This window comes from Streptomyces xylophagus (assembly GCF_000716435.1).
Classification (GTDB): domain Bacteria; phylum Actinomycetota; class Actinomycetes; order Streptomycetales; family Streptomycetaceae; genus Streptomyces; species Streptomyces xylophagus.
On record NZ_JNWO01000005.1, the window covers coordinates 401,864 to 492,190 of the forward strand.

Sequence of the window (90,327 nt, forward strand, 5' to 3'; positions counted from 1 at the left end):
TTGCCGGTGCCCAGGGCGGTGAGGATGCGGCTGACGTGGGCTTTGACGGTGCTCTCGCGCATCCCGAGTGCCGTCGCGATCTCCGCGTTGGAATCGCCCTGTGCGAGCCGCGCGAGGACGTCCGTCTCACGGGGCGTCAGTGCGCCGATACGGGTGCGTGCCTCCAGCGCTTCGGGGCGGGCGGCGCGGTGGTAGTGGTCGATCAGATGGCGGGCGGCGGCCGGGTGCAGCATGCCGTGGCCGTCCGCCACCACGTGCACCGCGCGGATGATCTCGCGGGGTTCGGCGTCCTTGAGCAGGAAGCCGTCCGCGCCGGCGGCGAGCGCGTCGTAGACGTACTCGTCGAGGTCGAAGGTGGTCAGGGTGATCACGCGCGGTGGGTCCGGGAGGGCGCGCAGCCGGCGGGTCGCCGTGATGCCGTCCATACGGGGCATCCGTACGTCGACGAGGGCGATGTCGATCCGGTGCCGGCTCGCCTGTTCGACCGCCGCGAGGCCGTCCGCCGCCTCGGCGACGACGGTCAGTTCCGGGTCGGTGGACAGCAGGTCGACAAGACCGAGCCGGACCAGGGCGTCGTCGTCGACGACCAGGACATTGATCACGAGGCGGACGCCGGAGGGGAGACGGGGGAGGGCCCGGGCAGCCGGGCCGAGAGCCGCCAGCCGCCATCGGACGCGCCGGTGTACAGATGACCGCCGAGCGCCGCGACCCGCTCCGCCAGCCCGATCAGGCCGTAGCCACCCGGGGTGGTGGCACTCTCGAAGACCGCGGACTGCCCGCCGGGCGCGGCGGGCCCGTTGACCACTTCCACGGTGGTGACCGGTGGCCCGTAGTGCACGCTCACTGTGACGGGTGCGTCATGGGCGTGTCTGCGGGCGTTGGTCAGGGCCTCCCGTACGAGGCGGTGGACCGCCAGCCGGTGGCTGGTGGACGCGCTCTCCGCATCGCCGGACACCACCGACTCGACCACCTGGCCGGCGGCGCGGGCCTCGGTCAGCAGCTCGTCCAGATCCTGGAGGGGCGGCACCGGAACAGTCGTGGCGTCGGCGGGCCGGTCGGACCGCAGCGCTCCCAGTACCTGGCGCAGATCGTCCAGCGCCTGCCCGGCCGTGCCGCGCAGCAGGGCCAGTCGTTCGAGGCCTGCGGGTGACATGCCCTCCTCGCGCAGTTGCAGCACCCCCGCGTGCAGCTTCAGCAGGCTCAGCCGGTGGGCGAGCACATCGTGCATCTCGCGGGCGATCCGGGCCCGCTCCGCCGACCGCGCCTGCTCGGCACGCAACTCGCGCTCCACCCGCAGCTGTTCGACCTGATGCCGCAGCGCGCCCAGCAGTCTGCGCCGGCTGCCCGCCCACATACCGAGGGCCAGGGCCAGGGCCACCAGGACGGCGTTCCCGACCCCGGAGCCGACCCAGGTGCTCAGCCGCACCCATGACAGGGGGCGTCCCAGCGCCGACGCGACAGCCAGCCAGAGCAGCCCGGTGCCCGACCCGATCCCCAGGCACACCCACACCGCTCGCAACCGGTCCCGCGAGGCGAAGTGATACAGCGTCACCAGCAGCGGGAACACCGAGCCCAGGGCGACCGCGACCAACGCCAGGCCCGCCGTCGCCTTCGGGAACCGGTGGCGGCCGAGCGCCCCGAGCGACGCGGCGGCCGCGACCCACGGCGCGGGATCGGCCAGGGTGTCACCGGCCGACCGGAAACCCTCCAGCGTGGACAACAGGGCGAGCAGCACCGCCGACGGCGCCTCCACCCACAGCGGCACATCGCGTTCTGCCCCGGTCTTCACCTCGTCATCCTAGGGAGGACCCCGCCCGCGCACCCCCGACGAACGGACCTGACGACCCCCGACTTTCGTAGGGGGCCGGCGCCGCACATCAGCCGATTCCCCGGGCTTCGGCGCTGCCTAGCGTCCAGGCCATGGTTCTCTCCCCGACACGCACCCCGTCCGTCCGGCGCACCCCGGCCCGGCGTCTCGCCGACCGCCGGCTGTTCCTCGCCGAGATGCTCCGGACCTTTCATACGACCGGGGCCGTGACCCCCAGCGGCCGGCACCTCGCCGACGCGCTTGCCGCGCCCCTCGCCCAGCGGACCGGACGGCCGCGCACCGTGCTGGAGGTCGGTGCCGGAACGGGCGCCGTCTCCCGCGTGCTGGCGGATCTGCTCGGCCCCGAGGACACGCTGGACCTGGTCGAGGCCAACCCCCGCTTCACCCGTCTCCTCGCGGCCGACCTCCGTGACGACCCGCGGCTGGCGGCCCACGGGGACCGAATCTCCTTGATCGCGGGGCCCGTTGAGCAACTCGACCCACGGGCGCGCTACGACGTGATCGTCTCCGGGCTGCCGTTCGCCAACTTCCGCCCCGACGAGGTGTCGGAGCTGCTCGGGCGCTATCTGGCCGCGCTCAGGCCCGGCGGACACCTGACGTACTTCGGCTACCGGGGCACCGCCCGCCTCCGCGCGCTGCTGGGCACCTCCCGGAGCCTGGCCCGGCACGGCGGTGTCACCCATGTGCTCGACACGTTCCAGCAGACTCACGGCGCCGGCTGCCGCACCGTGTGGGGCAACGTCCCGCCGGCCCGCGTCTGGCACGTTCGCACCCCCGTCGTGACGCCCCGTCCGTTGCCGAGGGAAACCGCCCGCACCGGCTGATCACCGGCCCGAACTCCCGTGCTGCGGCCGGTAGGTGAGGAGATCGCCGGGCTGGCAGTCCAGGACTTCGCAGATGCGGGTCAGGGTGCTGAAGCGGACGGCCTTCGCGCGGCCGTTCTTGAGGATGGACAAGTTGACGTTGGTGACGCCTACTTGGGCGGCGAGTTCCGCCAGGGTCATGCCCCGTTCTTCCAGGATCCGGTCGAGATGGACCTCGATGGCGTGCGGGTCGGCTTCGGCGGGGGACATCAGATGACGCCTTCGAGGTCTTCGCGCATCGCCGTGCCGACGCGCATGATCCGGGCCAGGGAGAGCAGTCCGATGCCGGTGAGCAGGGCGAAGTACGGCATGCCCTTGTCGACGTCGTAGAGCAGGGGCCTGTGGTCGCCCGTCCGCAGGGAGTTGAGCAGGGCGGCTCCCGCGACGCTCTCGGTGATGTGGCAGACGACGCTGCCGACGGCCAGGTACCAGCCGAGGAGGCGCAGGCGGCCCGCGGTGCGGACGGTGTACGGGCCGTCCTGGCGGGCGGCGCGGATCACCCAGTACAGCAGGAACAGGGCTCCGATGTAGAGGGCGGAGGACGGCAGTTCGGTCAGCGTGAGCAGCAGGCGTGCGCCGCCGCCGGGGTGGTTGTCGCAGTACTGCGGCGAGAACTGGACATCGATGCCCGGCCTGGGCTCCATGGTCCGGCTCAGCCAGTCCTCGCCGCCTGTGTGCGTATAGCGGTCGGTGGCGCAGACCGAGCCGGTGCCCCATCCGAAGGCGCCGCCGAGCCCGACCACGGCGAAGGTCTTCAGTATCAGGAACACCGCGACCAGCGCGCAGAGCGCGGTGACCACGCCGGCCATGGGCTCCAGCGGGTTTCTGGTGCTGCTGCTCTTGGTTCCGGCCGACTCTTCGGTCATGGTGGACCGCCCCCTGTGTATCGCTTATCGATGTTATCGAAAAACGATACAGCGATGATGATGCGGGAGACAAGCGGCTGGGCCAGGAGTGGAGCATCGATGAGACGCCGGCGATTTCACCGGGGCACGTTCGTCGCGGCCGGCGCGTACAACATCGTCTGGGGTTGCTACGCCGTCCTCGACCCGCAGTGGTTCTTCCGCCTCACGGGGCTGCCGCTGTCCAACTCGCCGCAGATCTTCGCCACTCTCGGCATGGTCCTCGGCCTGTACGGTCTGCTCTACCTGGAGGTGGCCCGGCGGCCCGAACACGGCTGGGCGGCGGCAGTTGTGGGCCTGACCGGCAAGGTGCTCGGGCCCCTGGGCCTGACGTGGCTCATCGTCACCGACGTCTGGCCGATCGACACCGTCGTCATCGTGATCACCAACGACCTGGTGTGGTGGGTGCCCTTCTCCTGCTACCTGGTCGACAGTTGGCCGGACTACCGGGCGTCGTGGCGGTCCCCGTGACGGCGACACGACCGGATGAGGGTCACGTCCTCGGCGTCGACCACCACGCCCTCAATGCGCGGTGTTCGTCTGCCAGACGACCCCGTTGTCCGTCCCTATGACCATGTTGCCGTTCTCCAGCACCTTGAGGGTCGCCCCGCCGGCATTTTGCGTGGTGCTGGCCCACAGCGCCTGGTGCTGGGCGTTGTAGACCACGAAGTTGCCGTCCTCCTGGAACACGGCTGTGTTCCCGGTGCCTTCGGTCTGGCTTGCCCAACGTGCCGTTCCGTCCTCGTCGTAGAGCACCAGGTTGCCGTCCGGCTGCATGATCAGTTTCGAGCGCACGGTCTCCACGGACTTGCCGGCCTCGAAGGTGAAGGGGGCCTTCACCACCAGGGCGTCGGGCAGGTTTCCCTTCTGGGCGGCACCGTCGTCGCCTGTGCCGGTGGCGGAAGGAGACGCCGTCGCTCCGCTCTCGGACGGATCGGCCGACACGTCGGCGGCACGGCCGGCGCTGGCGGACGGTGTGGCATGTCCGGAGGCGGAGTCCTTGTCCTTGTCCCTGTCGTCGAGGGTGTGAAGCAGGAGCAGCGCGGACACGGCGGCGACGACCAGCGCTGCCGCGCCGATGACGATCCACAGCCTGCGACGCCCGCTTGGGGCGCCTCCACGGTCCCCGTCCGGCTGCGGAGTTGGATCGTTGCCCGGGTAAGGGCCGTATGCATCCGCCGAGTTGGGCGGCGCAGGCGTGTTGTGGCCCGCGTCCGGTGCGAGGAGGGTGACGGCGTGGGCTTCCCGGGCGCCGTCCACGGTCGTCGTGGTCTGCGGGGCGAGGGCGGTCGCCGCCTCCGACGCGTCGGGCCACGCACCGCCTCCGACGTCGGCGACGGTCGCGGCACGTTCCCGATCCGTCACGGAGCCCACGGCGAGCGCGCGTTGGTAGGCGGGATGGTGGACGAGATCGGCCTCGGCCCGGCAGAGTTCGACGATCCGCTGCGGGGTGGGGCGCCGGGCGGGATCCCCCTGCACGCAGGCCGCGATGAGTTCGGCGACGCCGGCATCCACGCCCCGCAGGTCGATCTCCCCGTGCACCGAACGGTAGGACACGACCGCGAACGGCCCGTCCCCGTACGGCGGTCGGCCGGTGACGGCGAACGCCAGAGTGGCCCCGAGGGCGAACACATCCGCTCCCGGACCGGTCTCGCCGCCCGTGATCGTCTCCGGCGCGATGTATCCGGGACTGCCCATCGTGCTGCCGACCTGCGTCAGTTCGGACGCGCCGGTGGTTCGGGCGATGCCGAAGTCGATCAGCTGCGGGCCGGTGGCGGAGAGAATGACGTTGTGCGGCTTGAGGTCCCGATGCCACACCCCGCGGACGTGGATGGCGTCCAGCCCCTCGGCCAGCGCGGCCAGCATGACCCGGGCCAGGTCGGCGGGGAGCGGTCCACCGCTCATGACCGCGGCATGGAGCGTGGGCCCCGGCACGTACTCGGTGGCCAGCCAGTACGGCGGCGTGTCCAGCTCCGCGTCGATGAGCGACGCCGTGTACGCGCTGCGGACCGTACCCAGGGTCTCCACCTCGCGGCGGAACCGGCTGAGGGCGTGTTCGTCGTGGCGGAGACGGTCGTTGATCACCTTGACGGCGGCGGGACGGCCACCCGGCGAACGGGCGAGGTACACCTTCCCCATGCCGCCCTCGCCGAGTCTGCCGACCAGACGGTAGCGACCTATGTGCGACGGGTCGGAGCCATCGAGCGAATGCACGGGACATGTCCTCCTCGAGTGGAACCGACAGTCACCGGATCCACCGTGAGATCGGCTCGGCCGGGCTCCAACTCCGTTGCCCGGCAAGGCGTGTGACACCGGCCCCTTGACGACACGCCCGGGCCGGACCCCGACATAGTAGAGGGAACAGACTCCTTCGCCTCACGTGACGCACCAGTCCCACCGTGGCCGTCCGGTCGGCCCTTCGCCGGCGGCGAGATCGACGGTCCTCGGTCAACTACGCTCGATCAGCCACCAGTTGCGGAACTTCCCTGTCGGTAGCGGAAGTTGTGAGGTCCGGTCGGTGCGGCCGGAGGCCTCCGCAGAGTGGTTCGGGCAGGCGTCGCCCCGTACGCCTGCATCAGGGCACTACGTACCAAGGGAAGATCGTTGCAGCAGTCCTCAAGTACAAGATCCCCACGGAAGTCGCTGGCCGGGATTCTGGCCGGCGGCGTCGTGGCCGCAGGGTGTTTCGTCTTTCTGCCGTCGATGGCGCAGGCCGCCCAGCCCTCCTCCCCGACCGCCGACCGGCAGTCCTCCTTCGCCGACGCGGCGAAGGAGTTCGGCGTACCGCTGCCGGTGCTCCTGGCCGTGTCGTACCAGGAGTCGCAGTGGGACGACCACGACGGGCAGTACAACACCTCGGGCGGATACGGTCCGATGAACCTGACGGACGTCACCGCCAAGATGGTGTCCGGGGGCGCGGCGGGCGCGGTCGGCCGTGGTGATCTCGCCGAGCTGACGGCGGACCCGGCCCTGCACACCCTCGACGCGGCGGCCGAACTCACCGGCACCCCGGCGGCGAAACTGCGCACCGACGACGGCGAGAACATCCGCGCCGGCGCCGCGCTACTGGCCTCGTACCAGAAGGAGTTGACGGGGAAGGGCTCCACCGACCCGGCCGACTGGTACGGGGCGGTGGCCGAGTACAGCCAGTCGTCGGACAAGAAGGCCGCGCAGCTCTTCGCCGACCGCGTCTTCAAGACCGTGACGACGGGCGCCTCGCGCACCACCGTCGACGGACAGCACGTCCGACTCGCGGCGCAGCGTGCCGTGCACCCCGAGACGCAGCAGCTGTCCGAGCTGAAGCTGACGGCCGCCGCGACGGACACCGACACCGAGTGCCCGCCCACGGTGGACTGCACGTTCCTCGCCGCGGCCGCCTCCAACGGGCAGGTGGCGGGCCGTCCGGGCGACGGGGTGCAGATCAAGTACATCGTCCTGCACGACACCGAGTCGTCCTACGACGCCGCGATACAGACCTTCCAGACAGCCGGTTCCGGCGACTCGGCGCACTACGTCATGCGGGCCTCGGACGGGGCCGTGACGCAGATGACGCCCACCAAGAACATCGCGTTCCACGCCGGCAACTACTGGTTCAACATGCACTCGATCGGCATCGAGCACGAGGGCTACGCCGCGCACGGTGCCACCTGGTACACGCAGACGCAGTACCAGGCGACGGCCGATCTGGTGAAGTACCTCGCCGCGAGGTTCGACATCCCGCTCGACCGCGAGCACATCATCGGCCACGACAACGTGCCCGGCCCGCGGGACAGTTACCTCGCGGGCATGCACTGGGACCCGGGTCCCTACTGGGACTGGACGGCCTTCATGAACATGGTCGCCCCGGCCACGGCCGCCCACGCGCACAGCGCCGCCCGGCACGTCCCGACGGTGGGTTCGGCGGTCACCATCAGCCCGGAGTTCGCGACCAACGAGCAGACCGTCCAGGTCTGCCCGGCCGACGATCCCACGGGCGCCACCACCGCGTGCACCGAGACCACCGCGCCCTCGAACTTCCTTCCCGTGCGCACCGCCGCCAGTGCGGACGCGCCCCTGTTCGCCGACCCGGCCATCCACCCCGGCGTGAGCGCGGGCACCGACTCGATCCACGACTGGGGCAGCACCGTCTCGGCCGGCCAGCAGTTCGTGGTCGCCGACGTCGACGGCGACTGGACCGCCATCTGGTTCAGCGGATCGAAGGTGTGGTTCTACAACCCCGGCGGCGCCAACACCTGCGCCGCGCCGGACGCCGTCGTCGTCCACTCCGGCGACCAGGCCGCGACCCTGTACGGCTCCGGCTACCCGCAGGCGTCGGAGTACCCGTCCGGCCTGTCCCCGTCCACGCAGAAGCCGCTGACGCTCTACACCTTCCCGGCGGGCCAGGCCTACGTGGCCACCCAACCGCCGGTCAGCGCCGACGACTTCTTCGTCTCGGGCGACACCTACGTCACCGGCGCGGCCCAGTACTACACCATCCAGTACAACCACCGGGTCGTCCTCGTCGACGCCTCGCAGGTCTCCTGAACCGACCGGTGCGGGCAGCGCGGACACGTCCTGCCCGCACCGGCGGACAGCGAGATCGGGTGGAGCTCTCTGGAAGGATCACCACCATGAGCGAAAACTCCCTGCGTCTCGTCACCGTCGACCGCGCCGGCCCCGGCCGTTTCACCGCGACCAACGCACGCGGCGGCACGATCGACTTCGGCACCGCCAACGACGGCGGCACCGAGTTCACCCCGGTCGAGCTGCTGCTCGCCGCCATCGGCGGCTGCACCGCGGCCGACGTCGACGTAGCCACCACCCGGCACACGGAGCCGGACGGGTTCACCGTCACCGTGACCGGCAACAAGGTCAGCGACGACCTCGGCAACCGGATGACCGACCTGGCGGTCACCTTCGCCGTGACCTTCCCGGACGGCGAGGCCGGGGACCGGGCCCGCGCCATCCTGCCCCGGGCGGTCACCGTCTCCCACGAACGGTTGTGCACGGTCAGCCGTACCGTCGAGATCGGCACGCCCGTCACCGCGACGATCAAGGACGTCTGACCTCGTCGGCCTGTTCTCTGCGGACCGGTGACAAGCGTGCTGCTGTGCGCTGCGTTCTTGTGAGCACTGCCTGATCCCGAGAGCGCGACCGTCCTACGGTCCGGCCATGAAGACGAGTCGCAGCAGAGGAAGTTCGTGGCGCGGTGGCGCGCTGGCGGTGCTGTTGACCGCCGGCGCGCTCACCGTGGCCGCCCCGCAGGCCCAGGGAGAGAGCGCCCGCGTCGAGACCCCGGTCGCGTCGACCCATCCTGCCGACGGTGTGGTCGAGTCGGTGGTGCGGGTGAAAGTGCCGTTGCCGCAGTCGTTCGGCGCCCGTCCGGCGGCGTGCGACTGGCTGTCGTATCTGCGCTACCGCGCCGCCGACGGACCGAGCGCGTCGGCCGACGCCGACCGCGTCCTCGTGGCCCAGCCCGGCATCCTGGAGGGGGCCGGAGCCTTCGACAGCGTCGCCCGCGACACGGTCGCCCAAGCCGCCGCGCAGGGACGGCACATCGAGTTCTGGGCACTGGACCGGCGCTCCAACTGCCTTGAGGATCCGACCGGTATCGCCTCCGGCGACCAGCACACGGCGGTCGACTACTACTACCGGGGCAAGGCCGTCGGCGGGCGGACCTTCGCCGGGTTCGTCGGCAACGACCAGCTCGGCTGGATGGCCAAGCTCGGCATCGAGCAGACCGTACGGGACGAATACGACCTGCTCGTCGCCGAGTTGCCCGACCAGGGGCTGCGCAAGCGCAAGGTGCTGTGCGGCGGCCACTCGCTCGGCGGCGTCATCACCGGGTACTTCGCGGCGGCCGACTTCGACGGCAACCCCGCCACCACGGCGGACGCCGGGCAGAACCAGTGCGCCGGCTACTTCGCCCTCGACACGACGATCTCCACCTCACTGGCGGACCTCAGCGGCAGCATCCCGGACGACACCAACCTCCCTGACATCGGGCTCGGTTACGCGGTCGTCCAGGCCGGGCTCGACAGCGGGGTGCTGTCCCGCTCGCTGTCCGCGCCCGTGCTGCTCAACCCCGAGACGATGACCCTGCTCGCCATCGCCGGTCTGGGCGCCGTACAGAACCCGGACGGCGAGGCGGACCTGCCGTCCTACCTCCCCTCCAACGTCAACATCGAGGCCACGAACCGCTTCCTGTTCTCCAAGGACGCCGCCACGTTCCTCACCGGCTCACCCGCGGTGAAGGACTTCCGGCTCACCAACGACGCGGTGCTCGGCTCGCTGATGGACGACAACTCCGTACCCCTGGCGTTCCTGCAGAGCAGCGTCGGCTTCTTCGACGGCGGACCGATCGTCGACAAGAACTTCCCCGTCGCCAACGGGAGTTCGGACCAGTCGCAGCTCGTCGGCGTCGAGTACAAGGCGATTCCCGCGCAGCCCCACGGGCCGCTCTACACCTGGCGCAATTACGACCGTGTCGGCGCCGCCGACGACCCCGGCTACCGGTCCGCCGACGGCACCCCCTTCACCAACGCCTCCAAGGAGGTCACCGACATCCACGAGCTGGCCCGCAGCATGGGGGAGCAGCCGCTGGACTTCACCGAGCAGTACTTCCCGACCAAGCTGGTCACCGACATCGAGCTGGCGACCTCCCCGCAGGTGAGGCAACTCGTCGTGCACCCGGGCGGGTTGACCGCCAACCCGACGCTCACCGTGCTCGCGGGCGACGGTCTGCTCGCGGGCCACATCCCGGCCGACCTGCACCCCGTGATCGCCCCCGGCTACCAGCACCTGGACGTCCTGACAGCGGCGCCCGTCCAGAACAACGGCCGCCCCGAGATCGCATCGAGCAGCCTCGCGGAATTCGCCGCATCACCCAAGTAGCCGTTCCCGCACGCCGGTAGGGCCCGGGAGGATCAACTCCCGGGCCCTACCCATGTGTTGCTACGGCTCAGACCTTGCCCGCGGCGAACGTGGCCGCCGCGTCGGCGTCGGCGGTGTAGCCGAGGTGGGCCAGGACGTCGGTTCCGCCGTTCTGGCAGATGGGGTCACCGTTGGCGCAGAAGTCGCTGGTGCGGCTCTGGTAGGTGCCGGTGACGCTCTTGCCGAGGGCCCGGATCGGGTTGCCGAACAGCAGGACCGCGGCGACCTTCGGCTCGACCGCGGCGGGGATGGTCGCCACGATCGGGCTGCCGACCACCGCGCCGTCGCTGCTGATCCCGATGGAGTTGTCGACGACGTTCGCGCCCTGCGAATAGCCGACGAGAATGAAACGCTGATTCGGACAGGCGGCGGCTTGTGCGTTGACGTGATTCACCACATCGGCGTTTCCCGTCGCGGCGGACGTCAGGGAAAGGTCGGCGGGATAGTTCACCGCATAGCTGGAGAGACTCTTTCCGGTGATTTTCTGCTGGAGCGCGGAGAACACCGGGTCGCCGACGATCGCGCCGAGTGTGCCCGGCTCGAAGGTGCCGCGCGCCGCCACGACGTCGAGGTCCGAGCAGGTGGCGGCCGATGCCGTCGGCGAGGTGAGGGTGGCGAGCCCGGCCCCGCCGGCCAGTGACAGCGCGGCGAGACATAAGCGAATACGCATGGGAAATCCTTTGCGGGTCGGGAATCCTTTGAGGGTCGGGCGTGTGCAGTGCCCGTGGAAAGGACTGTCCCGAAGGTATTCGCGATTCCATACCCGGTGTTATGGACGGGAATTCAGAAACCGTCTCTGTTTTTGTCGGCTCGTGAGTCCCGCTCGCTCTCGCGCGACGACGCCGAGCGCAGCGCGAGAATCAGGTCCAGCCGGGTACCGGGGTCGTGCAGGGAGTCGCCGAAGAGCTTCTCCAGTTGGCGCAGGCGGTAGCGGACCGTCTGGGGGTGGATGTGGAGCAGGGCGGCGACATCGGGGACGTTGCTGCCGCTGAGCAACCAGGCCAGCAACGTCTCGGCCAGCCGCGGGCGTTGGCCCTCGGAAGCGGCGTCGAGGGGCGCGAGGGCCCGGGCCTCCAACTGGGCGAGCAGCGGCTCGTCGCTGTGCAGCAGCAGCGTCGAAAGATGGTCGGCGCACAGCACCACCCCCTGCCGGGGCAGAACCCCGCGGCCCATCAGGCCCAGCGCCCGCGTGGCCCAGCGCAACGACCGAGCGGCCTCGGTCACCGGGACCGTAGGACCGATCGCCGCCGGGCGCCCACCCAGGCCGAGGACGAACGACCGGCCGCCGAACCGGCCGTAGCCCTCCGGGTCCGGCACCAGCACGCGCGGCGGCCGGGACTCCATGTCCGCCAGCGCGCCCGGCATCGCCGGCGGCCGGTCCTCCGTACGCGGGTCGGCGGGGCCCGCCAGGGCGACGACGGCGACCTGCGAAGGCACCCGCCACCGCGCGCCGTGCGCCAGGTCCTGCACCGCATCGAGGGACACCGGCCCCTCGCCCAGCAGCAGATCGAGCAGCCGACCGCGCCGCCGCTCCAACTCGTCCGTGTTGTGCGACTGGGCCTCCGCGTACCCGGCGGCCGCCGCCTCCGCGACCTCGTGCACGGTACGGAACGCCAGCTCGCCCAATGCGGCCACGACCGCCGAATCCAGGCCGAGTTCCTCCGCCGTACGGCCCATCAGCCGCCAGGCGTGCAGCCCGCCCACGCGTATCGCCGACTGCAACGCCTCCAAGCTGCGGCCCTCCTGGGCCTCCCCCCGCCCGAGTTCTTCGTAGTACGCCGCCGCCATCGCGGCGTTCTGGCCGCTCGGGTCCGCGATGTGGTCGACGAACAGCGTGAGCGCCTGCACCACCCCGGATCTGAGGTTCTCGCGGTAGGTCCCGTCGGCCGGCCGGGCGTATTCGGGGACCTGGCCGCGTACCACGTCCTCCACCTCGTCGCAGACGGCGGGGAGTTGGGCGCGCAGCAGGTCGGCGAGGTCGGACGGAACCAGAGCGGTTCCGGGCTCGGTGGGTACTCCGCGCGGGGTGGGGACAGCCACGACGGACACTCCTTTCCCCCGGAGTCGGCTCGCCCACGGACTGTTGCCCATGGGACGAGGGGGACGTCCCGTGTTGGACGGTCGTCCCCTGCGCTCCGTTCCGTGCCCCGGCTGCACCGACATCACTCCGGCAACCCCAGTGCACCGGCGAGCATCGGCCACGAGGCCGTGAACTCCCCTTTCCAGTAGGCCCAGCTGTGCCCGCCTCCCGAGTAGAAGTGCGTGGTGACCGGAATGCCGAGCAGCGCGAGAATCCCGGTGAAACTGTGCGCCGAGGGCCACAGCAGACTCTCCAACGCCTCGGGCAGCCAGTCGCCCGAACCTCCCACCACACCACTGCCGTTGGACACGTACAGGGGCGTGCCGCGCAGCCCGCCGGCCTTGGCGCGCGGATTGAAGTCACGCCAAGTCGGCGCGTTCAGAAGGGGATTGCCCCAGAGCGTCAGCGGCGCCAGGTTCTCGCGGGCCACGATGGCGTCCACGAGCGAGGGCACTCCGGGGGCCGTGGTGTCGAGGATGCCGCTGTAGGAGGCGGCGGCGGTGAACGCGCCCGGGTGACGGGCCGCGTGCGCCATCGCGCCGTAGCCTCCCGTGGACACTCCCGCGACGGCCCGCACACTGGACGCCCGGTAGTCGCGGGCCAACAGCGCCGGGACCTCCTGGAGTTGGAAGGTCTCGTAGTCGGGACCGTCGCGCCAGGCGCTGGGGATGCCGGTGGGCCCCGCGTCCGGCATGGCGACGATCAGGTCGCGGCCCTCGGTGAACGCCTCGATGTCCGTCTCCCGGGTCCAGGACGTGTAGTCGTCGTGCGCCCCGTGCAGCAGATACAGCACGGGGTACGTGCGATCCGGCTGCGCGGCGAAGTCCGACGGCAGGATCAGCCGCACCGGCGCGCTGCGGCCCAGCGCGGGCGAGGACACGGACACGTCGACGGTGCGCGCCGAGACCTGCGTCGCGGCCCGGGCCCGGCCGACGGAGGCCGTGGCGCCGAACAGGACGGCAAGACCGGTGGCCGCCGTGGCCCGGGTGACGGCGCGGCGGGAGATTCCTCTGGGGTGGTGGTGCGGCATGGTGGCTCCTCAGTCCGGTTCGGCGGGTCCGCCCGGCGAGGCGAGCACCCGCCGCAGATGGGCGGCTATCTCGTCGACGTGCGGCGGGTCGAGCAGCGACAGGTGATGCCCCGACACCGGTACGACCGTCAGCCGCGGGCACACCTCGTCCCAGCCGAGCGCCTCGTCGTCCCGCTCGTACGCCGGGTCGCGCACGGTGTGCGGAGCCGGCTCGGTGGCCCGGTACAGGACCACCCGGCCCTCGTACCGGTCCGGCGTGTGCGCCTCGCCGATCCGCAGGTCCAGGTAGGAGGCACGCTGGTGCTCCAACGCGGCGGGCGGCACCCGCACGGCCCCGCGCAGGGCACGCAGCACGAGGTCGATGCGCTCGTGGTCGTCGTCCAGCGCCACGAGATCGTCGTAGGGCAGGGGCAGTTCGACCCCGTACGTGTCGGCGATGTGCCGGGCGAAGCCCGTGAGGTGGGTGCGGATGCGGTCGGGCCGGGGGAGGGGGCGTACGGAGTCGATGAGCGCGACGAGGTCGACGTCCCGTCCGGCGGCGGTGAGTTGGCGTGCCGTCTCCTGTGCCACGAATCCGCCGAAGGACCAACCGGCAAGCACACAGGGCCCATTGGGTTGAGCGGTGGTGATGGCCTCGACGTAGCGACGGGCCTTCTCTGACACGGTCTGCGCGTCCTCGATCCGGTCCAGCCCGTGCACCGGCCGGTCCTCGCCCAGGCGTTGGGCGAGGGTGCGGTAGACGTCGGTGGTGCCGCCGGCGGCGTGGAACAGGAAGAGCGGATGGTGTGTCCCTCCGGGTGGCGTGCTCATCAACTGGCCTATCCGGTCCGCCACTTCATCGACCGTGCCGGCGTCGAGCAGGTCGCGCAGGTGCAACTCGACGCCGAAGTCGCGTTGCAGGGCGGTGCGGATGCGGACGGCCATGAGGGAGTCCAGACCGAGGTCGGCCAGTGCCGTGGTGGGGGTAATGCGGGCCGCCGGATGGCCGGTGACGGCGGCGATGTGGTGGCTGAGGCGGGCGGTCACCGAATCTCCTACGGCGTCCGTGGCCGGCTCGGCCCACCGGTGTGCCGCGGTCGTCGCGACGGGCGCTCGGCCGTCGGTCCACCAGTACCGGACGTGCCGCCAGCGCGGTACGGGAAGGTCGATGACCCGGCCGGACGGCAGCGGCAGATCAAGGCCCGCCGCGTACAAGGCGCCCAACTCCCCGAGGAACGCGGCGGATCCGGCCGCGTCGCGGCGCAGCGTGCCCACGGTGAGGGCGCCGGGCACGGTCTCGGTGAGGGACCGGGTCAGCACTGGATGCGGCGAGATCTCCACGAAGGCGGTGTGGCCGTCGGCCGCAGCCGCCGCGAGGGCCCGGTCGAGACGCACCGGCCGACGCAGGTTGGCGGCCCAGTGATCGGCGTCGAACTCGCAGGCGCCGCGCGGGTCGTCGAGGACGGTGGAGTAGACGGGGATGCGCGGAGCCCTGCCTCCGACGTCCGCGAGGGCCTCGGTCAGTTCCGGCAACAGCGGGTCCACCTGCGGTGAGTGCCCGGCGCCGACCACCCGCATGGCCCGGGCGGCACGCCCTCGCTCCTCCCACCGCCGCACCAGCCGAGCGACGGCCATCTCGTCACCGGTGACGACCTTCTGCCGGGGCGAGGAATGGACGGCGACATGCACACCCAGGAACTCCCGCTCCAGGGAAGGCAGTTCACCGTCCTCCAGATCTACGACGGCCATAGCGCCCCCGCGCAACTGCCCCAGCAGCCGGGCCCGTACGGCGACGACGCGCGCCCCGTCCGCCACGGCCAGCGCGCCCGCGCAGACGGCGGCGGCCACCTCACCCAGCGAGTGACCGATCACGGCGACAGGCTCGACGCCGTACGACCGCCACAGCTCGGCCAGTGCCAACTGCACACCGAAAAGGACTGGTTGGGAAACATCGAGCCGGTCGAGATCCCCGGCGGACGTCAGGTGCTCATGGAGGGAGAAGCCGAATACATCGGCCAGCTGCGCATCCAGCTTCTCCACCGCGGCGGCGAAAGCCGGTTCCTCCAGGAGGAGTTGGCGCCCCATGCCGGTCCACTGGCAGCCGTACCCGGAGAACACCCACACCGGACCGGGCCCCACGAGATCACGGTCACCGGTCACCACCCGCGCGTCCCGGCCGCCACCCTGCGCCAACGCGCCCAGCGCATCCGCCAGTTCGCCCCCGCCGCGAGCGACGACCGCAGCGCGTACCGGCCCACGCCCCGCTCGTCCCGCGAGTGTGCGCGCAACGTCCGCCGGACGGGCAGCGCTTCCTTCGGGGGTGCGGAGCCACGCGGCGAGTCGGGCTGCGGTGTCCCGGACCCGCTCGGTGTCGACGTCGGAGAGGAGGTGAAGGCGGGCGGCGGACTGCTCGACCGGTAGGGGAGCGGGGCGCCATTCCTCCAGTACCGCATGGGCGTTGGTGCCGCCGAACCCGAAGCCCGAGATGCCGGCGGTGGCCGTACCGCCGTAGCGAGGCCATGGTTCGGGCTCGGTGACCACGCGCAGCCGTGCGTCCCCGAGAGTGCTGCCGTACAGCGACGGCGGGACGAGGTCGTGGTGGAGGGCGAGGACCGTCTTCACCAGGCCGGTGATACCGGCCGCGGACTCCAGATGGCCGAGGTTCCCCTTCACCGAGCCGAGCAGCAAGGGCTGTTCGGGGTCACGGTCCGCACCCAGCACCGCGCCGAGCGCGCCCGCCTCGATCGGGTCGCCGAGCGGGGTGCCGGTGCCGTGCGCCTCGACGTAGTCGACGTGGGCCGGGGTGAGTCCGGCGTGTGTGTAGGCGGTGGTCAACAGGGCCTGTTGGGCAGCAGGGTTGGGGGCGAGCAGGCCGTTGGAGCGGCCGTCGGAGTTGACGGCCGTCGCGCGGATGACCGCGAGGACACGGTCGCCGTCCCGCTCCGCGTCGGACAGCCGCTTCAGCAGCACCGCCGCGCAGCCCTCACCGCGTCCGATGCCGTCGGCCGTCGTGGCGAACGGTTTGCAGTGGCCGTCCGGGGCGAGTGCGCCCGCCCGTTGGAAGGCGACGCCGACGACGGGGGACAGGAGGACGTTGACTCCGGCGGCGATCGCCGTGTCGGTCTCGCCGGTGCGGAGGCTGACGCAGGCCTGGTGCACGGCGACGAGGGAGGACGAACAGGCCGTGTCCACGGCCATGTTGGGCCCGCGGGTGTCCAGCACGTACGCCAGTCGGCCTGCCGTCACGCTGAGCGCGGCGCCCGCCGGGGCCCAGGGGTCGACGGTGTTCGGGTCGGCGCCGGTAAGCTGTCCGTACTCGGGGGCCGAGACACCGACGTAGATGCCGGTCGCCGTTCCTGCCAAGGCAGTTGCGGGGACAGCGGCGTGGTCGAGGGTCTCGCGGACGACCTCCAGGAGGATGCGTTGCTGGGGGTCCATCACCGCGGCCTCGCGCGGGGTGATGCGGAAGAAGTCCGCGTCGAACCCGGCGATGTCGTCCAAGTAGCCGCCGCACGCGGGGGTTTCGTCAGGTGGGAACGCCGTGAAGTCGGCCCATCTGTCCTCGGGGACGCGTCTGATCGCGTCGACGCCGTCGATCAGCAGGCGCCAGTAGTCGGCCGGACCGCGCACCCCGCCCGGCAGTCGGCAGCCGACCCCGATGACCGCGACGGGTTCGCCCGGCGCCACCGGAGCGGGGGCCTCCCGCGCGACCCGCAGGGTCGGACCGCACACGCGGTCCACCAGGGCGTCCACGGTCGGCGCCTCCCACAGCAGCGTCGCCGGCAACTCGTGCCCCGTCAGGAGCGACAACTCGCCCGCCAGCACGACCGCGTCCCGCGAGGACATGCCGAGGTCGGCCAGCGGCCGGTCCATGGGGACGTTGGTGAGAGGGGTGCCGTTCCATTCGGCCACCCGTTCCGCGATCCGGCGGCGCAGCAGCGCCCTGTTGTCGGTGGCCGTCATACCGCGGTCTCCGCCGCGTAGACGCCCTCCAGATACCGGGCGCGGGTCAGGGCCCGCGAGACCTTTCCGCTCGATGTGCGGGGCACGGTGCCGGGCGCGACCACGACGACATCGGCGAGCCGCAGCCCGTGCCGGGCGGAGACGGCCGCGCGGACGGCCCGCGTGAGGGCCGATACGTCGAGGTCGGCGAGGCTGGTGGTCCGCGCGTGCTCGGCCACGACCACCACCCGCTCACCCGCGCCACCCGGCACCCCGAACGCGGCGAGCCGGTCCCGCCGTACGGCCGAGTGCGCGTCCTGGGCGGTGGCCTCCACGTCCTGGGGATAGTGGTTGCGGCCGTCGACGACGATGAGGTCCTTGAGCCGGCCCGTGACGATCAACTGCCCGTCCAGGACGGTCCCGAGGTCGCCGGTGCGCAGCCAGTCGCCCGGCGCGTCCTCGCCGAGCGTGGCACCGAAGACGCGCCGGGTCTGCGCCGGGTTGTTCCAGTAACCGCGCCCCACATTGGGACCCTGGACCCAGATCTCCCCGACCTCCCCCTCGGCCAGCACGGCGTGGGCGACCGGATCGACGATGCGTACCCGCTGCCCCACCGGTATCCCGCACCCCGCCAACAACACGGCTCTGGGATCGTCGGGCCGTGCGGGCAACGCCTTCCCGGCGGCGAGCGCGTCACGGTCGAGGGCGAACCGGCCGAGCGCGCGGCCGGGCCGGGCGGCGCTGACGAAGACGGTCGCCTCGGCGAGCCCGTACGACGGACAGTGCACCTCCGCCGCGAGCCCCTGCGCGGCGAACGCGGCGTGGAAACGGTCGGCGGTGCCGGGCCGGACGGGTTCGCTGCCGTTGATCAACGCGGCGACCCCGTCCAGCCGCAGCCCCTCCTTCTGCGCCCCGGTGACGGTGGAGGCGCAGTAGTCGTAGGCGAAGTTGGGCGCGGCACTCAGCGCACGCGGATGCGCGGCCAACAGCCTTAGCCAGCGCGCCGGTTCGTGCAGGAACGCGGCCGGGTCCATGAGCACCGACAGCAGGCCGCGCACCACCGGGGCCGCGACACTCAGCACGAGCCCCATGTCGTGGTAGAGCGGCAGCCAGCCCACACAGGTCACCTGGTGCGCGTCGGCACCGTAAGCGGCAAGCGCCTGACGGGCGTTGGCGACGACGTTGGCGTGCGTGATCTCCACGCCGGCCGGAGCGCGGGTGGAGCCGGAGGTGTACTGGAGATAGGCGGTCGCGTCCGAATCGGGCGCCGGAGCCTGCCAGTTGAGGGCGGCGGAGTCCGGGACCTGCTCCACGGCGAGGACGGGCACCCGCGCGCGCTCGCAGAAGTCCGACACCTCCTCCAGAGTGCGACCGGTGGTCAGCACGACCGCCGGACGCGCGTCGGCCAACACCCCGACGAGCCGGTCGGCGTGCCCCGGCAGACCGGGCGGATACAGCGGTACGGCGACCATCCCGGCCGTCAGCGCCGCCAGGAAACCGGTGATGTAGTCCGTCCCCTGCGGGCACAACAGGGCGACGCGCGAACCGAGTTCGGCCTCTTCCGTGAGCCGGGCGGCCAGTGCGCGCACGCGCAGGTCCAGGCGCTGCCAGGTCAAAGTGCGGTGCACACCACGGGAGTCGGGGGCCGGGTGGTCGACGAACGTGAACGCCCGGCGGTCCGGGGTGAGGTCGGCCCAGTGCCGCACGTACTCGGGGAGAGTCCGGTACGCGGGCGCGAGCGGGGGACGGCGGCTGTCCATCGGGCGTGCTCCTCACATCGCGGTACATCGCGGTGGCGGCTGGCGAGGGAGAACAGGGCGAGCGGAGTGAACAGGGCGGTCAGAGCGGGATGTTGCCGTGCCGCCGCTCCGGCATCGGGGCGCGTTTGCCGCGCAGCGCGCGCAGGGCGCGGCTGACGTGGACGCGGGTGTCGCGCGGCGCGATGACGTCGTCGACGTATCCGCGCTCGGCGGCGAGGTAAGGCGTCCCGTGCGTCGCCTCGTACGCGGCGACCAGGTCGGCCCGCAGTGCCTCGGGGTCGGCCGCGGCGGCGAGTTCACGCCGGTGCAGCACACCCACGGCACCTTCCGCGCCCATGACGGCGATACGGGCGGTGGGCCAGGCGAGGTTGAGGTCGGCGCCGAGGTGCTTGGAGCCCATCACCGCGTACCCGCCGCCGTACGCCTTCCGCACCACCACGGTGACCTTCGGGACGGTCGCCTCGGCGTACGCGTACAGGAGTTTGGCGCCGCGCCGGATGATGCCGCGCCGCTCCTGGTGGACGCCGGAGAGATAGCCGGGGACGTCGGCGAAGGTCAGTAGCGGGATGCCGAACGCGTCGCAGAACCGCACGAACCGCGCCGCCTTCTCGGAGGCGTCGATGTCGAGGACACCGGCCGAGTGCAGCGGCTGGTTGGCGACGACCCCGACACTCGCGCCCTCGACCCGGGCCAGCGCGCAGATGATGTTCGGCGCGAACAGTTCCTGGACGTACAGGAGTTCACCGTCGTCGACCACCGCGTGCAGGATGTCCCGCATGTCGTAGGCCTGCCCGAGCCGGTCGGGCACGACCTCGTCGAGCGGCGCCCCGGCGGCGACGGAACCGGGCGCGTACTCCGGGGGCCGCTCCAGGTTGTTGGCGGGAAGGTACGACAGCAGGTCGCGTACGGTGTCCAGTGCGTCCCCCTCGTCGGCGGCGAGGAAGTGGGCGTTGCCGTTCACGGAGTTGCTGGTGCGGGCGCCGCCCAGCTCCTCGGCGGTGGCGCGTTCGCCGGTGACGGCCTCGATGACGTCGGGGCCGGTGACGAACATGTGCGAGGCGCCGTCCACCATGACGGTGAAGTCGGTGATGGCGGGGGAGTACGCGGCGCCGCCCGCACAGGGCCCGAGGATGACGGAGATCTGCGGGATCACCCCGGACGCCTTCACGTTGCGGCGCACCAACTCGGCGTAGAGAGCGAGTGAGTTGACGCCCTCCTGGATGCGGGCGCCGCCGGAGTCGTTGAGGCCGACGATCGGGCAGCCGGTCTTCAGGGCGAGGTCCATGAGGGCCACGGTCTTCTCGCCGAACGCCTCGCCCATGCTGCCGCCGAAGACCGCCGAGTCCTGCGCGAACACACAGACCGGCCGCCCGTCGACGGTGCCGTACCCGGTGACGACCCCGTCGCCGTAAGGGCGTTGGGCACCGTCACCGAGGGCTCTGGCCCGCACGAAGACACCGGTCTCCGCGAACGAGCCCGCGTCCAGGAGCCGTTCGATCCGCTCCCGTGCACCGAGGGCTCCGCGTCTTCTCGGCGCCGCCGTGACCACCGCCTGCGCCCGTCGGTGTGCCAGGTCGGCGATGCGTCCGGCGGTGCGGTCCGCCGCAGGTGTCACTGCCGTCAGGGATGTTGTCGCGTCCAGCGTCACAGCCACCTCCGAAGTGGTTCTCGAATATGGCAGCGATTCGGAAGCGGACCAGGGGATCGCCGTTCTGTTTGCGGGAGTTGAGTCCCAGGCGACGGAGGTTCGTCCTGAGGTGACAAGGGAGTGACGGTCGGCGGGCACAGCGGATAGGCGTCCGCGGTCCAGACCATTAGTGTGGTCATGTCACTGGCAACGTTTCCATTCCCTCTTACGTGACCACACCGACGCGCTTGCAGGAGGACCCCGGATGAGATCGCCGATGAGATGGCCACTGACCACGGCCGACGGAACCGAGAACCGCGTACTGCGCCTCCTGGCCCTCGGGTTGACCGCCCTGCTGCTCGGCGTCGCGGCCCTCCTCGGAGCCCCGCAGTCGGCCCGGGCCGCGGCCGGGGCCGTGACGGCGTACCCGGTCCCGTCCGTCTACCCGGCGTCCACCGACTACAAGTTGACCGTCAACGGAACGTCCGTACCCGTCACCAAGTACACCGGGTACGACATCGCGCAGCTGGCCCTCGGGACCGGCACCGCCACCATCTCCGTGACCAAGCTCAACAACACGGCCATCGGCGCGTACAGCATCAGCCCGCAGAAGCTGGGCATCACGGGGACCGTCAGCGGCCCGACTCTGACCTTCACCGTCCAGAACGACGAGTACCTGATCGTCAAGCTCGACGGCCGCCCCAACCTCGTCATCGCCGCCGACCCGGCCGAGACCAACCGCCCGGCGACGACCGGTACCGGCATCTTCAACGTGCAGAGCGCGCCCTACTCGGCCCAGCCGAACACCGGCGCCTACACGACGACGGCCTTCCAGGACGCCCTCAACGACGCGGCCGCGTACGGCTCTTCGAACGGCACGCAGGGCATCGTGTACGTCCCGGCGGGCGTCTACACCCTGGGGAATCTGTATCTGCGGAGCAACCTCGCGCTCTACCTCGCACCCGGCGCGGTCCTCCGCTACACGGGGGAGGCCAGCCACTATGTGGTGACCGGACACAAGACCTCACAGGGCCGTGACCTCACCTGGTTCATCTCGACCCGCTACTCCTCGACGAACATCAAGATCTACGGCCGCGGCATCATCGACGGCAACGGCCAGGCCGCGCTCGCGCCCTCCAACCTCGGCGTGAATCTCCTGGCCCCGATCTACACGAGCGGGTTCACCGTCGACGGCATCACCTTCCGGGAATCCAGCAGTTGGGCGATCATCCCGCTGCGCTCCTCGGACATGACCTTCCGCAACATCAAGATCTTCAACAGGTTCGACATGGGCGAGAACGACGGCATCGACGTCATGGAGTCCACGAACGTCACCGTTGACCACGCGATCGGCATCGGCCTCGACGACCCGTTCAGCACCAAGACCTGGCCCGACGTCGCCGACATCTACAAGTCGGTCCCCGGCACCGCCCGCCCGCTGGACAACGTCACCTTCAACGACCTTGTCTCCTGGACCTATTGCTACGGCGTCAAGGTCGGCCAGGGTGTCTACGAGTCGCAGAACAAGGTCACCTTCCAGCACGTCGTCGTCTACGACGCGGCCGTGGGCATCGGCGTCCACCACAAGTACGGCACGGCGAGCGCGACGAACCTCAAGTTCGACGACATCGACATCGAACGGCTCAGCTACAAGAACGACGACAACCGGACCTGGCTCGCCCTGATGACCGGCAGCACCGCGGGCGTCGGCCCGATCACCGGCGTCACGATCTCCAACGTCCGCGTCCGCAACGCCGGCGTCACCGCCGCGCGCGTCAACGGGCAGCCGGGGGCGCCCATTTCGGGTGTGGCGCTGAGCCATATCGTGATGCCGGGGAGCACGACCGGGGCGACCACCTTGACCCAGGTGAACCTGACCAACCTCTCGGACTACGGGACGCTCACGATCACGCCCTGAGCTTGGACAGCGGCGAAGGCGGCGGCGCGGTGGTCGGCCGGCAGTCGAGAAGACACCAATTCCCCACGCTTCTCGGGCTGTTAGCCTGCCCGCATGTCTGATCTTGGATCCGTCGTCGCCTGGCCGCCCGAGCCGATCAGGACCGAGAGGCTCGTGCTCCGTGAGCCCGAGGCCAGGGACCGTGCGGCGTTCGTCGAGCTGCTGGCGTCGCCGGAGGTGCACACCTACCTCGGCGGCCCCCGGCCGCGTGACGAGCTCGAGCGCGAGCTGCCCGGGGTGCCCGAGCGGTGGCCCGGGAGTTTCGTCGTCGATCTCGACGGGGCGATGATCGGCCAGATCCTGCTCAGGAGGGCAACGGGGCACCGTCGCCCGGCCGCTGCGGGGAAGGCCGATCTCGGCTACCTGTTCCTGCCGCAGGCGTGGGGGTTCGGGTACGCCGCCGAGGCGTGCACGGCGGCACTCGACTGGTTCGACGGTGTCTTGCCGGGAGAGCCGGTGGTGCTCACCACCCAGACCGCCAACGCCGGCTCGATGCGCCTCGCGGCAAAGCTGGGGTTCACCGAGGTGGAGCGGTTCGAGGCCTGGGACGCCGAGCAGTGGCTCGGCCTGCGGTCCCCGGTGACGCCGTCCGTTTGAGCCCGGGGTCGCCAGGTCGGACAGCCTCGGCAGCGCCCCCCTGACAACCGCCCCCGGCTCACGCCACCCCGCCACCCACCCCCGACGCCCCGGGCAAAGCCCGCGGATGCACCGGAAACAAATGCCGCACCCCCTCCCCGCACAGATCGAGGGCAAGCTCGCAGAACATCGCGTTCGCCCAGCCGAACCAGTCCCGTGTGAACCGGCCAGGCGCGTCGACATGGAAGCTCTCGTGCATCAGGCCGGTACCGGCGGTGGTGGCCGCGAGCGTGTCCAGGGCCCGAGCCGCCTCGTCCGCGTTGCCCGTCAGCCCGGCCGCAGCTATCGCCAGCGGCCAGACGTGACGGTCCGGCGTGTGCGTACTGCCGACTCCGGACGCGTAACTCCCGCTGAAGTAGGAGGGGTTGCCCGCAGAGAGAACGAAGCGTCGAGTGGCCCGGTACAGCGGATCCTCCGATGTGCACCACCCGCTCAGAGGGAGGCTCAGCAGACTCGGAAGATTCGCGTCGTCGCAGAGCAGCGCCGCCCCGAGCCCGTCGACCTCGTAGGCGAGAACGGAGTCGCAGTCCACCTCCGCCACCCCGTGCGCCAGAATCCCGGCGTCGATCTCATCCGCCAACTGCCAACATGCATGGGCGAGTTCGGTGTCGTCGAGGACCGCCGCCGCCAGCTCCGCCAACCCGTGCAGAGTCGCCGACGCCAGCGCGTTGGCCGGCACCGGATAGCCGTAGGTGCACGCGTCGTCGCTCGGCCGGAAGCCCGACCACGTCATGCCGGTCCAACCGACCCGTGCGCCACGGCCGTTGAGGGGAAGACTGTCACCGGCGAACGGCCCGGACGGCCGGACGAACCGGTAGGGCGAGTCTGCGTGTGACTGTTCCGCCCGCCACAGCCGCACGATCAACCGGGCCGCGCGGTGGAACGCCTCGTCGAGATGGTCCTCGCGTCCGGTCGCCCGCCGGATCGCGTACGCCAGCTGCAACGGGGCGCAGAGCGAGTCGAGTTCGTACTTGCGCTCCCAGACCCAGTCGCCCGGCGTGGGCCGGTCGCCGGGTTCGCCGTGTGCGCCGGTGGGGCCGTCGTTGAAGGCGTTGGCGTACGGGTCCAGCAGAACGCAGCGGATCTGCCGGCGCGAGACCCCGACCAGGACATCGCCGACCTCCGGGTCCGTGGCCACGGCGAGATAGGGACGAACCTGCGCCGTGCTGTCCCGCAACCACATCGCCGGGATGTCACCGGTCCTGACGAACACCTCCGCCGAGCCGGCCGACAAAGTGCCCCGACCCGTCGCCTCCTCCGACGCCCCGCCCCAACCCATCGCCCCCTCTGACATCCCGGTCGGCGGAGCGTCCCAACTCATCGACGTAGCCCACGTGTTGGTCAGGCACCGCTCGACGATCTCCGCCGCCGGACCACCCCGCAGCTCGGTGGCCAGCCGTCGCCCGAGCGTGCTCAGTGACTCCGGAACTGCCCACACTGTTCCGGATGTTGATCCGGGAAACGTTACCATCGCGCCTCTTGACTGCCTCATGTGGCGTGCGCCACGGTGTGATCGCCAGGAAATGGAAACGTTACCTTGAGCGGGTCGGCGACCACCAGACGGTCGGGTCGACCTCGGTCCGGGTCATCGCCAACTCCTCGGAGGAAGAAGGTGAGCGCGTGTGACAGCCGCTCCGCACCAAGAGACGCGAACCGCCGCACCGCCCGTGGACCCACCGCCGGACCGAGGGCTCCCGGGGCGCCTCGGACGGCCCTGGCGACGGCGACGCAAGCGGTCCTCGGACACCCTGGCCGCGTACGTGTTCCTGGCCCCGGCGCTCATCGGCTTCACGGCGTTCGTCGTCTACCCGCTGTTCCGGTCCGCCTACTACGCGCTGACCAGCTACAACGGCCTGTCGGACCCGAAGTTCATCGGCCTCGACAACTTCCGCCGGATGTTCACCACCGACCCGTCCTTCTGGCCCTCGGTACGAGCCACACTCCTGCTGGTCGTGCTGTACGTGCCGCTGTCGCTGGCCATCGGGCTGGCCCTGGCCGTCTTCTGCAACCAGCGGATGCGCGGCGTCAGCCTGCTGCGCACCCTGTGCTATCTGCCGGTCGTGCTGCCCGTGGTGGCCACGATCACGCTCTGGAAGTTCGTGTTCAACCCCCAAGTCGGCCTGGCCAACCAGGTGTTGAACTGGCTCCACCTGCCCACCAGCGAGTGGCTGTCCAGCGAGGACTCGGCGATTCCCTCGATCGTGATCGTCATGCTGTGGAGCGTCGGCTCCACGATGATCATCTTCCTCGCCGCGCTCCAGGCGGTGCCCACCGAGCTGTACGAGGCGGCCAGACTCGACGGCGCCGGCCCCCGCACGGTGTTCTTCCGGATCACCCTGCCGCTGATCAGCCCGATCATGATGCTGCAGGTGGTCCTCCAGATGGTGACGGCCCTCCAGGCGTTCAACCAGCCGAAGATCCTCTCACCGGACGGCCAGGGCGGTCCCGGGTTCAGCACCCGGACGCTGATGCTGTCGATCTACAACAACGGCTTCCCCAAGCTCGGGCAGGTCTCGCAGTTCGGCTACGCCTCCGCCCAGGTGTGGGTGCTGTTCCTCGTCATCGTCGTCGTGATCGCCGCCACCGCCCGCTTCTCGTCGATTTGGACCTACAGTGACCACGTCTCCTGACGTCACCAGGGCGCCGACGACCGCGCCGACACCGGCCCCTCCGACGAAGCCGCGCGGCAGGGCCGTACGCAAAGCATCTTGGTACGCCACCGCGCTGCTGATCAGCTCGGTGATGATCCTCCCCATCCTCTGGATGCTCACCGTCGCGCTGAAGGGCCCCTCCGCGGTCTTCGAGGTCCCGCCCCGGCTCCTGCCCCACGAGTTCCACTTCAGGAACTTCGTCGACGGGCCGAAGGTCATCCACTTCCCGCGCCTGCTGCTCAACTCCGTTGTCATCACCGGCCTTTCGGTGATCGGCGGCGTGATGACGTCGATGATGGCGGGCTACGCCCTGGCCCGGCTGCGCTTCCCCGGCCGCAAGGTGTGGTTCTACGTCTTCGTCGGCAGCATGCTGCTGCCCCCGGTGGTCGGCATCATCCCGCTGTTCCAACTCTTCAAGGACATCGGCTGGTACGACACCTGGCTGCCGCTGATCGTCCCGGCCTTCCTGGGCGGCAATCCGCTCTTCATCTTCCTCGCCCGCCAGTACTTCCTGTCGATCCCGCACTCCATCGACGAGGCCGCCAAGGTCGACGGCGCGGGACACGTCCGGATCTTCGTCAGCGTGATGCTGCCGATCACGAAGCCCGCCTGGATAACGATGTCAATCCTGGCCTTCCAGATGTCCTGGAACGACTACCTCAACCCATTGATCTACCTGTATTCGTCCCAGAAGTGGCCGCTGAGCGTCGGCATGGCCTCCTTCGTCTCCCAGTTCGCCGGCCAGACCCCGGACTGGAACCTCTACATGGCCACCAACCTGCTCTTCATGCTCCCGCCACTGGCCGTGTTCTTCGTCGCCCAGCGCTACTTCATCCAGGGCCTGAGCGCTCTGGGCACCGTCAACCAGCGCTGATCCGCATCCCGTCCCGACCCACCTACGAGTCGTATGCATGCCAGGTATCAGGAGGCCACGATGAAACGATGGATCCGTCTCGCCGGAGCGTTGCTGTCTGCGGGGGGACTGCTCGCGACGGCGGCCTGCGGCGGCTCGTCCGGGAAGCAGTCGGACGGCAAGGCGACGGTCACCCTGATGACCTGGGAGTCCGCCGCCACCAACAAGGCCATCGACCAGGCCCTGACCGGCTTCCACGACCCGAACATCACCGTCAAGCGCGTCGACACCCCCAACGGCAACTACAGCGACAAACTCGCCGCCCTCACCCAGGCGAAGAAGCTCCCCGACCTGTTCTGGTGCGGCAACGACACCGAGCAGCAGTACACCAGCCAGGGCCTCCTCACCGACTGGGCCTCCCGGCTCTCCGGCGCCGCCGACTTCGGCGCGAGCAGCTTCGTCTCCTCCACCATGAAGAACTGGAAGACCGCCGACGGAAAGATCGGCGGTGTTCCCTCCCTGATGAACACCTACGGCATCTGGTACGACGTCGACGCCTTCAAGGCCGCCGGCATCACCGTGCCCGCCGCCGGCTGGACCTGGGACCAGATGTTCGACGCCGCCGCGAAACTGCACGCCAAGGGCGCCAAGTACGGCCTCGTAGCAGACGCGTTGACCTCCACAGACGGTCCCTTCTCCCTCAGCACGTACGCGCTGTCGGCGGGTGGCGCGCCGTTCGCCGACTCCGTCCACCAGCCCACGAAGACGACCATCGACGCGACGTACACCGAAGGCGTCCGCAAGGTCGTCGCCGGCATCAAGAGCGGGGCCGTCGCACCGCCCGGCTATGACATCAGCAACCAGCAGGCGCTGTTCGCCGCAGGACAGATCCCGATGCTGTGGAGCGGCCAGTGGCTGGCCGCAGGCTTCCTCACCGACAAGCCGAAGATCAAGTACGGGTTCGCGCCGCTTCCCCAGGTGACCAAGCCGGCCACCCTGTACGACGCCGTGGGCATCTGCACCCCGTCCTACACCCAGAACGCGGACGCCACCTTCAAGGTCCTCAAGTACCTCGACTCCACGGTGTGGACCAAGGTGCTGCCCGACTCCCCGGTCGCGGCCCCGGCCTATCTCTCCGCCCAGAGCGCCTACTTCGGCGCCCTCGACAAGGCCGGTCTGACGACCGTCGCGTCCACCGTCAAAGCGGGGCTGAGCACGCCGACCACCATCGGCGTGCGCTTCACCACCCAATGGGCCAGCCAGTCCAATGACTTGATCACCGCGTACTGGCCGGACATCCTCAACGGAAAGAAGCCGCTCTCCGACCTCCGGACGATGACCGACAAGATCAACGATGTGATCAAGAGCAACGGTTAGCGTCCCGGACCGAGCGGCGGGCCGGGACCCGAAACGTATCCTGAGAGCGGTCCCGGCCCCGGTACGCGATGGAAGGTTGGTCTTCAACTCACGTGAGCAGTCGTCCCCCGCACCGCCAGAACACCAGGCCCACGATGCGCGATGTCGCGGAGCGAGCCGGAGTCGCCGTCGTCACCGTCTCCCGCGTCGTCAACGGCATCGGAACGGTCCGCGAGGAGACGGCCGAACGCGTCAACGCGGCCATCAGCGCCATCGGATACCAGCGCAACGAGATCGCGCGCTCGCTGCGCCCCGGCCAGAACTCCATGACCATCGGGCTGCTGCTCGGCGACCTCACCAACCCGTTCTACGCCTCCCTCGCCAAGGCCGCCGTCGAAGTCGCCAACGAGGCAGGCTACGCAGTCCTGTTGAGCACGGCCGACGAGGACCCGGAGGTCGAGCGCCGTGCCATCGGGGAGCTGATCGGCCGCCGGGTCGCCGGGCTCATCATCGTCCCCGACCAGGGCGACCACGCCTTCCTCAACGAGATCAACGGCCACGACCACGTGCCCATCGTCTTCGTCGACCGCCCGGCCACCGGCGCCGAGGCCGATGTCGTCCTCGTCGACAACGAGGACGGCGGCCACAAGGCCACCCAGCACCTCATCGACCAGGGCCACCGACGCATCGCGATCCTCGTCGCCCCCTCGTACTACAGCACCGGCCGGAGACTGCGCGGCTACCGCAAGGCGTTGCGCCGCGGCGGCATCGAGCCCGACAACAACCTGGTCGTCACCCTGCGCCGCGGCACCACCGAGGAGGCCGAGTCCGCCACCCGCACCCTGCTCACCTCCGCGCATCCGCCCACCGCGGTCTTCTCCACCACGGGCTTCCTCACCGAGGGCGTCCTACGGGCCTGCCGCGACCTTCAAGTCTCCATCGCCGTCGTGGGTTTCGACGACTTCAAGCTGGCCGACATGCTCCCCACCCCGGTCACCGTCGTCACCTCCGACACCGAGGAACTCGGCCGCCGGGCCGCCCACATCCTGCTGGACCGCATCGACGGCGACGATTCCCCCTCCCACCGCACGGTCCTCCCGGTGCAGCTGATCGCGCGCGGGACAGGGGAGATCAAGCACTCGTAGCAATCAGTACAGCGTCCGCCACTGGGCACGCGGCCACGCGAGCACGGCGTAGATCTGCGCGAGGGCCGCCTGCTGGATCGCCTGGGTGCCACCGGCCGTGTCGAAGTGCACGAGCCCGGTGGCGGGATCGCGCATGGTGTCCCACACCTGGTCGGCGTAGGCGGCCATCGCCCGGTGGTACGTGTCCTTCCCGGTGACCGACTCCAGGAGCAACAGGTTCTTGAAGAAGATCGAGTTGAAGAACACGGGCTGCGTGAACAGCCGCCCCTGCGTGACGTAATAGGCGTACGCGGCGGCGGCAACTCGCTCCGCCTGACGCAGATAGGCGCGGTCCCGGGTGACCTCGTAGAGGAGAACATTGACCCCGACCGGCACGCCCTGGTTGTAGGACCAGAAGGTCTTCTCGACGGTCCCCTGCAGGTCAAGGTGGTCCCAGTACAGGCCACTTGGGCTCTGGAGATGCGTGTTCGTCCAGTCGTGGAAGCGTCTCGCCCAGTCCAGGTAGTCGGCCTCGCCGGTGATCTGGTGCAGGCGCAGGGCGAGTTGGGCGCCCGGCATGTTCGACACGGTGTTGCGGTCGTGGCTCCAGTTGGCCTGGGTCCAGAAGACCCCGCCCGGTGCGGCATGACCGCCGTCGGTGTCCCAGCCCGACCTGACCAGGGCGAAGATCTCCTTCGCGCGGGCCAGCGCGGCGGTGTCCCTGGTCTGCAGATGGCGCTGCACCTTGGCCAGGCCGACCCATTCGTTGTCGTCGTAGAACATGTCACCGCCCGAGCCGTACGGCTCGACGGGGTAGGAGGCGTAACCGGGAAGCCCGGTCGTCCCGCCGCCCGCATTCCAGAAGTGCTCCTGCGCCGCCGCCCGTCGGGCCAGCTCCGGCTCGAACGACGCGTCCACGGCGGTGAGATCGAGCGCGGCGATGTGTACCTGCGAGAAGGGCCATTCGTACGAGTACGGGTTGTCGCCGGCCGCCGCCGGAATCTGCTCGTGGACTAGCCCCGAGCCGTCGGTCGTGTCGAAGTGTCTCTTCAGCGCGGAGTAGGTGGCTGTGGCGCGGGACAACGCCCGTGTGGGGCTCGGTCGTTCCGCTGCGGCTGCCGGTGTGGCGGCCATCGCTGTCAGCGCGGCCAGACCGGAACCGACCATCACTCGCCGGGAGGGGCGCAGGGACATGGGGCCTCCAAGGATGCGGGTGATGGAAACGTTGCCATCGACTCAGGAGACCGTCAACGCATCTGACGACACGGGCAGTTCACTCCCGGGACATTTTGGTCCGGACCATTGACGGTGCAGCTCGGCTGAGGGAATCTTCACGATGGTTACGTTTCCACAGGTTCCGAAGGCGAGTCCGTCCAGCCCCCCACGGCGAAGCAGGAGACCTCGACATGACCGTCCCGTCCCCCTTCAAGAGACGCCTGAGCGCCGTCCTCACGATGGTGCTGCTGCTGGCCCTCGTCCCGGCGCTCCTGGTGCTGCGCGCCGCACCGCCCGCTCAGGCCCTCGACAACGGGCTGGCCAGGACGCCCCCGATGGGCTGGAACGACTGGAACGCCTTCGGCTGCAACGTGACCGAGCAACTCGTCGAGCAGACCGCCGACTACCTCGTCTCCTCCGGGCTGAAGGACGCCGGGTACCAGTACGTCAACATCGACGACTGCTGGATGACCTCGGCCCGCAACGCGGCGGGGCAACTCGTCCCCGATCCGGTCAAGTTCCCGAACGGCATCAGCGGCACCGCCGCCTACGTGCACAGCAAGGGCCTCAAGCTCGGCATCTACGAGAGCGCGGGCACCGCCACCTGCGCGGGCTACCCCGGCAGCCTCGGCCACGAGCAGACGGACGCCAACAGCTTCGCCGCGTGGGGCGTGGACTACCTCAAGTACGACAACTGCAACCACCAGAACGTGCCCGACCAGCAGCGCTACACCGCGATGCGCGACGCCCTCGCCAACACCGGCCGCCCGATCGTCTACAGCCTCTGCAACTGGGGCCTCGCCGACGTGTGGACCTGGGGTGCGGGCGTCGGCAACAGCTGGCGCACCACAGACGACATCAACGTCAACTTCTCGACGGTGGTGTCCATTTACAAGGCCAACGTCAAGCTCGCCGCGTACGCCAAGCCGGGCGCCTGGAACGACCCCGACATGCTGGAGGTCGGCAACGGCATGTCGTTCACCGAGGACCGCTCCCACTTCAGCCTCTGGTCGGAGATGGCCGCCCCGCTGATCGCCGGCACCGACCTCCGCAAGGCCTCCGCCGCCACGCTCTCCCTCTACGGCAACAAGGACGTCATCGCCGTGGACCAGGACTCCCTGGGCAAGCAGGGCACCGAGATCTCCAACTCGGGCGGCCTGCACGTCCTTTCCAAGCCCCTCGCGAACGGCGACGTCTCGGTGGTCCTCTTCAACGAGAACTCCTCGGCCGCCACCATCACCACCTCCGCGACGGCGGCCGGCCTCCCCTCTGCGTCCTCGTACAAGCTCAACAACCTCTGGTCGCACGTGATCAGCAGCACCAGCGGCTCCATCTCGGCGAGCGTCCCCGGCCACGGCTCGGTCATGTACCGGGTCTCCACCGGCAGCGGTACCAGCGTCGGCACCACCCACCCCCTGATCGGCGCCTCCTCCAACCGTTGCCTGGACGCCTACAACGGCGAGACCACCCCCGGCACCAAGATCGAGATCTGGGACTGCGGCGGCGGCACCAACCAGGCCGTGACCATCACCGCCGCCGGTGAACTCCGGCTCTACGGCGGCACCCAGTGCCTGGACGCCTACAACAACCAGACCAGCAACGGCACCAAGGTGCAGCTCTACACCTGCAACGGCGGCGCCAACCAGAAGTGGAGCCTCAACCCCAACGGCACCATCACGGGCACCCAGTCGGGCCTCTGCCTCGACGTCACCGGCGGCGACCAGGCGGCCGGCAACGTCAACGGCATCGCGCTCGAACTCTGGACCTGCAACGGCGGCGCCAACCAGCAGTGGCGCCTGGGCTGACCTCCCGCATCCCCCCACCCCCCATGGAGCCGGCATGAACTCAACAGCAAGACGTATCGGGCGAGTCGGGACCGGTCTGATCGCCGCCCTGGCCCTGTTCATGCCGGTCTCCACCGGCGTCGCGACCGCCGCAGCCGAGGCGACGATCTGCAACAAGTACTGCGACGCCCGCGACCCGGCCCTGTCCCCGGGTGACCGCCAACCGGTGTCGGCCACCATCTACTCCCGCAGCATCGTCCTGCACTTCGACGACACCGACGCGATGGGCTGGGCCTCGATCACCAACGGCAGCCCCGGCGATGAAGTCTGGCTCGACCGCTCCTTCGACGGCGGCCGCACCTGGAGTTCGGGCAGCAAGCTCGGCGACACCACCATCCCTGCGGGGCAAGGCGGTTGGCGCACCCTGATGTACAACGTCGACGACTGGAACGCCCTCGGCGTCGGCGCCCTGCGCGCCTGCGGCAAGGCCGGCGACCGGGCCGAGATCGCCTGCACGGCGTGGGCCCGGACGACCTGGAATGCGGGCAGCCGCCCAACTGCCGCCGCCACCGCGCTGATGCAGTCGTACAACCTGGGCACCGGCCTGTTCGACACCACCGGCTGGTGGAACTCGGCCAACGCCCTGACCGCCCTCATCGACAACATCCGCGTGACCGGCATGGGCAGCTACAAGTACGCCATCGCCAACACCTACGACCGCAATCTCTCCGCGCAGGGCGGAAACTTCACCAACGACTACATCGACGACACGGGCTGGTGGGGACTGGCCTGGGTCGACGCGTACGACCTCACCGGCGACAGCCGGTACCTCAACACCGCCCGTGCGGACGCCGATTACATGGCGCGGTACTGGGACTCCACGTGCGGCGGGGGAGTGTGGTGGAGCACGGCGAAGACCTACAAGAACGCCATCGCCAACTCCCTCTACCTGGAGCTGAACGCGGCCCTGCACAACCGCATCGCCGGCGACACGACCTACCTCGGCCGGGCCAACGCCGAGTGGTCGTGGTTCAAGGGCACCGGCATGATCAACGGCTCCCATCTGGTCAACGACGGCATCAACCTGGCGACCTGCGGCAACAACGGCGACACGACGTGGTCGTACAACCAGGGCGTGCTGCTGGGCGGCCTGTCGGAGCTGTACCGGGCGACCGGTGACGCCACCCTGCTCACCACCGGTCGGCAGATCGGCGACGCCTCGACCACGTCGACCGCCCTCAACTCCGGCGGAATCCTCCGGGAACCCTGCGAGACCAGCGGTTGCGGCGGCGACGGCCCGTCCTTCAAGGGTGCCTACATCCGGGGGCTGAGCGCCTTCAACTCCCGTCTGTCCGACCGCCCTTACACCACCTACATCAAACGCCAGGCCGACACCGCATATGCGAACGACCGCAACTCCCTTGACGCATACGGCCTTCACTGGGCCGGACCACTGGACTCCACCGACGCGGCCCGGCAACAGAGCGCGCTCGACCTGATGAACGCGGCGAACTGACGCACAGTCACTCACCCCTCGCCGGTGAGCAGCCGGCGTGGGTTGGCGATGCGGAAGGCGTACGCCGCCGCTCCGCCGAGCCCGTAGCCCGGATAGCGCGGCGGCTCCGCGTACGGCCGGTCCGAGCCCTGCACCACGGCGTTCACACCGAGGGCGCGCACGGTCGCCTCGACGGCGGTCGGGCCGTACGACGAGGTCTCGACGAACACGCCGAGGTCGGCCTCCGCGCGCCGTCCGCTCCGGGCGGCCAGCCGCTCCCCGTGCAGCGGGGCGAGCCCGGCCAGCAGCGCGAAGCACACCCGCAGGCGGGGATGGCGTGGGCGGCCGAAGGCGCGGAAGGCGTACCAGGCGGCGTGCATCTGCTGGACGTACGGCACCATCGCGGGCCACCAGGCGGGATCCTCCGCATCGCCGGTCGCGGGGCCCGGGTGGACGAAGAGCGGGAGGTCGCGTTCTTCGAGGAGATCGAGGAGCGGGGCGCAGCGGGCGTAACCGGCGGCATCGGCAAGGGAGTTGGCGGGAAGCTGGAGGCCGACGAAGCCGCGGTCGAGGTCCTTGGCGGTCGCGTCCGCGTCGACGTCCCGTACACAGGCCGCGGCCCACGCCCCGAACGGCTCGGGCAGCGCCGCCGCGCCGTCGTGATAGGCGTCGAGCAGGGGCCGTGCCTCGTCGGCGGGCAGCCACTCCACGCCGATCGGCGCGGACAGCGAGACCAGGGCCCGGCCCAGGCCTTCGGCGACGGCGAGTTCCGCGCGCTGGGCGACATCGTGGTCGGCGGGCGGTATCTCGAAGGGCGGTTCACCGGCCAGGAACAGGGTCCAGCCGTCCAGGTACGGCGGTTCGCGGCGGGCGCGCAGGGCCGTCACCAGCGAAGGGGTCCACAGATGCTGGTGTACGTCGACGTTGGTCATGTCACTTCTCCCGCCAAGGCGTTCAGTGTGCTGCGGACGTCGTCGGACCCCAGGATGTCGCGGCTCACCGTCTCCACGTCCACGCCGTGCGGCCGGTCGTCGTTCAGGGTGGGCACGAGCTTCCGGATCGCGCGGTGCAGAAACTCCGGTCCCCGCCCCAGCGCGGCCGGCGCCGTCAGATCCACCGCCTGCGCGGCCACCACCGCCTCCACAGCGAGGAGTTGGCGCAGCCGGCCGAGCATCGTCGTCAACCGCCGTGCCCCGAGCGCCGCGTTGGTCGAGTCGTCCTCGACGGAGTCGGCACCCTGACGTGGATCGGTGCACACCGGGGTCGACAGCATGCGGATCTCGGCGACGAGCGCCTGCGCCGTCTTGACCAGCGGCGCGAACCCCGAGCGCTCCGGGCCGTACGGGGAGAGGTTCGCGGGCAGTCCGCTCACCGCCGGGTCGAGCAGTCGGCGCATGCGTTCGGCGGAGATCGAGGCCGTCTGGGTCAGGGCCAGCGCGAGGGTGTCGTAGGCGAGGGCCAGGGCAGGGGTGTGGAAGTTCCCGGACGAGAGGATCTCGCCGGTGCCGGGCGGCGCCGGTGCCGGTGCCTGCGGCTCGTCGCCGGTGTCTGTCAGCATTTTCGGGGCGTCTGCGGCGGCGGTCGGCGCCCTCGGGCCGGCGCCGGCACCAGTCGGCACCTCGGAGCCGTCTCCGGCACTGCTCAACTCTTCCGCGTCAGCCTCGGTACCGCTCAGCTCTTCCGTGCCGTCCCCGGCACCGCTTAGCCCTTCCGCGTCAGCCCCGATACCGCTCAGCCCCTCTGTGTCAGCCCCGGCACTGCTCAGCCCCTCTGTGTCAGCCCCGGCACTGCTCAGCCCCTCTGTGTCAGCCCCGATACCGCTCAGCTCTTCCGCGCCAGCCCCGGCACCGCTCAGCCCCTCTGCGCCAGCCCCGGCACCGCTCAACCCCTCCGCGCCACCCCCGACACCGCCCAGCACCACCGGATTGTCCCCGCACCCGTTCAACTCCGGCATCAGCGCGGCGTCAGCGAAGTCCAGGGCGGCATACGCGGCGCCGTGCACCTGGGCGGCGCAGCGCAGGCTCACCGGGTCCTGCACGCGGCGCGCGTTGCGAGGATCGCCCAGTTCACCGCCGTCCAGCAGGGCGAGCAGTTCGGCCGCCGCCCGGGACTGCCCGGGGGCGGGGCGCAGGCCCAGCACCCGGGGGTCGAGCGGGCTGGTGTTGGCCCGGAAGCCCTCGTAGGTCAGCGCCGTGACCGCCTGCGCCAGCGCGAGAACCGCGCCCGCCTCGTGCAGGGCGAGTGCGCCGACGCCGGCCGCCAACGGGCTCGCGCTGCACAGCACATGGCCGTCCTTCGGACCGAGTCGGGCCGGGATGAGCCCTGCCCGGCGCAGGGCCGTGGCGCCGTCGAGCACCTCACCGCCGCACTCCGCGCTGCCCTCACCGATGACGACGAGACCGACATGCGCCATCTGGCACAGATCGGAGGCGCCGATCGACCCCACCTCGGGGATCACCGGATGCACCCGCGCGTTGAGCAGGTCCACGAGCAGCCGTGGGATCTCCGGCCGCACTCCGCTGCCGCCGCCCGCGAGTCCGTTGACCCGGGCGAGGAGAGCCGCCCGTACGACAGTGACCGGCAGTGGATCGCCGACCGCGTTCGCCCGGCCCCGGACCGTGCGGACGCTGAACGCGTCGAGTTCCGCGCGAGGCAGGGCGTAGGAGGAGCGGGCGCCGAGTCCCGTCGTCAGGCCGTACGTCGGCACCTGCCGGTCGACCACGTCGTCCACGATTGCCCGTTCGCGCACCAGACGCGACAACACCCCGTCCGCCAGGGCGACTTGGGCGCCGTGGTGGGCGACGGCGACGACATCGCCGTAGGACAGCGTCCGTCCGTCGACGACGACCTCGGTCACCAATGGTTTCTCCCCATGTCCTGTCATGTGTGAACCTAGCGCCTGGGGTCCCGATGATCGAGTGGTGAGGAGCAGGGGGCGGGCGTACCGTCGAACGGTGAGTATGTAGTGGACGGAGCCGTTCACTTGCCTCCCGTGAGTGCGAACCACCATGAGCAGCAGCCCTCAGGAAGCCTCCACAGCGCAGACCACCACCCCGGAAACGGGCGGTGGCGGAAGCACCATGGCCCTGTTGGTCATCGCGTCCTGTCAGTTGATGGTGGTCCTCGACATCACCATCGTGAACATCGCGCTCCCGCACATCCAGAGCTCCCTGGGGTTCTCCACCACGAGCCTGGCCTGGGTCGTCAACGCCTACACCCTCACCTTCGGCGGTCTGCTGCTGCTCGGTGGGCGGGCCGGTGACATTCTCGGCCGGCGGCGGGTGTTCGTGTTCGGGGTGCTGCTCTTCGTGCTCGCCTCCCTGCTCGGCGGGCTGTCGCAGAACTCCGGTGAACTCCTCGCCGCCCGCGCCCTCCAGGGCGTCGGCGGTGCCATCGCCTCCCCGACCTCCCTCGCCCTGATCAGCACGACGTTCCGCGAAGGCCCGGAGCGCAACCGGGCGTTCGGGGTCTTCGCCGGTGTCTCGGCCGGCGGCGGCGCGATCGGGCTGCTGATGGGCGGAATCCTCGTCGAGTGGCTGAACTGGCGGTGGGTGCTCTTCGTCAACGTGCCCATCGGACTGCTCATCGTCCTCGCCACCCCGCGCTGGATCCGCGAGTCCGAACGCCACCCGGGCCACTTCGACATCACCGGCGCGCTGACCTCCACCGTGGGCATGGTGCTGCTGGTCTACGGCTTCATCCGGGCCGCGCAGGAGGGCTGGAGCGACTGGCTCACCCTTGCCTCGTTCGCCGCGGCCGTGGTGGTCCTCGCGGTGTTCGTCCTGGTCGAGCGGCGCTCCCGGCAGCCGATCACCCCGCTGCACATGTTCCGCGACCGCAACCGCGCCGGGACGTACGGCATCATGCTCTGCCTCGCCGCCGCGATCTTCGGCATGTTCTTCTTCCTCACGCTCTTCGTGCAGGACGTGCTGGGCTTCAGCCCGCTCATGGCCGGCTTCGCCTTCCTGCCGGTCAGTGCCGTGATCGCGGTCGGCGCGGGCCTGGCCTCGCGGTTCCTGCCGACGTACGGGCCCAAGCCCTTCATGGTGGTGGGCGCGGTCCTCGCGGCGGGCGGTCTGTCCTGGCTGACGCTGACCGACGTCCACTCCACCTACCTGGGCAGCGTCCTCGGCCCGATGCTGGTGTTCAGCCTCGGCATGGGCATGGAGTTCGTCTCGCTGACCCTGATGGCGCTCTCCGACGTACCGGTCCAGGAGACCGGTGCGGCCTCCGGACTCCTCAACGCCATGCAACAGGTGGGCGGTTCGCTCGGTCTGTCCATCCTGGTCACGATGTTCGGTACGGCGAGCAGGAACGAGGCGAAGGACCAGATTCCCGCGTTCCTGTCCCGGGCGACCCCGGCCGAGCGCATCCGTTTCCAGCGCACCGGCCAACTCCCGGGCACCTGGGGCGAGCACGTCCTCACCGCCGGTGTCTCGGCCGCGTTCGTCATGGCGGCGATCTTCACCGTCGTCGCCGCGCTGATCGCCGTCGTCGTGATCCAGGTCCGCCCCTCCGACCTGGAACGCCTCAAGGGAGGCACGGGAGTTGGACCGGTCTGAGTGTCAACTCCCGTGATACGTCTGAGTGTCAACTCCCGTGATACGGCGGCTCTTTCGGGATGCGCTGCTCGAACCACACCACCTTGCCCGTGCTCAGCCGGGTCGCCCCCCAGCGCTGCGCGAGCCGGTCGACCAGGAACAGTCCGCGACCGCCCTCGTCACCCGGCGCCGCCTGTCGCATCCGGGGCACCAGGGGCGAGTCGTCGGTCACCTCGCAGCGCAGCACGTCGGTGCGCAGCAGCCGTAGCGAGATCGGGCGTGAGGCGTACCGCACGGCGTTCGTGACGACCTCGCTGACCATGAGTTCCGTGCTGTCGAGCAGGTCGTCCAGGCCCCAGCGGCGCAGCACCCTGCGGGTCAGCCGGCGGGCCTGGCCCGCGGTGAGCGGGTGGGGGTCGAGGTGCCAGTAGCCGACGCTGTCCGGGGGAAAGCCGTCGAAGCGGGCGGTGAGCAGGGCGATGTCGTCGTCGCGGGGGCCCGGTGCCAGCGTGGTGAGGATGCGGTCGCACAGCCGCTCCAGCGAGGCGAGGCGGTGTCCGTGCCGGGTGGACTGGAGGTGGGTGCGCAGGGTCTCGACACCCGTCCCCACGTCCGTGTCCCGGGACTCGACCAGGCCGTCGGTGTACAGCACCAGGGTCGTGCCGGTGGGCGCGGGCATCTCCACGGACTCGAAGACGACGCCGCCGACGCCGATCGGCGCGCCCGGCGGCACGCGCAGGACCTCCGCGTGGCCGTTCGGGCGCAGCAGTACGGCGGGCGGGTGGCCGGCGTTGGCCATGAGCAGGCGGTGCGAGATCGGGTCGTAGATCGCGTACAGGCAGGTCGCGATGTGGTCGCTGCCGAGCCGCTGGGCCTGTTCGTCGAGGTGGTGCAGCACCTCGTGCGGGGGGAGGTCGAGGCCGGCGAGGGTCTGCACGATGGTGCGCAGCTGGCCCATGATCGCGGCGGAGGTCATGGAGTGGCCCATGACGTCGCCGACGATCAGCGCGACCCGGTTTCCGGGCAGCGGTATCGCGTCGTACCAGTCCCCGCCGACCTGCGCGGTCTTCGAGGCGGGCAGATAGCGGCTGGCCAGCTGGACGCCGGTCGGCTCGGGCAGGGACGACGGCAGCATCGTGCGCTGGAGCGTGTCCGCCACGGAGGCCTCGTGGCCGTACATCACCGCCTTCTGGACGCCGATGGCGGTGTGGGTGGCCAGCTGGGAGGCGACGAGGAGGTCGTCGCCGGTGAACGCGGGCCGCTCGGGGCGGCGCAGCAGGACGACGGTGCCCATGACGTGGTGGCGGCCGTGCAGCGGGGCGATGATCAGCCGGCGGCCCGGCGGCAGTGTGCCCGGCGCGCTCGCCGCGGGACCGAGCAGCTCGGCCACCGCGGGGCCGATGTCCGGCGCGTCGCCGAAGGCCGGCTGCCCGGCCAGGAGCAGCTTCGAGAGCCGGCCGTCGGGCATCGGCTGTACCCGCTCGGTCACGCTCGCGTACTCGGCGTGCGGCATCAGGAGGGCGGTCCTGGCCTCCGGCGCCCGGTCGACGCTGTGCAACAGCAGGACGACGGGCGCGGCCGACCTCTCGTCCCCCATGGGCAGCGGATCGTGCAGGTGGATGACGATCGCGTCGGCGAAGGCGGGCACCGCCGCCCACCGCAGCTCCCGCAGCGTCTCGTCCAGGTCCATCCCGCGCGCTATCCGCCGGGTGGCCACATCCAGGTACTGGAGCCGGTCGGTCTGCGGTGCGGGCACCGGCGACGCGACGGGCCCCGAGCCGCTCGACGAGCCGCCTCGCCGGGAGCTTCCGGCGGGGCCTTCGCGGGGGCTGTGCTGCTCCGTCACGCTTCGTCCCGTCCACTGGTGCGGCGCTGGCCGCCGTGTCGGTGCTACGGCCTCAGTCGCGCCGTCGGCAGCAGAGGAAGACCTGTTCCTCGGGCGGGACGTCGCCGGCCGCCGGAGCGTAGGTGTAGGAGGTCTCCTTCACGATCTCGAAGCCGGCCGTGTCCAGGATCTTGTGCAGGTCGTCGAGGAGATACCCGGAGACCCTGATCGTGTTGCCGAGGAACGGGATCGCGAAGTCGTCCACATGGGCCTCCACCATCGACAGGGCGAACAGACCGCCCGGAGTCAGCAGATGGTGGATCGTGCGCAGCGCGAGGGGAATCTCCGCGCGCGGCAGCATCAGCAGGGAGAAGAACGCGGCGACGCCGTCGAAACGGCCCAGGTCGGTGGGGCCGCCCGGGCGCAGGTCCGCGAGATCCAGCTGGTGGAAGGTGGCGGTGGGGACGTACTTCCGGGCCAGCTCCACCATCCCCCCGGACAGGTCCACCCCCACGACATCGAGGCCCGCGTCCGTGAGCTGCCGGGCGGTCGGCACGCCTGTGCCGCTGCCGAGGTCCAGCACGCGGGAGCCCGGATCGAGGGACGCGATCAGCCACTCACCGGCGCCGACCTGGCCCTCCTTGTGCGGGAAGGCCTCGTCGTATCGGTCGCCGATGGCATCGAAGGCCTCGGCCTGACCTGAGCGGTCGAGCCGCAGGCTCTCGTAGCCGGCCCCGTCGTTCGCTCTGCTCACTGAAGTGGCCTTTCGTCCGCGCATAGAGGATTGTCCCACAAGTGCGTGAAGAGCGGTTTAGACAGAAAAACGCCGTGAGGGGCGCCCTGGGGCACCCCTCACGGCACGTCGAGGGCGAGGAAAGCGAACGGACTGGATTTAATGCCCGAAGGCAGCTGAGAAGGAAGCCCGCTCATGGCCTCGCCGAGGTCGACGCTATCAGTCAGTCGGGGATCAGGTCGCGCAGGTTTTCGAGAGTGACGATCCGCGATCCCGCGGGCAGTTCGTCCGGGCGGCGCAGACCGATGAAGGTGACCGGACCGTCCGGGACGGTCTCGCCGTCCCACAGCGTCACTTCGGTCGCCTCCCCGGTCATCAGGCCGACGAGATGGCGCACCGTGAGCTGCTCCCGCTCCACGATGCCGCGCAGCAGGTTGGCCACCGTCACCCGGTTCTCCTCCACCCGGTTCGCCGACGGGCTGCCCTTGAGGTACAGGTGCAGCCACTTCGCCCGCCAGCGGCCGTCGTCCCCGCGCAGGAACACCAGCGGCAGCGCGACCCGGCCCGCACCGCGCAGCTCCGACTTCATGCGCACGGTACGCGGCTCGAACGGCCGCCCCTTCTGCTCGCCCTCGCGCAGCATGAACCCGAAGAAGGACTCCTCGACCTCCTCGAAGCCCTCGCCCGCGAAGATGTTGACCTGCGGCACGATGAACGCCCCGCGCACGGCACCCAGCCGCAGATTGATGAACTCCGAGGCCCCGTCGGGTGCTTCGACGATGTCACCGGAGTGCTCACCCTCGACGTCGGTGAGCGAGGTGTACGACAACCAGGTGTTCGTCGAGTAGTCCGCGTTGAGCATCAGCGCCGACAGGTCGAAGTCGGTACGCTGCTCGGCCTCCTTCCAGTACACAAAGAAGCGCAGCAACTCGCCCTCCACCGCCGACACGGACCCGCGCGGCAGCACCCCGAGCCCGGCCGCCGTCGCCTTCCCGCTCAACGGCAGCGCCACGTCGAGCACCTCCGGATCGACCAACAGCCGCTCCGGACAAGGCAGTCGACGCCGCGTCTCGTCGTCGAGCACGGCAATCAGCCGCGCCCGCTCCACCGGTCCTACGACCGCCCGCTCGTCGTCGGTGACCCAGGCACGGCCGCGCCGGTTCACGAACACCCGCAACTCCCCGGTGTCCCGGGCCCTGTTGTGCAGGTGCTCGCGCACCGAGAGCACGACCCGGCCGGACACCTCGGGCGCCACTTCCTCGGCGGCGGCCACCACGGTGTCCCGCTCCTCTTGCGTGAGCGCGGTGCGCAGCAGACGGTCCAGCGCGCGGAACAGCTTGCCGGGCGCGGATTTCAGCAGCTTCACCGCCCCCAACACGTCGTTCTCCGCGAGGAGTTCTTCGACCCGGCCGTCGAAGGACCGCACCTTCAGCTCACCGCGCGCGACCGCGAACACCTCGGCGGCGTGCGGCCACTGCGGGTACTCGTGCGGATGCAGCCGCTCACCGAGCCGCTTCCACTCCTCCCGGTGCACGCCCACGTCGGCGAGCTTGACGGGAGACGCGGCGACCACCGAGTCCAGCGCTGCGAGCAGTGCCCGCCGCACCGGACGGGACAGCGACCGGAAGCGGGTCGGCTCCGCCAGCGTCACATCGCCGTCCGACATCGCGCAGGCCAGCCGCAGCACATCGGTGACGGTGTCCACCAGCAGCTCCGAACCGGCCGTCAGCCGGGCCTGGTTGACGACCGCGCGGTTCTCCCGGACCGGGATCACCTCGGGCTGCGGCCCGTCGACACACCGCTCGGCCAACGCCCGCAGATCCCGCAGGTGCTCCTCGCTCAGCGGTGTGCCGCTGCCCGCCAACGCCAGGTACAGGGCAGTGAGTTCGTCGTCCAGGTCACCGCCAGGGTGCAGCACCGTGAGCCGGTCGCCCGCCGCCGCGATCAACTCGTCCTGCGCGGCCAGCATGTCGGCGTACGTGTGCTGATACCTGCCGTAGGTCGGCAGGTCGAGCAGGTTCACCACGCCGGTGCGCAGCTGCTTGAGCGTCGCGGCCGGGGTGTCCTTGTCGCGGAACGCCTCGGCGACGCACGACATCCAGAAGTCCACGGTGTCCGGCACGTTGGCCGGGAAGTCGATGAAGTAGACGTTGTGCCGGACGTGATCACCGACCAGCTCGCGGACGGTCGGCAGGGTGTTCGCGGCGATGCCGACGACCGTCTCCTCGGACAGCCCCGACAGTCGTTCCAGCAGCTCCGGGGAGAGCTTGAAGCCCACGGACAGCAGCGCGGCGTCCAACTGCCGTGCGGCGGTGGCGCCTTCGCCCACGGGACCGGTGGGCGTGGGGACGCGGAACGTGTGCCGGATGACCAGCGGTTCGAGTCGGTCGATCATTCCGACATGCTCCCAGAACCGAACAAGGGGGCGCATTCGGGTTTCGTGCACCCCTTTTCCCGCAGCCCGATTTCTTACGGCCCGTTTCTTGCGACCCCAGATGTCACGCCAACCAGTCGTACGCCCCCTGCGCGCTGAACTCCGCCTGGCCGCCCCGCAGCAGCAGTCCCGCCGTGGCGAACTCGGGGGCGTCGGCCTGCGCGGCCACGTACGGGATCGCGATGCACCGCATCCCGGCCGCGTGCGCCGCCGCCGCGCCCGGAGCCGCGTCCTCCAGGACCACACAGTCCGCCGGAGCCGCCCCGAGCCTGCGCGCGGCCTCCAGGAAGACGTCCGGCGCGGGCTTGCCGTACGCCACCTCGTCCGCCGAGACCACGGTCCGCAGCGACGCGTCCAGCCCGGTGCCCGTCAGGATCGCCTCGATGGCCTCCGGCGACGAACCCGATGCCACCGCCATCGGCACCCCCTCGGCCGCCAGCAGCTCCACGAACTTCCGCATCTCCGGGTACACGCGCGTGGCGGCCCGGGCCAGCGCCAGATAACGGCGGTTCGTCTCCGCGAGCAGTTCCTCCACCGGCGCCTTCAGGCCGTGGCGCTCCTTCAGGAGAGCGAGGGTCTCCTGGGTGCTGATACCGACGAAGCGCTCGTGCTGGGCCCAGGTGAAGTCCGGGACGCCGTGCTCGGCGAGGGTCTGCCGGGTGGCTTCGTAGTAGTTCGGCTCGCTGTCCACGAGTGTGCCGTCGAGATCGAAGATGACCGAGAGGCCGCCGAGGTTGCTCATGGGTTCAGGATGCCAAGGATCACTTCCCGGCCGCGCGACCGATCGACTCGACCAGCGGCAGCAAGCGGTGCGGGACACGCTCGCGCAACGCCATCTCGGTACGGGTGCGGACCACGCCCGGCAGGCTGATCAACTGCTGGATCACGTCCTCCAGATGACCGTTGTCCCGCGCCACGACCCGGGTGAGCAGATCCCCGCCACCGGTGATCGAGAACGCCTCCACGATCTCCGGTACGGCGGCCAGCGCGTCCCCCACCTCGTCGAGATGCCCCTGGGTGACCTCGATGTGCACGAACGCGAGCACCGGGTGGCCGAGCGCGGCGGGGGAGAGGAAGGGTCCCGTACCGGTGATCACTCCGTCCCGCTCCATCCGGTCCAGGCGCGCCTGGAGCGTGCCGCGGGCGACGCCGAGCAGGCGGGCGTACTCGCGCACGCTGGTGCGGGGCTGCTCCAGGAGGAGTCCGAGGATGCGGGTGTCGAGTTCGTCCACGCTCATGACGTGAGACTGTACCAATGGCCCTGCGCGAGGCGACTGGGCCAATGGTCCATCGGATCGCGTGCCACTTGAGCCACTCGCCCCGATGATGCTCTCATGGGCATGTCGATGGCGCTGCGGACCTCCGCGGCGCCTTTTTCATGCCGGTGTCCAGGGGCATTCACAGGGGGCGGGAAGCAGTGCTGAAGAGGGTGTTCGTGGCTCCGGACCCGGGGCGCGTGCGGCTGCGTTTCGCCGGTCGGGCCGTCCTCGGTATCGGCTTCGCGGTGGTCGTCTGCGGGCTGACCGGGCAGTCCCTCGCGGGTGCCGTCACCGGTGGCCTCGCCGCGCTGCTCGCCCTGTTCACGGTCACGGACCCCACCGTGCGCGGGCAGGCCGTCACCACCGCGCTGCTGCCCTGCGTGGGCCTGCCGGTGCTCGCCGCCGCGGCCGAACTGCACGACCACCCCGTCGCCCGCGACCTCACCTTCCTCGCCGTGGTCGGCGCCGGCGTCTACGCCCGCCGCTGGGGACCGCGCGGTCACAGCCTCGGCGTCTTCGCGTTCATGACCTTCTTCGTGGCACAGTTCCTGCACGCCACCACCGACCAACTGCCCTCGCTCTTCACGGCAGTTGTCCTCTCCGTCCTCACCGCGGCGGCGGTCCGCTTCGGCCTGTGGTGCTACGAGCGCCGGCTGCCCCCGGCCGCCGTACCCGCCCCGCCGGCCGGTCGCGGCCTGGCCCGGGTGACCACCCGGCAGGCGGTCCAGGCGACCGCCGGCGCCGGATTCGCCCTCGTGGTGGGCCAGTTGGTGTCCGGGCAGCGCTGGTACTGGGCCGTCGGCGCCACCTGGTGGATCTTCGTGAACACCGCCTCACGCGGCGAGACCGTGGTCCGCGGCTTCCGCCGTGTCCTCGGCACGGTCCTCGGCATCGCCCTGGGCCTGCTCGTCGCCGTACCGGTCCACGGCGCCACCGTCCCCACCGCGATCCTGGTGGCCGCCTGCGTCTTCGGCATCTTCTACTCGGCCGCCGTCTCCTACACCTGGATGATGCTCTCGGTGACCTTGATGGCCGAGCTGCTCTACGGCCTCCTCGGCGTCCTGAACCCCGCCCTGCTGGCCCTGCGGTTCGCGGAGACCGGCGTCGGCGCGCTCGGTGCCGTACTGGCCGTCCTCCTCGTGCTGCCGGTGACCACCCACACCACCACGGACGCCTGGATCCAGCGCGCCCTGCGCTGCGTACACACCTGCACCGCCGAGGCCGCCGCCCGCCTCGCCGGTTCCGCGACGGCCGACCCCGCCGGACGCGTCGCCGAACTCGAGCAACTCCTCGGCCGGGTACGGCTCTCCGTCGCGCCCCTCGTGCACCCGCTGAACCCGATGCTCGGCCGGAAGCGCCGGGCCCGCCGGGTGCTCGCCCTGCTCGACGACTGCGCCCGTGAGGTCCGAGGCCTCGTCACCGTGGCCGCCGACCCGGAGGCCTCCCACGACGCCCGCCTGGCCGCCGCCTGTTGGCGCGTCGAGACCGCGGTCGAGGCGCTCACCGACGGCGACGCGTCGCGCCTCACGGCCACATCGGCCCGGCCACCGGTGGAACCCGCGCTGGCGCACCTGCACAGTCTGGAGCGCGCCCTCGCGGAACTCGCCGAGCCTTTGCGCGCAGGATCCGGCTCGCGGCTTGTGGGAGCGTGAGCCGCTTCGGCCTGGTGGAACCGGAGGCCTCGGACAGCGCACGCCTGAGAGTCACTTGTCGGCGGCCCGTCGAGAGGGCGGTCGAGGCGCTCACCGACGGCGACGCATCGCGGCGAGAGGCCACTTCGGTGCGCGCCCGCCCGTGGAACCCGCGCCGGCCCACCTCCACGGCCTGGAGCGCGCCCTGGCGGAACTCGCCGAGCCGCTGCGCGCAGGGCCCGGCATGCCACGCTGGAACCAACTCGGCACTTTGGTCTAGACCGGTCATGATCGACTGCTACCGTCACCCCGGACAGCACTGACCGAGAGGGGACAGCGGTGACAGACGGCGGCAGGCGGGAACGGCGGGCCTTCATCGGGTCGTTCACGGCGGCGGGCGGCCCGGGTGTCGTCGCGGCGACCGTGGACAGGGACAGCGGCGCGCTGACCGTCCTGAGCAGTGTCGACGGCGTCCCCGACCCCTCGTACCTGGCCCTGGCCCCCGACGGGGACACCCTCTACGCCGTCAGCGAGACGGCCGAGGGCGCGGTGGCCGCCTACCGCGTGAACGGCGACAAGCCCGAACTGCTCGGTCCGCCGGTGCGCGTCGGCGCGGGTCCGACCTACCTGAGCCTGTTCGCGGGGCACGTCCTGACCGCCGACTACGGCTCAGGCAGCGTCACCGCCGTACCGGTCCACCCGGACGGCACGCTGGCGGACCGCCCCTCCGGGCAGCTCCGGCACACCGGCTCGGGCCCCCACGAACGCCGTCAGCAGGGTCCGCACGCTCACCAGATCCAGCCCGACCCGAGCGGTCGCTGGGCGGTCGGCGTCGACCTCGGCACGGACTCCGTGCGCGTGTGCACGCTGGAGGACGGGCGCCCCGAACTCCACCGCGAGATCGCGATGCGGCCCGGCTCGGGACCCCGCCACCTGGCCTTCCACCCCGACGGCACCCATGCCTACGTCCTCAACGAACTCACCCCGACCGTCACTGTGTGCCGCTGGAACGCCGAGAGCGGCTCACTGAAGCCGCTGACCGAGACGCAGGTGCTGACGGGCGCTCCGGCCGGGGACGCCGCCTACCCCTCGGGCATCGTGACCTCGCCGGACGGCCGCTTCGTCTGGGCGGCGACCCGCGGTGAGGACGTACTGTCCGTGCTCGCCGTCGAGGGGGAGGGCCTGCGGCTCGTCGGCACTGTGCCGTGCGGAGGTCACTGGCCGCGCGCGATCGCCGAGGCCGGGGGCTACCTGTACGTGGCGAACGAGCGCTCCGGCGACGTGACCTGGTTCGCCGTCGACCCGCCCACGGGCGTCCCGCGACGCGGCGGCTCGATCAAGGTGACCGCCGCGTCCTGCGTGGTGTTCGACTGAGCCCGCTGTTCTCTCCATCCTTTCCACGGCATGCCGAAGGGCCCACTCCCGCGTGAGGAGGGGCCCTTTCGGCGCTACGGCGATACGCGTGCGGGGTGGGTCAGCGAACCGGAGCGCCCTGCGGCTGCGGCGGGGCGATACCCAGCGCCGTCGTGTACTTGGCGAGCGCGAGCTTGCCGATCGCCGGGTACGGGCCGAGCGCGTCGGCGGCGGCGCAGCCGGCCTCGGCGGCGGCCGCGTCGAGCAGACGCGGGTCGATCTCCGGACCGATCAGATACGGCGCCAGCGCCAGCTGCTGCGAGCCCGACCCGCGCAGCTGCTCGGCGATCGCCGCGATCGAACCGTCCTGGTCCAGCGCCGCGGCCATCACCGGCACGGCGAGACGCGCGGCGAGCAGCATGCCGGTGATACCGGCCGCCTGCACGGCCTCCTCGCCGCCCACGGACGCGAGGATGATGCCGTCCGCGGCGGTCGCCACGGTGAACAGCCGGGCGCGGTCGGCACGGGCCAGACCCGCCTCGGACAGCCGTACGTGCAGCGCCTCGGCGAGCAACGGGTGCGGGCCGAGCACATCGGTCAGGTCGGCCGCGACGCGGCTGTCCATGACGGCCTGGCGGACCTGGCGCAGCAGCGCGCCGTCCGGACCGGCGAGCAGCGGCACCACGACGGCCACCGGGCCGTCGGGCTCCTTGACGTCGGCGCCGGCGGCCCTGGCCTGCTCGAAACGGGCGGTGCGCTCCTCGGCGGCGTGCGCGAGCACGGACGTCAGTGTGGGGAACTCGGCGTCGTCCCCGTCGAGGTAACCGATGCGCCCGTCGAGACCGGGCAGCTCGGAGCGCGCGATGCTCACGACCTCCTCGGCAAGGCTACGCGTGGCGGCGCTGGGCGTACCCGGCACGGCGAGGACGAACGCGGGCGCGCCCTCGGGAGCCGCCAGCTGCTCGGGGCGGCGGTGCCGCCCGGGCTGGCGAGGTCGCGGCATTCGTACTGGCAGGCCGGACGCGGGCCCAGTGGGGGAGCTCATGGCGACGCATGTTACTGGCTTCCTGGGCTCCCTTGTTCGGGGAGGGTGCAGGTGAGCGGTATCCGTCCTGTTTTGTCTGATGAGTTACGTACGGATCAGAAGTGATCACCTCGTCCCATTACGGTCACCACACCGAGCATCACGCCGTCGGCCGGCAGGGTCAGCGCACCCACCGCGAGATCACGCGCGATCCGGACGGCACCGTCCAGCGGATCACCCGCCGCCGCGACCCGCCGCGCATGCGGCAACCGTTTCGCCAACTCCTCGTGCAGCGGTACGAGGAGCGGGTCGCCCATCTTGAACAGCCCGCCGGTGAGAGCGACTTGGGGCTCACCGTCGGCCGGGCAGACCGCGACGACGGACTCGACCATGTGCCGGGCCGCGTCACGCAGGATGCCGGCGGCCACCGGATCGTCCGGAGCGCACTCGGCCACGCGGGGCGCGAAGGAGGCGAGTACGGCGGGCCGGTCCGACCGCGGATACAACGTGCCCGGCAACCCCACCATCGCCCCGAACTGCTCCTCGGCACAGCGCAACAACGCGCCGGAGCCACCGTCCCGCCCGTCGTACGCACGCAGCGCGGCCTCCAGTCCGGCCCGCCCGATCCAGGCCCCACCACCGCAGTCGCCGAGCAGATGCCCCCACCCGTCCGCCCGCCGCCACCCGACGAGATCGGTACCGATCGCGATGAGCCCGGTACCGGCGGCGACCACGGCACCGGGCCGAGCCCCGAGGGCGCCGACATAGGCGCTGACGGCATCGGCGACGAGCGCGACCGTCCGCACCCCGAACTCCCGCGCCAGCGCCCCCGGCAGTTCGTCCCGCAACTCGTCCCCGAGGGTGGCGAGCCCGGCCGCCCCGATCACAGCCGTACCGAGTTCACCCACCCCGGCCTCACCGGCCAAGCCGCGCACCATGGGCACCAACTGCTCCATGAAATGCCCGGCATCGATCCCACGATCCCCGGTCCGAACAGGTTCCCCGGACACGAGCGCCCCGGACACCCGATGCCCGACCTCGCCCACGACGACCCGGAGCCCGGAGCCGCCCGAGTCCACGGCGAGAAACCGGCCCGCGCCGTCCGACGCGGGAGGCGCGCTGGAAGGAACGGACCCGTCCGCCCCGTCCGCCCCGTCCCCCGGAACGGTCACGGCAGGCGCCAGTCCACCGGTTGTCCTCCCTGCCGGACCAGCAGGTCGTTGGCGCGGCTGAAGGGGCGGGAGCCGAAGAAGCCGCGGTCGGCGGACATCGGCGAGGGGTGGGAGGACTCCACCGAGGGCAGGTCGCCGAGGAGGGGGCGGAGGTTACGGGCGTCGCGGCCCCACAGGATGGACACCAGGGGCTTGCCGCGCCCGGCGAGCGCGCGTATCGCCTGCTCGGTGACCTCTTCCCAGCCCTTGCCGCGATGGGCGGCGGGACTGCGCGGGGCAGTGGTGAGCGCCCTGTTGAGCAGGAGCACCCCCTGCTGGCTCCACGGCGTCAGATCGCCGTTGGACGGCTGGGGCAGCCCCAGGTCCGTGTTGAGCTCCCGGTAGATGTTGAGCAGGCTCGGCGGGAGCGGGCGTACCTCGGGGGCCACCGAGAACGACAGCCCCACCGCGTGCCCCGGCGTCGGGTAGGGGTCCTGTCCGACGATCAGGACGCGGACGTCGTCGAAGGGCTGCTGGAAGGCCCGCAGGACATTCGGCCCGGCCGGTAGATAGGTGCGCCCCGCGGCGATCTCCGCGCGCAGGAAGTCCCCCATCTCGGCGACGCGTCCGGCCACGGGTTCCAGGGCTTTCGCCCAGCCCGGTTCGACGATCTCATGCAACGGTCGTGGTGCCACGGGCGTCACCCTACTGCCGTACAGGGCCCGGCGATCAACCGGTGGCCCGAGCCCGACCGAGAACGACCGAAGCGACGACATCTCTGAACGAAGCTTTCCCGCCCGGGAGTTGCTGTCCCGGAAGCTTCCGCCCTCACGCGAGGACCGCCGCGCGGACGCACAGCACGTCAGGCAGATGCGACGCCAACTGCCGCCAGCTGTCGCCGTCGTCGTCCGACGCGAACACCTCGCCGTTGCGATTCCCGAAGTACACGCCCGCCGGGTCCGCGCCGTCCGTGCACATCGCGTCGCGCAACACCGTGCCGTAGTGGTCCTCGGACGGCAGCCCCGCCGAGAGCGGTTCCCAGCTCCGGCCCGCGTCCGCCGTACGGAAGACCCGGCACCGACGGTCGGCGGGCACCCGGTCGGAGTCGGCGTTGATCGGGAACACGTACGCCGTGTCACCGCGATGAGGATGGGCCACGGCCGCGAAGCCGAACGTGGACGGCAGGCCCTCGCCGATGTCCGTCCAGTGCGCGCCCGCGTCGTCGCTGCGGTACACCCCCCAGTGGTTCTGCAGATACAACCGGTCCGGGCTCGCCGCGTCCTGCGCGATCTTGTGCACGCACTGGCCGAACTCCGGGTTCGGATCCGGCAGGAACACCGCCGAGACACCGGAGTTGGACGGCTCCCAGCTCGCGCCACCGTCGTTCGTGCGGAACACCCCGGCCGTCGAGACGGCGACCGTCACGGCCCGCGGGTCGCGCTCGTCGGTGAGGACCGTGTGCAGTCCCTCGCCGCCGCCGCCCGGCACCCACCGTGAGCGGGTGGGGTGCTCCCAGAGCGGGCGGACGAGTTCGAAGCTCTCGCCCCGGTCCTCGGAGCGGTACAGCGCGGCCGGTTCCGTCCCCGCGTACACCACCTCGGGTTCCGCCGCCGCCGGGTGCAGCTGCCACACCCGCTCCAGTGAAGCCCCCGTATCCTTGGGGAACTTGACCGCAGCCCGCTCCGGCTCGACCCAGGTGCGGCCCAGGTCGTCGGAGTGGAACACGGACGGACCCCAGTGCGCGCTGTCTCCACCGGCCAGCAGTCTCGGCGTGGGGCCACGCGTGTCGACGGCGACCGAATACAGCGCCTGCGCGTTGAAGTACGGACTCTCGTCGAACTCCCAGACGCCACCCCGCCTACGCCCGATGAACAGGCCTTTTCGCGTGCCCACCGCGAGCAGCACCTCAGTCATGCCGGTCACCTCCGCTGCGTTTTTGGCGACTTTGCCCCCATCACTGGCCAGTCTGCACCCCACCACTGACAGTCACCCCTGGAACCGTCATCACTGCAGGTCAGGGCAGAGACGGCGGCTCCTCCGGCAGTCCTGCGGGTGTCTCGCGCGATGTGCCTGCGCGAGTTCGGGCAGCCATGGGACCGTCGACTCGGGGTATTCGTCGTGAGCATCGAGCAGACGCCTCCCGTATGGGAGGGCGGTTCGGTAGGTGAGTGCGTTCATGAGGAGGATGCCTTCGATGGCGTTCCGAGGTCCGAAGGTGTGGTTGTGGCGGTGGCGGCGCAATCCGCTCAAGCGCCGCGCCGATGCGGTGGAATCGTGGATCGTGCTCGGCGCCTGGCTGATCACCGTCCTCGCCGGTGTGCTCGCCGGTCTGACGGCGACCCAGTCCGTCGAACACGAACTGGCCCAGGAACGCGTCGACTGGAAACCAGTGGTCGCCCTGGTCACCCAGGACGCGCCCGGTCCCTCCTCCCCGGCGAACGCCAGCAGAACCAACAGCGAACTGGTCTGGGCGAAGGTCCGCTGGACGGCCACCGACGGCTCCTCGCACACCGGCCAGATACGCGTCCCCTCCGGCAGCGCCATAGGCACTCCGGTGACCGTCTGGACCGACCCGCAGGGCCACCTGGTGACCAGGCCCGCGACGGCCTCGCAGGCCCAACTCCGGGCCACCCTCATCGGCACCCTGCTGGGAATGGGAGCGGCGGCCGTCCCCTTCGTCAGCGCCCGGGCCCTCCGGGGCCGCCTGGAACGCCGGCGCACGGACCAGTGGGACGAGGAATGGGCGCGCTTCGGCCCGCTGTGGAGCCGTAAGACGGGCTGAGTGCCCTGACGTACGGACTGAGCGCCCCTGGTATGCAGGCCGCATACAGGGGCTCTCGTCATCCCTGCCCTGCCGTGCTTACCGACCGGGTGCCACCACCTCCCTGCACACCCTCAAGAGCCGCTCGTCCTCCAGAACGTCGTGGCTCCCATGTCCACCGGAACGCGCCAAGTGCCGTCGCCGGACGCCGAGTTCCTTTTCCACCAGGTCATGCAGCCGAGCCCCGGCCGCCCCCATGTCGACCAGACACGCGGCAACCGTGCCCCGCACCCACGGATGCTCCGTCCAGACCGAGCGCAGCACCGGAAGCACCGTCTCCACCTCCCCGGTGACCCGCCACAGCGCACAAGCGCCCGCAGTCCGCTCCCACTCGCACTCCGCCTCGACCATCCGCGACAACCCGGGCGCCGCGGCCCGCGCGGACGACCCAAGCCGCGCCACCACCTCCGCCGCAACCCGGCGCCGATGTGCATCCGCCCCCGCCAACTCCCTTGTCAACACCGGCAGTACGGCCCCCGCATCCCCCTCCACCGACCACAACGCACCCGCTGCAACACCCGCGCACTCGGACTCCAACAGCCCCCGCAGCACGGGTACGACCCCGTCCGCACCGGTCCCGAACGCGTCGAGCGCCCGTACCGCCGACTCCACGATCCGGTGCCTCGACCGCACCCCGTCCGGTATCCCGCGCACCAGCCGCAGCACCTCCGGCACGGCCTCCCGATCGGCGAGCGCGGTCAGCGCCGACAGCAGCGGTACGGCACGGTCGTACGTCTCGGGGGAGTCGAGAGGCACCTGGCCGAGCCGCTGTCGTAGCGCCGGGGCGAGCGGTGCGGCGGACCGGCCCAAGTGGACGATCACCCGCCCCAGATCGTCGGGTACGACCGGCCGCGCGAGGATCTGGGCCAGCACCGGTGTCGCCCGCGAATCGCCGCTGCGGGCAAGGGCCTTGAGCGGGCCGCCCAGGGTAGGTGTCCCGCGCTCCCAGCGGTGCACCCACAGGTCGGGGCGTGCGGTCACCAGCGCGTGGAGGTGATCGGCGGCTGGCGCCGCGAGTGGGAAGAGATCCCCCAGGACGGACACCGAGGCATCGCGCAACCGGTCGATATCCGTGCCCAGTTGCTCGCCGATCAGCGCGACGGGCACCGAGTAGTCGGCCCGCCACCCGCGGAACAGGCCGGCCGCCATCCACACCCCGTTGCACCGGTCGGCCGGGTCCGGACTGCTCAACTGCCCTTCCAGCAGGGCGATCCGGTCGGCCACTCGAGCGCCGAGCGCGGTGTGGAGGGTACGCAGCAGATACGCGCCCTCCTCGTCCGAGGGCCGCAGTCGCCGTAACCTTCCGGCGAGCGTGTCCGGGTCGAGGTGGCCGCCCCCGTCCGGCGCCGAGCAGCCCGACCGGCGGCGCTCGGACCGCTCCCCGAGCAGTTCCACGACCGTCGGGACCAGGTCGGCGGGGAGCAACTCGGGTGCACAGCCCGCGAGTTGGCCGAGCGCGGCGAGTCGTAGCCCCGGATCGTACGGCGGAGTGCCGAGCGTCAGCAGGATGTCCAGCGCCTCGGCGGCGTGGGCCGGGTGCCGTCGGACGAACAGGCCGAGGCTCTCCGTGAGGGCGAGCAGGACCTGGTCGTCGCGCTCCACCGTGATCCGCTGCCGCAACAGGCCCAGCACGCGCGCGGGTTGGTCGAGGAACCGGACGAGCGCCTCCGCCGTCGCCCGGCGCACGTCGGAGTCCCGGTCCCCGAGGAGCGCGACGAAGACCTCGGCCCCCGCGCGGACGGCGGCATCCGCCGACCCACGCCCGTCGGCCGCTCCCTCCTCGGGCCGGTGCCCCTGTCCGATACTGACCAGAAGTTCCACCAACCCGCCCCGCTCCGCGACCTCTTCGCAAGCGACGAGCGCGAGCAGAAACGGAACGCAGGCGAGCGTCGAGTCGTACACGGTCCCCTGGTGGTGCACCGCGCCGTACATCCCGTCGAGCGCGCCCGCCCGCTCGACGGGGTCCGTGGAGGCCAGTCCCCTGAGCAGTCCGGGCACGTCCTCCGCACTGCCGTACGCATGCCGCAGTGAGGCCCAGTCGACCTCGTCGATCCCCGTGAACACGTTGTCCTCCCCAGGCGAAGTGCCAACTGATCGCGAGTCTGCACCACGCCACTGACAACGAAGCGGAATCGAGGGGTGACCGAGGGTCAGTCTCCTTCGGGCAGGGCGCGGGCCAGGATCGTGTCGAGGCCGGCGGAGTCGGGGAGTGTGCCGAAGGCGTGCCCCCAGTCGCCGCCGAGGCGGCTCGCGCAGAAGGCGTCGGCGACCTGGGCGGGGGCGTGCCGTACGAGAAGGGAGGCCTGGAGAGTGAGGGCCATCTGTTCCACCAGACGGCGGGCTCCGGACTCGGTGGTCGTACTCAACTGGGCCTTCAGACGGGTCACAGCCGTGTCCAGGCGAGCGTCCGTGCCCTGCGCCAGGGCGAGTTCGGCGAACAGCGCGTCCGCCGTGCCGGGGTCACGGGTCAACGCCCGCAGTACATCAAGGGCGTTGACGTTCCCCGAGCCCTCCCAGATCGAGAGGAGGGGCGCCTCGCGGTAGTGGCGGGGCATCCCCGAGTCCTCGACGTAGCCGTTGCCGCCGAGGCACTCCAGGGCCTCCGCCGTGAAGGCCGGGCCGCGCTTGGTGACCCAGTACTTGCCGACGGCGGTGGCGATACGGCGGAACGCCGACTCGGCATCGTCCCCGCGCACCGCGCGGTCGGCCGCGCCCGCCAGCCGCAGGGTGAGCGTCGTGGCGGCCTCCGACTCCAGCGCCAGATCGGCCAACACGTTGCGCATCAGCGGCTGTTCGAGCAGCCGCGCGCCGAACGCGGACCGGTACCGCACATGGTGGCCCGCCTCGACGAGCGTCTTGCGCATCAGCGTCGCCGACATCATCACGCAGTCCAGACGGGTGCAGTTGACCATCTCGATGATGGTCTTCACGCCGCGTCCCTCGGGTCCGACCAGCCAGGCGACGGTCCCGTCGAACTCGGGCTCCGAGGAGGCGTTGGAACGGTTGCCCAGCTTGTCCTTCAGCCGCTGGATGCGGAACACGTTGCGGCTGCCGTCGGGCAGCACACGCGGCACCAGGAAGCACGACAGGCCGCCCGGAGCCTGTGCCAGGACGAGGAACACGTCGCACATCGGCGCCGACGTGAACCACTTGTGCCCGCGCAGCGTGTACACCCCGGGTTCGGCGGTGGGGGTGGCCGCCGTGGTGTTCGTACGGACGTCGGAGCCGCCCTGCTTCTCCGTCATCCCCATCCCGGCCAGCAGCCCGCGCTTCTCGGTCGGGACCCGCAGGACCGGGTCGTACACCCGGCTGGTCAGCAACGGCTCGTAGACCGCGGCCAGTTCGGGCTGAGCACGCAGGGCGGGGACGGCGGCGTACGTCATCGACGTCGGGCAGCCGTGCCCGGCGTCGGTGTGTCCCCACACCAACCCCCGTGCGGTACGGGCCACATGGGCGCCGGGGCGCTCGTCCGCCCAGGGCGCGCCGGCCAGCCCCTCGGCCACGGCGACACCCATCAGCCGGTGCCAGCTCGGGTGGAACTCGACCTCGTCGATCCGGTTGCCGTACCGGTCGTGGGTGCGCAGCTCCGGTTCGTGCCGGTTCGCCTGCTCACCCCACTCCTGCGCCTCCTCGCTGCCCGCCGCCCGGCCGAGCCGCCGTACGTCCTCGTCGGCCCAGTCGGCGCCCTCCCGGCGCAGCCCCTCCAGCAGGGCCGCGTCCTCGGAGGCGTCGTACGGGGTCAGGGGCGGGGCCTGGTTGGTGACGTCGTGCGTGGCGTCCCGGGGCTGCGGCGATATGTGCGCGAGTGTCTGGGCCATACGGCCAGTGTTGCACTATCCCTGCGATCGCATCAATGATGTAACAAGAGAACTGCCACGTAGAGTACGAGGCCATGCGGATGAACGTGTCAGAAGGGCCCGGCGAGGCGGACCTGCGCCCGCTGTCCGCGCGGTCGGTCGTCCTCAGCCTGCTGCTGGGCACACATCCGCCCGAGCTTCCCGTACGGGACCTGCTGTGCGCCGTCGAACCGCTCGGTGTCGCCGCATCCACGCTCCGCGCCGCGCTCAGCCGGATGGTGGCCGCCGGAGACCTGCGGAGCGCGGACGCGGTCTACCGGCTCAGCGACCGTCTGCTGGAACGTCAGCGCCGCCAGGACATCGCCGTACATCCGGAAACCCGCCCCTGGGACGGCGACTGGGAGATGACCGTGGTCACCGCGACCGGCCGCGGCCCCGCCGAACGCGCGGAACTGCGCGGCGAGTTGACCGCCCTGCGGCTCGCGGAACTCCGCGAGGGAGTCTGGCTCCGCCCGGCCAATCTGCTACGACCCCGACCGGACGAACTCGGCGAGGTCGCCCGGCACTTCACCACCCGCCCCGAGGAACCCGCCCGCGAACTGGCCGCGACCATGTGGCCACTTGAGGCCTGGGCGAAGACGGCCGAGGCGCTGCTCGACCGGATCACCGCCACAGCCGACCGTCCGGCCGACCGCTTCACCGTACTGGCCGCCGCCGTACGGCACTTGCTCGCCGACCCGGTCCTGCCCCCCGAACTGCTGCCCGCCGACTGGCCGGGTCCCGCCCTGCGCTCCGCATACACGCACCACCGGCGGGAGTTGATCGCGGCCGTGCTGGGGAAGTCCGCATAGCCGGAGCGGCCGTGCGAAGCGCCGTGCGGGGACGCTTCGTACGGCCGCCGTCACCGGGGCGGGCTCACTTGTACGTGATGTCCGACGACGCGTACCTGCAATAAGTCCCGTCCGCGCCCGTTCCGTTGGTCGTCGGCTCCGCGCCCGTGTTGTTCCCGATGTACTTCTGGCAGGGGATCATCTTCTTGCTGGTGTCCCCGACGATCGTGATGGCCTTCAGGGTCGCGCTGTCACCGTAGTTGGTGTTGATGCCGACGATCCGGCTGCCCTTGTAGGTCGCCTCGATGGTGTTGAGGTTGATCGTGCGCTTGTACTGCGTCTTGCAGTTGCCGCACGAGCGGACGAACGTACCGAAGGTCTGCGCCGCGAAGTTGGAGATGTTGAGCGTCCCTGCGCCGTTGAACTGGAACACCTTGTCGCTCGCCTCCTTCGCGCCACCGCCGTTCACGGTGTACACGTTGGACGACGAGGAGCCCAGGAAGGTCGCCGCGTCCTCGCCGACGTCCTCCCACCAGACGTTCTGCAGCGTGCAACTGCCCAGGCAGTGGATGCCGTCGGCGGCGGGCGAGCCGATGATGACGTTCTTGACGACGGCACCGGCGGCCAGCTGCAGGATGGGGCCCTGGTCCTCGTCCTGGCTGCCCGTGCCCAGGTCGCCGCTGCCGTACAGGCGCAGCATCCCGTAGTCCTTGGTGCCCGAGACCGAGATCGTCGAGGTGACGGCCTGACTGCCGCTCGCGGTGGGCCAGGTGGCGGCACTGGCCGGCGAGAGCGTACCGGATGCCATGATCATGCCAATCGAAAGTCCGAAGGCCGTCGCCGCGCCGGTGAGCACGCGTGGCCGTAGGGAAGAAGTCATGTCCCGATTCCTTCTCCGAGGTGGGGGAGTGGTCAGAGCTTTCCGGTGCCCGCGCCGGCCGTCACCGAGGCGACGACGGTCGAGGCGGGCTCGGCGGTGTAGCTGTACGGCGGGCTGGTGAACGTGCCGACCTGCGAGATCTCGGTGGCGGCTCCACCGAGGTCATTGCCGCTGAGGTTGGCGTAGCCGTCCACGTCGCTGTCCCGGCTCGTCGTGACGGCGACTTCCGTGTCGCGGAAGACGTTGTTCTGGACGAACATCTGGGCGCCCATGCGCGAGTGCACGGCGGTCTCGGCGCCGACGACGTAGTTGTCGTAGAAGTGCCCGGTGCCGAAACGCAGGCTGGGGATACGGGAGTTGACCTGGTCGAACCAGTTGTGGTGGTACGTCACCCGCAGATGCCCGGTGTCCTGGCTCGCGTTGTTGTCGCTGTGGCCGACGAGCGAGCCCTTGTAGTGGTTCTTGAAGGTGTTCCAGGAGACGGTGACGTAGTCGGAGGCGTGGCTGATGTCGACCAGGCCGTCGTAGTAGTCCTTGCCGTGGTCGAGGTCGGACGAGAAGGCGTTGTGGTCGATCCACACCTTCGTCGACGCCTGCACGGTGATGCCGTCGGCGGGCGCGACCGGCTTGCTGATGTTCAGGTTGCGGACGGCGACGTTCGTGACCTTCTTCAGGCGCAGCCCTCCACCGGTGAACCCGGACGCCGAACCGACCCCCAGGACCGTCGTGTTGGACCCGATGTCGACCTGACCGCTCAGCGAGATCAGGCCGTTGACCTTGACCACCTTCGAACTGCTGCCGGTGACCGCCGACTTGAAGGCGTCCAGCGTCGACACCGTGACGGCGGTGGCACTTCCGCCACCGGTCGTCCCGGCACCGAAACCGACCGGCGAGGCGTCGGCCGCCGACGCGGACTGGGGGAGCGCGAGCACGGCGACGGCGGCGAGCGCGGCGGCCGTCAGGGCTGGCCTTCGGGGGCGAGTACGCATGCGGGTGCGTCCCTTCGGAGGGATCGGGAGATCGCGTACGTGAACGAGGTGTGCCGGGAGAGGCTTCGTGGTCACACATCTGAACGGAACGTAGGGTGCAAGCGCTTTCTAGTCAACGCTCCGCGCGAAACTATTCGGAGCGTGGGAGCGCTTCCATGGGGCTCATGTCCATGCCACGATGCCGATGGTTCCCCCCGAACGACGCCGCACGAGCCGCACGAGCCGCGATCAGGAAGGGACGATGACGTGCGCCCCACAGCCGCCACCAACACCCCCAAGTCCGCCGGAAAACCTCCCCGTTCGGTACTCGTCGCCCTCTTCGGAGCGCTGGTGCCCTTACTCGCGGCCCTGACGCTGGTGGCACCCCCGGCCGCCGCCCGCACCGAGGCCGTCCCCACCGCGACCCTCACCGAGGTCACCGGCTTCGGCACCAACCCGAGCAACCTGCAGATGTACGTGTACGTCCCGGCCGCCGTCACCGCGCACCCGGCGATCGTCGTGGCGGTGCACTACTGCGGAGGCTCGGGTCCGGCGATGTACTCCGGCACCGAATACGCCTCGCTGGCCGACCAGTTGGGGTTCATCGTCGTCTACCCGTCGGTGACTCGCGCGAGCAAGTGCTTCGACGTCTCCTCGCCCCAGGCACTGCACCGCGACGGCGGCAGCGACCCGGTCGGCATCAAGTCCATGGTCGACTGGGTGACCAGCACCTACTCCGCCGACACCTCCCGCATCTACGCCCTGGGCATCTCCTCCGGCGCGATGATGACGAACGTCCTGCTCGGCGACTACCCCGACGTGTTCGCGGCCGGCGCCGCCTTCGCCGGAGTGCCGTTCGGCTGCTTCGCCACCACCGACGGCTCCGAGTGGAACACCGCCTGCGCCAACGGCACCGTCATCCAAACCCCGCAGTACTGGGGCGACTTGGTCCGGAGCGCCGACCCCGGCTACACCGGCCCCCGCCCCCGCATGCAGCTGTGGCACGGCACCGCGGACGACACGCTGCGCTACCCCAACTTCGGGGAGGAGATCAAACAGTGGACCAACGTGCTGGGCGTCAGCCAGACCCCGGCCGCCACCGACTCCCCGGCGACCGGCTGGACCCGTACCCGCTACGGCGCCACCGGTGACCAGGCTCCCGTCGAGGCGATCAGCCTCCAGGGAGTCACCCACAACCTCTACACCTACGGCATGGGCGCCCGCGTCCTCACCTTTTTCGGCCTGACCGGCGGTGCCACCACACCCCCGCCCTCGACCGGCCCCTGCAAGGTGACGGTCACGACCAGCGCCTGGAACACCGGCCTCACCGCCTCCGTGACGCTCACCAACACCGGCACCAGCACGGTCGACGGGTGGCAACTCGGCTTCACCCTGCCCGCCGGCCAGACCATCACCAACGGCTGGGGCGCCACATACGCACCGGCCTCCGGCACGGTGACGGCGACGAACGCGTCGTACGACGGCACGATCGCCCCGGGCGCGAGCGTGACCATCGGCTACCAGGCGAACCACACCGGCAACAGCGCGGCACCGACGGCCTACACGCTCAACGGGACTACCTGCACGGTCGGTTGACCCGCACCCGGTGTCCTGGCGCCCAACTCCTTTTCGAGGAAGGTGGATTCAGTGCAGCCCACGAGACGCACCGCGATCGTCGCCACGACATCGGCGTTGTCGGCCCTGGCGGCCGCCCCCAACTCCGCACGTGCCGAAGGGCGTTCCCCTTCTGTCGCGCACTGGGTGAACACCTGGACGGCGATGCCCCAGCTCACCGAGCCCGGCAACCTGCCACCGGCGCCGTTCACCGGAACCAGGTCGGTCCTCGTCGACACCACCCTGCGACAGACACTCCGCATCACCACCGGAGGCCGGAAACTGCGCCTGCGCTTCTCCAACGCCTACGGCGACACCCCGCTCCCGCTCACCGCGGTGACGGTGGCGCTCCCGCAGGACGGCAAGGCGGGAGCGAGCGCGATCGTGCCGGGCAGCAGTAGACCGGTGACCTTCGCCGGACGCAGATCGGCGACTGTCTCCGTCGGCGCCCAACTGGTCTCCGACCCACTGGACTTGGCCGTGCCCGCCGCGTCCGTACTGACGGTCACCACCTACCTGGCGACGGGCCAGCCCTCGCTCGCGCTCACCTCGCACCCGGGCTCGCGCACGACGTCGTACCTCCGCACCGGCGACCACACCGAGGACCAGGACCTGCTGCCCGGGGCGACCCCCGTCGACCACTGGTACCTGCTGAGCGACATCGAGGTCCTGGCCCCTCGCACGACCACGGCCGTGGCGATCCTGGGCGACTCGCTCACCGACGGCCGAGGCTCCACGACCAACGCCAACGACCGCTGGCCCGACCAGCTCTACGACCGCCTCCGCACCCACCCCGCCACCGCCGCCGTAGCGATCCTGAACCAGGCCGCCGGCGGCAACCGCGTCCTCAACGACGGCCTCGGACCCAACGTCCTCGCCCGCCTCGACCGCGACGTCCTCTCCCGCAGCGGAGTCACCCGCCTCATCGTCTTCGAGGGCGTCAACGACATCGGCACCGCCGACGCGACCCCGGCCGCCCAACACCAGCTCGCCGAGAACCTGTTGGCGGCCTACGCCCAGATCGTCGTCCGCGCCCACGCCCAGGGCATCCGTGTCTACGGCGCGACGCTGCTTCCGTTCGGCGGCAACTCCTACGACGATCCGGCGGGCGAACGCGAGTTGTCCCGCCAGGCGGTCAACACCTGGATCCGCACGGCCGGTTGTTTCGACGCGGTCATCGACTTCGACCTCGCGGTACGCGACCCCGCCGACCCGCGCCGTCTGCTTGCGTCCCTCCAGGTGGGTGACTGGCTGCATCTGAATCCGGCGGGGTACGGGGTGCTGGCGGCGACGGTCCCGGCCGGACTGCTGCGTTAGGCGATCGGTTCCTCCGCGGTGGCGGGGGCGACGGCTGACCTCCCTGCGCCGTCGACGGAGTTGCCGCACAGGTGAGACCTCGTCACGGGATGCTATGTATGCGCCCCGCGTACCGCCGCCAACAGGGCGTCCCAGTCAGGCAGTTTGACCACACCGCCCCGCCCGAGCGAGGCCCCAAGCTCCGCCTCGGCCCGTTCGATGGCCTCCCACCCGGCCCACTCGACCGGCTCGATCCCCTCGGCGCGCAGCGCGGTGAGGGGGTCTTCGGATGCGTCGTGTCGTACGAGCAGGGGGGCGTCCTCGAGCAGGGACGTCACCGTCTCCTTGGCGTCCGGGCGGTTGGTGCCGATGACGCCGGTCGGGCCCCGCTTGATCCAGCCGGCCACGTACTCGCCGGGCACGGTCCTGCCCTCGCGCACGACGCGGCCCGCCCGATGCGGCACGGTGCCGAGATCGGCGTCGAACGGCAGGCCGTCCAGCGGCACCCCGCGATAGCCCACCGAGCGCAGCACCAACTGCGCCTCGATGTCCTCGAATCGGCCTGTGCCCGTCACCCCGCCCCGCCCGTCCGGCGCGGTGCGTTCGAAGCGCACGGCGCCCACGCGCCCCGCGTCGGCGAGGAGTTCGACGGGACGGAGGAAGAAGCGGAGGTGGATGCGGCGCGGCGCACCGGAGGGAGGGAGTGCCGCCCAGTTGCGGAGTGCCTCCACGTTGCGGCGTTGGGCGGCGGGCAGCGCGGAGAGGTCGACACAGTTCGGGTCGAGCGCCAACTCCGCCGGATCCACGGTCACTTCGGTGTCCGGGAGGCCGCCCAGTTCGCGCAGCTCCTTGGTGGTGAAGCGGGCCTGCGAGGGGCCGCGCCGGCCCACCATGTGAATGTCCGTCACGCCGCTCGCGGCCAGTGCGGTGAGTGCCGCCTGCGGGATGTCGGTGCGGCTCAGCTCGGCCGTGCCGCGCGCCAGCATCCGCGTGACGTCCACCGCGACGTTGCCCACGCCGATGACGACGGCCGAGCGTGCGCCGAGCACGAATCCGTCGGCGCCGGAGTCCGGGTGGGCGCTGTACCAGGACACGAACTCGGTCGCCGACCAGCTGCCCGGCAGCTCCTCGCCGGGAATCCCCAGGTGGCGGTCGGTGGCGGCGCCCACGCAGTACACGACCGCGTCGTACAGCTCGCGCAGTCGGGAGGCCGGCAGCCCGCCGGGCCCCACCTGGACGCCGCCGAGGAACCGCACCCGCTCGTGCTCCAGGACCGACCGCAGATTGTTCTGCAGCGACTTGATCTTCTCGTGGTCCGGCGCGACGCCGTAGCGCACGAGGCCGTACGGGCACGGCAGCCGGTCGAGGACGTCGACCAGTACCCCGGGTTCCTGCTGGACCAGGCTCTGGGCGGTGTAGACCCCGCTCGGCCCGGAACCGACGACGGCGACACGCAGCACGGCGGAACTCCTCACCCCTGAGGCACACAGGAGATCGCTGGATCGCCCGACCACTGACAGGTCCAGGATCGCACCACCGGTGCTCCGCTGACAGGGTGCCGTGCACAGCCGTACGCGAGGAGGGCGCGCGTGTCCGTTCGTATGGAATGTGATCATGCGGTTACGTTGCGTGTGTGCTAGAAGCATCCTTTCTTAATCTTTTTGATCGCTGCCCGGCGGATGGTGCGGTGTCCGTGTGGCCCGCGTGGGAAGTGCAGGAGCACGACGGGGCCACCTCGTGGTTCCACGTCCGGCTGGCCTTCGCCGACGGCGCCCGGGTCGACGCGCTCGCCGTGGTGTCCGAGCAGGGCGTCTCCATCGAGGACGTGCGGGCCCAACCGGCCTTGTCCCTCGACGACTTGACGGTGCTCGCCGACTGGATCGAGGGACCGCTCTTCGAGGCGTGCGGGCTGGAGCCGGAGGTGGTGGAGGGAGAGGAGAGTGCGGATTCGGGTGGAGCGCGCCGGGCGCGACCTGCCTGGCCACGTGGCATCGAGGGGCGTTGGCTGGTGGCGCAGGAGTATCGCGCAGCCCAGGAAGAGGGCCTCGATCCCGTCCTCGCGGTGATGTGCGCGACCGGACACAGTCGGCGCCGGTCTCTTCGGCTCATCTCCCAGGCGCGTGACGCGGGTTTTCTGACGCCCCGTCACGCGCGGCGCTGAGCAGGGCTGTTCAGGCGTCGGAGGGCTCGGTCGGGCGGTCGTCGGCGGGTCTGCCCTCGGCCGACCGATCCTCGGTCGAGCCTTCAGCCGTGGATCTGTCGTCGGTCGCGAAGAACCGCGACAGGTCCGTGTCGACCGCCCTGTTCGGTGCGCCGGGAACCGGTGGAACCCCCAACTCCCAGTCGAGCCCGTACCGTTCGAACAACTCGGTCCGTAGCACCGGAATCGGCATCGGCACCCCGGGCACGAGTGCCGCGTAGACCGCGCCCATGAGCAGTGCGCGCAGTATCGGGTAGTCGGACGGGACGTTCCCCGACCCGTACCGCGCGATCGTCTCGCCGAGCAGCTCGGACAGGCGCCGTTGTTCCGGGCACTGCACGAAACCCTCGCCTTGGAGGAGCCCCGCCATGTGCTGGCGCATCAGTACCGGCCGGTCGTGCGCGAGGCCCAGGATCGCGTCGATGGCGCGCGCCATCCGCTCCCGCCCGTCGTCGGTACGCGGCTCGCACTCCAGCGCCTCCTCCAGCGTGCGGTGCATCAGGCGGTGCACCGCGGACTGGACGAGCTGGCGTTTTCCGGGGAAGTAGTACGACACCAGGCCGCGCGCGGAGCCGGCCCGGTCCGCGATGTCGCCCAAGGTCGTGGACTCGTATCCGCGCTCACTGACCAGTTCGAGGGCTGCCAGTAGGAGCCGTTCCCGGGAACGCCGTCGCAACTCTTCATTGACCGAGGCGCTTCGCGGGGACATGCTGTAACTCCTGCGTTGACTGGCTATCAGCCAACTATACTCAGGACGTCCGGGTCGCCCGTCGCGGGGGGCCTGGCGAATGCTGCCGTCCGTCTGGGGCGACGCGGGGGATCGTCTCAGGCGGGCGGCTCCTTTTCACCCCAATGGTTTCCCTGGGCGACTTTTGACCTGGTGTCCGTCGCCGCCTTCTCGCACATCTGTCGCACGGCACGTGATCCGTCCCTAGAGTGGGCACGGGTGTCGAGCCGAGGAGGCGCACGGGTATGGAGCAGGACCAGCAGATCTTCGCGCGAATCAACGAGATGGTCGACGACGAGCGCAAACTCCGGGAGGCCCTCGCCTCCGGCACGATCGACAGCACCACGGAACACCAGCGACTCGGCCAACTGGAACGCGAACTCGACCAGTGCTGGGACCTGTTGAGGCAGCGCCGGGCGAAGGTGGAGTTCGGCGAGAACCCGGACGAGGCGCGGGTGCGGCCGGAGTCCGAGGTGGAGGGGTATCAGGGGTGAGCGGCGGCCGGGCTTTCTTTGGTGGCTCGGGCGGTGATCCCGGCTGAGCGGTGCCGGGAGACCACGGCGATGCGGCCGATAACCACGTCTTGCCCATGAGCCGGCGTCTGGCATGCCGCCCAGCTGCTTCACCTGCAAGTGCGAACGTGAACGGAGACGTCAGCCTCGCCGACTTCGGTCAGCCCTGTCCCCGAAGTTCGCCCTGCTCGGCCAAATCGAGTACCGGCCGCAAGCTGTCCGGCCGCTCCGCCACCGGCCGGTGGTCCACGAAGTGCACTCCGCATCCCAGGGCCGCCGCCCCGCCGTCCGCCCGCCGGTCGTCGCCGACCATCAGCACGTCCTTCGGGTCGACGCCGAGGGCCTCGCAGGCGACCGTGAACAGCCGTGGGTCCGGCTTCTGGACGCCGTGTTCGTACGACAGGACGTAGGCGTCCACATACGCGTCGAGGCCGTGCTCGCGGAACACCGGCCGCAGATCCCAGCCGATGTTGCTGACCACACCCACGCCGATCCCGCGCTCGTGCAGGGTCCGCAGGACGTGCTCCGTGTCCGGGTACGGCGTCCACGCGGCCGGCGTCATGTGCCGGTCGTACAGCGCGTCGTGCAACGCCGGGTCGGGAAGCGGGACTTGGCGGGAGACGCCGGTGTACGCGGCCCGGTGCAGCGCGGAACTCTCGTCCCGGATCGCCCACACCTCGGCGAACTCCTCGGGCAGCCGCTCCGGTTGCGCCCCACCCGGCAACGCCCCCGCCGACTCCAGCGCCCGGGCCGCCTCGACCAACTCCGGCTCGGACAGCGCGATTCCGCTCTCGCGCAGCACGGCACGGAGCCAGGATTCGGTGGACTCGATACGGAAGAGGGTTCCGGAGAAGTCGAAGAGGACGGCATTCATGCGGTGATCTTACGCAGCCACGTTCCACTCGGCCGGAAGATCACTCCCGCAGAAGACGCAGACGAAGTCGCCCTCGCGCACGATGTTGATCTCCCGGCACGGTTCACAACGCCGGAACACCACGGCGTGAGTGAAGGCGGCGGGACGGCCGACACCGGCCCGGTCGAGCGCTCGTGCCACTGCATGCCAGGAGTCGAGGTGGGGGCAGTAACCGGTGGACTGGTTGCTGACCTCCTCGACGACCCAGAAACCCGTCACGCGCCCGAATCCCATCTCACCCGCCCCCAGCACCTCGGCGCCCCCGGAGCACGCCACGTGCTCACTCCGGCGAGGCGCCAGGCGCAGCAGTCCGTCCAGGTCGACGACGAAGGTGAAGGGTTCGGCGAGTTCGTCTCTGTCCCGTCCGGTCAGCCAGGCGTCCAGATCGGAAGCCGACCGTATGACCTGTCCTTCCCCACCCGGCCGCACGGCCGTCAGCAACTCCGCCGGCCCGACATACCGATGCCGCCGCCCGGCCGCACTCACACCCGCCACCGTTCGTACGCCCCGACGGCCACCGCCACCACCAGCGCCCCCAGCAGCCACCCGCCCAGCACATCCGACGGCCAGTGCACGCCCAGCCACACATGGGTCAGCCCCACACCCGCGACGGAGATCACGGCGAGGACCATGGCCGTACGCCACACAGCGCGTCCGGCGTCGTAGTGGTGGAGGAGCCACAGGAGCAGGCCGCAGACCACCGTGGCGGTCATGGCGTGTCCGGAGGGGAAGGCCGCGTAGTGGGCCGAGTCGACAGGGTCGGGCCATACCGGGCGGGGACGGTCGAGCAGTGCCTTCAAGCCCTGCTGCAGCACTGTGCCGAGCGCACACGTGGCCGCCAGCCATAGGGCCGTCCACCATGCCGAGCTCCGCCACACCAGCCACCCCATGGCCGCCGCACACACAAGGCGCATGGTCAGCGGGTCCCAGACCCAGTCCGTCAGGATGCGGCACGCACGGGTCACCCCGTACTCCTCGACCGCCCACCGATGTGTGGTCCGAGCGACCCGTCCGTCGAGGTCGATCAGCGGACGCCACTCGACCGTGACCAGGGTGAGGAGCAGCGCGGAGCTCAGTGCGAGGGCGATGGTGGTGCGCCGAATGGTCGGAGGAGGGAGGGGGAGGGACGAGGTGCGCATGGGACGATCCTCGCCGACCCGGCGTGTACCGAGCCAACCGCGCCCCAAGGCTCCCTCAGCCCAGCGCCCTCAACCCCGGCACGAACGCCACCAGCACCGGAACCACCGGCACCAGCGCCGCCGAAGCGGTCAGCCCCAGGCGGCGCATCGCCGTGAGGCGGTCCGGGGGAGTGAGCAACCGGTGCACGCGCTGCGGGACATGGGCGTGCGGAGTGGGGCACGGGCCGAACACCCCGCGGTCCTCGTTGAGTTCGACCAGTGCCAGTGCCGTCGTGAGGCGGCCGAAGCGGCGGGAGGCCATGTCGTCGGCGGCGAGTTCGACCAGGCGGTGCATCTCGTCCTGGAACGCGGCGAACACCGGCACCTGCGGAAACCCGTTGGCGAGCGCGCCCGAGCAGTGCAGCAGCCAGTCGTGCCGGGCCTGCGCGTGCCCCTGCTCGTGCGCGAGGAGCGAGTCCAGCTGGCGTCCCTTGAGGCGGCGCAACGCGGCTGTGGTGATGACCAGTTGGGGCGCGGTACCGGACATCCACCAGGCGTCCGGCCGCTCTCCCTCCAGGATGACCAGCGGTTCGGCACCCGGCTCCTCGCCGGGCAACACTGGGGCGCGTACGAGGAGTTCGGCCCTTCGCAGCCGGCGGCGCGCCCGGGCCCGTACGACTTCCCGAACCAGCATCGCCGCGGTCCATGCCCCGCCGCACGCGAGGGTCACCGCGGTCGCGGCGGCCCAAGGCCCGGCCGTCACCAGGGGATAGGCGTCCACGACGGCGTGCGGGGCGTTGGCGAAGACATGCCCGCGCACCGCCTGCCACGCGGCGGCGGCGCTGAGCGTCATCGACAGGGCGCAGCACAGGAGGACGGCCACCACCACGCACTGCCACACCCACAGCGCGACCACCGGCTCATGGTCCGCCCAGTCGGCCCGGGCGAGCAGCCGTGGGGCGACGACGGCGGCCAGGGCGCCGAGCAGCAACAGTGCCGCGGGGACCATCATGGGAGCACCCTATGAGCGGCGCGGTGATCAGGGGTACGGCTTGTTACGGCAAAGTGACGCAGACCACGATTTCGTACAGTCGGCTGGTCCCCGTGTCCCGGTCCACGCTCAGAGCGTGAGCAGCATCGCGACCATGCCGATCCCCATCGACAGCCGGCACGCCCGCGCCAACTCCGGCCGGTCGCCCCACCCGACGCTCCCGGTGCCGGCGGCCGTGGCGGACACGGGCACCAGCCGGACGCCCGACACCAGTACGTATCCGACGAAGTAGAGGAGCAACGCGCCTGTCACGAGCGGGACTCCGGAGCCGCCGTGCTCGTGGTGGTGTCCGGGGGAGGCGGCCATCACGAGCGCCATGTAGACCATGGCCGCGGTGCCCAGCAGATGGTGCACATGGTGCGGGCTCCTCCGCGCCGTCCACAGCGCGCGCAGCGCCGCCGCACTGAACAGCGCCGCGTAGACGGGCCAGGCCCACGACGGCGGGGCGAACACCGCGGCGGGTACGGCCATCGCGGCCATGCCGAAGCCCATCAGCGCCTCACCGCCCGCGGCCCGGCGCTGTTCCTCGACGGGGCTGCGCATCCGCAGCAGGCAGTAGGCCCCGGTCGCCGCGCACAGCGCGACCAGCAGCCAGCCGGGCGAAGCCGGTCCGTGCACGTGCATCCCCCCGTTCCGCCCCGATCTCACTTTCCGTCGACAGTCGGTCACAGGATGCCCCTGCCGCACGGGGCGCAACCGAGCGCAACGGTGTACACGGGGAGCACTCGGCGGAGCGCGGCAGACAAGCGGCAGGTGAGCGGCAGGTGAGGGCGCGTCGGAGGCGTGTTCCCGAGAAATATTTCACGAGTAAAACACCTGCTAATCTTGTTTCCCATGAGCAGTGCGACCCCCGCCCCCACCCCACGCGCCCGACGTCTCCCGCTCACCGGCGTGCTGCGTCTCGGCCGGCCCTCCGACATCTGGTTCAAGCCCGCGCTCAGCGTGGTCGCCTCGGTCGCCCCGCCCAACCTGACCCTGCTGGCCCTCGGTCGCCTCGACCTGGCGATGTACACGATGGCCGGGTCCCTGTGCGCGCTCTACGCCCACAACAAGCCGTACGCCGCCCGGGCCCGCGCCTTGGTGTGGGTGGTGCTCGGGATGGTCGGCGGTCTCGCCGTCGCACTGGTCACGGCCTCCCTCACCACCGACGCCGTCGTGCTGGTCACGGTCGGCGCCGCCCTGGCCGCCGTACAGAAGGGGCTCTGCGACGCGACCCGGATCGGCCCGCCCGGGAACGTCGTCCTCACCTTCATCAGCTCGGCCTCGCTCTTCGCACCGCAGACGCTCGGCCAGGTTCCCGGCCACCTCGCGCTGGCGGTCGCCGCGGGCGCCTGGGCATGGCTCGTCTGCATGGCGCCCGGCCTCGTCCGGCCCTACGGCCCCGAGCGCCGCGCCACCGCCCAGGCCCTGAACGCGGCTGCCGCGTACGCCGCCGCACACGGCACCGGAAAGGGCCATGCACGCGCGCGTGCCGACGATGACAGCCCACGCGCGTGTGCCGACGACGACCACCCACGCGCGCGTGCCGCCGCGGCAGCCGCCATCCACGCCGCCTGGCAGTCCCTGCTCGCCACCGGCACCCCCACCCCGCCCCGACGCGCCCTCGAACGCCTCCTCGTCCGTGCCGAGGTCGCGCTCGCCGCGCCCGCGGACGCCGACCCGGAGCGCTTGGGCACCTGGGCGCACGAACTGCGCAGCAGGGGACCGGTCCCGCAGACCGACGCCCCGGCGGGCGCCGTGGCCGAACTCCTCGGCGTGGACGCCGAACTCGCCACTCCCGCCCGCCCGTTGTGGACCAGGCTCGGCCGGCTCACCCCCCTCGTCCTGCGCACGGCACTCGGCTGCGCCCTCGCCGGATACGCCTCCCTCGCCCTCGGCGTGGGCCGTCCCTACTGGGCCCTGGTCACCGCCGCTTCCCTCTACCAGGCCAACATCACGCTCACCTGGAGCCGGGGCGTGCAGCGGGTCGTCGGCAATCTCGCCGGTGTGCTGGTCTTCGCCGCGGTGGCCCCGCTCGCCCATGCGCACCCGACGGCCCTCGTACTGTGCTGTCTCGCCTTCGGCTTCGGTGCCGAGGCGCTGATCAGCCGCAACTACTGGCTCGGCAGCGTCTGTGTGACCCCGATGGCGCTGCTCATCACCGAGTTCGCCCGAGCCCAGCAGCCCGGTGAACTGATCACCGAGAGGGTCGTGGACACCCTCGTCGGCGCCCTGGTCGGCCTTGTCGCCGCGGCCGCCGTCACCAACCGCCGCGCGACCGACCGCATCGAGGAGGCGCTGGCGGCGGTGGAACGGGCAGGTGAGCGCGCCGCACACCTCCTGGCGGAGCCGACTCCCGCGCCCGGAGCCCTGGAATCCGCGCACCGCGCGCTCGCTGCCGCCCTGGTCGAACTCCGTGCCACCGCCGACGCCGCGTCCGGCGAGTGGTGGCAGCGCGCCCTGCCCCAGGAGCGGGTCGTGCTCGCCGAGCAGTCCGGACACCGTACGCTCGCCGCGACGGTACGACGCCAGGAGTCGCACTCCTGGCCGACCGCGGATCGGTGCACGGGCTGGAAGACGGAGGGCGTACGGGGATGACGGCAACCAATGGACGGCCGGTGGACGGCGCGGCCCGCCCCACCGCTCCGAGTGCGACCCGGCGCGATACCGTCGCCGCCGTCGTCGGGCAGTGGCAGACCGTGCACCCCGACCTCGACACCGGCCCGATGGAGATCATCGGCCGCATCAACCGGTGCGCCGCCCTGCTCCAGCAGGCCGAGGACGCGCCCCTGCGCCGGGCCGGGCTCAGCCGCCCCGAGTTCGACCTCCTCGGCGCGCTCCGCCGCACCGGGCACGAGCTGACACCGAGCGAGCTGACCCGGGAGACCTTCTCCTCGGGCGCCGCCGTCACCAAGCGCCTCAAGCAGCTGACCGAGCGAGGGCTCGTGGAACGCCGAGGCGACACCCGCGACCGCCGCGTCGCCCACGTCCGCCTCACGGACGCCGGACGCGAACTCGTCGACGCCATCCTGCCCGAGCAGCTCGCCTACGAGACCACCGTGCTCTCCGGACTGGACGACCCCGGGCAGGGCGAACTGGCCACCCTGCTCGGCGAGTTGCTGGTTCAGCTGGAAGGCCGGCTGGGCATGCTGCGCGTCTGAGCCGCGTACACGGGCGCCGATGGACCGTTGACGCGAGTCCCGTGATCTCCCTACGTTCGACCAGGCCGGTTCGGGACGCCGACTGGCGTACGACATGTCGAACAAGGGATTGATGCCGTGGCAGCCGCAGCCTCCACCGCCCCCACCTCTGGGAAACTCGTCATCGACCTCGGCACCGACACGGGCCCCTTCCACGGAGGCGCGAGCGGCACGCTCTACGGCCTCTACGGCGACGGCGTCCCCAGCCGCAACGCCGTCGAGGGCATGTACGTCCACACGGTCTCCACCAAGGCCCAGGACGGCACCCAGCACCCGGGCGCCGACGCCCTGGAGATCCTGGAACCCTTCGTCGAGGCGGGCGGCAAGGACGTCTACGTCTACATGACCGACATCTACCGGGGCTTCCCCTACGAATGGCCCGGCGCCACCGGAGCCGAACGCCTCGCCGACTTCACGGCACGCGTCCGCAGGCAGGTCGAACAGGTGCTGGCGCTCGGCGCGTACAAGTCCCATGTCGTGTACGTCCCGTTCAATGAGCCCGAGGGCAACATGTACGGCACGGGGGAGTGGGGCTACGACCAGGTCTCCTGGCGCACCCACCCGCACCACTACTTCGCCGCTTGGCGGGACCTCTACCGGCTCATCAAGGAACTCCACCCGGGCGCCCGCATCGCCGGCCCCAACACCTGCGAACTGTACGACGAGGTCAAGGGCTTCCTGGAGTTCGCCAAGGCCGAGGACGTGCTGCCCGACGTCGTCACCTGGCACGAGCTGTCCTCGCCCGACGAGATCCGCACGAACGTGGCCAAGTACCGCGCGCTGGAGCGGGAGTTGGGCATCGAGCCACTCCCCGTCAACATCAACGAGTACGCCCACAACTACCACGTGTCCGTCCCGGGGCAGATGATCCAGTGGATCGCCGCGATCGAGGAGTCCAAGGTCGACGCCGACATGGCGTACTGGAACATCGACGGCAACCTCAACGACTCGGTCGTGGAGGCCAACAAGGGCAACGGCCAGTGGTGGCTCTTCAACGCCTACGGGCAGTTCACCGGCAACACCGTCCGCGTCACCGCGCCTCACCCCAACGTCCAGTACACGCTGCAGGGCGTCGCCGCGCTCGACCGGACCAAGCGGCAGGCGCGCGTACTGCTCGGCGGTGCGGGCGGATCCGCGGACGTCGTGTTCGAGCGCGTGGACCCCGAAGTCTTCGGTGCGACCGTCCACGTACGGCTCCTGGAGATCCCCTGGACGGGCCAAGTCGGCGTCTCGGCACAGCCGTTGAGGCTGGCAGATAGCGAACTGCCTGTCATCGAGGGCAAAGTGACGGTGCGTCTGGCGGACCTGGAGGAGATGTCGGCATACCAAGTGATCCTCTCTCCGGGAGGCAAGGGGGCCGTAGCACTGCCGCCCTCGGTCGGCTGGCGGCACACGTACCAGGCCGAGGACGCGGCCTACATCGGCGACGGCCATTCGCTCAACGGACCCGAGGGGTCGCCGTCCGACGTCGACAAGTTCGCCGGCTCGACCGGCTATCACGTGGGCGGACTCCGCACAGGCTCCGACGGCGTGCTCGCCTTCTCCGTGGAGGTCCCGCAGGACGGGACGTACGACCTGAGCGTCTATGCCAACTCGTACAACCTGGCCGACGCGGTGCGCGAGCAGGGGCCCACCAACGTCTTCCTCCGCGTCGACGGCAGGCACCCGCAGGAACTCCGGCTGCCGCTCGGCTACAAGTGGGCGGTGTGGGGTCACGCCGACACCCGGGTCGAGCTGACCGCCGGCAAGCACACGATCACCCTCGCCGCCCTGGACCCCGACCTCGGCGCCACACGTGGTGACGCGGTCATCGACAAGCTCGACCTCGCCCTGCGCGACGAGTGCGTGACCGCTCCCGCGCTGTACGACGCCGAGTTCGCGGTCCTGGGTGGTGGTGCGCGCGTCGACTACGCGCAGCGCGGAGCTTCGGGCCCCGGTGTCGCCGTACTCCCGAGGGGCGGCACGGCAACCTTCTGGGTGCACGCGGCGGAGGACGGAGAGGCGACGGTGACCGTCGATGTGATCGGCTCCGGGGAGGGGGAGTTGACGATTAACGGTGAGAACGTAGGGATTGTTGAACGATCCGACGTCCCCCTGTTCCTCGCGTCGGGCATCAACAAGATCACCGTCACCGGAACTTCGGACGAACTCATCCTGGACCGCCTCCGCACAGGCCCCTCACGCGGCCTCCTCCCCACCTCGACGCACCCGGCGGAGGAAGGCACCACGACCGGCAGCGCCAGGACCACCGGCGCCTATACGTTCGCCACGGGCGGCAAGGTGGTCGACGGCATCGGCACCGGACCCGCGAACGCCCTCACCGTCACCGTGACGGCGGAGCGGGCAGGCCGCCACGCGCTCACGATCCGCTACTCCAACGGCGAACAGGCGCCCGCCACCCACTACAACCCGGACCCGGTCTGCCGCCACGCCGACATCGCGATCAACGGGGCCGCCCCGCAGCGCGTCCTGTTCCCCACCACCTTCCACTTCAACAACTTCCACGACCTCTCCGTCCCTGTCACCCTCGACCAGGGCACCAACACCCTCACCTTCACCGCCGACGAACTCCCGGACCACGACGGCCGGTCCATGAACCAATACGGCCAACGCTCCGCGTACGCGCCGGTGATCGACCGGGTGACGGTGACGCGGTTGGCGTGAGGGTGAGGGCGGAGGAGTGGGAAACGGGGGCGCCGCCTCAGCTCTCCCCGCCCTCCGCATACACCCCGAACACCGCCCCCTGCGGATCCCGCAGCACCGCGATCCGCCGCACGTCGGCCATGGACGTGGGTTCCATGAGGACCGTGCCGCCCGCCGCCGTCACCGTCGCGGCGGTGGTGTCGACGTCCGCCACGGCGAAGTACGGCAGCCAGTGCGGGGACACCTCCGGCGGGAACTTCTCGTCCATCGTCATCATGCCGCCGAAGTCGGCGCCGTCGATGCCCCATTGCGGGTAGTGCGCCGAGGGACGGACGGTCCAGCCGAAGACCGTCGTGTAGAAGGTCTCCGCCCGCTCGGGCGCCCGTGTCAGCAGTTCCACCCAGCCCAGCGCGCCGGGCGCGTTGAACAGCCCGGCGCCGGGAAAGGTGCGGGCCTGCCAGGTCTGGAACGCGGCGCCGCCCGGGTCGAGGGCGACCGTGAAGCGGCCGATGTCGAACACGTCAATCGGTTCCATCAGCAGGGTCCCGCCCGCCGCGCGTATCTTCGCCGCCGTCGCGTCGGCGTCCGCGACCGCGAACGACACGTTCCACGCGACCGGTTGCGACTCCTGGAACAGCGGCGTCAGCGCGGCGACCGCCGCGTCCCCGATGTGCGCGACCGTGTAGCCGCCGGCCTCCTGCCGGGGGTCGGTCTCCGGACGCCAGCCGAACACGTCCGCGTAGAACCGCTTGGCCGCCTCCAGATCACTGGTCCCCAGTTCGGCCCAGCAGGGTCCACCGGTCACCGGTCCGTCGAGCTTCATGGCGTTCCTTCCGCGGAAAGCTCCCCTCCCAGCACGCTAAGCCCGGGCCGCGACCCCGGCCATCCGGGCGCGGAAGGCCGCCCTGGCCGCCGTAGGCCCGGATTTTCCGCAGCCTCTAGATCCCCGGCCGGTACCGCAGCGGATGATCCGCGGGCACCTCCACCAGCACGATCCGGGTCCCGTCCGGATCCGCGACCCACATCTCCACCAGTCCCCAGGGCTCCTTGACCGGCGGTCGCACGATCTCGACCCCCTTCGCCCGCAGCTCCTCGTGCGCGGCCCCCGCGTCCGCGACCTGCAACCACAGTTGTGCGGCGGCGGGGGAGGGCGGGGTGTCCGAGCGCCCGGAGACCTCCAGGAAGCCTCCGCCGAGGAAGTAGACGGTCCCCCGCCCCACGCCTGTGCCGAACTCCCGGTAGACGGGCAGCCCCAACTGCTCGCCGTAGAAGGCGCGGGACCGCTCGGGATCGGTGGGCCGCAGCAGGATGCGGCTGCTCAGTACGTGCACCATGCGGCCGGAGCCTAGTCTCCGAGGCCGCGTTACTCTCGTCTCTGCTCGAGCCGCGCCCTGATCGGAGTTGTGCACCATGGACACCGCCGCCACCGGACTGACCTTCCGCGACGCCACTGACGCCGATGCGGACGCCTTGGTCGTGTTGATCGAGTCGGCTTATCGGGGGGACGCCAGTCGGGCCGGCTGGACCACCGAGGCGGACATCCTCGAAGGGCAGCGGACCGACCCCGAAGGTGTGCTCGCGGTCATCAAGTCGCCCGACAGCCGACTGCTGGTCGTGGAACGCGACGGGCAGGTCGTCGCCTGCTGTCAGCTCGAACACCGCGGCGATCACGCCTACTTCGGGATGTTCGCCGTCAGCCCGCAGCTCCAGGGTGGCGGCCTCGGCAAGGTGATCATCGCGGAGGCGGAGCGCGCGGCCCGGGAGACCTGGGGCGTGCGGGAGATGCACATGACCGTGATCTCCGTACGGAACGACCTCATCGCCTGGTACGAGCGGCGCGGCTATCGCCGTACGGGCCGGATGACCCCGTTCCCGTACGGCGACGAGCGGTTCGGTGTGCCGCAGCGCGACGACCTGCAGTTCGAGCTGCTGGTCAAGGAACTCGCATAGCCGCTACGCCGTAAAGCGGCCCGTGCGTTTGATCTCCGGGTAGTCGGTGGTCGCGCCGTCCAGCTCCAGGGCGCGGACGAGCCGCAGCTGGTCCTGGGTGTTCACCACCCAGCCGATGATCTTCAGGTCCGCCTTGCGGGCCGCCTCGACGACCTCCAGGGTGAGCCGGCGGATGTTGAGGCAGACCGTTTCGGCACCGGCCTCGGTGGCCCGCTCCACCACGTCCGGGCCGAAACGGCTGGCGATCAGTGCGGTGCGGACGCCGGGCACCAGGCGGGCGATCTCGGCGATCGCCTCGTCGTGGAACGAGGACACCTCGACCCGCCCGACCAGGTCCCGCCGGTGCATGACCTCGGCCAGCGCCCGCGCCGCCGCCAGATCCTTGATCTCGGCCTGGATCGGCGACCCGACCGCGTCCAGTACCTCTTCGAAGACCGGCACGCGCTCGCCGCGGCCCGCGTCCAGGGTGCGCAGCTCGCCGAGGGTCTGCCCGGCGATCGGACCGGTTCCGTCGGTCGTACGGTCCACGTCGGCGTCGTGCATGACGACGAGGGCGCCGTCGCTGCTCAGATGCAGATCGAGTTCGATGACATCGAGGCCGGCCTGCTCGGCGGCGACGAAGGAACGGAGAGTGTTCTCGGGTTCGAGACCCATGACTCCGCGGTGACCGATGGTAAGGAAGTTCAAGGTTCAACTCGCTTCCGTCGACGGCGGCTCGGCACGCACGCGTGGGCGCGGCCGGACACCGGCGTCCACGCGGCAGAGCCGCAGCCTAATGGCCGGGCCCGGCGATGTACCCGCGCGTACACGGCGGATTCGGGGTGCGCCTCGAGCTCACTGTGCGACGCCGTCACCCGGCCGTGGGCGAGTCCCGCGGGCGTTGACCGAAACCGGCCCTCGGGAGAGGACGCCCGCTCGCCTACCCCGCCGCAGCGGAAGTAATCGCCATCTCTGTGTCCGACAGGAAAAAAGGCGGTGACAGTCGAGAGGCGCAGGATAAATTGCGGGAGCTCCCCTTGCTGGGAGAAACCATGAACACATACGCTGTCCATACGCGAGGTTCTCCCGTGGAAGGTGGGACATGACGGAAATTCTTGTGCAGGTGGGTTCGGAGGAGCGGGTTCCTCCCGTGACCAGGGTGGTGGAGCATCCGGCATGGCCCGTGCTCAAGGATGCCGTGGAGCGGATCCGGCCATGGCAGTCCAAGGACGGCTCGATCGACTTCGCGGCCGAGGACGCCCCGGACCGCTCGGACGCCGAGTTCGCGGTGCGCCGCGTGACGGGCGCCGTCGAGGAGCTTTCCCCGCTGCTCCCGCACGATGCCGCGTACCACGCCGCGCTCGTCAGGGATCTGGAGCAGTGGGCCGCCGACGGCTTCCAGGTGCCCGACTTCCTCGACTCGCTGCTGGCCTTCCAGCCCGCCGCGCACCGCCGGGACGGACTCCAGCACCTGGTCGTCTTCCCGATGTACACGCAGAACGGCAACCCGGACCGCAACCTCGAAGCGGTCGTCCTGCGCATGGTCTGGCCCGACTGGCTGGCCGAGCTGGAGGCGACCCGCTACGACAACCCGCTGTTCTGCGGGATCACCTTCGAGGACTTCACGTCCGGCTACGACACCAACTCCGCCGTGCTCTTCCCGGAGACCATCGCCGTACGCCAGGCGCCGGAACGATTCTCCTGGGGTGGCATCTTCTGCGACCGCGAGGCCGCCCGATTCCGCCGGGTCACCGAGGCCGCCGTCGACATCCTGGGCATGCGACTGCCCGAGGACGTCGCCACGATGGTCCATGACCAGAAGCGCTGCGAGGAGGCCTTCGTCCTGTGGGACATGGTCCACGACCGCACCCACAGCCACGGCGACCTGCCCTTCGACCCGTTCATGATCAAGCAGCGCCAGCCGTTCTGGATGTACGGCCTGGAGGAGCTGCGCTGCGACCTCACCGCCTTCAAGGAGGCCGTGAAGCTGGAGGCCGACGGCGTCCCGCAGGCCCGTGACGTGCAGTACGCGGTCCTCTTCGACCGCATGTTCCGCTTCCCGGTCACCGGCGAGCGCGTCCGCAACTACGACGGTCTCGGCGGCCAGCTCCTCTTCGCCTACCTGCACAAGCACGACGTCGTCCGCTGGACCGACAACAAGCTGCACATCGACTGGCAGCGCGCCCCCGAGGTCACCAACCAGCTGTGCGCCGACATTGAGGACCTCTACCGCGCGGGCATCGACCGCCCCAAGCTCGTCCACTGGTTCAAGGCCTACGAGCTGGTCGCCACCTACCTCGCTCCGCACCCGGGCTCCAAGTGGGCCAAGGGCCCGGACGCCCTCGACCTGAGCCAGCCGCCGCGGAAACTCGTGGATGACGTGCTTCCGGACGAGTTTCCGCTGAGCATGTTCTATGAGGCACTCTCCAAGAAGCTGAAGAACGTGATCGCCTCGACCAAGGGCATCACCGCGGAGAGCGCCGAGCGGATCGCCGCGTGAGCGACCGCAGCACCGAAGTGGCTCAGGAGGCGAGGACCATGGGGAACGGGGCGCTCAACGGCGCGGTGATCGCGGTGGCCGGAGCGGGCGGGCCCGCGGGCCGTGCCGTGCTGCTGCGGCTCGCCGAGGCGGGCGCGACCGTCGTCGGCTCGGACGCGCATCCCGAGCGCCTGGCGGAGGCCGTGGACGCGGCCCGCTACGCGCACGGCGGCGCCACCGTCGTAGGCGACACCGTCGACCTGCTCGACCCGCAGGCGACCCGCGACTGGGCCGCGCACATCGAGAAGGACTTCGGCCATGTCGACGGCCTGGTCCACCTCGTCGGCGGCTGGCGCGGCAGCGCCACCTTCACCGACACCGACCTCGCCGACTGGGACCTGCTCGAGAAGCTGCTCATCCGCACCGTGCAGCACACCTCCCTGGCCTTCTACGACGGCCTGGAGCGCAGCGAACGCGGCCGCTACCTCCTGATCAGCGCGGCCGGCGCCAGCAAGCCCACGGCGGGCAACGCGGCGTACTCCGCCTCGAAGGCCGCCGCCGAGGCCTGGACCCTTGCGATGGCCGACGGCTACCGCAAGGGCGCCGGCGAGGACGGTCTCACGTCCGCCGCCGCCGTCATGGTGGTGAAGGCGCTGGTGCACGACGCGATGCGCGCCGAACGCCCCAACGCGAAGTTCGCGGGCTTCACCGACGTCAAGGACCTCGCCGAGGCCATCGCCGGCGTCTGGGACAAGCCCGCCTCCGAAGTGAACGGAAACCGTCTGTGGCTGACCGAGAAGCCGTGAACCCTCCGAAGACCGACGCCCGTCGCCATCACGACCCGGAGATCCGCGGCTTCGCCAGCGACAACTACGCCGGCGCCCACCCCGAGGTGCTCGCCGCCCTCGCCCTCGCGAACGGCGGCCACCAGGTCGCCTACGGCGAGGACGACTACACCGACCACCTCCAGGGCATCATCCGCAGCCACTTCGGCCCTACGGCCGAGGCCTTCCCGGTCTTCAACGGCACCGGCGCGAACGTCGTCGCGCTCCAGGCGGTCACCGACCGCTGGGGCGCGGTGATCTGCGCCGAGAGCGCGCACATCAACGTCGACGAGGGCGGCGCCCCCGAACGCATGGGCGGCCTCAAGCTCCTCACGGTGCCCACCCCGGACGGCAAGCTCACGCCCGAACTGATCGACCGGCAGGCCTACGGCTGGGACGACGAGCACCGCGCGATGCCGCAGGTCGTCTCGATCACCCAGAGCACCGAACTCGGCACCCTCTACTCGCCCGACGAGATCCGCGCGATCTGCGACCACGCCCACGCGCGCGGGATGAGGGTCCACCTCGACGGCTCCCGGATAGCCAACGCGGCGGCCTCCCTGGACGTCCCCATGCGGACGTTCACCAACGCGGTCGGCGTCGACATCCTGTCCCTGGGCGGTACGAAGAACGGTGCTCTCTTCGGCGAGGCGGTCGTGGTGATCAACCAGGACGCCGTCAGCCACATGAAGCACTTGCGCAAGCTGTCCATGCAGCTCGCCTCCAAGATGCGCTTCGTTTCTGTGCAGTTGGAGGCGCTTCTCGCCAAGGACCTGTGGCTGCGCAACGCCCGCCACGCCAACGAGATGGCCCAGCGCCTCGCCGAGGGCGTCCGCGCGGTGCACGGCGTGGAGATCCTCTACCCGGTGCAGGCCAACGGCGTCTTCGCCCGCCTTCCGCACGACGTGAGCGTGCGCCTGCAGCAGCGGTTCCGCTTCTACTTCTGGAACGAGGCGGCCGGCGACGTCCGCTGGATGTGCGGCTTCGACACGACCGAGGACGACGTGGACGCGTTCGTGGCGGCGCTCAAGGAAGAGATGGCGCGCTAGACGATTCCAAAGAGCTGTTGCATAGGTATGCGGTCACCTGAAAAGTCATTGACTCTCGGGTGATCGCTTTCCTATGCTCTGCAGGCATGGAGCTGATCCAGAACACCCCCGACCTGTCCGCCTATTTGGCCGCCGACGAGGTCATCGACCATGGCCATCCCCTTGTGCTGGAGACGGCCGCGCGGCTGGCCAGGAGTGCGACGGACTCGTATGCCTATGCACGGCTGGCGTTCGAGTTCGTGCGGGACGCCATCCCGCACTCGCAGGACTCCGGTGATCCGCGCGTCACCTGGCGGGCCTCCGACGTGCTCGAGCAGGGCACCGGCATCTGCTACGCAAAGGCGCACGCCCTGGCCGCGCTGCTGCGGGCCGAGGACATCCCGACGGCGTTGTGCTACCAGAAGTTCGACGTTGTCCACGGGCTGGTCGCCGTGCGGTTCAACGGGGCCTGGCACCGGCAGGATCCGCGCGGCAACAAGCCGGGCGTGGACGCGCAGTTCTCGCTCGACGGCGAGCGGCTGGCCTTGGTGCCCGATCCGGAGTTCAATGAGCTGGACTATCCAGTCCTGTATGCTGAACCGCACCCGGTCGTACTGAGCGCCCTCAAGGCCGCCCGCGACCGGCCGCACCTCTGGAAGACGCTCCCGACCGCACTCTGAGGCAGACCATGACCCTCACCCTGACCGTGTCCGACGAAGTCCGCGCCCTTGCCCCCGGGTTCACGCATGTAGCGATCGAGGCGACCGGACTGGTCAACGGGCCGAGCACCGACGCGAGTTCGGCGCTCCTCGACGACGCGGCCCGCCGTCTGGCCGTACGACTGGACGGGCGCGCCCCGCACGAGGACCCGCACATGGCGGCCTGGCGCGAGGTGTACACGGCGTTCGGATCGAAGCCGTCGCGCACTCGCAACTCGGCGGAGGCGCTGGCCAAGAGGGCGCTCTCGGACGGCGGGCTGCCCCGCATCAATGTGCTGGTCGACCTCTACAACGCCATCAGCGTCGCCCACTTGATCCCCGTGGGCGGCGAGGACACCGACCGCATCCAGGGCGGGATGACGCTCGTACGGGCCACCGGGGACGAGGACTTCGTGACCGTCGCGGGCGGCGAGGAGGTCGTCGAACACCCCGACGCGGGCGAGGTGGTGTGGTGCGACGCGGCCGGTGTCACATGCCGTCGCTGGAACTGGCGGCAGGGGCCGCGCACCAGGCTCACCGAGGAAACGGCCTCCGCCGTCTTCCTGTTGGAGAGTCTGGCGCCGATGCCCGTCGCCGAGGTCGAGCGGGCGGGTGCCGAACTCGCCGAACTGCTCGAGAAGTTCAGCCCCGGGGCGCGGATCACCGTCCACGCCCCGGCGTGACGATTCAGCGCGCCTCGGCCGCCTTGACCTCTTCGGGAGTGGGTGCCGTACCACCGAGATGGGCCGGCATCCACCATGTGTCGTCCGGGCCCTTGGGCCGTACCGGATAGGCGCGCTGGGCGGCCTCCAGCAGCTCCTGGACGCGCTCGCGCAGCCGGCGGGTGATCGCACCCGCGTACTGGTCCTGGGGAGCCTCCACCGGCTCGCCCACCCGGATGGTGATCGGGGTGTGGCTGCGCTTGAAGTTCTTCGGGTGGCCCTTGGTCCACAGGCGCTGGGTGCCCCACAGAGCCATCGGGATCAGCGGGACGCCGGCCTCCTGAGCCATGCGCGCGGCACCGGACTTGAAGCTCTTCAGGGTGAAGGACTGGGAGATCGTCGCCTCGGGGAAGACGCCGACGATCTCACCGTCGCGCAGGGACTGCAGCGCGTGCTGGTAGGCCGTCTCGCCCTGCTTGCGGTCCACCGGGATGTGCTTCATGCCGCGCATCAGGGGGCCCGAGATCTTGTGCCGGAACACCGACTCCTTCGCCATGAAGCGCACCAGGCGCTTCTGCGGCAGGGCGGCCAGACCGTCGAAGATGAAGTCCAGGTAGCTGATGTGATTACTGACCAGCACGGCGCCGCCCGAGCGCGGAATGTTCTCCGATCCCTTGCAGTCGATCTTGAGGTCCCAGGCCTTGAACAACGTTTGGGCGAGACCGACGACGGGACGGTAGACAAGCTCAGCCATGGACGGGGTGGACCCTTCTCTCTGCCTGAAGGGGTTCTCCGGGCGGGAAAGTTACGCAGCCGTAGGTTTACGGCATTGCGCAGATCGTGCCCGAAGAACGAACGACTGGCCAGTCCTCGTGCCGCAGAACGGCGAGATCCTCGTCACGTCCATCACTTGATCCACCTCGGCCTTTTAAATTGCCTTTACTGTGCACGTACCGTCACGCGGCGCGCGAGCAGGTACATCTCGCACCCGAGGCAGTACCCGAACGCGGCATTGAGGAACGCGGCGGCGAGCGCCAGGCCGGTGGCCGCGAGCCCCAGCCAGGTGGGCCCCAGGCCGAAACCGACCAGCCCCACCACGGCGAAGACCAGTCCGACCGTCTGCGCGAACCGCGGCGGCTGAGGCGCCTCGAACTCGGTCGGCGGCCCGATCCGCGGCCGTACGACCGTCCGGAACAGCCAGCCGTACGGCGAACGGCCCACGCCGCCCGCCGCGCCCAGCGCGAACGCCAGGGTCTGCCAGGCCAGCAGCCAGAAGCTGCCGGTGATCAGCACGACCGCCAGTACTACGGTCGTCAGGGCCGCCCCGAAGCGCGGTCCTCGTACGTCGATGTCCATGAATCAAGGATTCCGCAGCGGAAACGATTCCGGGTGCCGGGAATCTTTGCAGTCTCGTGAACGCTGGAGGATTCGATGACCGGACTTGTGGTGTGCGTGGTGGTGCTCGCGGCGGCGAGCGCCTACGGAGTGCTGCATCGGCGGCGGGGCGGGAGAGTGCGCGTGCGTGGGCGCGACGGCGGAAAGCGGCTCGGCGCCGCCGAGTTGGGCGGCGACCTCGGCGAGAGGGCAACCCTGGTGCAGTTCTCCAGCGCCTTCTGCGCGCCCTGCCGGGCCACGCGCCGGGTGCTGGGCGAGGTGGCCGGCATGGTCCCGGGTGTCCAGCACATCGAGATCGACGCCGAGGACCATCTGGACCTCGTACGGGAACTCGACATCCTGAAGACCCCCACCGTGCTGGTCCTCGACGCCGACGGGCGGGTCGTACGGCGTGCCACCGGCCTCCCCCGCAAGGCGGATGTCATCGCGGCTCTGGGTGAGGCGGTCTGACGGTTGTGACGACTTCGGTGAGCCATCTCCCATATGCCGGAACGTACTTGACTGCGCGCACCACCTATCGTCAACCTGACCGTATGCCTACGGAACTCCTTCTCTTCGGGCGGGTGCACGTCGACCTGGCCCGCACCGCGAGCGCGCGCTGTCCGGGCTGTTGAGCAGCCACGGACCCCGCTCGTCCCCTCCGCAGAAGGACACGTCCATGACGGCCACGCCCGACCTCGGCACCCGTACTCCTCAGCACGCCTCTCCCGACCTGCTGCGCTCCGTCTTCCGGCAGCACGCCGCCGGTGTGGCGGTGATCACCGCGCGCGGTGAGAACGGCCCGGTCGGCTTCACCGCCACCTCCCTCAGTTCCGTCTCCGCACAGCCCCCGATGCTGTCCTTCGGGATCAGCACCGGCGCGTCCAGCTGGCCGGCGATATCCGGGGCCGACCATGTCGGCGTGCACATACTCGGCGAGCACCAGGAGCAGTTGGCCGCCACCTTCGCCCGCAGCGGCGCCGACCGGTTCGGGGCGCCCACCGCCTGGCACGAGGGGCCCGAGGGCGTGCCGGTCCTGGATGACGTGCTGGCCTGGCTGGTGTGCCGGGTCGTCGCGCGCGTGCCCGCGGGGGATCACCGCATCGTCCTGGCCGAGGTCGTCCTCGGCGACCCGGCCGGCTCCGGCCGCCCGCTCCTCTACCACCAGGGGCGCTTCAACGGGCTGCGTGACTGAGGCCACTCCCGGTAGGTGACGGGCCACCCTGCGAAAGCGTCGAGTTCCGATTACGCTGCGTTGCACAGGTCACAGTTCAAAGCGCTTGCTTAGCGGGCACCCCCTGGGGGAGCGTAGTGGTGCGTACTGGCGAGTAATATTTCGCTCGGAGCACCGGTCGCCCCCACCGGGAACGGCCGTTCTAGGCGCCTATGCTGCCTGGAAGTAGGCAGCCGAAAAATGACGATGCAGTAGGAGAGCCGGCGTGAGCTTGAGGATCGTTGTCACTGTGAAGTACGTGCCCGACGCCACTGGCGACCGGCACTTCGCCGATGACCTGACCGTCGACCGGGACGACGTGGACGGTCTGCTCTCCGAGCTCGACGAGTACGCGGTCGAGCAGGCGCTGCAGATCTCCGAGAACTCGGACGACGACGTGGAGATCACCGTCCTGACCGTGGGCCCGGAGGACGCCAAGGACGCCCTGCGCAAGGCGCTGTCCATGGGCGCCGACAAGGCGATCCACGTCGAGGACGACGACCTGCACGGCAGCGACGTCATCGGCACCTCCCTGGTGCTGGCCAAGGCGATCGAGAAGGCCGGCTTCGACCTGGTCGTCTCCGGCATGGCCTCCACCGACGGCACCGCCGGTGTGATCCCCGCCCTGCTGGCCGAGCGCCTGGGCGTCCCGCAGGTCACGCTGCTCTCCGAGGTCTCCGTCGCGGACGGCGTCGTCAAGGGCCGCCGTGACGGCGACACCGCCTCCGAGCAGCTCGAGGCCTCCCTGCCGGCCGTCGTGTCCGTCACCGACCAGTCGGGCGAGGCGCGTTACCCGTCCTTCAAGGGCATCATGGCCGCCAAGAAGAAGCCGGTTCAGGCCTGGGACCTCTCCGACCTGGAGATCGACACCGACGAGGTCGGCCTCGAAGGTGCCTGGACGGCCGTCGACTCCGCGGCGCAGCGCCCCGCGCGCACCGCCGGCACGATCGTCAAGGACGAGGGCGAGGGCGGCAAGCAGCTCGCCGAGTTCCTCGCGGGCCAGAAGTTCATCTAAGGCCCCAAGGGTCACGGCCCAACTCGCTTACCTCCCCTCAGACTTCGCACGCACGCAGGAGACCATTCCCATGGCTGAAGTTCTCGTCTACGTCGACCACGTGGACGGCGCCGTCCGCAAGCCCACCCTGGAGCTGCTGACCCTGGCCCGCCGTATCGGCGAGCCCGTCGCGGTCGCCCTCGGCCCCGGTGCCGAGAACACCGCCGCCGCGCTCGCCGAGCACGGCGCGGTGAAGGTGCTCGCCCACGACGCCGCCGAGTACGCCGACTACCTCGTCGTACCGAAGGTGGACGCCCTCCAGGCCGCCTACGAGGCCGTCTCCCCGGCCGCCGTCCTGGTGCCGTCCTCCGCCGAGGGCAAGGAGATCGCCGCCCGCCTCGCGGTGCGCATCGGCTCCGGCATCATCACCGACGCCACCGACCTGGAGGCCGGTGACGAGGGTCCCGTGGCCACGCAGTCGGTGTTCGCCGCCTCCTTCACCACCAAGACCCGTGTCTCCAAGGGCACCCCGGTCATCACCGTGAAGCCGAACTCGGCCGCCGTGGAGGCCGCTCCGGCCGCCGGCACCGTCGAGGCCCTCGCGGTCACCTTCTCCGACAAGGCCACCGGTACCAAGGTCACCGCGCGCACCCCGCGCGAGTCGACCGGCCGTCCGGAGCTGACCGAGGCCGCGATCGTCGTCTCCGGCGGCCGTGGTGTCAACGGCTCGGAGAACTTCGCGATCATCGAGGCCCTCGCCGACTCCCTCGGCGCGGCCGTCGGCGCCTCGCGTGCCGCCGTCGACGCCGGCTGGTACCCGCACTCGAACCAGGTCGGCCAGACCGGCAAGAGCGTCTCCCCGCAGCTCTACATCGCCAACGGCATCTCCGGCGCCATCCAGCACCGCGCCGGCATGCAGACGTCGAAGACGATCGTGGCCGTCAACAAGGACGCCGAGGCCCCGATCTTCGACCTCGTCGACTACGGCGTGGTCGGCGACCTCTTCGACGTCGTCCCGCAGCTCACCGAGGAGATCAACACCCGCAAGGGCTGATCCCCGCAAGCTCGTACGAGGCCCTCGTGACCCGCGTGGTCACGGGGGCCTTCGCGCGTACCGAACCGCTCATCCCAGGCTGATCGTGGACCGCACCGGCAGATGGTCGCTCGGGAACTGGCTGTTCTCGGAATAGGTGTCGACGGCCGACCGGTGCACGGTGACTCCCGGGGTGACCAGGATCCAGTCGATGCGGTCACCGTTCGGCAGGAGCTCGTGGTAGCCGTGGAAGGTGGCGTACGAGAGCCCGCGTCCGGCTGCCGCGTCCCAGGCGTCCTTGAGACCGGCGCCCAGCATCGTGTCGTAGACCGCGGTGGTGTGCGCGGCGGTGTTGAAGTCGCCGGTCACCACGAGCGGCAGGGAGCGGTCGAAGCGGGCGATGCGCTGGGCGATGAGTGAGGCGGCACGCTCGCGTGCGTACTGACTCGCGTTGTCCAGGTGGGTGTTGAGGACGTAGAACTGCCGGCCGCCGTCCCCGAGGTCGCGGAAGCGGATCCACGTGACGAGGCGCGGATGGGCGCCGCCCCAGGTGTTCGACCCGGTCACGGAGGGAGTGTCGGAGAGCCAGTACTGGTCGTACGCGACAGGGGCGAGACGGCGGGTGTCGTAGAAGATCGCCGTCTCCTCGTGGTCGCTGCCGCCCTTGATGCCGCTGCCGATCCAGTCGTAGTGCGGCGCGAGGTCGTGCTTGATGTCCTGGAGCTGCGTGTAGAGGCCCTCCTGGGTGCCGATGATGTCGGGGGCCGCCCGGAGCAGCAGGTCGCGCAGCACCGGACGGCGGTCCTTCCAGCTGTTGGGCTCGTCGCTGCTCGCGTAGCGCAGGTTGAACGTCATGACGTCCAGCAGGCGGGTGTCGTGCCGGACGGCGGTGGTGGAGCGTACGGTTCCGATCAATGGCAGGGCTACGGCGGCCGCCACCAGCGTGGTCAGCCCCGCGCGACGCGTCACCGTTCTGACACTCGACATGTGCATCCCTCCCCTTGCGAGTCAGGATGAAGGGGCGAGGCGCCGGGCGGAAGGGGGCCTCGGGGCGGGAGTGAACGCCATGGGTTCACGCCGTGGACAGGGTGTTGACCGGCGGGAACCTCCATGGATAACTTCGTTCTACGGATTGTTGATTCCGTAGAGCGGAAACCTGGAGGGTGTGGGATGGGTCAGGGCCAGCAGGAGAAGGTGGCGACGAGCCTCGCGGGCGCGATCAGCGAGGAGATCAGCGCCTCCCTGGCACCGGTCGACGCCGAACTGGAGCGCCGCTACCCCGGAGACCCCGGCACCCGCCAGCCCGTCCACACGGTCTACGTCCCCGGCGACGTCTTCGCCGCCGACACGATCCGCTCCTGGGGCGACCGGGCCCTCGCCGCCCTCGACGAACACGCCCCCGACGCGGCCTCCTTCGCCGCCGTCCTCGGCCTCTCCGACGTACTCGCCGAGCCCGTCCACGCGCGCGTGCGCGCCAAGTTGGAGCGCGAGCCCATCGAGGACCTGCGGGTCGACTTCGAGGACGGCTACGGCCCGCGCCCCGACGCCGAGGAGGACGAGACCGCCGCCCGCGCGGCCCGGCTGATCGCCGAGGCGTACGACAAGGGCACGGCGGCGCCGTACATGGGCATCCGGATGAAGTGCATGGAGGCACCGGTGCGCGACCGGGGCATCCGGACCCTCGACATCTTCCTGACCGGGCTCATGGAGGCAGGAGGCCTGCCCGAGGGCCTGGTCCTGACCCTCCCCAAGGTCACCTACGCCGAGCAGGTCACCGCGATGGTGCGCCTCCTGGAGGCCTTCGAGAAGGCGCACGGACTCGACGCGGGCCGGATCGGCTTCGAGATCCAGATCGAGACCAGCCAGTCCATCCTCGCCACCGACGGCACGGCGACCGTCGCCCGCATGATCCAGGCCGCCGAGGGCCGCGCCACCGGCCTGCACTACGGCACCTTCGACTACAGCGCCTGCCTCGGCGTCTCCGCCGCGTACCAGGCGAGCGACCACCCGGCCGCCGACCACGCGAAGGCGATCATGCAGGTAGCGGCGGCGGGGACGGGAGTACGGGTGTCGGACGGCTCGACGAACGTCCTTCCGGTCGGCCCCACCGCGCAGGTCCACGACGCCTGGCGGCTGCACTACGGCCTCACCCGGCGGGCGCTGTCCCGCGCCTACTACCAGGGCTGGGACATGCACCCCGGCCACATCCCCACCCGCTACGCGGCCGTCTTCGCCTTCTACCGCGAGGGCTTCGAGCAGGCCGCCGCCCGCCTCGCCCGCTACGCCAACCGGGCCGGCGGCGACGTCATGGACGAGCCCGCGACCGCCAAGGCCCTCAGCGGCTATCTGCTGCGCGGCCTGGACTGCGGGGCGCTCGACATCGCCGAGGTGGCGAGGGCGACCGGGCTGACCCGCATGGACCTGGAGGGCTTCGCCGCGCCGCGCCGGGGCGACCTGACGGCGTCCGCCAAGTAGCGGACCTGTCACAGCTGTTGGCGCCGACTTCTGTTGTCACTGCCGCCCCGTAGGCTGTACGGCACTCAGGGAAGTGCCACAGGACGGGGCGGCGGTGACTTCGGCTTCGGCTTCGGAGGAGAGCGGACGCGTGGACGACGGGGTCGGCCGACTGCTGGCCGGGCGCTATCGCGTCGTCGGCAGGCTCGGGCGCGGCGGCATGGGCGTCGTCTGGCGGGCCGTCGACGAGGTCCTCGGCCGTGAGGTCGCCGTCAAGGAACTGCGCACCTTCACCGACGCCTACGCGCCCGAACTGGCCGATCTGCGCCTGCGGATGCAGCGCGAGGCGCGGGCGGCGGCGCGGGTCCGTCATCCCGGCGTGGTCGCCGTGCACGACATCGCCGAGGTCGACGGACGCCCGCTGATCGTCATGGAGTTGATCGACGGCCCGTCCCTGGACGACGTCCTCGGGGAGCGCGGCCCGATCGATCCCGGCGAGGCGGCCGCGATCGGCGCGAAGGTGATGGAGGCGCTGGCCGCGGCGCACTCCGTGGGGGTCCTGCACCGTGATGTGAAGCCCGGCAACATCCTGTTGGACCGCTCCGGCCGCGTCGTCCTCACGGACTTCGGCATAGCCACCATGGACGACCCCGGCGACGGCTCCGCCACCCACCTCACCCGCAGCGGCGAACTCATCGGCTCCCTGGACTACTTGGCCCCCGAACGCGCCCAGGGCGCCGACCCCGGCCCGGCCTCCGACGTCTGGGCCCTCGGCGCCACGCTCTACGCGGCGGTCGAGGGCACGTCCCCGTTCCGCCGCACCTCGACGTACTCCACCCTCACTGCCATCGTCTCCGAGCCACTTCCGGAGCCCCGCCGGGCGGGTCGACTTGGGCCCGTCCTTCGCCAACTCATGCAGAAGCGGGCGGAGTTGCGTCCTGGGGCCGATGTGGCACGGGGGTTGTTGGAGGGGGTGGCGGGGGCGCCGGAGGCGGATTCGGCTACGGCTCGGTTGCGGGGGACGGGTGGCAGGGCTGCTGGGGTGCCGGTGGGGTTGGGGGCGTTGCCGCCGGGGTTTGTTGGGGTGGAGAACGGGGTCGGTGTGGTGGATCCGAGGGGGAGTGCGGGGGCGGGGACCGGCGGCG

General features: G+C 70.6%; 78 protein-coding genes (1 of these 78 running past the window's edge). 37 read left to right on the forward strand and 41 right to left on the reverse strand.

Annotation, left to right across the window (positions count from 1 at the left end):
• Together OO70_RS13120 and OO70_RS13125 are read right to left on the reverse strand one after the other, a co-directional pair.
• Nucleotides 1–602, reverse strand: partial view of a response regulator gene (locus tag OO70_RS13120; protein ID WP_043668791.1) — the 5' portion only. The gene continues 55 nt to the left of window position 1, outside the view; the window shows 602 of its 657 coding nt (coding positions 1–602); its start codon is at nt 600–602; its stop codon lies beyond the left edge, outside the window.
• Nucleotides 599–1,789: a sensor histidine kinase gene (locus tag OO70_RS13125; protein ID WP_051741150.1), complete on the reverse strand. Its 1,191-nt coding sequence runs from the start codon at nt 1,787–1,789 to the stop codon at nt 599–601. The genes OO70_RS13120 and OO70_RS13125 overlap by 4 nt, the downstream gene beginning before the upstream one ends.
• Nucleotides 1,790–1,920: 131 nt before the next feature.
• Here OO70_RS13125 and OO70_RS13130 point away from each other — a divergent pair, with 131 nt between their 5' ends.
• Nucleotides 1,921–2,652 (forward strand): class I SAM-dependent methyltransferase, encoded by a 732-nt coding sequence (locus OO70_RS13130; RefSeq protein ID WP_043668794.1) that lies wholly within the window; start codon nt 1,921–1,923, stop codon nt 2,650–2,652.
• On the opposite strand, the gene OO70_RS13135 is transcribed toward OO70_RS13130, so the two are convergent.
• Nucleotides 2,653–2,901, reverse strand: coding sequence for a helix-turn-helix domain-containing protein (locus OO70_RS13135; protein ID WP_043668797.1), 249 nt, complete (start codon nt 2,899–2,901; stop codon nt 2,653–2,655).
• Nucleotides 2,901–3,557: a DUF2975 domain-containing protein gene (locus OO70_RS13140; protein ID WP_078651373.1), complete on the reverse strand. Its 657-nt coding sequence runs from the start codon at nt 3,555–3,557 to the stop codon at nt 2,901–2,903. The genes OO70_RS13135 and OO70_RS13140 overlap by 1 nt, the downstream gene beginning before the upstream one ends.
• A gap of 99 nt (nt 3,558–3,656) precedes the next feature.
• Between OO70_RS13140 and OO70_RS13145 the strand changes: the two genes are divergently transcribed.
• Nucleotides 3,657–4,064, forward strand: a complete 408-nt coding sequence (locus tag OO70_RS13145) for a hypothetical protein (protein ID WP_043668802.1) — start codon at nt 3,657–3,659, stop codon at nt 4,062–4,064.
• Nucleotides 4,065–4,115: 51 nt separating this feature from the next.
• Here OO70_RS13145 and OO70_RS13150 read toward each other — a convergent pair whose 3' ends face one another.
• Entirely contained in the window at nt 4,116–5,807 is a 1,692-nt protein-coding gene (locus OO70_RS13150) for a protein kinase domain-containing protein (protein WP_051741151.1), read from the reverse strand.
• 489 nt (nt 5,808–6,296) lie between these two features.
• On the opposite strand from OO70_RS13150, the gene OO70_RS13155 reads away from it, so the two are divergent.
• The 3 genes from OO70_RS13155 to OO70_RS13165 all read left to right on the forward strand — a co-directional run bounded on the left by OO70_RS13155 (nt 6,297) and on the right by OO70_RS13165 (nt 10,466).
• The gene (locus OO70_RS13155) at nt 6,297–8,117 is read left to right on the forward strand and encodes a peptidoglycan recognition protein family protein (RefSeq protein ID WP_106971668.1); all 1,821 of its coding nucleotides are present in this window, start codon (nt 6,297–6,299) and stop codon (nt 8,115–8,117) included.
• An 86-nt stretch (nt 8,118–8,203) separates the two neighbouring features.
• The gene (locus tag OO70_RS13160; protein WP_043668809.1) at nt 8,204–8,638 is read left to right on the forward strand and encodes an OsmC family protein; all 435 of its coding nucleotides are present in this window, start codon (nt 8,204–8,206) and stop codon (nt 8,636–8,638) included.
• 106 nt (nt 8,639–8,744) lie between these two features.
• Nucleotides 8,745–10,466 carry a hypothetical protein gene (locus OO70_RS13165; RefSeq protein ID WP_051741153.1) on the forward strand — a complete coding sequence of 574 codons (1,722 nt, stop codon included), beginning with the start codon at nt 8,745–8,747 and terminating at the stop codon, nt 10,464–10,466.
• Nucleotides 10,467–10,533: 67 nt separating this feature from the next.
• Here the strand turns inward: OO70_RS13165 and OO70_RS13170 are convergent, their stop codons facing one another.
• From OO70_RS13170 to OO70_RS13195, 6 genes are all read right to left on the reverse strand, one after another.
• Nucleotides 10,534–11,175, reverse strand: coding sequence for a cutinase family protein (locus OO70_RS13170; RefSeq protein ID WP_043668815.1), 642 nt, complete (start codon nt 11,173–11,175; stop codon nt 10,534–10,536).
• A gap of 113 nt (nt 11,176–11,288) precedes the next feature.
• A complete protein-coding gene (locus OO70_RS13175) occupies nt 11,289–12,545 on the reverse strand; it encodes a PucR family transcriptional regulator (RefSeq protein ID WP_043668818.1) in 1,257 nt (418 codons plus the stop codon).
• Nucleotides 12,546–12,667: 122 nt separating this feature from the next.
• Entirely contained in the window at nt 12,668–13,615 is a 948-nt protein-coding gene (locus OO70_RS13180; protein ID WP_043668821.1) for an alpha/beta hydrolase, read from the reverse strand.
• 9 nt (nt 13,616–13,624) lie between these two features.
• Nucleotides 13,625–17,557, reverse strand: a complete 3,933-nt coding sequence (locus OO70_RS13185) for a type I polyketide synthase (RefSeq protein ID WP_043668824.1) — start codon at nt 17,555–17,557, stop codon at nt 13,625–13,627.
• Nucleotides 17,554–19,296, reverse strand: coding sequence for a fatty acyl-AMP ligase (locus tag OO70_RS13190; protein WP_043668827.1), 1,743 nt, complete (start codon nt 19,294–19,296; stop codon nt 17,554–17,556). The genes OO70_RS13185 and OO70_RS13190 overlap by 4 nt, the downstream gene beginning before the upstream one ends.
• A gap of 79 nt (nt 19,297–19,375) precedes the next feature.
• The gene (locus OO70_RS13195) at nt 19,376–20,911 is read right to left on the reverse strand and encodes an acyl-CoA carboxylase subunit beta (RefSeq protein ID WP_043669117.1); all 1,536 of its coding nucleotides are present in this window, start codon (nt 20,909–20,911) and stop codon (nt 19,376–19,378) included.
• A 289-nt stretch (nt 20,912–21,200) separates the two neighbouring features.
• On the opposite strand from OO70_RS13195, the gene OO70_RS13200 reads away from it, so the two are divergent.
• Both OO70_RS13200 and OO70_RS13205 read left to right on the forward strand, forming a co-directional pair.
• Nucleotides 21,201–22,841 carry a glycosyl hydrolase family 28 protein gene (locus tag OO70_RS13200; RefSeq protein ID WP_051741155.1) on the forward strand — a complete coding sequence of 547 codons (1,641 nt, stop codon included), beginning with the start codon at nt 21,201–21,203 and terminating at the stop codon, nt 22,839–22,841.
• 93 nt (nt 22,842–22,934) lie between these two features.
• Entirely contained in the window at nt 22,935–23,477 is a 543-nt protein-coding gene (locus tag OO70_RS13205; protein WP_043668829.1) for a GNAT family N-acetyltransferase, read from the forward strand.
• Nucleotides 23,478–23,535: 58 nt separating this feature from the next.
• Here the strand turns inward: OO70_RS13205 and OO70_RS13210 are convergent, their stop codons facing one another.
• The gene (locus OO70_RS13210; RefSeq protein ID WP_078651374.1) at nt 23,536–24,954 is read right to left on the reverse strand and encodes a glycoside hydrolase family 125 protein; all 1,419 of its coding nucleotides are present in this window, start codon (nt 24,952–24,954) and stop codon (nt 23,536–23,538) included.
• A gap of 184 nt (nt 24,955–25,138) precedes the next feature.
• Between OO70_RS13210 and OO70_RS13215 the strand changes: the two genes are divergently transcribed.
• The 4 genes from OO70_RS13215 (at nt 25,139) to OO70_RS13230 (ending at nt 29,521) form a co-directional block, all read left to right on the forward strand.
• Nucleotides 25,139–26,146, forward strand: coding sequence for a carbohydrate ABC transporter permease (locus OO70_RS13215; protein WP_234336834.1), 1,008 nt, complete (start codon nt 25,139–25,141; stop codon nt 26,144–26,146).
• On the forward strand, nt 26,130–27,041 hold the full coding sequence (locus tag OO70_RS13220) for a carbohydrate ABC transporter permease (RefSeq protein WP_043668838.1): 912 nt from the start codon (nt 26,130–26,132) through the stop codon (nt 27,039–27,041). The genes OO70_RS13215 and OO70_RS13220 overlap by 17 nt, the downstream gene beginning before the upstream one ends.
• Before the next feature lie 60 nt (nt 27,042–27,101).
• Nucleotides 27,102–28,397 carry an ABC transporter substrate-binding protein gene (locus OO70_RS13225; protein WP_043668841.1) on the forward strand — a complete coding sequence of 432 codons (1,296 nt, stop codon included), beginning with the start codon at nt 27,102–27,104 and terminating at the stop codon, nt 28,395–28,397.
• A 92-nt stretch (nt 28,398–28,489) separates the two neighbouring features.
• Nucleotides 28,490–29,521 (forward strand): LacI family DNA-binding transcriptional regulator, encoded by a 1,032-nt coding sequence (locus OO70_RS13230; protein WP_234336835.1) that lies wholly within the window; start codon nt 28,490–28,492, stop codon nt 29,519–29,521.
• A gap of 3 nt (nt 29,522–29,524) precedes the next feature.
• Here OO70_RS13230 and OO70_RS13235 read toward each other — a convergent pair whose 3' ends face one another.
• Nucleotides 29,525–30,694: a glycoside hydrolase family 76 protein gene (locus tag OO70_RS13235; protein ID WP_043668847.1), complete on the reverse strand. Its 1,170-nt coding sequence runs from the start codon at nt 30,692–30,694 to the stop codon at nt 29,525–29,527.
• A gap of 212 nt (nt 30,695–30,906) precedes the next feature.
• Between OO70_RS13235 and OO70_RS13240 the strand changes: the two genes are divergently transcribed.
• Nucleotides 30,907–32,520, forward strand: coding sequence for a glycoside hydrolase family 27 protein (locus OO70_RS13240; protein WP_043668850.1), 1,614 nt, complete (start codon nt 30,907–30,909; stop codon nt 32,518–32,520).
• A 34-nt stretch (nt 32,521–32,554) separates the two neighbouring features.
• The gene (locus OO70_RS13245; RefSeq protein WP_043668854.1) at nt 32,555–34,015 is read left to right on the forward strand and encodes a glycoside hydrolase family 76 protein; all 1,461 of its coding nucleotides are present in this window, start codon (nt 32,555–32,557) and stop codon (nt 34,013–34,015) included.
• Nucleotides 34,016–34,026: 11 nt separating this feature from the next.
• Here OO70_RS13245 and OO70_RS13250 read toward each other — a convergent pair whose 3' ends face one another.
• On the reverse strand, nt 34,027–34,926 hold the full coding sequence (locus OO70_RS13250) for an amidohydrolase family protein (RefSeq protein ID WP_043668857.1): 900 nt from the start codon (nt 34,924–34,926) through the stop codon (nt 34,027–34,029).
• The gene (locus tag OO70_RS55955) at nt 34,923–36,851 is read right to left on the reverse strand and encodes an aromatic amino acid lyase (RefSeq protein ID WP_078651375.1); all 1,929 of its coding nucleotides are present in this window, start codon (nt 36,849–36,851) and stop codon (nt 34,923–34,925) included. Before OO70_RS55955 ends, OO70_RS13250 begins: the two co-directional genes overlap by 4 nt.
• A gap of 223 nt (nt 36,852–37,074) precedes the next feature.
• Here OO70_RS55955 and OO70_RS13265 point away from each other — a divergent pair, with 223 nt between their 5' ends.
• Entirely contained in the window at nt 37,075–38,556 is a 1,482-nt protein-coding gene (locus tag OO70_RS13265; protein WP_043668859.1) for an MFS transporter, read from the forward strand.
• Between the two features lie 28 nt (nt 38,557–38,584).
• On the opposite strand, the gene OO70_RS13270 is transcribed toward OO70_RS13265, so the two are convergent.
• From OO70_RS13270 to OO70_RS13290, 5 genes are all read right to left on the reverse strand, one after another.
• Nucleotides 38,585–40,225 carry a SpoIIE family protein phosphatase gene (locus tag OO70_RS13270; RefSeq protein WP_407702767.1) on the reverse strand — a complete coding sequence of 547 codons (1,641 nt, stop codon included), beginning with the start codon at nt 40,223–40,225 and terminating at the stop codon, nt 38,585–38,587.
• Nucleotides 40,226–40,433: 208 nt separating this feature from the next.
• The gene (locus OO70_RS13275; RefSeq protein WP_043668865.1) at nt 40,434–41,114 is read right to left on the reverse strand and encodes a class I SAM-dependent DNA methyltransferase; all 681 of its coding nucleotides are present in this window, start codon (nt 41,112–41,114) and stop codon (nt 40,434–40,436) included.
• A gap of 202 nt (nt 41,115–41,316) precedes the next feature.
• The gene (locus tag OO70_RS13280; protein ID WP_043668867.1) at nt 41,317–43,488 is read right to left on the reverse strand and encodes a TerD family protein; all 2,172 of its coding nucleotides are present in this window, start codon (nt 43,486–43,488) and stop codon (nt 41,317–41,319) included.
• 103 nt (nt 43,489–43,591) lie between these two features.
• Nucleotides 43,592–44,269 (reverse strand): HAD family hydrolase, encoded by a 678-nt coding sequence (locus OO70_RS13285; RefSeq protein ID WP_043668870.1) that lies wholly within the window; start codon nt 44,267–44,269, stop codon nt 43,592–43,594.
• 19 nt (nt 44,270–44,288) lie between these two features.
• Nucleotides 44,289–44,765 carry an Lrp/AsnC family transcriptional regulator gene (locus OO70_RS13290; RefSeq protein WP_043668873.1) on the reverse strand — a complete coding sequence of 159 codons (477 nt, stop codon included), beginning with the start codon at nt 44,763–44,765 and terminating at the stop codon, nt 44,289–44,291.
• A gap of 179 nt (nt 44,766–44,944) precedes the next feature.
• Between OO70_RS13290 and OO70_RS13295 the strand changes: the two genes are divergently transcribed.
• Complete coding sequence (locus tag OO70_RS13295) at nt 44,945–46,438, forward strand: FUSC family protein (RefSeq protein ID WP_043668876.1); 1,494 nt, start codon at nt 44,945–44,947, stop codon at nt 46,436–46,438.
• Between the two features lie 318 nt (nt 46,439–46,756).
• Complete coding sequence (locus OO70_RS13300; protein ID WP_043668879.1) at nt 46,757–47,791, forward strand: lactonase family protein; 1,035 nt, start codon at nt 46,757–46,759, stop codon at nt 47,789–47,791.
• A gap of 100 nt (nt 47,792–47,891) precedes the next feature.
• On the opposite strand, the gene OO70_RS13305 is transcribed toward OO70_RS13300, so the two are convergent.
• The 4 genes from OO70_RS13305 to OO70_RS13320 form a co-directional block, all read right to left on the reverse strand.
• A complete protein-coding gene (locus tag OO70_RS13305; RefSeq protein ID WP_106971669.1) occupies nt 47,892–48,815 on the reverse strand; it encodes a sirohydrochlorin chelatase in 924 nt (307 codons plus the stop codon).
• A gap of 95 nt (nt 48,816–48,910) precedes the next feature.
• Nucleotides 48,911–49,873, reverse strand: a complete 963-nt coding sequence (locus OO70_RS13310) for an N-acetylglucosamine kinase (protein ID WP_043669124.1) — start codon at nt 49,871–49,873, stop codon at nt 48,911–48,913.
• 89 nt (nt 49,874–49,962) lie between these two features.
• Entirely contained in the window at nt 49,963–50,640 is a 678-nt protein-coding gene (locus tag OO70_RS13315) for a uracil-DNA glycosylase (RefSeq protein WP_043668886.1), read from the reverse strand.
• 133 nt (nt 50,641–50,773) lie between these two features.
• A complete protein-coding gene (locus OO70_RS13320; protein ID WP_078651377.1) occupies nt 50,774–51,925 on the reverse strand; it encodes a WD40/YVTN/BNR-like repeat-containing protein in 1,152 nt (383 codons plus the stop codon).
• A gap of 214 nt (nt 51,926–52,139) precedes the next feature.
• Between OO70_RS13320 and OO70_RS13325 the strand changes: the two genes are divergently transcribed.
• On the forward strand, nt 52,140–52,727 hold the full coding sequence (locus OO70_RS13325; RefSeq protein ID WP_043668891.1) for an Rv1733c family protein: 588 nt from the start codon (nt 52,140–52,142) through the stop codon (nt 52,725–52,727).
• Between the two features lie 78 nt (nt 52,728–52,805).
• Here the strand turns inward: OO70_RS13325 and OO70_RS13330 are convergent, their stop codons facing one another.
• Complete coding sequence (locus OO70_RS13330; RefSeq protein ID WP_043668894.1) at nt 52,806–54,830, reverse strand: PBS lyase; 2,025 nt, start codon at nt 54,828–54,830, stop codon at nt 52,806–52,808.
• Between the two features lie 86 nt (nt 54,831–54,916).
• Nucleotides 54,917–56,584 (reverse strand): acyl-CoA dehydrogenase family protein, encoded by a 1,668-nt coding sequence (locus OO70_RS13335; protein ID WP_043668897.1) that lies wholly within the window; start codon nt 56,582–56,584, stop codon nt 54,917–54,919.
• Nucleotides 56,585–56,658: 74 nt separating this feature from the next.
• On the opposite strand from OO70_RS13335, the gene OO70_RS13340 reads away from it, so the two are divergent.
• A complete protein-coding gene (locus tag OO70_RS13340; protein ID WP_043668900.1) occupies nt 56,659–57,414 on the forward strand; it encodes a PaaX family transcriptional regulator C-terminal domain-containing protein in 756 nt (251 codons plus the stop codon).
• Between the two features lie 64 nt (nt 57,415–57,478).
• Here the strand turns inward: OO70_RS13340 and OO70_RS13345 are convergent, their stop codons facing one another.
• Together OO70_RS13345 and OO70_RS13350 are read right to left on the reverse strand one after the other, a co-directional pair.
• Entirely contained in the window at nt 57,479–58,273 is a 795-nt protein-coding gene (locus OO70_RS13345; protein ID WP_043668904.1) for a pectate lyase, read from the reverse strand.
• A 32-nt stretch (nt 58,274–58,305) separates the two neighbouring features.
• The gene (locus tag OO70_RS13350) at nt 58,306–59,262 is read right to left on the reverse strand and encodes a pectate lyase family protein (protein WP_043668907.1); all 957 of its coding nucleotides are present in this window, start codon (nt 59,260–59,262) and stop codon (nt 58,306–58,308) included.
• Between the two features lie 246 nt (nt 59,263–59,508).
• On the opposite strand from OO70_RS13350, the gene OO70_RS13355 reads away from it, so the two are divergent.
• Both OO70_RS13355 and OO70_RS13360 read left to right on the forward strand, forming a co-directional pair.
• A complete protein-coding gene (locus tag OO70_RS13355) occupies nt 59,509–60,837 on the forward strand; it encodes an extracellular catalytic domain type 1 short-chain-length polyhydroxyalkanoate depolymerase (RefSeq protein WP_043668910.1) in 1,329 nt (442 codons plus the stop codon).
• A 51-nt stretch (nt 60,838–60,888) separates the two neighbouring features.
• The gene (locus OO70_RS13360) at nt 60,889–62,172 is read left to right on the forward strand and encodes an SGNH/GDSL hydrolase family protein (RefSeq protein WP_051741161.1); all 1,284 of its coding nucleotides are present in this window, start codon (nt 60,889–60,891) and stop codon (nt 62,170–62,172) included.
• Nucleotides 62,173–62,264: 92 nt separating this feature from the next.
• On the opposite strand, the gene OO70_RS13365 is transcribed toward OO70_RS13360, so the two are convergent.
• Nucleotides 62,265–63,611 carry an FAD-dependent oxidoreductase gene (locus OO70_RS13365; RefSeq protein WP_043668916.1) on the reverse strand — a complete coding sequence of 449 codons (1,347 nt, stop codon included), beginning with the start codon at nt 63,609–63,611 and terminating at the stop codon, nt 62,265–62,267.
• 227 nt (nt 63,612–63,838) lie between these two features.
• On the opposite strand from OO70_RS13365, the gene OO70_RS13370 reads away from it, so the two are divergent.
• Nucleotides 63,839–64,312 (forward strand): DUF6214 family protein, encoded by a 474-nt coding sequence (locus OO70_RS13370; RefSeq protein WP_043668919.1) that lies wholly within the window; start codon nt 63,839–63,841, stop codon nt 64,310–64,312.
• Nucleotides 64,313–64,322: 10 nt separating this feature from the next.
• Here the strand turns inward: OO70_RS13370 and OO70_RS13375 are convergent, their stop codons facing one another.
• The gene (locus tag OO70_RS13375; protein WP_043668922.1) at nt 64,323–65,060 is read right to left on the reverse strand and encodes a TetR/AcrR family transcriptional regulator; all 738 of its coding nucleotides are present in this window, start codon (nt 65,058–65,060) and stop codon (nt 64,323–64,325) included.
• A 263-nt stretch (nt 65,061–65,323) separates the two neighbouring features.
• On the opposite strand from OO70_RS13375, the gene OO70_RS13380 reads away from it, so the two are divergent.
• Nucleotides 65,324–65,572, forward strand: coding sequence for a DUF2630 family protein (locus OO70_RS13380; protein ID WP_043668925.1), 249 nt, complete (start codon nt 65,324–65,326; stop codon nt 65,570–65,572).
• Nucleotides 65,573–65,750: 178 nt separating this feature from the next.
• Here the strand turns inward: OO70_RS13380 and OO70_RS13385 are convergent, their stop codons facing one another.
• The 5 genes from OO70_RS13385 to OO70_RS13405 all read right to left on the reverse strand — a co-directional run bounded on the left by OO70_RS13385 (nt 65,751) and on the right by OO70_RS13405 (nt 69,290).
• A complete protein-coding gene (locus tag OO70_RS13385; protein WP_043668928.1) occupies nt 65,751–66,464 on the reverse strand; it encodes an HAD family hydrolase in 714 nt (237 codons plus the stop codon).
• 9 nt (nt 66,465–66,473) lie between these two features.
• Nucleotides 66,474–66,998: a hypothetical protein gene (locus tag OO70_RS13390; RefSeq protein WP_078651378.1), complete on the reverse strand. Its 525-nt coding sequence runs from the start codon at nt 66,996–66,998 to the stop codon at nt 66,474–66,476.
• Nucleotides 66,986–67,642 carry a phosphatase PAP2 family protein gene (locus OO70_RS13395; RefSeq protein ID WP_043668931.1) on the reverse strand — a complete coding sequence of 219 codons (657 nt, stop codon included), beginning with the start codon at nt 67,640–67,642 and terminating at the stop codon, nt 66,986–66,988. The genes OO70_RS13390 and OO70_RS13395 overlap by 13 nt, the downstream gene beginning before the upstream one ends.
• Before the next feature lie 55 nt (nt 67,643–67,697).
• Nucleotides 67,698–68,633 carry a M56 family metallopeptidase gene (locus tag OO70_RS13400; protein WP_043668934.1) on the reverse strand — a complete coding sequence of 312 codons (936 nt, stop codon included), beginning with the start codon at nt 68,631–68,633 and terminating at the stop codon, nt 67,698–67,700.
• A gap of 108 nt (nt 68,634–68,741) precedes the next feature.
• Nucleotides 68,742–69,290 (reverse strand): DUF5134 domain-containing protein, encoded by a 549-nt coding sequence (locus tag OO70_RS13405; RefSeq protein WP_043669128.1) that lies wholly within the window; start codon nt 69,288–69,290, stop codon nt 68,742–68,744.
• Nucleotides 69,291–69,506: 216 nt separating this feature from the next.
• On the opposite strand from OO70_RS13405, the gene OO70_RS13410 reads away from it, so the two are divergent.
• From OO70_RS13410 to OO70_RS13420, 3 genes are all read left to right on the forward strand, one after another.
• Entirely contained in the window at nt 69,507–71,249 is a 1,743-nt protein-coding gene (locus OO70_RS13410; protein ID WP_043668937.1) for an FUSC family protein, read from the forward strand.
• Nucleotides 71,246–71,812 (forward strand): MarR family winged helix-turn-helix transcriptional regulator, encoded by a 567-nt coding sequence (locus OO70_RS13415; protein ID WP_043668940.1) that lies wholly within the window; start codon nt 71,246–71,248, stop codon nt 71,810–71,812. The genes OO70_RS13410 and OO70_RS13415 overlap by 4 nt, the downstream gene beginning before the upstream one ends.
• 117 nt (nt 71,813–71,929) lie before the next feature.
• A complete protein-coding gene (locus tag OO70_RS13420) occupies nt 71,930–74,515 on the forward strand; it encodes a carbohydrate-binding protein (protein ID WP_043668943.1) in 2,586 nt (861 codons plus the stop codon).
• Nucleotides 74,516–74,552: 37 nt separating this feature from the next.
• Here the strand turns inward: OO70_RS13420 and OO70_RS13425 are convergent, their stop codons facing one another.
• Together OO70_RS13425 and OO70_RS13430 are read right to left on the reverse strand one after the other, a co-directional pair.
• The gene (locus OO70_RS13425; protein WP_043668946.1) at nt 74,553–75,317 is read right to left on the reverse strand and encodes a VOC family protein; all 765 of its coding nucleotides are present in this window, start codon (nt 75,315–75,317) and stop codon (nt 74,553–74,555) included.
• 115 nt (nt 75,318–75,432) lie between these two features.
• Nucleotides 75,433–75,828, reverse strand: a complete 396-nt coding sequence (locus tag OO70_RS13430; protein WP_043668949.1) for a VOC family protein — start codon at nt 75,826–75,828, stop codon at nt 75,433–75,435.
• A 76-nt stretch (nt 75,829–75,904) separates the two neighbouring features.
• Here OO70_RS13430 and OO70_RS13435 point away from each other — a divergent pair, with 76 nt between their 5' ends.
• Nucleotides 75,905–76,444 carry a GNAT family N-acetyltransferase gene (locus OO70_RS13435; RefSeq protein ID WP_043668952.1) on the forward strand — a complete coding sequence of 180 codons (540 nt, stop codon included), beginning with the start codon at nt 75,905–75,907 and terminating at the stop codon, nt 76,442–76,444.
• 3 nt (nt 76,445–76,447) lie between these two features.
• Here OO70_RS13435 and OO70_RS13440 read toward each other — a convergent pair whose 3' ends face one another.
• A complete protein-coding gene (locus OO70_RS13440) occupies nt 76,448–77,131 on the reverse strand; it encodes a glycerophosphodiester phosphodiesterase (RefSeq protein ID WP_078651379.1) in 684 nt (227 codons plus the stop codon).
• 394 nt (nt 77,132–77,525) lie between these two features.
• On the opposite strand from OO70_RS13440, the gene OO70_RS13445 reads away from it, so the two are divergent.
• From OO70_RS13445 to OO70_RS13465, 5 genes are all read left to right on the forward strand, one after another.
• A complete protein-coding gene (locus OO70_RS13445; RefSeq protein ID WP_043668958.1) occupies nt 77,526–78,923 on the forward strand; it encodes a DUF6421 family protein in 1,398 nt (465 codons plus the stop codon).
• Nucleotides 78,924–78,961: 38 nt separating this feature from the next.
• Nucleotides 78,962–79,708, forward strand: coding sequence for an SDR family oxidoreductase (locus OO70_RS13450; protein WP_043668961.1), 747 nt, complete (start codon nt 78,962–78,964; stop codon nt 79,706–79,708).
• Nucleotides 79,705–80,775, forward strand: a complete 1,071-nt coding sequence (locus tag OO70_RS13455) for a threonine aldolase family protein (protein ID WP_043668964.1) — start codon at nt 79,705–79,707, stop codon at nt 80,773–80,775. The genes OO70_RS13450 and OO70_RS13455 overlap by 4 nt, the downstream gene beginning before the upstream one ends.
• Before the next feature lie 86 nt (nt 80,776–80,861).
• A complete protein-coding gene (locus tag OO70_RS13460) occupies nt 80,862–81,434 on the forward strand; it encodes a transglutaminase domain-containing protein (RefSeq protein ID WP_043668967.1) in 573 nt (190 codons plus the stop codon).
• Nucleotides 81,435–81,442: 8 nt separating this feature from the next.
• Nucleotides 81,443–82,135, forward strand: coding sequence for a B3/B4 domain-containing protein (locus tag OO70_RS13465; RefSeq protein ID WP_043668970.1), 693 nt, complete (start codon nt 81,443–81,445; stop codon nt 82,133–82,135).
• 4 nt (nt 82,136–82,139) lie between these two features.
• Here the strand turns inward: OO70_RS13465 and OO70_RS13470 are convergent, their stop codons facing one another.
• Both OO70_RS13470 and OO70_RS13475 read right to left on the reverse strand, forming a co-directional pair.
• The gene (locus OO70_RS13470) at nt 82,140–82,868 is read right to left on the reverse strand and encodes a lysophospholipid acyltransferase family protein (RefSeq protein WP_043668973.1); all 729 of its coding nucleotides are present in this window, start codon (nt 82,866–82,868) and stop codon (nt 82,140–82,142) included.
• Nucleotides 82,869–83,053: 185 nt separating this feature from the next.
• The gene (locus OO70_RS13475; protein WP_043668976.1) at nt 83,054–83,470 is read right to left on the reverse strand and encodes a DUF4395 domain-containing protein; all 417 of its coding nucleotides are present in this window, start codon (nt 83,468–83,470) and stop codon (nt 83,054–83,056) included.
• A gap of 75 nt (nt 83,471–83,545) precedes the next feature.
• Here OO70_RS13475 and OO70_RS13480 point away from each other — a divergent pair, with 75 nt between their 5' ends.
• The 4 genes from OO70_RS13480 to OO70_RS13495 all read left to right on the forward strand — a co-directional run bounded on the left by OO70_RS13480 (nt 83,546) and on the right by OO70_RS13495 (nt 86,749).
• On the forward strand, nt 83,546–83,959 hold the full coding sequence (locus OO70_RS13480) for a TlpA family protein disulfide reductase (protein ID WP_043668979.1): 414 nt from the start codon (nt 83,546–83,548) through the stop codon (nt 83,957–83,959).
• Nucleotides 83,960–84,167: 208 nt separating this feature from the next.
• Nucleotides 84,168–84,683, forward strand: coding sequence for a flavin reductase family protein (locus OO70_RS13485; protein WP_043668982.1), 516 nt, complete (start codon nt 84,168–84,170; stop codon nt 84,681–84,683).
• A gap of 244 nt (nt 84,684–84,927) precedes the next feature.
• Nucleotides 84,928–85,716, forward strand: coding sequence for an electron transfer flavoprotein subunit beta/FixA family protein (locus OO70_RS13490; RefSeq protein ID WP_043668985.1), 789 nt, complete (start codon nt 84,928–84,930; stop codon nt 85,714–85,716).
• Nucleotides 85,717–85,786: 70 nt separating this feature from the next.
• Nucleotides 85,787–86,749, forward strand: a complete 963-nt coding sequence (locus tag OO70_RS13495) for an electron transfer flavoprotein subunit alpha/FixB family protein (RefSeq protein WP_043668987.1) — start codon at nt 85,787–85,789, stop codon at nt 86,747–86,749.
• 69 nt (nt 86,750–86,818) lie between these two features.
• Here the strand turns inward: OO70_RS13495 and OO70_RS13500 are convergent, their stop codons facing one another.
• Nucleotides 86,819–87,715 (reverse strand): endonuclease/exonuclease/phosphatase family protein, encoded by an 897-nt coding sequence (locus OO70_RS13500; RefSeq protein ID WP_043668990.1) that lies wholly within the window; start codon nt 87,713–87,715, stop codon nt 86,819–86,821.
• A 183-nt stretch (nt 87,716–87,898) separates the two neighbouring features.
• Here OO70_RS13500 and OO70_RS13505 point away from each other — a divergent pair, with 183 nt between their 5' ends.
• Together OO70_RS13505 and OO70_RS13510 are read left to right on the forward strand one after the other, a co-directional pair.
• A complete protein-coding gene (locus tag OO70_RS13505) occupies nt 87,899–89,203 on the forward strand; it encodes a DUF6986 family protein (RefSeq protein ID WP_043668992.1) in 1,305 nt (434 codons plus the stop codon).
• Nucleotides 89,204–89,402: 199 nt separating this feature from the next.
• Nucleotides 89,403–90,327 (forward strand): serine/threonine-protein kinase (locus OO70_RS13510; protein ID WP_234336838.1); only part of this gene is annotated, 925 nt, incomplete at its 3' end.

Excerpts from the sequence above, each read along its gene's own strand:
- OO70_RS13400 (WP_043668934.1), bottom strand. The coding sequence starts at position 68,633 with ATGATGGTCCCCGCGGCACTGTTGCTGCTCGGCGCCCTGGCCGCCGTC.
- OO70_RS13500 (WP_043668990.1), bottom strand. The coding sequence starts at position 87,715 with ATGTCGAGTGTCAGAACGGTGACGCGTCGCGCGGGGCTGACCACGCTG.
- OO70_RS13380 (WP_043668925.1), top strand. The coding sequence starts at position 65,324 with ATGGAGCAGGACCAGCAGATCTTCGCGCGAATCAACGAGATGGTCGAC.
- OO70_RS13130 (WP_043668794.1), top strand. The coding sequence starts at position 1,921 with ATGGTTCTCTCCCCGACACGCACCCCGTCCGTCCGGCGCACCCCGGCC.
- OO70_RS13245 (WP_043668854.1), top strand. The coding sequence starts at position 32,555 with ATGAACTCAACAGCAAGACGTATCGGGCGAGTCGGGACCGGTCTGATC.
- OO70_RS13155 (WP_106971668.1), top strand. The coding sequence starts at position 6,297 with ATGGCGCAGGCCGCCCAGCCCTCCTCCCCGACCGCCGACCGGCAGTCC.
- OO70_RS13235 (WP_043668847.1), bottom strand. The coding sequence starts at position 30,694 with ATGTCCCTGCGCCCCTCCCGGCGAGTGATGGTCGGTTCCGGTCTGGCC.
- OO70_RS13425 (WP_043668946.1), bottom strand. The coding sequence starts at position 75,317 with ATGAAGCTCGACGGACCGGTGACCGGTGGACCCTGCTGGGCCGAACTG.
- OO70_RS13415 (WP_043668940.1), top strand. The coding sequence starts at position 71,246 with ATGACGGCAACCAATGGACGGCCGGTGGACGGCGCGGCCCGCCCCACC.
- OO70_RS13185 (WP_043668824.1), bottom strand. The coding sequence starts at position 17,557 with ATGACGGCCACCGACAACAGGGCGCTGCTGCGCCGCCGGATCGCGGAA.
- OO70_RS13470 (WP_043668973.1), bottom strand. The coding sequence starts at position 82,868 with ATGGCTGAGCTTGTCTACCGTCCCGTCGTCGGTCTCGCCCAAACGTTG.
- OO70_RS13250 (WP_043668857.1), bottom strand. The coding sequence starts at position 34,926 with ATGACCAACGTCGACGTACACCAGCATCTGTGGACCCCTTCGCTGGTG.
- OO70_RS13385 (WP_043668928.1), bottom strand. The coding sequence starts at position 66,464 with ATGAATGCCGTCCTCTTCGACTTCTCCGGAACCCTCTTCCGTATCGAG.
- OO70_RS13170 (WP_043668815.1), bottom strand. The coding sequence starts at position 11,175 with ATGCGTATTCGCTTATGTCTCGCCGCGCTGTCACTGGCCGGCGGGGCC.
- OO70_RS13140 (WP_078651373.1), bottom strand. The coding sequence starts at position 3,557 with ATGACCGAAGAGTCGGCCGGAACCAAGAGCAGCAGCACCAGAAACCCG.
- OO70_RS13495 (WP_043668987.1), top strand. The coding sequence starts at position 85,787 with ATGGCTGAAGTTCTCGTCTACGTCGACCACGTGGACGGCGCCGTCCGC.
- OO70_RS13135 (WP_043668797.1), bottom strand. The coding sequence starts at position 2,901 with ATGTCCCCCGCCGAAGCCGACCCGCACGCCATCGAGGTCCATCTCGAC.
- OO70_RS13325 (WP_043668891.1), top strand. The coding sequence starts at position 52,140 with ATGGCGTTCCGAGGTCCGAAGGTGTGGTTGTGGCGGTGGCGGCGCAAT.
- OO70_RS13200 (WP_051741155.1), top strand. The coding sequence starts at position 21,201 with ATGAGATGGCCACTGACCACGGCCGACGGAACCGAGAACCGCGTACTG.
- OO70_RS13465 (WP_043668970.1), top strand. The coding sequence starts at position 81,443 with ATGACCCTCACCCTGACCGTGTCCGACGAAGTCCGCGCCCTTGCCCCC.
- OO70_RS13410 (WP_043668937.1), top strand. The coding sequence starts at position 69,507 with ATGAGCAGTGCGACCCCCGCCCCCACCCCACGCGCCCGACGTCTCCCG.
- OO70_RS13450 (WP_043668961.1), top strand. The coding sequence starts at position 78,962 with ATGGGGAACGGGGCGCTCAACGGCGCGGTGATCGCGGTGGCCGGAGCG.
- OO70_RS13475 (WP_043668976.1), bottom strand. The coding sequence starts at position 83,470 with ATGGACATCGACGTACGAGGACCGCGCTTCGGGGCGGCCCTGACGACC.
- OO70_RS13285 (WP_043668870.1), bottom strand. The coding sequence starts at position 44,269 with ATGAGCAACCTCGGCGGCCTCTCGGTCATCTTCGATCTCGACGGCACA.
- OO70_RS13280 (WP_043668867.1), bottom strand. The coding sequence starts at position 43,488 with ATGATCGACCGACTCGAACCGCTGGTCATCCGGCACACGTTCCGCGTC.
- OO70_RS13205 (WP_043668829.1), top strand. The coding sequence starts at position 22,935 with ATGTCTGATCTTGGATCCGTCGTCGCCTGGCCGCCCGAGCCGATCAGG.
- OO70_RS13290 (WP_043668873.1), bottom strand. The coding sequence starts at position 44,765 with ATGAGCGTGGACGAACTCGACACCCGCATCCTCGGACTCCTCCTGGAG.
- OO70_RS13180 (WP_043668821.1), bottom strand. The coding sequence starts at position 13,615 with ATGCCGCACCACCACCCCAGAGGAATCTCCCGCCGCGCCGTCACCCGG.
- OO70_RS13340 (WP_043668900.1), top strand. The coding sequence starts at position 56,659 with ATGCGGATGAACGTGTCAGAAGGGCCCGGCGAGGCGGACCTGCGCCCG.
- OO70_RS13505 (WP_043668992.1), top strand. The coding sequence starts at position 87,899 with ATGGGTCAGGGCCAGCAGGAGAAGGTGGCGACGAGCCTCGCGGGCGCG.
- OO70_RS13225 (WP_043668841.1), top strand. The coding sequence starts at position 27,102 with ATGAAACGATGGATCCGTCTCGCCGGAGCGTTGCTGTCTGCGGGGGGA.
- OO70_RS13485 (WP_043668982.1), top strand. The coding sequence starts at position 84,168 with ATGACGGCCACGCCCGACCTCGGCACCCGTACTCCTCAGCACGCCTCT.
- OO70_RS13345 (WP_043668904.1), bottom strand. The coding sequence starts at position 58,273 with ATGACTTCTTCCCTACGGCCACGCGTGCTCACCGGCGCGGCGACGGCC.
- OO70_RS13445 (WP_043668958.1), top strand. The coding sequence starts at position 77,526 with ATGACGGAAATTCTTGTGCAGGTGGGTTCGGAGGAGCGGGTTCCTCCC.
- OO70_RS13430 (WP_043668949.1), bottom strand. The coding sequence starts at position 75,828 with ATGGTGCACGTACTGAGCAGCCGCATCCTGCTGCGGCCCACCGATCCC.
- OO70_RS13160 (WP_043668809.1), top strand. The coding sequence starts at position 8,204 with ATGAGCGAAAACTCCCTGCGTCTCGTCACCGTCGACCGCGCCGGCCCC.
- OO70_RS13240 (WP_043668850.1), top strand. The coding sequence starts at position 30,907 with ATGACCGTCCCGTCCCCCTTCAAGAGACGCCTGAGCGCCGTCCTCACG.
- OO70_RS13435 (WP_043668952.1), top strand. The coding sequence starts at position 75,905 with ATGGACACCGCCGCCACCGGACTGACCTTCCGCGACGCCACTGACGCC.
- OO70_RS13335 (WP_043668897.1), bottom strand. The coding sequence starts at position 56,584 with ATGGCCCAGACACTCGCGCACATATCGCCGCAGCCCCGGGACGCCACG.
- OO70_RS13145 (WP_043668802.1), top strand. The coding sequence starts at position 3,657 with ATGAGACGCCGGCGATTTCACCGGGGCACGTTCGTCGCGGCCGGCGCG.
- OO70_RS13305 (WP_106971669.1), bottom strand. The coding sequence starts at position 48,815 with ATGAGCTCCCCCACTGGGCCCGCGTCCGGCCTGCCAGTACGAATGCCG.
- OO70_RS13480 (WP_043668979.1), top strand. The coding sequence starts at position 83,546 with ATGACCGGACTTGTGGTGTGCGTGGTGGTGCTCGCGGCGGCGAGCGCC.
- OO70_RS13395 (WP_043668931.1), bottom strand. The coding sequence starts at position 67,642 with ATGCGCACCTCGTCCCTCCCCCTCCCTCCTCCGACCATTCGGCGCACC.
- OO70_RS13190 (WP_043668827.1), bottom strand. The coding sequence starts at position 19,296 with ATGGACAGCCGCCGTCCCCCGCTCGCGCCCGCGTACCGGACTCTCCCC.
- OO70_RS13270 (WP_407702767.1), bottom strand. The coding sequence starts at position 40,225 with ATGGACCTGGACGAGACGCTGCGGGAGCTGCGGTGGGCGGCGGTGCCC.
- OO70_RS13375 (WP_043668922.1), bottom strand. The coding sequence starts at position 65,060 with ATGTCCCCGCGAAGCGCCTCGGTCAATGAAGAGTTGCGACGGCGTTCC.
- OO70_RS13165 (WP_051741153.1), top strand. The coding sequence starts at position 8,745 with ATGAAGACGAGTCGCAGCAGAGGAAGTTCGTGGCGCGGTGGCGCGCTG.
- OO70_RS13265 (WP_043668859.1), top strand. The coding sequence starts at position 37,075 with ATGGCCCTGTTGGTCATCGCGTCCTGTCAGTTGATGGTGGTCCTCGAC.
- OO70_RS13350 (WP_043668907.1), bottom strand. The coding sequence starts at position 59,262 with ATGCGTACTCGCCCCCGAAGGCCAGCCCTGACGGCCGCCGCGCTCGCC.
- OO70_RS13460 (WP_043668967.1), top strand. The coding sequence starts at position 80,862 with ATGGAGCTGATCCAGAACACCCCCGACCTGTCCGCCTATTTGGCCGCC.